The organism is Ciceribacter azotifigens (assembly GCF_048159625.1).
GTDB lineage: Bacteria > Pseudomonadota > Alphaproteobacteria > Rhizobiales > Rhizobiaceae > Allorhizobium > Allorhizobium azotifigens.
In genome coordinates this window covers 114,155-208,691 of record NZ_JBLQTA010000007.1, presented here as the reverse complement: position 1 = coordinate 208,691, position 94,537 = coordinate 114,155, and the positions used below count along the sequence as shown (strand labels likewise).

Annotated in this window: 96 protein-coding genes and 3 pseudogenes (1 of these 99 only partly in view); 45 read left to right on the top strand and 54 right to left on the bottom strand. The window is 61.3% G+C overall.

All coding sequences use genetic code 11. From position 1 onward, the window contains the following. On the top strand, positions 1-751 hold a 751-nt coding region (locus tag ACM6UT_RS12885), incomplete at its 5' end, for an SOS response-associated peptidase (RefSeq protein ID WP_416797741.1). A gap of 153 nt (positions 752-904) precedes the next feature. Here ACM6UT_RS12885 and ACM6UT_RS12880 read toward each other — a convergent pair. Genes ACM6UT_RS12880 through ACM6UT_RS12870 form a run of 3 tightly spaced genes read right to left on the bottom strand, consistent with a single transcriptional unit; the run spans position 905 to position 6,364 of the window. Further along, positions 905-4,168 (bottom strand): error-prone DNA polymerase, encoded by a 3,264-nt coding sequence (locus ACM6UT_RS12880; RefSeq protein ID WP_416797749.1) that lies wholly within the window; start codon positions 4,166-4,168, stop codon positions 905-907. Then, positions 4,168-5,682: a Y-family DNA polymerase gene (locus ACM6UT_RS12875; RefSeq protein WP_416797740.1), complete on the bottom strand. Its 1,515-nt coding sequence runs from the start codon at positions 5,680-5,682 to the stop codon at positions 4,168-4,170. Before ACM6UT_RS12875 ends, ACM6UT_RS12880 begins: the two co-directional genes overlap by 1 nt. Further along, positions 5,603-6,364 (bottom strand): ImuA family protein, encoded by a 762-nt coding sequence (locus tag ACM6UT_RS12870; RefSeq protein WP_416797739.1) that lies wholly within the window; start codon positions 6,362-6,364, stop codon positions 5,603-5,605. The genes ACM6UT_RS12875 and ACM6UT_RS12870 overlap by 80 nt, the downstream gene beginning before the upstream one ends. 257 nt (positions 6,365-6,621) lie before the next feature. Between ACM6UT_RS12870 and dinB the strand changes: the two genes are divergently transcribed. Both dinB and ACM6UT_RS12860 read left to right on the top strand, forming a co-directional pair. Continuing rightward, positions 6,622-7,713, top strand: coding sequence for a DNA polymerase IV (gene dinB / locus ACM6UT_RS12865; protein ID WP_416797738.1), 1,092 nt, complete (start codon positions 6,622-6,624; stop codon positions 7,711-7,713). 326 nt (positions 7,714-8,039) lie between these two features. Further along, positions 8,040-8,345, top strand: coding sequence for a hypothetical protein (locus ACM6UT_RS12860; RefSeq protein WP_416797737.1), 306 nt, complete (start codon positions 8,040-8,042; stop codon positions 8,343-8,345). A 134-nt stretch (positions 8,346-8,479) separates the two neighbouring features. Here the strand turns inward: ACM6UT_RS12860 and ACM6UT_RS12855 are convergent, their stop codons facing one another. Continuing rightward, complete coding sequence (locus ACM6UT_RS12855) at positions 8,480-9,412, bottom strand: helix-turn-helix domain-containing protein (protein WP_416797736.1); 933 nt, start codon at positions 9,410-9,412, stop codon at positions 8,480-8,482. A 244-nt stretch (positions 9,413-9,656) separates the two neighbouring features. Between ACM6UT_RS12855 and ACM6UT_RS12850 the strand changes: the two genes are divergently transcribed. From ACM6UT_RS12850 to ACM6UT_RS12815, 8 genes are all read left to right on the top strand, one after another. Beyond that, a complete protein-coding gene (locus ACM6UT_RS12850) occupies positions 9,657-11,087 on the top strand; it encodes an extracellular solute-binding protein (protein ID WP_416797735.1) in 1,431 nt (476 codons plus the stop codon). A gap of 130 nt (positions 11,088-11,217) precedes the next feature. Beyond that, on the top strand, positions 11,218-12,096 hold the full coding sequence (locus ACM6UT_RS12845; RefSeq protein WP_416797734.1) for a carbohydrate ABC transporter permease: 879 nt from the start codon (positions 11,218-11,220) through the stop codon (positions 12,094-12,096). Further along, positions 12,093-12,926, top strand: a complete 834-nt coding sequence (locus ACM6UT_RS12840) for a carbohydrate ABC transporter permease (RefSeq protein WP_416797733.1) — start codon at positions 12,093-12,095, stop codon at positions 12,924-12,926. Before ACM6UT_RS12845 ends, ACM6UT_RS12840 begins: the two co-directional genes overlap by 4 nt. A 4-nt stretch (positions 12,927-12,930) precedes the next feature. Further along, positions 12,931-13,134 carry a DUF2160 family membrane protein gene (locus ACM6UT_RS12835; RefSeq protein ID WP_416797732.1) on the top strand — a complete coding sequence of 68 codons (204 nt, stop codon included), beginning with the start codon at positions 12,931-12,933 and terminating at the stop codon, positions 13,132-13,134. A 4-nt stretch (positions 13,135-13,138) separates the two neighbouring features. Next, positions 13,139-14,179, top strand: a complete 1,041-nt coding sequence (locus ACM6UT_RS12830) for an NAD(P)-dependent alcohol dehydrogenase (RefSeq protein ID WP_416797731.1) — start codon at positions 13,139-13,141, stop codon at positions 14,177-14,179. Between the two features lie 83 nt (positions 14,180-14,262). Continuing rightward, entirely contained in the window at positions 14,263-15,333 is a 1,071-nt protein-coding gene (locus ACM6UT_RS12825; RefSeq protein ID WP_416797729.1) for an ABC transporter ATP-binding protein, read from the top strand. Positions 15,334-15,359: 26 nt separating this feature from the next. Further along, a complete protein-coding gene (locus tag ACM6UT_RS12820) occupies positions 15,360-16,088 on the top strand; it encodes an SDR family oxidoreductase (RefSeq protein ID WP_416797728.1) in 729 nt (242 codons plus the stop codon). Between the two features lie 23 nt (positions 16,089-16,111). Beyond that, on the top strand, positions 16,112-16,840 hold the full coding sequence (locus tag ACM6UT_RS12815; protein ID WP_416797727.1) for an SDR family oxidoreductase: 729 nt from the start codon (positions 16,112-16,114) through the stop codon (positions 16,838-16,840). A gap of 182 nt (positions 16,841-17,022) precedes the next feature. Here the strand turns inward: ACM6UT_RS12815 and ACM6UT_RS12810 are convergent. From ACM6UT_RS12810 to ACM6UT_RS12780, 7 genes and pseudogenes are all read right to left on the bottom strand, one after another. After that, positions 17,023-17,547, bottom strand: a pseudogene (locus tag ACM6UT_RS12810) (DDE-type integrase/transposase/recombinase); the annotation flags it as partial. A 1-nt stretch (position 17,548) separates the two neighbouring features. Next, on the bottom strand, positions 17,549-18,109 hold the full coding sequence (locus ACM6UT_RS12805) for a GNAT family N-acetyltransferase (RefSeq protein ID WP_416797726.1): 561 nt from the start codon (positions 18,107-18,109) through the stop codon (positions 17,549-17,551). Between the two features lie 87 nt (positions 18,110-18,196). Further along, positions 18,197-18,607, bottom strand: coding sequence for a periplasmic heavy metal sensor (locus ACM6UT_RS12800; protein ID WP_416797725.1), 411 nt, complete (start codon positions 18,605-18,607; stop codon positions 18,197-18,199). Next, positions 18,604-19,053 carry a hypothetical protein gene (locus ACM6UT_RS12795; RefSeq protein ID WP_416797724.1) on the bottom strand — a complete coding sequence of 150 codons (450 nt, stop codon included), beginning with the start codon at positions 19,051-19,053 and terminating at the stop codon, positions 18,604-18,606. Before ACM6UT_RS12795 ends, ACM6UT_RS12800 begins: the two co-directional genes overlap by 4 nt. Then, entirely contained in the window at positions 19,050-19,670 is a 621-nt protein-coding gene (locus tag ACM6UT_RS12790; protein ID WP_416797723.1) for an RNA polymerase sigma factor, read from the bottom strand. The genes ACM6UT_RS12795 and ACM6UT_RS12790 overlap by 4 nt, the downstream gene beginning before the upstream one ends. 6 nt (positions 19,671-19,676) lie before the next feature. Then, positions 19,677-20,057, bottom strand: a complete 381-nt coding sequence (locus ACM6UT_RS12785) for a hypothetical protein (protein ID WP_416797722.1) — start codon at positions 20,055-20,057, stop codon at positions 19,677-19,679. A gap of 44 nt (positions 20,058-20,101) precedes the next feature. After that, positions 20,102-20,539 carry an EF-hand domain-containing protein gene (locus ACM6UT_RS12780; RefSeq protein ID WP_416797721.1) on the bottom strand — a complete coding sequence of 146 codons (438 nt, stop codon included), beginning with the start codon at positions 20,537-20,539 and terminating at the stop codon, positions 20,102-20,104. A 236-nt stretch (positions 20,540-20,775) separates the two neighbouring features. Between ACM6UT_RS12780 and ACM6UT_RS12775 the strand changes: the two genes are divergently transcribed. After that, complete coding sequence (locus ACM6UT_RS12775) at positions 20,776-21,201, top strand: EF-hand domain-containing protein (RefSeq protein WP_416797720.1); 426 nt, start codon at positions 20,776-20,778, stop codon at positions 21,199-21,201. 37 nt (positions 21,202-21,238) lie between these two features. Then, a complete protein-coding gene (locus tag ACM6UT_RS12770; protein WP_416797719.1) occupies positions 21,239-21,664 on the top strand; it encodes a BA14K family protein in 426 nt (141 codons plus the stop codon). A 396-nt stretch (positions 21,665-22,060) separates the two neighbouring features. On the opposite strand, the gene ACM6UT_RS12765 is transcribed toward ACM6UT_RS12770, so the two are convergent. The 9 genes from ACM6UT_RS12765 to ACM6UT_RS12725 all read right to left on the bottom strand — a co-directional run bounded on the left by ACM6UT_RS12765 (position 22,061) and on the right by ACM6UT_RS12725 (position 30,557). Next, complete coding sequence (locus tag ACM6UT_RS12765) at positions 22,061-22,723, bottom strand: hypothetical protein (protein ID WP_416797748.1); 663 nt, start codon at positions 22,721-22,723, stop codon at positions 22,061-22,063. A gap of 86 nt (positions 22,724-22,809) precedes the next feature. After that, positions 22,810-23,172 carry a nuclear transport factor 2 family protein gene (locus tag ACM6UT_RS12760; RefSeq protein ID WP_416797718.1) on the bottom strand — a complete coding sequence of 121 codons (363 nt, stop codon included), beginning with the start codon at positions 23,170-23,172 and terminating at the stop codon, positions 22,810-22,812. 604 nt (positions 23,173-23,776) lie between these two features. Beyond that, entirely contained in the window at positions 23,777-24,772 is a 996-nt protein-coding gene (locus tag ACM6UT_RS12755; RefSeq protein WP_416797717.1) for a Gfo/Idh/MocA family protein, read from the bottom strand. After that, positions 24,769-25,650 carry a sugar phosphate isomerase/epimerase family protein gene (locus ACM6UT_RS12750; protein ID WP_416797747.1) on the bottom strand — a complete coding sequence of 294 codons (882 nt, stop codon included), beginning with the start codon at positions 25,648-25,650 and terminating at the stop codon, positions 24,769-24,771. Before ACM6UT_RS12750 ends, ACM6UT_RS12755 begins: the two co-directional genes overlap by 4 nt. 24 nt (positions 25,651-25,674) lie before the next feature. Beyond that, positions 25,675-26,508, bottom strand: a complete 834-nt coding sequence (locus ACM6UT_RS12745; protein ID WP_416797716.1) for a carbohydrate ABC transporter permease — start codon at positions 26,506-26,508, stop codon at positions 25,675-25,677. Further along, positions 26,505-27,428 carry a carbohydrate ABC transporter permease gene (locus tag ACM6UT_RS12740; protein WP_416797715.1) on the bottom strand — a complete coding sequence of 308 codons (924 nt, stop codon included), beginning with the start codon at positions 27,426-27,428 and terminating at the stop codon, positions 26,505-26,507. The genes ACM6UT_RS12745 and ACM6UT_RS12740 overlap by 4 nt, the downstream gene beginning before the upstream one ends. Positions 27,429-27,727: 299 nt before the next feature. Next, complete coding sequence (locus ACM6UT_RS12735; RefSeq protein ID WP_416797714.1) at positions 27,728-28,927, bottom strand: ABC transporter substrate-binding protein; 1,200 nt, start codon at positions 28,925-28,927, stop codon at positions 27,728-27,730. Continuing rightward, on the bottom strand, positions 28,924-29,949 hold the full coding sequence (locus tag ACM6UT_RS12730; RefSeq protein ID WP_416797713.1) for an alpha/beta hydrolase: 1,026 nt from the start codon (positions 29,947-29,949) through the stop codon (positions 28,924-28,926). Before ACM6UT_RS12730 ends, ACM6UT_RS12735 begins: the two co-directional genes overlap by 4 nt. Further along, positions 29,946-30,557 (bottom strand): GntR family transcriptional regulator, encoded by a 612-nt coding sequence (locus ACM6UT_RS12725; RefSeq protein WP_416797712.1) that lies wholly within the window; start codon positions 30,555-30,557, stop codon positions 29,946-29,948. Before ACM6UT_RS12725 ends, ACM6UT_RS12730 begins: the two co-directional genes overlap by 4 nt. Before the next feature lie 179 nt (positions 30,558-30,736). Here ACM6UT_RS12725 and ACM6UT_RS12720 point away from each other — a divergent pair, with 179 nt between their 5' ends. Beyond that, positions 30,737-31,828 carry an ABC transporter ATP-binding protein gene (locus ACM6UT_RS12720; RefSeq protein ID WP_416797711.1) on the top strand — a complete coding sequence of 364 codons (1,092 nt, stop codon included), beginning with the start codon at positions 30,737-30,739 and terminating at the stop codon, positions 31,826-31,828. 297 nt (positions 31,829-32,125) lie between these two features. On the opposite strand, the gene ACM6UT_RS12715 is transcribed toward ACM6UT_RS12720, so the two are convergent. The 7 genes from ACM6UT_RS12715 to ACM6UT_RS12685 form a co-directional block, all read right to left on the bottom strand. Continuing rightward, positions 32,126-34,498, bottom strand: coding sequence for a transketolase (locus ACM6UT_RS12715; protein ID WP_416797710.1), 2,373 nt, complete (start codon positions 34,496-34,498; stop codon positions 32,126-32,128). A gap of 142 nt (positions 34,499-34,640) precedes the next feature. Next, positions 34,641-36,146 carry a tripartite tricarboxylate transporter permease gene (locus tag ACM6UT_RS12710; protein ID WP_416797709.1) on the bottom strand — a complete coding sequence of 502 codons (1,506 nt, stop codon included), beginning with the start codon at positions 36,144-36,146 and terminating at the stop codon, positions 34,641-34,643. After that, positions 36,146-36,571 carry a tripartite tricarboxylate transporter TctB family protein gene (locus ACM6UT_RS12705; RefSeq protein WP_416797708.1) on the bottom strand — a complete coding sequence of 142 codons (426 nt, stop codon included), beginning with the start codon at positions 36,569-36,571 and terminating at the stop codon, positions 36,146-36,148. Before ACM6UT_RS12705 ends, ACM6UT_RS12710 begins: the two co-directional genes overlap by 1 nt. Then, positions 36,568-37,530, bottom strand: a complete 963-nt coding sequence (locus ACM6UT_RS12700) for a tripartite tricarboxylate transporter substrate binding protein (RefSeq protein WP_416797707.1) — start codon at positions 37,528-37,530, stop codon at positions 36,568-36,570. Before ACM6UT_RS12700 ends, ACM6UT_RS12705 begins: the two co-directional genes overlap by 4 nt. Before the next feature lie 36 nt (positions 37,531-37,566). Further along, complete coding sequence (locus ACM6UT_RS12695) at positions 37,567-38,604, bottom strand: pyridoxal-phosphate dependent enzyme (protein WP_416797706.1); 1,038 nt, start codon at positions 38,602-38,604, stop codon at positions 37,567-37,569. Positions 38,605-38,828: 224 nt separating this feature from the next. Then, positions 38,829-40,019 (bottom strand): M24 family metallopeptidase, encoded by a 1,191-nt coding sequence (locus ACM6UT_RS12690; protein ID WP_416797705.1) that lies wholly within the window; start codon positions 40,017-40,019, stop codon positions 38,829-38,831. Continuing rightward, positions 40,009-40,806: an IclR family transcriptional regulator gene (locus ACM6UT_RS12685; protein ID WP_416797704.1), complete on the bottom strand. Its 798-nt coding sequence runs from the start codon at positions 40,804-40,806 to the stop codon at positions 40,009-40,011. Before ACM6UT_RS12685 ends, ACM6UT_RS12690 begins: the two co-directional genes overlap by 11 nt. Before the next feature lie 130 nt (positions 40,807-40,936). Here ACM6UT_RS12685 and ACM6UT_RS12680 point away from each other — a divergent pair, with 130 nt between their 5' ends. Continuing rightward, positions 40,937-41,161 (top strand): helix-turn-helix domain-containing protein, encoded by a 225-nt coding sequence (locus ACM6UT_RS12680; protein WP_416797703.1) that lies wholly within the window; start codon positions 40,937-40,939, stop codon positions 41,159-41,161. Between the two features lie 40 nt (positions 41,162-41,201). Here the strand turns inward: ACM6UT_RS12680 and ACM6UT_RS12675 are convergent, their stop codons facing one another. Next, a complete protein-coding gene (locus ACM6UT_RS12675; RefSeq protein WP_416797702.1) occupies positions 41,202-41,435 on the bottom strand; it encodes a helix-turn-helix domain-containing protein in 234 nt (77 codons plus the stop codon). A gap of 254 nt (positions 41,436-41,689) precedes the next feature. Between ACM6UT_RS12675 and ACM6UT_RS12670 the strand changes: the two genes are divergently transcribed. From ACM6UT_RS12670 to ACM6UT_RS12660, 4 genes are all read left to right on the top strand, one after another. After that, positions 41,690-41,953, top strand: a complete 264-nt coding sequence (locus ACM6UT_RS12670) for a helix-turn-helix domain-containing protein (protein ID WP_416797701.1) — start codon at positions 41,690-41,692, stop codon at positions 41,951-41,953. 75 nt (positions 41,954-42,028) lie between these two features. Beyond that, a complete protein-coding gene (gene rctB / locus ACM6UT_RS23490) occupies positions 42,029-42,421 on the top strand; it encodes an SMa0974 family conjugal transfer regulator (RefSeq protein ID WP_465245563.1) in 393 nt (130 codons plus the stop codon). Between the two features lie 264 nt (positions 42,422-42,685). Further along, positions 42,686-43,429: a helix-turn-helix transcriptional regulator gene (locus ACM6UT_RS12665; protein ID WP_416797700.1), complete on the top strand. Its 744-nt coding sequence runs from the start codon at positions 42,686-42,688 to the stop codon at positions 43,427-43,429. Positions 43,430-43,509: 80 nt separating this feature from the next. Further along, positions 43,510-44,142 carry an acyl-homoserine-lactone synthase gene (locus ACM6UT_RS12660; protein WP_416797699.1) on the top strand — a complete coding sequence of 211 codons (633 nt, stop codon included), beginning with the start codon at positions 43,510-43,512 and terminating at the stop codon, positions 44,140-44,142. 187 nt (positions 44,143-44,329) lie between these two features. Here the strand turns inward: ACM6UT_RS12660 and ACM6UT_RS12655 are convergent, their stop codons facing one another. From ACM6UT_RS12655 to ACM6UT_RS12645, 3 genes are all read right to left on the bottom strand, one after another. Then, on the bottom strand, positions 44,330-44,743 hold the full coding sequence (locus ACM6UT_RS12655) for a helix-turn-helix domain-containing protein (RefSeq protein ID WP_416797698.1): 414 nt from the start codon (positions 44,741-44,743) through the stop codon (positions 44,330-44,332). A 142-nt stretch (positions 44,744-44,885) separates the two neighbouring features. Next, positions 44,886-45,086: a winged helix-turn-helix domain-containing protein gene (locus tag ACM6UT_RS12650; RefSeq protein ID WP_416797697.1), complete on the bottom strand. Its 201-nt coding sequence runs from the start codon at positions 45,084-45,086 to the stop codon at positions 44,886-44,888. 170 nt (positions 45,087-45,256) lie between these two features. Next, positions 45,257-45,610, bottom strand: coding sequence for an SDR family NAD(P)-dependent oxidoreductase (locus tag ACM6UT_RS12645; protein WP_416797696.1), 354 nt, complete (start codon positions 45,608-45,610; stop codon positions 45,257-45,259). 51 nt (positions 45,611-45,661) lie between these two features. Here ACM6UT_RS12645 and ACM6UT_RS12640 point away from each other — a divergent pair. Further along, positions 45,662-45,988, top strand: a pseudogene (locus ACM6UT_RS12640) (ABC transporter substrate-binding protein); the annotation flags it as partial. A 262-nt stretch (positions 45,989-46,250) separates the two neighbouring features. On the opposite strand, the gene ACM6UT_RS12635 reads toward ACM6UT_RS12640, so the two are convergent. Continuing rightward, positions 46,251-46,400 carry a hypothetical protein gene (locus ACM6UT_RS12635; protein ID WP_416797695.1) on the bottom strand — a complete coding sequence of 50 codons (150 nt, stop codon included), beginning with the start codon at positions 46,398-46,400 and terminating at the stop codon, positions 46,251-46,253. 433 nt (positions 46,401-46,833) lie between these two features. On the opposite strand from ACM6UT_RS12635, the gene ACM6UT_RS12630 reads away from it, so the two are divergent. Beyond that, on the top strand, positions 46,834-47,820 hold the full coding sequence (locus ACM6UT_RS12630) for a substrate-binding domain-containing protein (protein ID WP_416797694.1): 987 nt from the start codon (positions 46,834-46,836) through the stop codon (positions 47,818-47,820). Between the two features lie 385 nt (positions 47,821-48,205). Here ACM6UT_RS12630 and ACM6UT_RS12625 read toward each other — a convergent pair whose 3' ends face one another. From ACM6UT_RS12625 to metB, 6 genes are all read right to left on the bottom strand, one after another. After that, positions 48,206-49,471, bottom strand: a complete 1,266-nt coding sequence (locus tag ACM6UT_RS12625) for an ABC transporter substrate-binding protein (protein ID WP_416797693.1) — start codon at positions 49,469-49,471, stop codon at positions 48,206-48,208. Between the two features lie 26 nt (positions 49,472-49,497). After that, positions 49,498-50,334, bottom strand: a complete 837-nt coding sequence (locus ACM6UT_RS12620) for a carbohydrate ABC transporter permease (protein ID WP_416797746.1) — start codon at positions 50,332-50,334, stop codon at positions 49,498-49,500. Continuing rightward, positions 50,334-51,269, bottom strand: coding sequence for a carbohydrate ABC transporter permease (locus tag ACM6UT_RS12615; protein ID WP_416797692.1), 936 nt, complete (start codon positions 51,267-51,269; stop codon positions 50,334-50,336). The genes ACM6UT_RS12620 and ACM6UT_RS12615 overlap by 1 nt, the downstream gene beginning before the upstream one ends. After that, a complete protein-coding gene (locus ACM6UT_RS12610; RefSeq protein ID WP_416797691.1) occupies positions 51,262-52,431 on the bottom strand; it encodes an ABC transporter ATP-binding protein in 1,170 nt (389 codons plus the stop codon). The genes ACM6UT_RS12615 and ACM6UT_RS12610 overlap by 8 nt, the downstream gene beginning before the upstream one ends. Next, positions 52,428-53,264, bottom strand: a complete 837-nt coding sequence (locus ACM6UT_RS12605) for a metallophosphoesterase family protein (RefSeq protein WP_416797690.1) — start codon at positions 53,262-53,264, stop codon at positions 52,428-52,430. The genes ACM6UT_RS12610 and ACM6UT_RS12605 overlap by 4 nt, the downstream gene beginning before the upstream one ends. A 258-nt stretch (positions 53,265-53,522) precedes the next feature. Beyond that, positions 53,523-54,689 carry a cystathionine gamma-synthase gene (gene metB, locus ACM6UT_RS12600; RefSeq protein WP_416797689.1) on the bottom strand — a complete coding sequence of 389 codons (1,167 nt, stop codon included), beginning with the start codon at positions 54,687-54,689 and terminating at the stop codon, positions 53,523-53,525. A 115-nt stretch (positions 54,690-54,804) separates the two neighbouring features. Between metB and ACM6UT_RS12595 the strand changes: the two genes are divergently transcribed. Continuing rightward, a complete protein-coding gene (locus ACM6UT_RS12595; RefSeq protein ID WP_416797688.1) occupies positions 54,805-55,644 on the top strand; it encodes a LysR family transcriptional regulator in 840 nt (279 codons plus the stop codon). A gap of 37 nt (positions 55,645-55,681) precedes the next feature. On the opposite strand, the gene ACM6UT_RS12590 is transcribed toward ACM6UT_RS12595, so the two are convergent. The 3 genes from ACM6UT_RS12590 to ACM6UT_RS12580 form a co-directional block, all read right to left on the bottom strand. Then, the gene (locus ACM6UT_RS12590) at positions 55,682-56,770 is read right to left on the bottom strand and encodes a tellurite resistance/C4-dicarboxylate transporter family protein (RefSeq protein WP_416797687.1); all 1,089 of its coding nucleotides are present in this window, start codon (positions 56,768-56,770) and stop codon (positions 55,682-55,684) included. Then, positions 56,757-57,047 carry a hypothetical protein gene (locus tag ACM6UT_RS12585; RefSeq protein ID WP_416797686.1) on the bottom strand — a complete coding sequence of 97 codons (291 nt, stop codon included), beginning with the start codon at positions 57,045-57,047 and terminating at the stop codon, positions 56,757-56,759. Before ACM6UT_RS12585 ends, ACM6UT_RS12590 begins: the two co-directional genes overlap by 14 nt. 360 nt (positions 57,048-57,407) lie before the next feature. Next, entirely contained in the window at positions 57,408-57,998 is a 591-nt protein-coding gene (locus tag ACM6UT_RS12580; RefSeq protein ID WP_416797685.1) for a carbonic anhydrase, read from the bottom strand. A 235-nt stretch (positions 57,999-58,233) separates the two neighbouring features. Between ACM6UT_RS12580 and ACM6UT_RS12575 the strand changes: the two genes are divergently transcribed. The 11 genes from ACM6UT_RS12575 (at position 58,234) to ACM6UT_RS12525 (ending at position 65,401) form a co-directional block, all read left to right on the top strand. Next, on the top strand, positions 58,234-58,680 hold the full coding sequence (locus ACM6UT_RS12575; RefSeq protein ID WP_416797684.1) for an Rrf2 family transcriptional regulator: 447 nt from the start codon (positions 58,234-58,236) through the stop codon (positions 58,678-58,680). A gap of 21 nt (positions 58,681-58,701) precedes the next feature. Next, positions 58,702-60,360, top strand: coding sequence for a cytochrome-c oxidase, cbb3-type subunit I (gene ccoN, locus ACM6UT_RS12570; RefSeq protein ID WP_416797683.1), 1,659 nt, complete (start codon positions 58,702-58,704; stop codon positions 60,358-60,360). A 2-nt stretch (positions 60,361-60,362) separates the two neighbouring features. Then, complete coding sequence (gene ccoO, locus ACM6UT_RS12565; RefSeq protein ID WP_416797682.1) at positions 60,363-61,097, top strand: cytochrome-c oxidase, cbb3-type subunit II; 735 nt, start codon at positions 60,363-60,365, stop codon at positions 61,095-61,097. A gap of 1 nt (position 61,098) precedes the next feature. Further along, a complete protein-coding gene (locus tag ACM6UT_RS12560) occupies positions 61,099-61,269 on the top strand; it encodes a cbb3-type cytochrome c oxidase subunit 3 (RefSeq protein WP_416797681.1) in 171 nt (56 codons plus the stop codon). A gap of 2 nt (positions 61,270-61,271) precedes the next feature. After that, on the top strand, positions 61,272-62,153 hold the full coding sequence (gene ccoP, locus ACM6UT_RS12555; RefSeq protein WP_416797680.1) for a cytochrome-c oxidase, cbb3-type subunit III: 882 nt from the start codon (positions 61,272-61,274) through the stop codon (positions 62,151-62,153). Then, positions 62,146-62,355 carry a hypothetical protein gene (locus tag ACM6UT_RS12550; protein ID WP_416797679.1) on the top strand — a complete coding sequence of 70 codons (210 nt, stop codon included), beginning with the start codon at positions 62,146-62,148 and terminating at the stop codon, positions 62,353-62,355. The genes ccoP and ACM6UT_RS12550 overlap by 8 nt, the downstream gene beginning before the upstream one ends. 15 nt (positions 62,356-62,370) lie before the next feature. Then, complete coding sequence (locus tag ACM6UT_RS12545; RefSeq protein ID WP_416797678.1) at positions 62,371-63,156, top strand: DUF2189 domain-containing protein; 786 nt, start codon at positions 62,371-62,373, stop codon at positions 63,154-63,156. A 71-nt stretch (positions 63,157-63,227) separates the two neighbouring features. Continuing rightward, complete coding sequence (locus ACM6UT_RS12540) at positions 63,228-63,620, top strand: group III truncated hemoglobin (RefSeq protein WP_416797745.1); 393 nt, start codon at positions 63,228-63,230, stop codon at positions 63,618-63,620. Positions 63,621-63,776: 156 nt separating this feature from the next. Next, on the top strand, positions 63,777-64,466 hold the full coding sequence (locus tag ACM6UT_RS12535; RefSeq protein WP_416797677.1) for an RNA polymerase sigma factor: 690 nt from the start codon (positions 63,777-63,779) through the stop codon (positions 64,464-64,466). A gap of 84 nt (positions 64,467-64,550) precedes the next feature. Next, positions 64,551-65,072, top strand: coding sequence for a DUF4142 domain-containing protein (locus ACM6UT_RS12530; RefSeq protein ID WP_416797676.1), 522 nt, complete (start codon positions 64,551-64,553; stop codon positions 65,070-65,072). Further along, positions 65,069-65,401: a cupredoxin domain-containing protein gene (locus ACM6UT_RS12525; RefSeq protein WP_416797675.1), complete on the top strand. Its 333-nt coding sequence runs from the start codon at positions 65,069-65,071 to the stop codon at positions 65,399-65,401. The genes ACM6UT_RS12530 and ACM6UT_RS12525 overlap by 4 nt, the downstream gene beginning before the upstream one ends. 117 nt (positions 65,402-65,518) lie before the next feature. Here ACM6UT_RS12525 and ACM6UT_RS12520 read toward each other — a convergent pair whose 3' ends face one another. Beyond that, positions 65,519-66,991 (bottom strand): amidase, encoded by a 1,473-nt coding sequence (locus ACM6UT_RS12520; protein ID WP_416797674.1) that lies wholly within the window; start codon positions 66,989-66,991, stop codon positions 65,519-65,521. Between ACM6UT_RS12520 and ACM6UT_RS12515 the strand changes: the two genes are divergently transcribed. After that, positions 66,977-67,861 carry a helix-turn-helix transcriptional regulator gene (locus ACM6UT_RS12515; RefSeq protein ID WP_416797673.1) on the top strand — a complete coding sequence of 295 codons (885 nt, stop codon included), beginning with the start codon at positions 66,977-66,979 and terminating at the stop codon, positions 67,859-67,861. The genes ACM6UT_RS12520 and ACM6UT_RS12515 overlap by 15 nt on opposite strands. Positions 67,862-67,899: 38 nt before the next feature. Here the strand turns inward: ACM6UT_RS12515 and ACM6UT_RS12510 are convergent, their stop codons facing one another. Further along, a complete protein-coding gene (locus ACM6UT_RS12510) occupies positions 67,900-69,231 on the bottom strand; it encodes an APC family permease (RefSeq protein ID WP_416797672.1) in 1,332 nt (443 codons plus the stop codon). A 233-nt stretch (positions 69,232-69,464) separates the two neighbouring features. Next, positions 69,465-74,078 (bottom strand): Ti-type conjugative transfer relaxase TraA, encoded by a 4,614-nt coding sequence (gene traA, locus ACM6UT_RS12505; protein ID WP_416797671.1) that lies wholly within the window; start codon positions 74,076-74,078, stop codon positions 69,465-69,467. Between the two features lie 203 nt (positions 74,079-74,281). Between traA and ACM6UT_RS12500 the strand changes: the two genes are divergently transcribed. From ACM6UT_RS12500 to traG, 3 genes are read left to right on the top strand one after another with little or no spacing between them, the layout of a single operon-like run. After that, complete coding sequence (locus ACM6UT_RS12500; RefSeq protein WP_416797670.1) at positions 74,282-74,584, top strand: TraC family protein; 303 nt, start codon at positions 74,282-74,284, stop codon at positions 74,582-74,584. After that, entirely contained in the window at positions 74,574-74,804 is a 231-nt protein-coding gene (locus tag ACM6UT_RS12495; protein WP_416797669.1) for a conjugal transfer protein TraD, read from the top strand. Before ACM6UT_RS12500 ends, ACM6UT_RS12495 begins: the two co-directional genes overlap by 11 nt. Then, positions 74,801-76,711 carry a Ti-type conjugative transfer system protein TraG gene (gene traG / locus ACM6UT_RS12490; protein ID WP_416797668.1) on the top strand — a complete coding sequence of 637 codons (1,911 nt, stop codon included), beginning with the start codon at positions 74,801-74,803 and terminating at the stop codon, positions 76,709-76,711. Before ACM6UT_RS12495 ends, traG begins: the two co-directional genes overlap by 4 nt. Before the next feature lie 197 nt (positions 76,712-76,908). On the opposite strand, the gene ACM6UT_RS12485 is transcribed toward traG, so the two are convergent. Together ACM6UT_RS12485 and ACM6UT_RS12480 are read right to left on the bottom strand one after the other, a co-directional pair. Next, entirely contained in the window at positions 76,909-77,232 is a 324-nt protein-coding gene (locus tag ACM6UT_RS12485) for a DUF736 domain-containing protein (protein ID WP_416797667.1), read from the bottom strand. Between the two features lie 669 nt (positions 77,233-77,901). Then, positions 77,902-78,159: a type II toxin-antitoxin system Phd/YefM family antitoxin gene (locus ACM6UT_RS12480; protein ID WP_416797666.1), complete on the bottom strand. Its 258-nt coding sequence runs from the start codon at positions 78,157-78,159 to the stop codon at positions 77,902-77,904. Positions 78,160-78,500: 341 nt separating this feature from the next. On the opposite strand from ACM6UT_RS12480, the gene ACM6UT_RS12475 reads away from it, so the two are divergent. After that, a complete protein-coding gene (locus ACM6UT_RS12475; RefSeq protein ID WP_014763670.1) occupies positions 78,501-78,761 on the top strand; it encodes an AbrB/MazE/SpoVT family DNA-binding domain-containing protein in 261 nt (86 codons plus the stop codon). Continuing rightward, positions 78,758-79,162 carry a type II toxin-antitoxin system VapC family toxin gene (locus ACM6UT_RS12470; protein ID WP_416797665.1) on the top strand — a complete coding sequence of 135 codons (405 nt, stop codon included), beginning with the start codon at positions 78,758-78,760 and terminating at the stop codon, positions 79,160-79,162. The genes ACM6UT_RS12475 and ACM6UT_RS12470 overlap by 4 nt, the downstream gene beginning before the upstream one ends. Positions 79,163-79,270: 108 nt before the next feature. On the opposite strand, the gene ACM6UT_RS12465 is transcribed toward ACM6UT_RS12470, so the two are convergent. Beyond that, the gene (locus ACM6UT_RS12465; protein WP_416797744.1) at positions 79,271-79,900 is read right to left on the bottom strand and encodes a plasmid pRiA4b ORF-3 family protein; all 630 of its coding nucleotides are present in this window, start codon (positions 79,898-79,900) and stop codon (positions 79,271-79,273) included. Positions 79,901-80,045: 145 nt separating this feature from the next. On the opposite strand from ACM6UT_RS12465, the gene parS reads away from it, so the two are divergent. Together parS and ACM6UT_RS12455 are read left to right on the top strand one after the other, a co-directional pair. Continuing rightward, positions 80,046-80,531, top strand: a complete 486-nt coding sequence (gene parS, locus ACM6UT_RS12460; RefSeq protein WP_416797664.1) for a type II RES/Xre toxin-antitoxin system antitoxin — start codon at positions 80,046-80,048, stop codon at positions 80,529-80,531. Further along, positions 80,528-81,034, top strand: coding sequence for an RES family NAD+ phosphorylase (locus tag ACM6UT_RS12455; protein ID WP_416797663.1), 507 nt, complete (start codon positions 80,528-80,530; stop codon positions 81,032-81,034). The genes parS and ACM6UT_RS12455 overlap by 4 nt, the downstream gene beginning before the upstream one ends. 79 nt (positions 81,035-81,113) lie before the next feature. Here the strand turns inward: ACM6UT_RS12455 and ACM6UT_RS12450 are convergent, their stop codons facing one another. After that, on the bottom strand, positions 81,114-82,055 hold the full coding sequence (locus tag ACM6UT_RS12450; protein ID WP_416797662.1) for a DUF2493 domain-containing protein: 942 nt from the start codon (positions 82,053-82,055) through the stop codon (positions 81,114-81,116). A 361-nt stretch (positions 82,056-82,416) separates the two neighbouring features. Next, on the bottom strand, positions 82,417-83,484 hold the full coding sequence (locus tag ACM6UT_RS12445) for a DUF7146 domain-containing protein (RefSeq protein WP_416797661.1): 1,068 nt from the start codon (positions 83,482-83,484) through the stop codon (positions 82,417-82,419). Between the two features lie 511 nt (positions 83,485-83,995). On the opposite strand from ACM6UT_RS12445, the gene ACM6UT_RS12440 reads away from it, so the two are divergent. Continuing rightward, the gene (locus ACM6UT_RS12440; RefSeq protein ID WP_416797660.1) at positions 83,996-85,186 is read left to right on the top strand and encodes a DUF1173 domain-containing protein; all 1,191 of its coding nucleotides are present in this window, start codon (positions 83,996-83,998) and stop codon (positions 85,184-85,186) included. A gap of 136 nt (positions 85,187-85,322) precedes the next feature. On the opposite strand, the gene ACM6UT_RS23485 is transcribed toward ACM6UT_RS12440, so the two are convergent. From ACM6UT_RS23485 to ACM6UT_RS12410, 5 genes and pseudogenes are all read right to left on the bottom strand, one after another. Then, entirely contained in the window at positions 85,323-86,408 is a 1,086-nt protein-coding gene (locus ACM6UT_RS23485) for an RES domain-containing protein (RefSeq protein WP_465245562.1), read from the bottom strand. 394 nt (positions 86,409-86,802) lie between these two features. Continuing rightward, positions 86,803-87,171 carry an XRE family transcriptional regulator gene (locus tag ACM6UT_RS12425; protein WP_416797659.1) on the bottom strand — a complete coding sequence of 123 codons (369 nt, stop codon included), beginning with the start codon at positions 87,169-87,171 and terminating at the stop codon, positions 86,803-86,805. After that, positions 87,171-87,353 (bottom strand): annotated as a pseudogene (locus ACM6UT_RS12420) (type II toxin-antitoxin system RelE/ParE family toxin); the annotation flags it as partial. The pseudogene ACM6UT_RS12420 and the gene ACM6UT_RS12425, both read right to left, overlap by 1 nt. Before the next feature lie 560 nt (positions 87,354-87,913). Further along, on the bottom strand, positions 87,914-89,107 hold the full coding sequence (locus ACM6UT_RS12415) for a DUF932 domain-containing protein (RefSeq protein ID WP_416797658.1): 1,194 nt from the start codon (positions 89,105-89,107) through the stop codon (positions 87,914-87,916). 130 nt (positions 89,108-89,237) lie between these two features. Beyond that, a complete protein-coding gene (locus ACM6UT_RS12410; protein ID WP_416797657.1) occupies positions 89,238-91,403 on the bottom strand; it encodes a ParB/RepB/Spo0J family partition protein in 2,166 nt (721 codons plus the stop codon). Positions 91,404-91,859: 456 nt separating this feature from the next. Between ACM6UT_RS12410 and ACM6UT_RS12405 the strand changes: the two genes are divergently transcribed. The 3 genes in view from ACM6UT_RS12405 to ACM6UT_RS12395 are tightly spaced (each overlapping or abutting the next) and all read left to right on the top strand, a layout consistent with a single transcriptional unit that may run on beyond the window. Further along, positions 91,860-92,186: a helix-turn-helix domain-containing protein gene (locus ACM6UT_RS12405; protein WP_416797656.1), complete on the top strand. Its 327-nt coding sequence runs from the start codon at positions 91,860-91,862 to the stop codon at positions 92,184-92,186. Beyond that, positions 92,183-94,204 carry a hydrogenase 4 subunit B gene (gene hyfB, locus ACM6UT_RS12400; protein ID WP_416797655.1) on the top strand — a complete coding sequence of 674 codons (2,022 nt, stop codon included), beginning with the start codon at positions 92,183-92,185 and terminating at the stop codon, positions 94,202-94,204. Before ACM6UT_RS12405 ends, hyfB begins: the two co-directional genes overlap by 4 nt. Further along, a protein-coding gene (locus ACM6UT_RS12395) for a respiratory chain complex I subunit 1 family protein (RefSeq protein WP_416797654.1) crosses the window boundary here: on the top strand, positions 94,195-94,537 show its start. Its footprint extends 614 nt past the window's final position; 343 of the gene's 957 nt are visible here — the first part of the coding sequence; the start codon lies at positions 94,195-94,197; its stop codon lies off the right edge, out of view. The genes hyfB and ACM6UT_RS12395 overlap by 10 nt, the downstream gene beginning before the upstream one ends.

Genomic DNA, 94,537 nt, shown 5'->3' with positions numbered 1-94,537 from the left:
CCTATACTCAAATCCTGACGAGGGAGGAGCCGTCCACATCTGCAACCTCTACAACATCACGACCAACCAGGAAGCCATTCGCGCCCTGACCAAGGCCTTCGACCGCCTCGGCAATCTCGAGCCTTCGCTCGACATCTATCCCGACCAGATTGCCCCTATCGTCCGCAACCACAACGGCGAGCGCGAACTCGCCCGCGTGCGCTGGGGCCTGCCGAGCTCGAAGCAGGCACTGTTTCAGGCAGCATCGAAGCGAGCGGACAAGCTCCGCGCCAAGGGCAAGGACGTCGATTTTCAGGAGCTGCTGAGAATGGAGCCGGACGGCGGGACAACGAACATCCGCAATACCGCGAGTAAGCACTGGACGCGGTGGCTCGGCATCGAGAACCGCTGTGCCGTCCCGTTCACCCGCTTTGCCGAGCCGGATCCCGCCAGCAAGGTCGAGGGTGGCCGCACACCGAACGCCTGGTTTGCCGGGGACGACAGCGAACCACTGATGTTCTTCGCCGGGCTTTGGGTGCCTAAGTGGGAGAGCGTGCGCAAGGTCAAGGAAGGATTGATCACCTGCGACCTCTTCGCCTTCCTGACGACCGAGCCGAACGCGATCGTGGCACCGATCCACCCGAAGGCAATGCCGGTCATCCTGCGAAGCGCCGACGAGATCGAGACATGGCTGACGGCGCCCTGGGAAGAAGCAAAGGCGCTGCAACGGCCCCTGCCCGCCGACGCGCTCGTGCTGCTGAAGGCCGCGTGACCACCACGCTGCGATGAGCCCTGGCTGCCCTGATAATCCTGATGATGATCTCGCAGCTCGCCAGCATCTCCATCACCATCTCGCTGGCGCTCTTGGATGCGCCGCATATGTCGCCTTGTCTGTGGAAGCCTCGCCGCCTAGGCATACTGCAACTCAGTGAAAATTCCGGCTCTTGATCTTCAGCGTATCGATATGGAGATCCGGGGTGGACATATCCCTTGCCCGGACACCCGGGACGGACCGTTCGCGAGGATCGGGTCTTGCCGGAGAGCCATGAGCGAACTCGTCGCCGCGTCCGGTCTGGGGCCGGAAGTCTCCGTCGCGTTCGGCAAGGCTCGACAGGTCGGCCGAAAGATCGAAGAGCTGCTGGGCGGCCAGATGCACCACCTCTCCTTCCCGCTGGATCCGGCCGTTGATCGCCATCATGCTGGAACCGAGCACGACCCGGCGTGATCGCTCGAAGAGTTTCGGCCAGATGACGAGGTTCGCCACCCCGGTCTCGTCCTCGATCGTGATGAACATCACGCCCTTCGCCGAACCTGGTCGCTGGCGCACCAGCACCAATCCGGCTGTCATCAGCCATTGCCCGTCGCGCGCTCGCATCGCCTCGGCGCAGGTGACGATCTGCCGCTTGGCGAGGTCATTGCGCAGGAAGCTCAGTGGGTGTTGGCGGAGTGTAAGACCCGTATGGCTATAGTCCTCGACGACGTTGTGGCCTTCGGTCATCTGCCTGAGCTCGACTTCCGGCTCCTGCTGCTCGGCGACGGCTCGTGCCTCGCGCTCCGCCGCGGCGGTGAAGAGCGGCAGCGGCTCGTCACGAAGCGCCTTGATCGCCCAGAGCGCATCGCGCCGCTCAAGACCGAGAGACGGCAGGAAGGCATCGGCGTCAGCCAGCTCGACAAGGGATGCAACGGGCACACCGGAACGTCGCCACAGGTCGTCCACTGATGTGAAGGGTTCGTCAGCACGAGCGGCAGTGATGCGCGCCGCATCGGCGGTTGCCAGGCCGCGCACCAGACGCATGCCGAGCCGGACCGCATGGCGGCCGGTGTCGTCGATCGGTTCAAGCGTGCAGTCCCAGCGCGAGTGGTTGATGCAGACGGGATGAACCTCGACGCCGTGCTTCCTCGCATCCGCCACAATCTGCGCGGGGGCGTAGAAGCCCATCGGCTGCGCGTTCAAAAGTGCTGCACAGAAGACATCCGGAAAGTGGCATTTCACGTAGTTGGAGGCATAGGCGATCAGCGCAAAGGACGCGGCGTGGCTTTCGGGGAAGCCGTAGGAGCCGAAGCCCTCGAGCTGGCTGAAAGTCTTCTCGGCGAATTCCGGCGTATAACCGTTCCGGACCATTCCCGAGACAAGCTTGTCCTTGAACTTCGAGACACCGCCCGTGAACTTGAAGGTCGCCATGGATTTGCGCAGCTGGTCGGCTTCGCCGCCGGTAAACCCGGCACAAACCATCGCCACCTTCATCGCCGACTCCTGAAACAGCGGCACACCCAGGGTTTTATGCAGGACCGCCTCCAGTTCAGGGGTCGGGTATTCGACCTTTTCCTTGCCTTCGCGACGGCGAAGATAGGGATGCACCATGTCGCCCTGGATCGGACCGGGCCGGACGATGGCGACCTGGATCACGAGGTCGTAGAAGGTCCTCGGTTTCATGCGCGGCAGCATGGACATCTGGGCCCGGCTCTCGATCTGAAACGTCCCCAGGGTGTCGGCCCTACGGATCATCGCGTAGGTCGGAGGATCCTCCTGGGGGATTGTCGCCAGATCGAGTTCCTGATGCTTGTGCTCGCGGATCAGGGCGAAGGCCTTGGCCATGCAGGTCAGCATGCCGAGCGCCAGCACGTCGACCTTCATGAACTTAAGGGCCTCGATGTCGTCCTTGTCCCATTCGATCACCTGGCGGTCGGCCATCGTCGCCGGCTCGATCGGCACCAGGTCATCGAGCCTGTCATGGGTGAGCACGAAGCCGCCCGGATGCTGTCCGAGATGGCGGGGCGTTCCCATCAACTGCCGCGCGAGCTTCAGGGTGAGGGCGAGACGACGGTCGGCCGGATTGAGGCCGAGGTCGCGCAGCTGCTGCTCGCTGACCTCCTCCGACCAGGACCAGAGGCCGGAGGAAAGCGCCTTGATCAGATCCTCGGGCAGGCCCAGCGCCTTGCCGACATCGCGAATGGCGCCCTTGGCACGATAACGGGTGACGGTCGAGCAGAGAGCGGCCTTGTCATGGCCATAGGTCTTGTAGATCCACTGGATCACTTCCTCGCGGCGCTCATGCTCGAAATCGACGTCAATGTCGGGCGGCTCGTCGCGCTCCTGGGAGACGAAACGCTCGAAGAGGAGATCATTGGTGTCGGGATCGATGGACGTTATTCCAAGCACGTAGCAGACGGCCGAGTTGGCCGCCGACCCCCTGCCCTGGCAAAGGATCCCCTGCGATCGGGCATGACGGACGATCGAGAAGACGGTCAGGAAGTAGGGGGCGTATTTCATGGTCTCGATCAACGCGAGCTCATGGCGAATGGTCTTCTCGACATGCGCCGGCAGGCCTTCCGGGTAGCGGATTTTCACACCTTCCCATGTGTAATGCTCCAGCGACTGCTGGGCGGACAGGCCCGGGATCAGGGCCTCTTCGGGGTACTGATAGACGAGCTCCTCGAGCGAGAACCTGCAGCGCTCGACAATCTCCATCGTCCGCGCCATGGCTTCCGGGTAGAGGGGAAAGAGCCGCGCCATCTCGTCGGGCGGTTTCAGATAGCGGTCTGCGTGCCGTTCGCGTTCGAAGCCGACATCGTCGATGGTGGTTCCTGTCCGGATGCAGGTGACGATGTCCTGCAACTGCCTGCGTGCGGGCTCGTGGAACAGCACATCGTTGGTGACGACGGTCTTCACGCGGTGCCTTGCCGCCAGATTCGAAAGTTCATGCAGCCGCAGCTGATCGTTGGGCCGGCGGCGCAGGGAAAGCGCGACGTAGGCACGATCGCCAAAGATCTCGGTCATTTTCCTGAGTTGAACGGCGCAGGCTTCATCGGCCAGGTCCGGAACAAGAACGCCAATCAGGCCTTCGGCAAAGAGAGCGACGTCATCGCGGTGCAGGATGCAGTTCGCCTTTCCGCCCCTCCCCTTGCCCAGGGTCAGCAACCGCGTCAGCCGCGAATAGGCGGCGCGGTCGGTCGGATAGACGAGGATCGACATGCCGTCGGCAAGATCGAGCCGGCAACCCACGACAAGTTTCACACCCGTCGTCCGCGACGCCTCCAGCGCCCGGACGATACCGGCAAGGCTATTGCGATCGACGACACCAAGGGCCTCTATGCCGAGCAGTTTTGCCATTGCGAACAGTTGCTCGGCCGAGCTCGCGCCCCTCAGGAAGGAAAAATGCGTCGTCACCTGAAGCTCGGCGTAGCGCATCACGCAAAGATCCCATGCAGGAACCAATCGTGCGATCCCGTTTGCGTATCGACACCGTCGCCTGACCGAAAGATCCAGAAGCGCTCCCCCGTCTCGTCCTCGACGACAAAGTAGTCGCGCACCGCGATCCATTCGGAGTTCCGCTTCCACCACTCGCCGAATATGCGCTCCGGACCGTCAGCGCGCTTCACCCGCCGACGCTTGCCGCGCCAGGTGAAAGAGGCTGGCGGATGGTCCGGCAGCACGGCGATGACCTCGATCGCCTCGGGACGGGCCAGAAGCCGCGGCGGCCTTGGCCAATGCAGCGGCCAGGTGGCACCCACTTCATCCGCCATCGGTGAAATCCGCTGGACGCTGCGTTCGGGTACGTCACTTGCGACCGGTGCGACACGGAAAATCCGCTGGCCGCCACGATTGCCAAGCACATCGATGAGCGGCGTCACATCCGCTACCTGCTCCTCGATCAGCGAAGAGGCGGATTGGACCTCGCCGAGAGGCTCGACAAGCGTCGCGGCCAGGCTGAGCTTCTCGATGCCGAAGCCCGGCTCGATCCTCTCGAAGCGATTGCGGAAGAGCTTCATTAACCAGGCTGCATCCCGGACCGGCTTCGCGGTCCCGGCCCGGAGTGCCTGCATGGTGTTGTCCACGCGGTGAATGACGAGGTCGGCGCGACGCACGCCGAGCCCGCGCTGCTCAAGCTCGCGACAGAGCTGGCGCACCAGCCGGCTGACGTATTTCTCGATGGTTTCCACAGCGCCGATCGGTTCGGCAAAAGACTTGTGGAGTTCGACCAGATCGGCCGGCCGGATCGGATCGATGGGTTCCGCGACCCTGCCGAACATCTGGTCGAGACGGCGCCCGACCTCCGGGCCGACGCGAAGGGTCAGGGGCGCGCGGGGGGGTCCGGCGAGATCGCCGATCGTCACAAAGCCGAGCACGCGCAGACCCGCAACGGTCTCGGCCGGCAGGCGCAGCGACGAAAGCGGCAAGCGGCTTACGATTTTCGCAGTCTCGCCGCGCGGTACGATGACAGTTTCGCGACCGGATGTACGGGCCAGCGCATGCGCGGCGCCCCAAGTGTCGGCAATGGCCGCGCAGGCCGCAAGACCCCGCGCGCGGAAGCGGTTGACGAGGCCGGAGAGCATCAGGTCCTCGCCACCTTGAAGGTGATCGGCGCCCTCGGTGTCCATGACGATCCCGTCCGGAGGGTCCATGGCAACGACAGGGGAATATTGCGACAAGGCCCAGAGCGTCAAACGTTCGAGAGCCGTTCGATCCGCCACCGGATCGGCATCGATCATAATCAGTTGCTGGACCAATGCCTGTGCCTTGGCCGCCGGCATGCCGACATGAAGGCCGAGCTGGAGAGCGGCCTTGTCAGCCGCGGCAATCCATCGCTTCGAACCGCTTCTGGCAATTACGACCAACGGCGTTTCAACGGGTAGCGAAGGATCGGCGCGTCTCACCCGATCCGTCGGCAGTGTCGGAAGAAAAACAGATACGACCCTGACCATCACATGCACCTATGACAAATTCTGCGCTCTCTCCTGCTCTCACCCGGACCAGTTCCGCCAGCCATCGTGCCCGTCCGACGCCCGGCACCGGCAACGCCTCGGACGGCAGCACCGAAATCCGCCAGCGCGTTGCCGCAGCGGTCGGCGAGCCGAAGTCGGATGCTTCGGTCTGGCGCCGCCAGCGGCGGATCACCAGGCCCAAGGAGCCCGACTTTTCCGCTGCAAGCTGCAGCCGGCGCGACACCGTCATCGGCAGGCGCACGAGTTCGGCGACAACCGCGCCGAGGCCGCCGTAGCGTAGCGCCTCCTCGAAGCTGGCGAGCAGCGTCTCCTCCTTGTCGCATTCGACGAAGATCACGCGGTCGGGGTGAAGCCCGACCTGGGCGAGCGCGGGAAAAAACAGGTCGAAGCGCGTGAGGCACCAGACGACCTTGCCGGTGGTCCGGGCAGCGATGCCGCCGACGAAGAGTGCCGCCGCTGCCCCGTCGATCGCTCCGTTGCCGCCGCCTGCGACCTCATGAAGGGCGCCGGTGGCAAGACCGCCGCCCGGTAGACGCATATCGATCTGCGGTACGCCGAAAGGCAGAACGCTTCGATGACGTGAGCCCATACCCTCTAGGCTGGCGATCTTCTCGCGCAACTCGTTGAGGACAGAGCTCGAAATGGCGGTGGCGGCAGTCATGATCGTCTTTCGGCAACCCGTTTTCGGCTTGAGAAAAGGGGATATGTTCTGTATTTGTTCCGATGACGAGCATGAGTCAATGCACGCATGACCCGCCAAAGTTGAGAGGCGGTCCAAGCCCCATGAATCCGCAAAGAGATTCAAATCGATGACGGGAGAGGAAATTTTTCGCATGCGATCGCGTGCCGGCGCCAGACGGTGAAGATGCGACACGTACGTTCCGCATTTCGGTTCATAAGCCGGATGGAAGCCAGTCCATGACAAGCGACCCAGGCCAGGGTCGGCCGCGCAAGATTGTTCATATCGATATGGATGCTTTTTACGCATCGGTCGAGCAGCGCGACAATCCCGAGCTGAGAGGATTGCCGGTCGCTGTCGGCAGTCCTGCCGCCCGTGGCGTGGTGGCGGCAGCAAGCTACGAAGCGCGCAAATTCGGCGTTCACTCGGCAATGCCCTCGGTGACGGCCAAGCGCAAATGCCCGGACCTGATCTTCGTGCCGCCCCGCTTCGACGTCTACAAGTCTGTTTCGTCGCAAATCCGCATGATTTTCGCCGAATACACGCCATTGATCGAGCCGTTGTCGCTCGACGAGGCCTATCTCGACGTCACCGAAAACCTGAAAGGCATGGAGATTGCGACGGAGATTGCCGCGGAAATCCGCGCCAGGATCAAGGCGGCGACGAGACTGAATGCTTCAGCGGGAATTTCCTACAACAAGTTCCTGGCGAAGATGGCGAGCGACCTCAACAAGCCGAATGGTCAAGCCGTCATCACACCTAAGAATGGACCGGGCTTCGTCGCCCAGCTTCCGGTCAAGAAGTTCCACGGAGTCGGACCGGCGACGGCCGAACGGATGCATCGGCTCGGCATCGAGACCGGCGCGGACCTCAAGGGGCAGACGCTCGAATTTCTCATTCAGCATTTCGGGAAGTCGGGACCATATTTCTATGGGATCGCCCGCGGTATCGACAATCGTGAGGTCCGCCCGGACCGGGTGCGGAAATCCGTCGGCGCCGAAGACACCTTCGCCGAGGACATTCATTCCTTGGGGCCGGCACGCTGGGGGCTTCAGCCACTGATCGAGAAAGTCTGGCGTTACTGTGAGGCAAATGAGATCGGGGCCAAGACGGTGACGCTCAAGGTCAAGTATGCCGATTTCAGCCAGATCACTCGCAGCAGAACCTTTCCCGCAGCTCTGTCGGCGATGGCCGAACTTGAAGACATCGTTGACCTGCTTCTCGTGCCGATCTTCCCGCCGAAAAAAGGGATACGCCTCTTGGGCGTCACCCTCTCGTCACTGGAACGGCGAACACCGGTAGTGGAACCGCAGTTGCGGCTCGTGTTCTGATGAAAGGCGCCGACCGCAAGATATCGTGCTCGCGAACCAGTCCGTTGAGCCAGATATTGCATCGATCACGGCTATGTACGCAATCTGACGCCTTGAGATATCCCTGACCGGCGACTCGGTGATCTGCAATTTTCCTACACGCAATCTATCTGCGGAAAAGCTGCACTTAGCCCAGCAGGAACGGCTGAAGTGGGCCGAAGACCGAAGCCGCTGCGCGGGAGGGGTCTGTGGTTATCGTAGCGGGTGGAGGCTGAAGGTCACGTGTAGATGAAACGTCGTCCGGCAAGGGCGGAGCATGACGAGCTTCTTCAACAAGGAGCCTAATCATGCGGCATTCCCAACTCGACCCACCTATCAGCCCGCTGCACCAGCGGTTGATCGACGACATGAACAAACGGCGTTTCTCAGGCGAAACGCAACGCAGCTATCTCCGCGACATTCGACGCCTGGCGACCTTCCTCGGGCATTCACCAGATATTGCGACCGCAGACGACCCGCGCCGATTCCAGATCCTGCATGATGGACGCTTTTGTCCTGCGCAGCGAGTACGAACCGTGATCATCCCGTCGACGTCCCGCGGCGAATGTCTACTCATCAACGAGGGAGAGTGTTGCCGAGTACCCATGCTTTGAACAATTTACCAGACTTGGAAATGCGTATTCGTTGACGGCGCCGTCGCGTCGGAAAGGAGTAGTTCCGAGTCCAGGCATATCGAAGTCGTAGGGAGTGGATACATCTCCGCCGCGTGCGCCTCATTGACCAGTTGCTAGACTGACCGCGTAGGCAGCTGGTCTGCCCCTGTCTGAGGCAAGGGAACAATTCTGCGGTTGGTGGAAAGTCTCCGGTATTTTGTCGGCGTCAAGTTGTGGTGGCGGAGAAACATCCGGTTGAAATTCGACAGATTGCGATAGCCCACCTCGAAACATATGTCCGTTACTGGCAGCGAGGTGTCCGTCAATAGCTGACCCGCCTTCCAGATTCGAAGCTTGTTGACGTGGTCAGTGAAGCTGTTGCCGCTGTTTTTCTTGAAGAATCGCGAGAAGGAACTATCGCTCATGCCGACCATACGAGCCATGTCCGGCAAGCGGATGTCCTCCGAGAGGTTGGCAAAGATATACGCGAAGACTTGTTGCAAGGCTTCGAGAGAACCATAGCTCAAGTCCGGCACATAGGCCTCCGAAGAAAGCGTATCGACCTCGTCAGTGTCCCGCAGCAACGAGAGCAATGACAGGAAGGTCGAAAGGCGTGCCGAGCCGGTCTGGAACTCCATGTCGAGTATCAGCGCCTCCGCCTTCTCCCTCGCCCGACCCTTGAAAGAAAGCCCACGCTGCGCACGGATGAAAAAGTCACGCAGCCCCGCCAGCTCCGGGAGAAAGGCAGAAGCCTGCTCCAGCTTGGACGGCAGAAACTGGATGACGATGTCGCGTCCTGGAATACGCTCATCGGGTCCGAGCGGCGTAACCCAATCGTGCGGCAGGTTGCTGCCGATCAACGAAATATGGCCCGGCGTGAATGCGCCGACATGATCGCCTGCAAGTAGGACGCCGCTAGCGTTGGAAATGTAGTGAATCTCCACCTCCGGGTGGAAATTCCAGACATTGCGCTCCCAAGGATAATCATCGCGACGCCAGAGGAATGACTCGTCCGCGCCGGTCAACACATATTCAAATCTCGCGACCGTCGGCGAGACGATTGACATAGCAAACCCCCTCCAGTGCACTCCGACATGCCAAATGCGCTACCGACCGATATTGAATTGTGCAACGCACACAAAAATCCACCAATTTATGCGGCATTTCGCGCATGAGAGTATCAGTATTGCGCACCGGCCGCGCTTGTGTCCACCCCTTCATTCTACAACTATTGAGGTCCGTTGAGCGGGCTGGAGGACAGTATAGGAACCGCACAACCGGACCGATTCTGCGTGCAAATGGAGGAGAACAATGAACAGTTTCGTCAAAGCCGCGAGTGTCGGCTTCATTTCGCTTGGCCTTTGGAGTTCAACCGCTCTTGCTCAGGATTCCTGGTGGAAGACTGCCGCCCAGCCCTATCAGGGCGCGACCATCCGGGGCATCTCGGAATCGACCCCAGCCTCGAAATACGTCGAGCAGGTGCTTGGTCCGAAATTCACCGAAGAGACCGGCATCAAGGTCGAGTTCGAGGCCACCTCTTGGGACCAGATGTACGACAAGGCGATCAAGGACATGGAGGCCAATACCGGCATTTATGACTTCGTCTACATCGAACAGGACATCGTATATACATATCTGGCCCGCAACTTCCTGGTCGATATCACAAAGTCGCTCGCCAATAACGAAAAGATCGCTTCGCCGGATTTCAAGCCGGAGAACTTCACCACATTCCTGAACTACTTCAAGGATCCGAAGTCGGGCGATGTCATGGGCGTCCCCATGGAAGCGTTCATCAAGCCTTATCTTTACCGCAAGGATCTCTTCGAGGATCCGGCGATCCAGAAAGCGTACAAGGATGCGACCGGTGCGGATCTGAAGCCCGCGACGACGCACGAAGAATACACCCAGATCGCCAAGTTCTTCACCGAGTACGGCGCAGACAAGGAGCTCTGGGGAACGACAGTACAGGCCTCGTCGAGCCACCCCGCTGCATTCTACGAATTCTTCGAATCGATTGCGCCGACCTTCGGCGTTTACAACTGGGGCATCGACGGTACGACCTTCGCGGCCACAGAAGCCAACGGCGGCCAGATGAACTCCGCCGCCGCGAAGAAGGCGCTGAACTACTGGGTCGATCTGCTGAAATACGCGCCGCCGGAATCGACGTCGTCGACTTGGGACGAAGTTGCCGGGACATTTGCCGCCGGCCGCGCAGCCCAAGGGCTCGTATACGGTGAAAACGCTGCCTGGATCGCCACCGACGAAAGCAAATCAACCGTCGTCGGCAAGGTGGGAGTGGCATTGCCGCCAGTCGAGGCGGGCGTCATGGAAGCAGCCGCCTCCGGCAAAGGGTATATCGGCTACTATGATGGCGGCGCCTTCGGCATCCCGCATTCGTCCAAAAACAAGGACGCGTCGCTGCTCTTCCTGCAATATATCGGACAGGCTTCCGTTCAGACCGACTGGGCGCTTGCCGGCTCCCGCATCGTCATGAACTCGACCTACGACGATCCCAAGATCGTCGAACAGGACAAGAAGATGAACGGCTACTACACGCTGATGCGTGACGATGGAAAGCTGTTCGCCGGTGCTCCGCCATACCCGTTCCACTCGCAAGTGCTGCAGGTCGTCGCGCCGTTCATCTACAAAGCCATCGTCGGTGATATCAAGCCGGACGATGCGCTGGACCAGGCCGCCACCGCAGCCGAAGCTGAGCTCGTGAAGCTCGGCTACCGCAAGTAGAAAATCGTCCCTCCCGGCGGTTGGCGGTCGCCTTCAACAAGGTGACCGCCTCTTTCCTCACTGCAGTCGCGGGCTTTTTCACAAAGCTGGTGGTCGAATTAATTCCAAGGACGATCTGACGGAGCGTAGGATGAGACAATCCAACATCGGATGGCTGTTTCTAGCACCAGCCACACTAATCCTGTTCGTTGTCGGGTTCATTCCCTTCATCTACATCCTGTATGTCGGCTTCTTCGACTGGAACACCAACGCGATCGACCCCACGCTGCGCTGGGCCGGCCTCCAGAATTATCGCAACCTTGTTTTTGACGCGACGTTCCTCAACTCGCTTGCGCGCACCCTGGTTTTTGCATTCGTGGTCGTGGTGAGCGAACTGTTGCTCGGCTATGTGCTGGCCCGCGCGCTGATGGCGGACCGCCTCTGGGGCCGGCAGTTCTTCCGCACGATCCACACACTGCCAATCGTTGTCGCGCCGATTGCAGTCGGCGCGACCTGGCGGCTGCTTTGCGTGCCCGGCTTCGGCATCGTGCCCTATTATCTGAAACTGTGGTTCGGGATCGATTACAACATCTCGACCAGTGCCTACGACGCCTTCGCCACGGCGATCATCATGGACCTATGGCACTGGACACCCTTCGTCACGCTATCTCTGATGGCAGGGCTGACCGCCTTGCCGAAGGAACCGCTCGAACAGGCGCAGATCGACGGCGGTAACAAGCTGCAGATTTTCTGGTACGTGATCGTTCCGATGTTGAAGCCGGTGCTCCTCACAACCGTGTTCATTCGGCTGATGGACGCGCTGCGCTCCGTCGATGAAATCTGGATGCTGACGAAGGGTGGTCCGGCCGAGGCGACCCGCTTCATTGGCCTTCATATCTGGATCAACGTCTTTCCGAAGACTGATTACGGCTACGGCGCGGCCATGTCACTGCTGACGCTCTACGTCACGATCGTTTTGAGCTGGCTCCTGTTCGTCGCAATGACCGGCCGCAAGGGAGGTGTGCAATGAGACGCTCAGGCTTAGGCTCCTTCATCCTCTGGATTTGCCTCACCATTCTGACACTGCTTCCGGTCTGGTGGATGCTCGTTGTTTCGATGCGTCCACGCGTGAAGCTCTATTCCAAGTCGTTCCTGATCGACGACCTCTACTGGGACAATTTCCTGGCGGTGCTGAACAGCTCGACCTTCCTGCAGTATCTCTGGAATTCGATGATCGTGGCTACCTCAAATGCAGCGTTGGTCTGCGCGCTAGGACTGCTCGCGGCGTTCGGCCTGTCGCGTTACAGGATCAGCGGCGGTGACAACGTATTCTTCTGGCTGATCACCAACCGCATGGCACCGCCTGCCGTGTTTCTACTGCCGCTCTTCCTGCTGTTCACCAAGTGGTTCGCGTTCGGCAATTTCATGCTGTTCGACACGAAGACCGGCCTGATCCTCCTCTATTGCGTCTTCAATCTGCCCTTCGCCATCTGGCTGTTGAAGGGCATGCTCGACGGCATCCCGCTGGAGCTTGACGAAGCGGCGCGCGTCGATGGTGCGACAACTGGGCAAGTGCTGTCCAACGTCATCCTGCCGCTGGCGCGGCCGGGGTTGGCCGTCACGTTCATCCTGACCTGGATTTTCGCCTGGAACGAGTACCTGTTCGCAGCGACCCTGACGTCGTCGGCAGACGCCAGAACCGTGACGACAGCGCTCGCTGAATATGTCTCGGTCACCGGAACGAACTGGGGCGAGATGGCGGCGATGGCGTTCCTGACCACGCTCCCGGCCCTGATCGTGCTCGGCTTCGTCCAGAAGCACATCGTGACCGGTCTCACGTTCGGCGCATTGAAAGGGTAAGACGATGGCTGGCATTCGACCCCAAAAAACCGAACGCGACGGATTCCTGCCGATCCGAACCAACGGCTTCGACCGGGGCTTCATCTCGGTCGTGATCCTGATCCTGGTACATCTTTTATGGATGCGCTTCCTCGAGGGCGTGTTGCCCCTATGGGTGGCGACGGTGATCTGCCTGGCGCTGGCCGTATTCATTATCCGCAAAGGCTGAAGACATGAAATCGCTCGTCCTCGAACGTAAAGACGAACTTCGCATTCGCGACCTGGACCCGAAGGAGTCGCTCGGTCCCGCCGACGTGCGCATCGCCATCAAGACCGTTGGCGTCTGCGGATCGGATGTTCACTATTACACGCACGGAGCGATCGGCCCGTTCGTTGTGCGCGAGCCGATGATCCTCGGGCACGAAGCCGCCGGGATCATCGAAGAGGTCGGCAGCGCGGTCCAGAACCTGAAAGTCGGCGACCGCGTCTGCATGGAGCCCGGCATTCCAGACCCTCAAAGTCGCGCGTCGCGGCTGGGTCTCTACAATCTCGATCCCGCCGTGCGCTTCTGGGCGACGCCGCCGGTGCATGGCGTACTGAGACCGAGCGTGGTCCACCCGGCGGCCTTCACCTTCAAGCTTCCGGACAATGTCTCCTACGCCGCCGGCGCCATGGTGGAGCCGCTGGCTGTCGGATTTCATGCAATCTCCAAAGCGAGACTGACGCCCGGTGCGATTGCGCTGGTTACGGGTGCCGGGCCGATCGGCATGGTAACGGCGATCGCAGCCCTGTCGGCTGGCTGCGCCAGAGTTATCGTTACCGACGTTGTCGATGAAAAGCTTGCCGTGGCGCGCAAGCTCGGTCCTGCCGTCATGACGGTCAACGTCCGCTCGCAGGACCTGAAGAGTATCATAGCCCGTGAAACGGACGGCTGGGGCGTCGATGTCGTCTTCGAATGTTCCGGCGCGGCCGAAGTGATCGCAGACACGGTACACCATGGTTGCCCCGGTGGAGCCATCGTCTTTGTCGGCATGCCCGTAAAGCCGGTCCCGCTCGATGTCGTCATCGCCCAGACCAAGGAACTGCGCATCGAACACGTGTTCCGCTACGCCCATGTCTACCCGCGCATCGTCGCACTATTGGGATCGAACCAGATCAATGTCGATGCGCTGATCACCGATACCTACGCCTTCGAGGATGCTATCGAAGCGTTCGACTACGCCGTGCGACCGAAGCCGTCCTCCGTGAAGATCCAGATCGAACTTGGGAGGTAGCATGAACCTGCAAAAACAGATCTCAGTGCACCCATCCAGACTAATCGGCGGCCATGCCGCCACAACTGACTAAGGATTGACGAATGGCGACGATCGAGCTCGACCAGGTTGACAAGCATTACGGCTCCTATCACGCGCTGCGCAAGATCTCGTTCGACATAGCCGACGGTGAGTTCGTGGTACTGGTTGGTCCCTCCGGTTGCGGCAAATCCACGCTGCTGCGATCGCTTGCCGGACTTGAGGAGATTACCGGCGGCACGATCAAGCTTGGTGGACATCGCGTAGACAACATCGCCGCCAAGGATCGAGATGTGGCGATGGTGTTCCAGAACTACGCGCTCTATCCGCACATGACCGTTCGGGAGAACATGGCCTTCGCGCTAAAGTTGCGCGGCGACAATCTTGCGGATCGCAACGCCAAGGTCGATAAGGCTGCCGAAATGTTGCGGCTGACGCCCTATCTCGACCGATATCCGAAAGCGCTCTCCGGAGGCCAGCGACAACGTGTTGCCATGGGGCGCGCGATGGTTCGCAACCCAAAGGCATTCTTTTTCGACGAGCCGCTGTCAAACCTGGATGCCGCGTTGCGCGTGGACATGCGTTCGGAGATCAAGGCTCTTCATCAGCGGCTCGGCGCCACTTCCGTCTATGTCACGCATGACCAGATTGAAGCCATGACCATGGCGGACCGTATTGTCGTGCTTCGCGACGGCAAGGTGGAGCAGATCGGTGCGCCACTGGAGCTTTACGACAGGCCGGCAAACACCTTCGTCGCAGGCTTTATCGGATCGCCGGCGATGAACATGCTACCGGCCACAATCCATCTTTCGATGAACTCAGCCCGGCTCGCTGATGGGTCGGCCCTTCCCTTTCCACAAGGCATGCGGGCAAGTGATGGCCAGGAGGTCATATACGGCGTCCGTCCCGACCAGTGGATACTGTCGAAAGGCGACACGGGCGTACCGGCGACTGTCGAGTTGATCGAGCCGACGGGAGCCGAAATTCTCCTGGCAGCCCAATTGGCTGGCCAGCGGATCTTGTGCGCCTTTCGCGAGCGCCATGCGCTGAAGCCAGGCGACAGGATACGGCTCGATGTCGATCCTGCCTCGGTCCATGTGTTCGACAAGCAAACCGACCAAAGACTCGCGTTCTGAGCAGCAGGCATCGGAAAGGATCAGCCGTGTCGGACTTTACAGGCAAAACGATCATCATCACGGGTGCTGGCAAGGGCATCGGTCGTGCATGCGTTGAACTTCTCACCCATCGCGGCGCACGGATCATAGCCTTGTCCCGTTCGCCGGCCGATCTGGATCATCTGGCGGCAAAGTTCGGCGCGACTGTAATTTCGGTCGACCTCGCCGACAATGCAGCGGCACGCGCCGCCATGAAGAAGGCGGGACTGGCAGACGCGCTGATCAATTGTGCGGGAACCAACGTGCTGGAAAGCGTCATTGATATGACGGAAGAGGGTTATGAGCAGGTTCTTGGTATCAACCTGCGGGCCGCGCTGATTTGTGCGCAAGAGTTCGCGCGGGCCCGCATTTCAAACGGCGGCGGCGGGACGATTGTGAATATTACCTCGATCGCCGGACATCGCGGTTTCGCGGATCACGTGGCTTACGCCGCGTCGAAGGCGGGACTGGAAGGCGCGACACGTGTCATGGCCAAGGAACTCGGCCCCCATGGGATCCGGGTCAATGCGGTGGCGCCTACGGTTACCATGACGGAGCTCGCCGCGAAGGCGTGGTCCGAGCCTTCCAAACGTGACCCGATGATTGTTCGCCACCCGATGGCGCGCTTTGCAGAGGTCGACGATATCGCACGCTCGATCGCACTGCTTATTTCAGAGGACGCGTCCATGATCAGTGGCGCAGTCCTGCCAGTCGACGGCGGCTTCCTTGCTGTCTGAAAACCAAGAGGCGAGACAAGACAATGACTAGACTACTCGAAGGAAAGATCGCTGCGGTCACCGGTGCAGCTTCCGGTATCGGGCTGGCGACGACCCGTGCCCTGGTCGATGCCGGCGCCAAGGTCGTGATGGTGGACTACAACAAACAGGCGCTGGAAACGTACGCAGTCGAGTTCGGCGACGCCGTAGTGACACAAGTCACCGATCTTCTGGACGCGGCAAGTTGTGCAGCCATGGTGCCCGAAATCCTGGCAAAGGTCGATCACGTCGATATCCTGCACTGCAATGCAGGGTCCTACATTGGCGGGGATCTGGTCGATACCGATACCGCGGCAATGGATCGGATGCTGAATCTCAACATCAACGCCGTGATGAAGAACGTTCGCGACATCGTTCCGCATATGATCGAGCGGGGAACAGGGGACATTCTCGTTACCTGCTCCGTAGCCGGCCACGCGCCGATCCCATGGGAGCCGGTCTATTCCAGCTCCAAATGGGCGATCACCAGTTTCGTCCAGATCATGCGACGGCAGTTGAAGAACCACGGCATCAGGGTCAGTCAGGTCTCGCCCGGCCCGGTCGTTTCCGCTCTTCTTGCTGATTGGCCGAAGGAAAACCTTGAGAAGGCAAAAGCTAATGGAAGTCTGATCGAGCCATCAGAGGTCTCCGATGCCATCATCTTCATGCTGAGCCGCCCGCGAAACGTCACGATCCGGGACATGATTGTCTTGCCGACCAATTTCGACGTGTAGTTAGGGAATACCGAGTCATCGGGGGGATCTCATTCGGGTTCCACGCCATAGGTCTGCGATAACGAACAAGCGATCGTATCGGGATGCATTTTTGTCGACCAAGTATTCTCGTCGTCGCATCAAGTTTGTCGGAACGGCGCGACTGAACCGCACCGGCTTTACCGGAGACCGTTTCGTTCAAGTTAGGCGGCCATGGCTGATGCGTCCAGCATGGCGTAGTACCGTTGTTCGGCCTCGGCTGGTGGTATGTCGCCGATGGGGTCCAGAAGGCGGCGGTCGTTGAACCAGTCGACCCATTCCAGCGTGGCGAACTCCACCGCCTCGAAGTTTCGCCACGGTCCCCGCCGATGGATGACCTCGGCCTTGTAAAGGCCGTTGATCGTTTCGGCGAGAGCGTTGTCGCAACTATCGCCAACGCTTCCGACGGACGGCTCGATACCAGCCTCCGCCAGCCGCTCAGAATAGCGAATGGATACGTATTGCGAACCGCGGTCGGAATGATGAACCAGCCCGCCGCGATGAACGGGCCGCCGGTCATGAAGCGCCTGGTCGAGGGCATCGATGACGAAGGCCACAAAGACGAAGCCTTGCTAGGTCGCCACATAGGTGAAATCCGAAAGCAGCAACATGTTTGGCGCTGGAGCAAAGAACTGCCGGTTCACTCGGTCGAGTGGGCATGGAGCGCCGTTGTCGGACGCGCTGAGGCGATCAGTTTGCCTCGCCCACGACGCGTTTCTGATGCTGGCTTGCCAACAATTCCCACTCGACCTCGCACCAGCCGCGCTTTGCCATCCAGTCCGGCCCGTCGCGCCGCCTCACGATCTCAGCGCCGAGGCTGCGTGCGAGGCGCTCGACACGACGATTGCCGCTCGCTGTAAACCCATAAATCCGTGACAACCGCAATTCGATAAATCCGAATCGCAGAAGCGCTACGATTGCATCCAGTGCCAGTCGGTAGCGGCCCCAATTGTCAGGGCTAAGTTCGATACCTGCCTCGGCTTCGCGCGGACGAGAGAGGCGCAGGCCGACATTACCGAGTAGCTCACCGTGGTGGTCGAATACGCCGAGTTGAAATCTCATTCGCGGCGTATCTATCTGCCAGTTTAAAAACAAATCGAATAGGTGATTAGCGCGCTCGGAAGTCTCATTGTCTAGATCATAGAGCGCGCGATAGCGGGCATCGGTTTGATAGCCGACGAAGGCAGCTCGATCCTCATCAACAAAGTCGCGGAGGATGATACGACCCGCCGGAATGTACTTCTTTGTCATCTTTTGCCGTTAGCCTTTATTCAACTGAAATTCGATCAACAGTAAGCTAGCTTCGTTTCGTGCCGCCGTGTCGTCTCCAGGCCGGCGTCATTTGGGCTCACTTTGAGATTTAGCGCCGTCGACTGTGCGGAGGGCTTCTAACAGAAGGTCCTGCATCAGGCGCTGGAGTGATTGAGTTGCCTCACGCACTTCGGCCATCGATTTCGCAACGTCGGCCTCATTGAATGGCGATGAGCCGGCGGCTGACGCCATCTGCCGACGCGCCTCTCGCAGTCTGGCAAGCGCTGCAACGGATTTTGATTTATTCTCACGTAGCAGCCGCCGGAATTCAACACGGACTTCGTCGGGGTATGCTGTGAAGGCATTATCCGCGAGAACAGACATCGCCGGCATATCGCGCTGGCTTTTCAGCACATATCCGAACGAAAAGAAGTTACCGACCAGCGATGCTGCAACGACGGCGAACAGAGCAGTTCGCAGCCACGAAAACCGTTTCACGGGCGGCCTCCGTTACTACGTGTGACGGAAGTGGTCTCGACAATCTCGGAAGGAGAGACGCCAACGGCGAAAGCCATGAGGGCATTGTCCGAGATCTCCGCTCGCCTGCCCGCCGTGATGTAGCCACCCAACGTGGACACGGTGAGGACGAGAGCCATGCTCGCTGCTGTCGCAGGCATCGACCATGATCCAACTGCGAAGATTAGGTCGAATGTGCGACGCTTCGGCTGTGCAATCCTGGCCATTACCTTGCGAGCCAAAGCACGCTCGTCAGTCCGCTCCATCGCCGCCGCAAGTACAAGGCGGTCGAGCGTCTCATCCTCACTGAGCGGACCGTGGCGATGCGCCGTCAGAAACAACACCGCCTCGCTCTGAAAGGGCGCCGGCCATGCAGAGAGGTCCTCTCCAAACCTGAGCTTCAATCCTTCGAACTCGCCCCTGTTCATATTGTTTTCCTTTCATGTTGTGCTTCCGACGCCCCAGCCTCCGAAAGCTGGGCACGCAGTGTTCTCCTCGCTCGGACAAGCAGTTGTTCCACTGATCCGGCGCTCGTCTCCATCGCTTCGGCGATCGCGGGAACGTCAAAATCGGCGACCGCACGGAGAAGCAGCGCCATACGCTGCCGTTCCGGCAATTTGTCGAGGCTGGCGCGGACAATGGCCAACTCCTGCCGCGCCCCTATCCATGCATCGGCGTCGGGATCCTCAGAAGGAAATCCTTCATGGGCCTCCTCGAATCCAATGAATATGCGGAACTTGCGCCAACGCCTGACGTCGATGCATCGATTTGCCGCGATCCGATAGATCCATGTGGCCGCGCGACCTTTCGAGGGATCAAAACGTTTCGCGTTCTTCCAGACAGAAACAAAGACGTCCTGCACAACATCTTCCGCCTCATCGGGACCGCCAAGGTAACGTCTTGCGAATAGGCGGAGGCCGCGTCCGTGCCGATCTATCAGTTGCCGGAGGGCGAACTGCTCGCCCGCTGCCACGCGGGCGAGCAGCGCCTCGTCGTCGGGGCGCTCCAGCAGTCTTGCGATTTCCGGGGCACTCGCCTCGCTCACGCGCTCTTACCTCCAGCGACGACGAAAACCGACACCAACGTTTCCGCGCGGGCCGGTATGCACACCGATCGACCGCACGCCGTGGGGGCCACGCGCCGTCACTGTGTCGCCGGAATAGGTCCGACCGTCGGGCCCGGTTGCTGAATAGCTGCGCCGGCACCGATCGACGACGCCATCACGGCAAGTCGATTTCGACGTGTAGGTCGCCCCGTTTGATCCGACGCGCGTCGTCTGCCCGGAATAGACGTTGCCATCCCTCGTGACGTTGCGCGTGACGTGGCCGCCGTTCCGCGTATCACGGGTCCATTCGGCGGACATGGCGGGGGGCGAACCCAACAGGAGAGCAACGCCGAGCGAGGCGAAGGTTCTTTTCCAAGACAAAATCATCATGAACTCCTTGGTGCTAATCCAATTCTTGCCCGCGGCGCCGGTCAACCTCGGCGGTTCAACATGATGCCGCGGATTACTAGAAATTCGGAGGCAGACAGCTTTCCGTCTCCGTCCCGGTCGGCGAGATCGAAGAAGAGCGTGCGAGCACGAAACTCGTCTCTGAAGACCTTTCCATCGCCATTCGTGTCGAGTCGGCGCATCCGGTTTCCGAGACGCGCTTGCATCGCCGTCGCGCGATCCATGATTGCGTCGCGGAGTGATTCCATTTCGTCCTCGTCGATTACACCGTCGCCATTCACGTCAATGCGAGCGAAGAGTTTGGCGCGCCCCGTAACGATCTCATCGCGTGAGACAGCACCGTCGTTGTTCGCGTCGAGCCTCTGGAGAATGGGCGGTGCCGTTCTTGCCTCAGCCGAGAACGCCGGCAGGGTGGTCGCGGCGGCCACCGCCGCGATCAACGCATATGGGGCCAGTTCCATCGCGAAGTTCCTTCGGTTCGTTGGTTCTGGTCTGCCGATGGGCAGCTACGCCGACCAATACGGACCGTTGGCTCACCTCCTACGCCATCATGCGCCGATTTCCCGAAGGCTTCGCGTATGGCCACCGACTGAGGGCTCTCCAAGAGAAAAAGGCCGGCGCGACGCGTAGGAGCTCCCGCTCTCGCGCGTAGAAACTCGGGTTGATGCCAATCCCACTTGAGGAAAGGGAGAACAGAATGAACCTCAAATTGCTGGCTTGCGTCGTGGTCGTATTCGCGACCGGCAGTGCTTGCGCCGGGGACGGGCAAAAAGCCCGTCAGGTCCACCGCCAAATGGATAGAAACGGAGACCGAGCGCTGCAGTTTACCGAGATCCAGGCGGCGCGCGCCGCCCTGTTTGATCGCCTGGACACAAATCGAGACAGCGTGCTCGACCGTGGCGAGGCACAAGCTGCCCTTCAACGCGCAAGAGAGGGCGGCAGAGTCCAAATGGCAACTGCGGACGGCCTGGTACCACAGGGTGGCCGGATGGATGTGGATGGCGACGGCCGAATTACAAAGGTGGAATTCGCTCAGTTCCTTCCTGATAGGCTTCTGCGTGCTGATAGCAACGGCGACCGCGAACTATCCCGCGCCGAACTCAGGGCGCTTCGTCAACGCTAAGCGTCGCCTCTCGCTCAACCACAGGACATGAACGGCAATGAATAAAGCAATAGCTTCACTCGGCACTGCGGTGCTTCTACTCTTTGCCCAGGCCGTTCCGGGGTCGGCAAATTCGCTTCTCCGGCCAGCGGTGATGGTCGGGAATGACACCTCTTTGCAAGAGGTCGCGTACCGGCACGGCTTCTATGTCATCGGCGGCGCCTACTACTACAACGGATATCGTGGCGTGGTCGTCGCACGTCCTGGTTATCGCTTTTACCGGGGATACTGGTTTCCGCCCGCGGCCTTCGCCACTGGCGTGATAGTCGGCCGAGGCCTTGCCCATCCTGCCCCTCCGATTCGCCGCCTTTCCGCAGCTCACATTGAATGGTGCTTCGACCGCTATCGAACCTACCGTGCATACGACAACAGCTATCAGCCCTTTGATGGCCCGCGCGAACAGTGCTGGTCGCCCTATAACTAGGATAATCGGCATTATCGCACGAAGGCCTAACGACGCGCTCACATCGCGGTATCGCCGACTGACATCCGCATTATGCAACACACCAGACAGCTGATGCCAAACCGTTCGGCAGGCCAAGCGCGCGGCGTGTAACTCAATATGCTCCCCTCAGGTGATGTCGAATAGAACATCAAACGATTATCTCGATACATCTCTCGACATCAAACTGCACACGCAATGAACAACCGCCCATGAACGCTTCCGCATCCGCGTCACCAGAGACGGCTGGATGCCGGGAGCCGGACTCGATGGAACATGGGTGAGGGTCTACGAAGTTCGCCGCACACCGACGGCGCGCGGTGCTGGAACCGGCGACGACACACGCAACGTGAGGGGTGGTGCGCATATCGAAACCTGTCACGGGTCCAGAAAACAATCCGCCAGGCTGTAGCAATGGCTCTTCTGGTAGGCGTTTCGGCCCCGGTTCAGATGGGTCAGGTTGAATTTCCGAATGCCTCGCATCGCGCGAGGGTTCGCGAGAAATCTGCGGATCGAGGAAATGCCCCGGACATTGATACCGAAGATGTCGTCGCCGCGCGGGAAGAACCAACTAACGTCCTCTGGCCTTTCTGCGCATTGCCCGAGAAAGGTCTCGTCCACGCGATCCTGCAGCAGTGAGGAGCCCTTGGTGAAATCCGAAAGATGCACGATGAACCGTGCGCGAACGCCTTCGCCGTCCGCATAGATCGTGAACAGCTCCATCCAGCTCGCATTGACCCGGACGAGCGGCTTGTCGGAGGTCGACGGTAGGCAGGAAACCGACCAGTAGTGTCGTTCCGTCCGTCGCGGAATCGGAATGCACCCCCGGCCATAAAGCTTGAGGAGCTCCAGGACCTGTTGCGCCTGCGGTCGACGGAGCAGCTTCTGAAACCGCTCGGCGTATTTGAACCTCTGTTCGATGGACTCAAAGCGCTCGTCGGTATCCTCCAGATCAATCTCGCCCGCGGTCCAGCGGCGTTGCTGATCGGAACCGAGAAACTGACGCAGGCCTTTGGAATTGTGCTGGCCAAATCTGCTCATACGACACGATCCCGCAGGCACGACGGTAGTCGGCCGGGAGCAGACACACAGGAGTGAAGCATGGGGCGCGGAGCGACGGGCATCACCTATCCCTTCACATAACCCATGCCTTCAACGATCTTCCCGTCCCGGACACGCATGATGTTCACGCCCCGAACCCAGTCCGTCGCGTCGTTGCCCCACCGGAGTTTCCAGCGGATAATTCCGCGGTCCTCGCTCACCCAGATCTCTTCAGCGTCAAAGACGAGATTCTTCGAGGACGCGATTCCCCGCCAGAACTCAAGGCACGCCTCCCGCCCCTCATATCGAGCACCGTCCGGGGCCGGCGCGGTGTTTTCAAGCACGCACCCCTCGCCGATCAGGTCGTCGAGATCATTGGGGCGATGCTCCTCGAATGCGGTATGAAAGCATTCGACAATTTCACGGGTGATCTTGCTGGTGGTGTTCATTCCCGACCTCATCGAGAGTGTTCGAGTGATTGCCTGTAAAACGGCTGCCCATCGGTCGACGGGCCGGCAGCTTCCCGTTTTCAGAAGGGCGTTTCCGCCCTACCGGTGCGATAGAGGTTCACCGCGATCTCCTTGGGTTTCCCCCGCAACGCTCCTTTTGCCACCTTGCGCCAGACATCGAGCGCACGCTGACCGCGCCAGCATTCGAAGAGATTGACGCGCTCCGATGCCGCCTCCGGCGATCAGCGCTTTCATATCGATGCTCTCTTGCGTGCTTGTTCGAATACACGTTATCGGTCAGCGACACTGTTGGAAATGACAAAGAATTCTGGTTTTCCGCCAAAAGGCCGGGCAAGGTTACGCCTGCCGGCTGGACCAACGGCCTTCAGCATCGCCAAGGCTTATGTTCGGCACAACAATAGATGGGATCGGGAGCTTCAGTCCCCGCATCGATGCGAGATCCATCGACACTCTCGGACATGGCGAGGTATCCCTGCGCCGCCCCTCGCTCCACTGCCTGAAACGCACCGACCGAGAGGTTCCACGCGTGCGCAGGACATCTCGGCAAGATGATCAATCGAGCTTGCTGAGCTCCCGCTCTCCACTAGAGAACCAGTTCGCGCCGCAAGGTTTCCAGCCGCTCCATCGCCACCACCCCGTCGGCGATCGTCGGCGCCGGGGTGGATGCGCCGCCCAGCGCCGGGATGACGTCCTGAAGCAGGGAATGGTAGCCCTTCGGGTCCTCGTTGGCGGCGGCGGTGAAGTTCGGCTTCCAGGTGAGGCTATCCGTTCCCTCGATCAGGATCGCCTGCGGATCCTCGATCTTGAAGGGCGGATTGCGATTCCACCGAACGTCGATGACATTGTCGACCTCGATGCGCTGGTGGTCGCCCATCAGTTCGATGCGCTCCACCGGCGCGCCACGCGACTGGATCGTGCCCATGGCGATGGTGCCGATGGCTCCGCAGTCGAAATCGAGGCTGATGTGGAAGAGGACCTTGCCCGGCTCTTTCTCCACCTTGCGCGCGGTGAGCTTTTTCACCGGCGAGACGAGGAAGGAAACGAGGTCCATGTAGTGCACGCAGTGATGCAGGAAGAAGCCGGTATAGTCGACATTGCCGACGAAATAGCCGGGCGCCGTCATGTAATAGCCGGTAAGACCGAGAACCGGACCGAAGCGGCCGGACTTGACGATATTGGCGGCGATCTTGTTGCCGGCGGAATAGCGCTTCATGAAGCCGACCAGCAGCGGCTTCTTCGCCTTCTCCGAAGCCGCCAGCAGTTCGCGGGCGCCGGCAGCGCTGCCGGATGGCGGCTTTTCCATGAAGACCGGCAGGCCGCGTTCCAGCGCTGCCTTGCCGAACATCAAGTGCTGGTCGGGGCCAACGGCCATGCCGATGGCGTCGAGGCCGGGGGTCGCGATCAGTTCGGCGGCATCGCTGGTCAGTTTCGACACGCCGAACTGCCGTCCGGCGGCCGCGAGCCGCGCACCGTCGATATCGCAGAGCGCGGCAAGCTGCACATCGTGGCGCACCACCTGGGGAAGAAGCATCTGGGTTGCGTGCACGCCGCAACCGATCCAGCCAATTTTCAGTGTCATCTGCGAAATTCCGTCAACATGATGTGAGATTTGATGAAGTCTGCGCTAGCCGCCAGCCGTTCGCTTTCGTCCTCGTGCGGCGGGCGCCACTGGGCGAAGGGAACGCCGAAACGGTCGTCGTTGCGGCGGAAAGGCTCAAGCGAGACCGGCCCCTTGTAGCCGATCTGATGCAGCGCCCGGAACACAGCGACCCAGTCGGTGGCGCCGGTGCCGGGAAAGCCGCGATGGTTCTCATTGGCCTGGAAATGCACCAGCCAATCGCTGGCCAGCAAGATCGCCTCGGCGATGTCGGCCTCCTCCATGTGCATGTGAAAGGTGTCGAGCATCATTTTCACGGCTGGATGGGAGACGGCGTCGAGCAGCTCCATCGCCTGCTGCGTCGTGCACAGCACATCGCTTTCGAAGCGGTTAAGCGGTTCCACCGCAAGGGTGACACCGATCTTGGCCGCATGGTCACCGGCTTCGCGCAGCCCCGCCACGCAGCGTGCCTTGCGGGCATGACGCTCGCTTTCCTCGACCGGCTTCGGCGCGCGGCCTGCAAACACCAGCGGATTGCCGGTCAGCGGCCCGCCGACGATGGCAGCTCCGAGTGCTGCGGCGGTATCGACGGCATATTTCAGGTAGTCTACCCCGCCGCGATAGGCGGTCTGGTCCTCCGAGGAGAGGTTGCGTTCCAGATTGACGCGGGCGGCGAGGACGATGCCGAGGCCGGCATCTTCCAGCGCCTTGCGGGTGTCGGCGAGATCCAGTTCGCCGGGCTCGGGCACCAGCAGCTCGACGAAATCGTAGCCGAGCGCGCGCATGCGGGAAAAGAGATGGAAATGCTCGGCCGTGAAGGGCCTTGCATATTGCATTGAAATCAACCCGACGGGGTTCATGGTCATTCCTTTATTTCTGAGAACTCAGCCCTTGACGGCCCCTTGGGTAAGACCGCCAATCAGGCGACGCTGGACAATGAGAAACAGGAGGGTGGCGGGCATGGCGCCGGCCACGGCGCCCGCCGACAGCAGGCCCCATTCGATCTGGTATTCGCCGATCAACGTCTGGATCGCGACGGTGACGGGACGAACGTTTCGCCCGCCAAGCGTCAGCGCATAGAGATATTCGTTCCAGGCGGTGATAAAGATGTAGATGCCGGTCGAGATGATGCCCGGCATGGTGAGCGGCAGCACGACCCGGCGCAGGGCGGTGAGCCGCGAGCAACCGTCGATCATCGCCGCCTCGTCCAGGCTTTTGGGGATGGCGCCGATATAGCTGGTCAGCATCCACACAGCGAAGGGTATGGCGACCGTTGCATTGGCGAGGATCAGGCCGAAATGCGTGTCAAGAATGCCGGCCGTTCGCATCAGCATGAACAGCGGCAGGATCAACAGCACGATCGGGAACATGTTGATCAGCAGGAACTGCAGCATGATCAGCTTGCGACCGGGAAAGCGGAAGCGCGAGAAGGAATAGGCGGCGGTGACCGAGACCGCGAGCCCGACAACCACGGTGCCGCCGGCGATGATCAGGCTGTCCAGCATGTTGCCGAGGAAGCTGGTCTGGCGGAACAGTCTCGAATAGTTGTCGAGGCTCCATCCGGTGGGCGAGAGCGAGACGCCGGTGGCATTCAGGATGGCCGTCGGTGTCAGCGACGTCAGGATGATCCAGACGAACGGTGCCATGGCAAACAGCACGATGAGCGCCACCGGCAGGTCTGTGGTCAGGATGCGCCGGAGCGTGGAGGGCTTGTTCATCGTTCGACCTCCCGCATGGTGCGCATCAGATAGACGGCGACGACGGCGCCGAGCAGCAGGGTGAAGGTGACGGCAACGGCGGTGCCATAGCCGAAATCGAGGTTTTGCCGGGCGCGGACAAAGGCATAGAGCGGCAGCGTATGGGTTGCATAGCCGGGGCCGCCGCCGGTCATGACGAAGATCACGTCCATGGAATTGGCCACCCAGATGACGCGCAGCAATCCGGCGGTCGCAAGCACCGGCGCGATGCCGGGCAGCGTGATGTGGCGGAACTGCCGCCACGCCGTGGCGCCGTCGATCGAGGCCGCCTCGTACTGGCTTTTCGGAATGCCCTGCAGGCCGGCGAGGATCATCACGGCGAAGAACGGAAAGCCCTGCCAAGTGAGCGTGGCGATGATGGCGTAGAGCGCCAGATCCGGATCGGCCAGCCACGGCACGGCCGTCTGGATGATTGACAGATGCAGCAGGATGTCGTTCAGCACACCGGTATTGGGGTCATAGATCCAGCGCCACATCAGCGCGATGACCACGCTTGGCAAGGCCCAGGGGATGATCATCAGCGCCCGCGCCAGGCCACGCCAGGGAAATTCACGGTTCAGCAGCAGCGCCGCGACAAGCCCGAGGCCCATCTGCAAGGGTACGGTGAGGCCAATCCAGATGGCGGTGTGACCGAGCGCCGTCCAGAACACGGGATCCTGGAACAGCTTGATGTAGTTACCGAAGCCGACGAACTTGGAAGCGTTGGGCTTCCACAGGATCAGGTCGAAGAAACTGGTATAGACCGCCTGCGCCATCGGGAAAAAGACGATGAACAGGGTGACCAGGAAGGCCGGCGCGAGCAGCGCATAGGGCATCAGCCGGGTCGACAGCGCGGGCGCGATGACGACGCGAGACTGATGGGGGGAAACGACGGTCGACATGATCTTGATCCTCGCCTTTCGGCTGGTGGGACAGGCCGCCCGGTAAAACCGCGCGGGTATGGTCTTGAGTGGCGGGAGTGGGCCACGCGTTGCGCAACGCCGGACACGCGGTGGCGCGGATAAAGGGGACAACACTCCGCCAAGTGCCGTCCCCTACCCCGCCGCTTTCCCCCGTTGGGGCATTTCCGCCGTCCAGCAAAGCTTGGGCAGCAGAGTGCGCCAATTGCCTGCCCCTTCCCCGGAATTAGGAGACGGCGAGAGGGCAAGGAGCGCCGCTATGGCGCCCCAGGAGGTTCGCCTTACTGCGCGAACAGACCTTCCAGTTGCTCCATCATCTGCCTGGAGGTGATCTGACCGGTCAGTGCCTGCTGCATGCTGGTCTGCCAAGCGGTATTGACGAATTCCGACGTCGCGGTGTTCTGCGGCAGCACATGGGCAAAAGGCAGCGAGTTGACGGTCGCGTCGACGAAGCGGCGTTCATGCAGCTTCCAGTCAGCCGCGCCGCTCTGGGTCACCGTCATCTGGCCGGTCGCCTTGTTGAACGCCACGTTGTTTTCGCCCTCGGCGAGGAAGGAGATCCATTTCCAGGCGGAGTCCTTCGCCTGCGATGACGAGAAGATCGCCAGCGACTCGTCGCCGTAGGAGGTCCAGCGACCGCCCCCGCATTCCGGCACCGGCACCGCCGAAACCTTATCGCCGAGCGCTTTCACCATGTCGTTGGACGAGCCGATATGGTGGATCGTCATCGCCGTCTTACCGCTCTTGAAGGCACCGGTAATTTCCTGGAAACCGTCATTGGGGGCGGACGGCGGAATGACCTTGTCCTTCTGGAACAGGTCGATCAGCCACTGGTTGGCGGCGACCGCCTTGTCGCTCGTCAGCCCGCCGGGCTTCAGTTCGGCGCCCTGGGAGAGAACGAAGGCGCCCCACTGGTCCCAGCCGCCCTTGCCGCCACGAAGACCGAAACCGTAGGTCTCCGGCGCCTTGGTCAGCTTGATCGCGGCTTCGCGAAACTCATCGCAGGTGGCCGGCGGCTTCAACCCCGCCTGCTCGAACAGGTCGGCGCGATAGTAGAGATACAGCACGACATACTGGATCGGCAGATAGTACTGATTGCCGTCAGCGCCCTTGTTGAGCTCCAGCAGATTATCGAGCAGGTCCGCCTTGCCGGGCCAGGCATCGATGCGCTCGCCGATTGGCTCCAGCGCGCCCATTTCGGCCAGGCGCGGCTGGGCAAACAGTTTCACCATGGCTGCGTCCGGCGCATTGCCGCCCACCAGCGATGTATAGAGCTGGTCGTAATAGCTGTTCCATGGAACGTTTTCGGCTTCAATCTTGATGTCCGGATTGGCCGCCTCGAACTTCTTGACCAGGTCCGCCATCGGGTTTTCCGGATTGTCGAAGTGATACCAGAAACGCACGGTATCGGCCTGAGCGGCCCCAGCGGCCAGCATAGCGCCAAGGGCCACGCCCATGGTCAATGTCTTCACGTAGTTCATGCTTTCCTCCTCCTCAAATGGTTGGACCACGCTTTGGCAGCCATCCGTCTTGCTTGCCCGCCTGCGAGCCTGAGCGCCTCCCGCGCCGCCTCGAGGTCGATGCTGTGTTGCAGAAATCCATGCACCACGCCCGGATGGATCGTGGTCGTCTCCGGGCGGCCGAGCGCGCTCAGCCGTGCCTCCAATCGTAGCGTGTCCGACAGCAGCGGATCGATGCCGGCCGCCATCAGGTAAAGCGGTGGCAGCCGGGACAGCCCCTCGTCCGATGCCGAGAGTGGCGAAGCCAGAACGTCAGCCGCGAGCGTCGTGGCGTCGCGATTTCCAGCATAGGCCGACCAGTAGCGTTGCATCTTGGCCCGCGTCAGCCCCGGTCCCTCGGCAAATTTCAGATAGGACGGGGTGTCGAAGTCACAGCCGTAGGTGCCATAAAACAGCAAGGCCCCGGCAATGTCCGGCTGGCCGGCGGCCTGTTCATGCAAGAGTGCCGTAAGCGCCAGGTTGGCGCCGGCGGAATCGCCAGAAATCAACAAGGGACCGGCCTCGACACCCAGATGACGAGTAGCCTTGAAGGCATTGCGCAGCGCCGCGATCACATCGCGCAGGCCGGCGGGGAACGGATCTTCCGGCGCCAAACGGTAATCGGGCATCAGGACCGGAAGTCCGCTCTCGATCGCCAGCAACCGGGCACAGCGCTCGTGCGTCGCCGGACTACAGAAACAGAAACCGCCACCATGGACAAAGATCAGCGCGCCGGGGCCGGCATGGCTCGGAACCAGAACTTCAAGCTTTCGCGGGGCGGATCCGAGCACGGGGTCGGCCTCGACAAGAACCGTCTCGCGAAGCGCGAGGGGTGGCAGATCCTGATTCCAGCGGGCATTGTTGCGCTCGACAAGGGCTCGCCCATCGGCCGACGGCATCAGCGTGGCGTCCGGCTGCGGCCCATCCTCCGAAAGGACGCGGGCCGACAGCGCCGCCATTTCGGCGGACAGTTCACTCGGAAAATCGCGGGGTTGCGGCATCATTGCGCCGCATCCGGAAAAACGCTCGGGCCCAAGTCGACGATTGTCGCAATATGGTGGCGCAATGCATCGCGCGCAGCCGTGACATCACCTTCGGCGATCGCATCGATGATCGCGCCATGACGTCGCGCGGTTGCCACGAGATCGCGCGGTGCCGAGGAGCGCGAAATCTTGAAGCGGTGATTGTGGATCAGGCAACGATGCAAGATCGGATCCAGCGCCGGCAGTTCGGCGTCGCGCAGGATCCGGCGATGGAAGTCACGGTCGTGAGAAGCAAGCTCCAACTCGTCGCCGGCCTTCGCGGCCTCGACCATCTCCGCCAGGAGCTCACGCAGATCTGCGACGAGCGACATGCGCCGCGCGCCCATGACACGGGCCACGCCGCTGCATTCGATCTGCTGACGGACGCGGAACATTTCCACGGCCTCGGCTTCGGTGCACTGCGACACTTGCGTGCCGCGATGGCCGTTACGCAGAACCAGCCCCTCCTCCTGCAACTGCAGCAGCGCCTCTCTCACAGTGCCCTGACTGCAGCCGAAATGCGCGGCGAGCTCAAGCTCGGTCAGAGCGGCACCCGGGGGAAGCAAGCCAAGCATGATCTCGCGCTTCAACCCGTTGAAAGCTACCGCCGATTTCGCCGGCTTTCCCTGGCTTGCACGTCCATGGCTGCGCTGTGAAAAATACGACATTCGGTTTCGCTCGAGGAGTTGCTTGACGTATCGTCGCCATTATCGATAATGATATTGATAAATGACGTCAAGGCCTGTTTTGGCCATGGGAGGAGACAAGGGTGGGTGCAATTTCGCTGAGGCAGGTCCGCAAGTCCTATGGCGCGCTGCAGGTGATCCACGATGTCGACATCGACATCGAAAGCGGGGAGTTCATCGTGCTGGTCGGCCCTTCGGGCTGCGGTAAATCAACGCTGCTGCGCATGATCGCCGGGCTGGAGGACATCAGCGGCGGCGAGCTTCTGATGTCGGGCAAGGTGGTGAACGCGCTGCCGCCCTCCGAGCGAGACATCGCTATGGTGTTCCAGGATTACGCGCTCTATCCCCACATGAGCGTCAGGGAGAACATGGCCTTCGGCCTGAAGATGCGCGGCGCCGACGATAGGACGATTGAAGACAGCGTCGCCCGCGCCGCCGACATCCTGAAGATCGGTTCGTTTCTCGATCGTCGCCCCGCCCAGCTTTCGGGTGGCCAGCGCCAGCGCGTCGCCATGGGCCGCGCCATCGTGCGCGAACCATCGGCCTTCCTGTTCGACGAACCGCTGTCCAACCTCGACGCGGCCCTGCGCGTTGAAATGCGCCTTGAGATCGCCAAGCTGCACGGACGGATGAAGGCCACCACCGTCTACGTCACCCACGATCAGGTCGAGGCGATGACGCTGGCGGACCGGATCGTGGTGATGAATGGCGGCGTGGTCGAACAGATCGGCAAGCCGCTTGACCTATACCATCGTCCCGCAAGCCTGTTCGTCGCCCGCTTCATCGGCAGCCCGACCATGAACACGCTTGCGGCGACGCTCGAAACCATAGAGGGCGGCACGCGCGTCCGTTTCATCGATGGCCGCGAGTTCACGATCCCTGGCCTGCCGGCCGTGGCGCCGGAGAACCGAGACCGTCATGTTGTCTTCGGGGTGAGGCCGAGCGATCTGGTACCCGTCGCCGGGCCTGAACGGGCCTGGTTCTTCGGCAAGGTCGCCGTGGCCGAACGGCTCGGAAGCCAGACCTTCGGTTATGTCGAGATTGCCGACGGCGCGATGATCTCGGTCGAGTTTGCACGCGACATGGAAATCTCTGTCGGTCAGCCGGTCCATCTCGCAGGGACCGCGGACGTCGTGCATCTCTTTGACGCTAAGTCCGGCAAGCGGATCAATTGATTGAAACGGATGATGTAGGCGGATGCCGCTGCCCCGAAAGCACCGTCAGAATAGCGTGGCCACCAATATGCGTCGAACATGAAGGGCGTGACGCCAATCTGAACTGATGGGGTGGATGCCCCGTCCGGCTGGCATCGGTATATGATGCCCGGCCCGACTGCCGCGCAGCCAAATGCTCGCATCGGCAGTAGGCTTATTGCCGCCGTTGGTCTTGGTGAGGTGAGCGCTGCGGCCTCGGGTGAGACAACCACGCCAGATTGCCACCACCAGCGGCACCCTCTCCTCCGGTCGCAGCGCTCAGGCAAGCGCCACCTTCAAGGGCCGCCCAGCGGTCAGAACCGCCACCTTTTCGACGATGCCTGCCGCATCGATTCCGAAATGACGGTAGAGGTCAGCAATTGTGCCTGTCTGCCCGAAATGCTCGACACCAAGTGGTACCGTCTGATGCCCTGTAACCGAGCCGAGCCATGACAGCGTCGCGGGATGGCCGTCAATCACCGTTGTAATCTTGCAGTGCGACGGGATGTCCATCATCAGGTTTTCGACATGGCAGCGCGCCTGCCTTACCCCTCGAGCGCGCGCCCGCTGTGCGGCCGTCCAGCCAGCATGCAGCCGGTCTGCAGAGGTAACGGCCAGGACGCCGACATCCCGCCTGCTCTCTCCAATAATCCCGGCGGCCTTGATCGCCTCGGGCGCAATGACACCCTGATAGGCAATCACGACTTCACAGTTCGGGCCGGGCTTGCGCAACCAATATGCTCCGTCGACCGCGCCCTGTCGGAAATCGTCGTCAAGCCGCTTTGCCGGTTGCTCGATCGGGTTCGTCGAAAGGCGCAGATAAATCGACCCCCCTGTCTCGTCTCGCAGCCAGGTGCGCTCGTCGGGATCGGTACCACCATTTCTCTGCATGTAGTCAAGCGCCCAGGACATGATGACCGCTAGTTCATCTGCGAAGGCGGGCTCGAAGGAAGCCAGACCGTCCTGCGACATGCCTATGAGTGGAGAGCCAATCGACTGATGGGCGCCGCCCTCCGGCGCCAGAGTGACACCCGACGGTGTCCCCACGATCATGAAGCGGGCGTCCTGGTAGCAGGAATAGTTCAGCGCATCGAGACCACGCGCGACAAAAGGATCGTAGACGGTTCCGATGGGCAGGAGCCGCTTTTCGAAGAGCGAGTGAGAAAGACCGGCGGCTCCAAGCAGGAGGAAGAGGTTCATTTCGGCGATGCCGAGTTCGATATGCTGACCGCGTGGGGTGAATTCCCACCTGGCGGTGGAAGGAATTTTTCGGTCGATGAATATGTCGGGGCGCGCCTGCCTGGCAAAGAGCTTTCGCCGATTAACCCACGGGCCGAGATTTGTGGTTCCTGTCACATCCGGCGACATCGTGACGATGCGCGAAGCAAGTTCGCTGTCGCCCTTCGATAGTTGGTCAAGGATTTTGCCGAACGCCATCTGGCTGGAGATTTCTCCCCCGATCTCCGCCTCAATTCCTGGCACCGCGAGCGCCCTGTCCTCGTACCGCCGGCGCCCTTTCTGGAAGAAGGGAACCGCATCGAGAAATTCCTGTAGCCGTGCCGGGTCGGCAACTGCCGCCAGCCTCTCCCATTCCTGGCCCTCCGGCACTCCCATATGTGCCTGCCATGCTGCCATCTGAGACTTGGTCATGAGACCGCCGTGATTGTCCTTGTGACCTGCGATCGGAGTGCCCCACCCCTTGATCGTATAGGCGAGGAAGCAGGTCGGACGATCATGGTCGATAGCCGCGAAGGCATCGGCCATCGTCGAAACGCAGTTGCCGCCGAGATTCTCCATCAGCGTTGCGAGCTCCTCGTCGCTACGCCGATCGATCAGGGCTGTGACGTCGCCCTGGTCGCCGAGATCGTCCATGAGCTGCTTGCGCCAGACTGCCCCGCCCATGAAGGTCAAGGCCGAATAGAGTTGATTGGGGCAATTGTCGATCCACTCCCGCAGCCGGGAACCGCCGGGCTCGTCGAAGGCAGCCCGTTGCAGAACGCCGTATTTCAGGCGAGCAACGTCCCAGCCAAAGGCGTTGAAGATATCCTCTATCCGGCGGAAGAGGCCCTCATGCACGATGCCGTCGAGAGACTGTCGATTGTAGTCAATGATCCACCAGGTGTTCCGCAGTCCCTGCTTCCAGCCCTCCTGTAAACACTCGTAGACATTGCCTTCATCGAGCTCAGCGTCCCCGACCAGAGCAACCATTCTTCCCGTCTTAAGGTCTCTGCCCCATTCTTTGGACCCAACGTAATCCTGCACGATCGAGGCAAAGGACGTGAACGCCGCACCCAGGCCGACGGATCCGGTCGAAAAGTCCACATCATCGACGTCCTTAGTACGGCTCGGATAGCTCTGAACGCCATGGTAGCCCCGGAAATTCTCCATCTTATCGCGGGAGAGATTGCCCATGAGGTACTGGATTGCATGGAAGACGGGCGAAGCGTGGGGCTTGACTGCCACCCGGTCTTCGGGGCGCAAGGCCGAGAAATAGAGTGCCGTCATGATCGACACCAGGGATGCGGATGACGCCTGATGACCGCCCACTTTGATCCCGTCCACCTTGGGGCGAACATGGTTGGCGTGGTGGATCATCCAGTGTGAGAGCCACAAAAGGCGTTGCTCAATCGTCTTCAGATGTTCGTGCTGCATAACGGATCCTTTCTGGCGACTTCGCGCGGGTGTTCGCCTGCTCGCGAGAGACTGGCATCAAGCAGATGCGGGCCTACCGGGCCTTGGGGTTTTCTCAGGAAAGGTCGAAGAAGGCGAACCACGCCGCCTCCCAACCCTTGTATCAGCAAGGCCTGCGGATGTAGGTCCCCATGCGCTTGACCAATGGCACGATGAGGACCGCGATCGTGAAGAGGATCACGGAGAGGCTAATCGGGCTATCAACGAAGACCGAGGGATCGCCGAGGCCAAGGATCAGGCTTTGCCGGAAGTCTTCCTCCAGGAGCGATCCAAGGAGGAAGGCGAGCAGCAGCGGCGCGAGATCGAAGCCAGCCTTGCGCAATCCATATGCGACGAAGCCGCAAGCGATAACGACGCCGACGTCGAACATACTGTTGTTCATGCTGAATGCGCCGATGACGCAAAAGAGCACGATGAGAGGCGCCATGAGCGTCTGCGGGATCTTCAACAACAGAACGAAGACGCGGATCAGCGGCACGTTCAGCACAATGAGCATGGCATTTCCGACGAGCATGCTGGCGACAATGCCCCAGAAGAGCTGCGGATGCTCGACGAGGATCTGTGGCCCGGGCACGACGTTCTGCATCAGCAGGGCACCCATAATGATCCCGATGACCGCATTGGCGGGAATGCCGAGGCAGAGCATCGGGATGAAACTTGCCTGCGCCGCCGCGTTGTTGGCGCTCTCCGGTCCAGCGACACCTTCGATAGCGCCTTTGCCAAAACGTTCCGGAGTACGAGATAGCTTCTTCTCGAGCAGATAGCTGCCAAACCCCGCGACCAGTGCCCCGCCGCCCGGCAGAAGTCCAAGAAAGAAGCCAAGGACGGTTCCGCGGGCTATCGGGCCCGTGGAATCCTTCCAGTCCATTCGGGTCGGAAGCAGATCACGCAGGCGGTATGAAGGGGTGGGCTCGGCCTCGAACGCGTCCCTTCGCTCGGCCATCATCAACATCTCGCTGACCCCAAATAGACCCATCGCCAGGACGGCAATGTTGAAGCCGTCGCGGAGATAGCTGATATTGAATGTGAAGCGCTCCTCCCCTGAAATCAAATCCACACCCACGGTCGAAAGCAAAAGTCCGAGCGCGACCATGGCCCAGGCTCTGATGCGCGGTCCTTCCCCGATGCTTGCCGCAAGGACCAATCCGAGAAGCACGATGGAAGTCTTCTCAACCGGCCCGAACGCCAGTGCAACGGAGGTGAAGGCAGGCCCGACAATGGCGATCGCCAGTGTGGCGCTAATCCCGGCGATGAAGCTGCCGAACGCGCTGATCCCGAGCGCCGCCCCTGCCCGGCCTTGCCGTGCCATCGGATAGCCGTCGAAACATGTCGTCAGGCTAGCGGCCTCCCCAGGCACGCGCATCAGCACCGAAGTGATGGAGCCACCATATTGCGAACCGTAGTAGATGCCGGACAGCAGAATGATTGCGCTCGTCTGATCCAGCATCACCGTCACCGGGAGCAGAAGGCTGACGGTCGCCGACGGACCGAGCCCGGGAAGAACGCCGACGGCGGTCCCGAGAATCGTGCCGATCAGTGCTACGGCGAGGTTGCCCGGTTCGAGCGCGATGCCCAGTCCCATGAACAGTTGCGAGAAGGAATCCAGCATCAGAACCTCCATTCGCCATGTGGAAGCGGCACCGAGAGAAGAGTCTCGAACAATGTCCACGTCGCAAGCGCGAAGAGTGCTGCCAAAAGAACCGATCGTTGCCAGTTCATCCGTTCCACCAGGATGAAGACGCCAACGAGGAACATGAACGTCGACGGAACAAATCCGACTCCCTCCAGGAGAAGGCAATAGGATCCGAGCGCGAAACAGTAGGCAAGGAGGCGCGCGACTTCGATTGGACCGCCCTCCGCCACGTGTTCGCGCGTGCTGGCAAGGCTTGTGCCGATCAGGAGGAGCGACGCCATGAACGGGAAGAGGCCTGCCGCCGGTCCGCCATATGCCCAGAGACCGAGGTCAAGAGCATAGGCTGCCGTTCCGAGACCCAGAGCTGACAGCATGTAGGGAACAAGACGCGTCGCAGTCATAGGCGGATACCCATCTGATCTATTTGGCGGCCGATTTCCACGAAGGCATTGTTTGCCAGCCGCGTGAACTCATCGCTCTTCTGGAACAGCGGATAGCCATTGATGACGTTAAGGAAATCCGCATACATGGCGCTCCTGGTCATTTCGCTGAGCGCATCCTCCCACCATGCAATTACGGCAGTCGGCATTCCCGCCGGACCAAAAAGTCCGTAAGAGGCGGGGATTGCGATCGGGTAGCCGCGCTCAGCGAAACTGACGACGCCGGGGAGACTGGCATTTGGGTTTGGGCTCGTCTCCGCGAGCAGGCGGATTGTGCCCGCCGCAAGATGTGGTCCGAAATCGGACGAGACCACCATGTCAATATGGCCACCCAACAATGCCGTCACGGCGTCCGCTCCACCCTTGAATGGCACGAAAGTCGCGGTAACCTTTTCGGTCCGGAACGCCGCATCGGTGGCTATGTGTGCGAGCCCACGTGGCGCCGCCGTCGCCCAGCGGAGCTTGGTCGGCTCCTTCCGCGCGTAGTCGAGCATCTCGTCCCATGTGCGGAAGGGACTACCGCTGCGTACGAAACAGGGGACCGATATACCCACGTAACTCGCAATATAGGTAAAGTCGCGCGAGGAATCGTACGGTACCTTGGCAAGGTGCGGTGCGACCAGGAGCGGACTGACCGAGAAGAGGGAAATGACCGACCCGTCGGCCGGCGCGCGACGAACCTGGTCCGTCGCGATTGTCCCACCGGCGCCCGGTCGAAAATCTGGCGTCAACACCATTCCGCGGCTGGTTTTGACATAGTTTGCAACGACCCGACTTGCGACATCTCCCGCGCCGCCCGCCGAGAAACCAACGATCATGGTCGCATTGTCTTGGAGATAGGTCTGCATGGCGGCAAACGATAGTCTGGGAGCGCCCGCTGCAAGAACTGCTGCGGCCGACAAGAAATTCCTTCTTTTCATGGTGTTCCCTCTTCTTGGTGCTGGATGTTTCGACCCTCAGGCCGTCAAGTGGTTTCCTCCCGTCGCTTCGAATGATTCCAAAGCTGTTTCGACATCGGCGAAAGAACGTACCGTCTCCGGCGAAGAAGAACGGTCGACGTCCTTCAACCCGGACGCGGTCACAACAGATATGACCGTTTCATGCCCCCTGATGACGCCATCTCGTCTGGCCGCAGCGACTGCTGCGACCGACATGACGGAGGACAATTCCAGGAAGGCCCCCTCCGTCGCGGCAATTTGCTCCTGGAAACCGATCAGGCCGTCATTGCCGACCGGAATGGCGACACCACCCGTCTCGCGTAGAGCCTTGAGAGCCTGGAATGTGCTTCGCGACGCACCGACCGAAATGGCCAAGGCATCGAAATGGGGGCGCACCTCGGGAATGCGATCGGTTTCCAGTTCGAGTGCCATTCGCAGCGATCCATGGGCCTCTGCCGCAAGCAGACGCGGGATACGGGCGATCGCACCATCCCTCAAGAGTTCTCGAAACCCGAGCCAGACACCTACCAGCGCGTCACCGTAGCAGACGGGCAGCGCACACCAGTCGGGCACCTCGCCTGACATTTGCTCGGCGATTTCAAAGGCGATGGTCTTGTATCCCTCGATCCCGATAGGATGGCTTCCAACGACAGGGTGTCGATAGGGCGAGGTCGCAAACCAGCCGAACCTTTCTACGCCTCTCTTGAGGAATTCCCAGCGGTCGGCCTTTTGTTCGAACGCGACGACCCGAGCGCCGTACTTTCGTATTTGCGAGATCATTGGCCCGGAGGATCCGGTCGAGGTTGCGACAATGCAGGGCAGCCCGGCGCGCGCAGCGTAGGCTGCGAGAGATGCACCCGCATTGCCGGTGGAGCTCGTCGCGACAATCGTAGCGCCCGAGTCGACTGCCGCAGTCAGAGCCACGGTCGAGAAGCGATCCTTGTGTGACCATGTCGGGTTGTGGCCTTCGTTCTTGATGAAGAGATTGGGAACTCCAATCTCTGAACCGAGGCGCCTTGCCGCGAGAAGCGGGGTCAGTCCCTCGCCGAGGCTCATCGCAATCTGCCCGTCGAATGGCAACCGGTCCGCGTAGCGCCAGAGGGAGGTTGGCAATACCCCTGGCGCAGACGCTCGTTCACGATCAGGTGCGGAGCTATAGATTAGGTGGAGGTTCGACGGAGCGATGTCGAAGCACGCCGGGCACCCGCGCGAGTCAATCGCCTGAGCCAAGGGAAAACGCGCTTCACATCGATAACAGGAAAGGGCAGCTGGTCTGGACATCAGTGAAGCACCACCATGTCTTCACAGATGTCAGTGAGCATCTCGACACCGTCTGGACGTATCAAGAGCATGTCCTCAACCTGGAGACCCACGCAACCGAGTTCGTAATACGGGGTTTCGATACACAGGACCATGCCTTCCTCGAGGAGGTCGGAGCTGGCTGGAGAAAGGAGTGGAAGGTCATAGCCGTCCAGGCCGATTCCGTGCCCCACATGATTGCGCTGGTAGTGAGGAATTCCTTCCTTGCGCACGGTTTCCAGGACGACCTGAAAGACATCCGACGCTCGCACACCTGGCCGCATGTACTCGATGCCCCGCTGCACGCCTCTTCTGAGCGCCCTGTATTTGAGAGCCATTTCCCGGGTTGGCTCGCCGAAACTCGCAATCCGGGCGATGTCCGCGCGATAGTTGCGATAATGCCCGCCAACGTCGAAGCGGATGATGTCGCCGTGACGGAGGGGCCGATCGGAAGGTTGGACATTCATGAGCGCACTGCGCTCGCCGAAACCAATGCAACCGAGCACCGGGAAGCCGTCCTCTTGAACTGTCTGTGCGTGGAACGCCCGGGCCAAATCGATCTCGGTGGCCCCTTCATGCGCGATTGATAATGCAGCCTGGACGGATCTCTCTGTGATCCGCGCAATGGTTCTTAGCCTCGAAATCTCTTCCTTGGTTTTCACGGCACGAACGCTACGTAGAATTGAGGCGGCCTTGACCCAGGTGACGTCCGGCAAGCCACGCTCCAGCCGTTCCATGTCACCGGGCATCAGGCCGCCTTCGTCAATGCCGAGGCGGCCCTTGGCATGCCCCGCCGTCCCGAGTTCAAGGATCAGAGCTTCGACGGCATTGCCGTCGTCGGGAAGACGCTGCAGCTGAGCTTGGCGCGAACTGACCATGTCGAGATGCGTAGAAGGATGCTCGTCAACAGTGAAGGATCCATAGCGCCGCACCCTCCCCGCAACCTGTTGGTCCGCAACGAGATCGAGCGTTGACGTGCCGGTGATCACGACGGACGCGAATTCGCCTTCGCCTGCCGCAAGCACGACAAAGGCCTGCGGACCCCGTCGGATCCATTGGGGCAGACACCAGAAGCCACTGGAATAGAGAACGTTTTCCGGCGCCGTAGCGACGATAGCCGCGAGCGCGTGCTGAGACATAGCGGCCTGCAGCCGCTCCTTGTTAAGCAACATTTGGGCTGTCCTTCTCCTGCGTTGACGGCAGTTCGTCAAAGCCGAGCCCACCGGACACCCGGCGCGCGGCGGCAAGGACGCTCTGAGCGACGTCGCTGATTTTGACCTTCGGGTAAACGGCGCGAGGAAATGCGACGCTGATCGCGGCAATCACAGAACCGCCGGCATCGTGGATCGGTGCGCCGACCGAGATCACGCCCTCGACGTTCTCCGAAATTGCCGTGGCATAGCCGAGCGAGCGCGCGATATGCAGTTGCTTGTTGAGCTCCTCGATACCGGTGACAGTCCGTTCCGTGAACCGCTCGAATGGACCATCACCGACAATCTCCGCGACAGCCTTGTCATCCATTTCGAAAAGGAGCGCCTTGCCAAGAGCCGTCGAGTGAAGTGGCATGGTTTCGCCGGAGAGTGCGCGGATGACGACCGGGCTGTCGGACTGAACGGCAAGTACATAGACACCCAAGGCACCGCGCCGCACACCCAGAAAACCGTTGAAACAACCTCCCGCCGCCATCGCCCGGAGTTCCTCCTCTCCGAGCATGAGGAGACGGCCTCTCTGAAACACGTGTTGAGCAAGTCCCAAGACGGCATAACCGACCTGGTAGCGGCGGCCTCCTGCCTCCTGCTCCACGTAGCTCTGCGCGGCGAGGGTGTTGAGCAGTCTTTGAGCGACCGCCGGACTGAGATCGAGCCGACGCGCGATCTCACGCACACCCAAAGGCTCCTTCGAGTCTTTCAGCAGACCCAGGATCGACAGCCCCTTCTCGAGGGAGAGATTATTCGACATTCATATGTTCCTTTAATCGAAACACTGTTCCATATAATGAACATTTAAACGCCCTTTCGTTGTGCGTGTCAATGCGAATGTTCACTATAGTGTGTCGTTCTAAAGTGAACGCTCGCGCATCCATGACCGCATGGATATCCGCGCCGTCGTTGGATTAAACGTGCTGCGAATTCGTCGCGAACGCAGTCTTTCGCAGGAAGACCTGTCGTTGCAGGCGGGCGTAACCCGTGCATATCTGAGCGGGTTGGAAGCTGGCCGGCGCAATCCCACGATCGTCTCGCTGAGCAAGATCGCAAACGCTCTCGGCGTCACGGTTGAGGACCTGGTTCACTCACCCGTGCGGAATAATCCGTGACTTGCTAATTCTTGGACGATTGGGACGCTATCCGAGCGGTTCAGACTCTTCCGGAACGATTTGGGGGGCTCCGCTGGATCAATCGTTCAACGTCGATCTGCATCGCGAGCGACAGGGCCTCGATCGTTTCCAGCGTCGGCGAACACTCTTCTCGTTCAAGCTTGCCGATGTAATTTCGATCAAGCCCGGCATATTCTGCCAGCCGCTCCTGAGAGAGGCCGGATGCCTGCCGGCATAGTCGCAGATTTCTAGCGAAAACGGCTGTGAGTTTCATGGGTCAACGATCTTGAGCACGCCGGAGAAATGCTACCTATTATAGTAAGCAATCATAGCGCGAATAGCTTGCGTTGAGGTTGAGCAAACCCGTAAGCTGCAACCGATATGGCATGCGGCATCCAACACTGCGTCCGCCGTGGAGGCCGCCCACAGCCGAAAAGAGTGGAGTTCCGAACCGTCGATCACCCCGCCGGAACAATCCCTGAGCGGCGGTCGGCCCGTGCGCGCTCCGGCGAATTGCAGAGAGGCAAGATGGCTGCCCTAGATTCTTCCGAGGAGAGAAAACTCACCCCAAGGGAGCGAGAGGTCTTGAAGTGGACCGCCAACGGTAAGACGGCATGGGAGATCTCAATCATTCTGGATATAGCGGAGAGCACTGTGATCTCACACCTGAGGAACGCCCGGACCAAGTTGGAGACCGTGAATGTCGTCCAGACGATTGTCGAGGCGGTTCGCCGATCGGAGATTACGCTCGATGCACCGTCTCTTCTTGAGCCGCCGAAACGCGGGACGTAGCTGTTCCGGAGATCAGGCCCGGAACGGCCACAGCGCACCGAAACCTACCTATCGAAGTTGCCCGCAGCTCGTTCGATGATCTACCGGCGGCCGACGAGCGAAACAATCCGACGGAGATGGGACTTGATCTTGATGTCTGGACACGTCGCCGAAGCCCGCGTCAGCGTTGCGGACGCCACGCGCCTTGCAAGGCAGGTCTGCATCCGCATTGCGATCGTCTGTCAACAGATCAGATTTACCGAAAAAGAGATATGGCTTGGATTCGACGGCGGGGTCGCGGTCATTCGACCAATCGGCGATACGCTCCTGTTCCGCGTGGAGGCACTTGACCTGCCGACGTTTCGCGGAATCCAGACGCTCCTCGAGGGAAGCCTCTCGGAAATCGTGCGCGTTTTCGATTACGCCTTTGATTGGCAGCGAACAGATCCACGGCCTTCGTCAGAGATGCGGCCGAAGGACCGAGGATAGGCATCATCGTCTGGTTGAAATCTGGCCCCGCGACAGACGGCGATCCCTCTACAGCAACGAAGCCGCCACCGCAGCAGCATACTGTGCTCTCGATGCCTACGTAGAGCTGAGGCGGAGCGACTACAACTTTTGGTTCGGCGTGTTTGTTCAGCTTAAACGCCGGCCCAGCTAGCTCTCCTCGCGCGCCATTGGTGTTGCTGAGATCTCGTTCTCGGAACTCGGCTCCTATAGATGGGAATTCGCAGGCACGTTATACGTGTTTGCATGGCGACGAACGAGCTTTCCATAGGCCTTGAGCGGACGCTTTCATTTTTGTCGGATGTGCGAAGCATTAACAACCACGCAGATCTCACGACAGCAGTGAAGCGGGCAACGGCGGCGTTTGGGGTTGAGAAAATTCTGGCGGGTTTCATCCCGAAACCGGGAACGTTACCGGGCGAGCAATTGCGTCATATCCTCTTGGCCGACTGGCCAGAGGATTGGGCGACAATCTATTTTCACAGGGGATTGCTGTTCCAAGACCCTACTATCCGCCGGGTCCTTCGGGCACAGCCAACCTTTGTTTGGTCCGAGCTACCCACTCAACCAGATCTCAGCACAAGCGAGCGTTACGTCATGGCTAGCGCCGCGGACTTTTCGTTGCGCAACGGCTGTACCGTACCATTGTTGTCTCTGGATGGCCGCCATGTCGGGTTTTCATTCGCCGGCGCGCACATCGACGACGCCCCCGAAGCAAAAGGTGTGATGACGCTCATTGCGAGTTTCGCCTTCGGTAGAGCAGTCGAACTCAAGAACAACGAAGTCCGCGCAAGGGTACGCCTGACCGCCCGCGAGAGAGAGACCTTGGCCTGGATCGCCGCGGGCAAAACAGATTGGGAAATTGGTGTCATTTTGGGCGTCTCCGACAAGGCCGTCGCCAAGCACGTACACAATATCCGAATGAAACTCGGTGCTGTGAATCGAGCACATGCCGTCGCCGAGGCCTTCCGGCTCAGGTTGATCAGTTAGCGTCTGTCAAGGTGGGGACTTCCCCACTGTCTCGCGTCGTTCTGATACAGCACACTTGGCCCATCTCTTGGGGGCCAGTCATGATTGAAATCATCACCGCCGACAACATCCGCCTGTACCGGACCGAAATGGATGAGGCATATCGGCTTCGTCACGATGTATTCGTCGAGGAGAAGGGCTGGTGCGATCTAGCACATGCCGATCGTCGCGAGATCGACCAGTTCGACAATGATCACGCCTTGCACATGATCTGCAGGCAGGACGGTCGAGTTGTGGGCTACCAAAGGATGTTGCCAACCACAAAACCGCATCTGTTGTCCAGCGTCCTTGCTGACTTGTGTGAAGTCGAAAGACCCGTTGGCGACCATATTTGGGAGTGGACCCGCTACTGCGTTGCTCGACCCTACCGCGAGCGCGGCCGCACACTAAGTCCCATCGCCAACGAATTACTATCCGCCATCGTGGAATGGGGCATGGAGTCCGGCGTCGACCGAATCATCATCGAGATGGAACCGATTTGGCTCTTGCGGTTGGTCCAGCTCAATTTCTTGGTTACGCCTCTCGGCATCCCGAGGGAGATCGGCAAGGACAGCGTGGTAGCCGTCGTCGCCAAATTCGATCGCCGTACTCTGGAGATGCTGCAAGCACTGCGTGGAAACAGCAATCGAGTGCTTCAACGGCGGCGGCTGCCGAACCCTGTTGCGGCAGAATAGAAATGGACGTGGGGAGCAAGATGGCCACCACGCAGAAGGAGGTTCTCCTGGAGGTTTCGAAAGCGCGCGATGAAATTCAAGCTACGGTTCAACTTGCTCGAAAAGGAGGCTATCTGTTTCTGATATATTTACTAGCGATGGTCCTGGAGGAACTCGCCAACATAGAACACGGACAACCGACGGAGCTCTAGATTTGATCGTCTCCTGCTGTGGCTATCGCGGTGACAAATGAGACGACTGCTCTCCGCAGGGACGGCGTTTTGATTCTGGCAAAATGCGTATTCAACTCAAGCGCGTCGCCCGCAGCCACCAGATCAATCAGCCTGTTCATCTCGGACGAAGCGTCCGTAACGTCGTTTGCCGCCCGATCCTCTTCATCGAAGAAGAAACTCGGCTTCACGCCGAGGGCGTTTGCCGCAGCGACAATTTTGCCGGCACTTATGCGGTTTTTCCCGTTCTCATACTTCTGTACCTGCTGAAACGTAACGCCAAGTATACGAGCAAGCTCTGCTTGACTCATTCGCTTCAGTCGCCGTGCCGACTTGAGACGCGAGCCCGCCCGGACGTCCACTTCGTCTGGCGCCTTTTGAGTTGCCACCATTTTGTCTTACCATCCGAAATTGAATTGCCACCATAGAAACAAACTTGGATTGCGGCAACCGGCAGCTTCGGTGGAGCCGGGCGAACGAAAGATCCTGAGAGCCTGCGGACGCTTGTGCCGCGCGCTGATGGTCGCCGGGAGCCTACATTTCTGATGGGTCAGGTCCCTGTTGGCTCGAACGCATGTCGAGAGAGTAGGCGACTGATCGCACAGTGCGTGCGACTTCGCGGCCGTATTGATTGAGCGCACGTCTAATATGGCCGATACGAACGTCGACGGTGCGAGGTTCGACCTCAATCTCGGGTGACCAGCCCGCTGCAATCAGTTCCTCACGACTATGCACGGACTGAGGCTTCTGATGAGCTGTGGAAGTAGTCTGATCTATAGCGCAGAAAGACGGACGGGCTGCCCCTTCCGCGTAACCCTAACCCTGGCGACATTCATCTCGATGTCCGCATGCGAATACATCTGTTCCGGTGGCATGCGCGGACGGCAATGCCGCGCTCTCGGACGTCAGAAACGCGATCGCGGCAGCCACTCCCCTGCGTCGCCAAATCGATCGGCAGAAACGCGAGCGACCGCGATACGGTCGATCGCGCTGTCACTCGAACCGGCCATCTCGGTCGCTAACTTGCCCGGTGCAACGACGTTCACGGTAGTCCCTCGCGGCGTGAGAAATGGAACGAGTGAACGAGCAAGCCCCGAGAGGGCTGCTTTCGAGACAACATATGCGAAACCGGCAATTCTCGGGACCGCACGGCCCGCAATGGAGCCGACAAACACGATTCGACCGAACCCGTCCGCGACCACGCCGGGCACAATCGCCTGGCAGCATAGCATCACTCCAGTCAGGTTGACGGGGAGCACGTCGTTCCACTCGTCAAGCGTGAGGTTTCGGAACGGGGTAGGACCGCTCGAAACGAAGGCCTTCCGATCACCTGGTTCTACAAGGCGTCTTTCCTTGTAGAAGAGAGAATAGCGCTCCTCAAGAATGCGCCAAACCGCGAGAACGCGCTGAGATTGATGGCCTTCTGGCTCAACTCGCCGAAAGCACAGGCCGAGGCGTGCGAGATTCTCTCGTGTACACCGCCGAGTCGTGACGCCATTGCGTTGATGTCCGACGAGGCTCGCCAAACGATGCCCCAAGGCGAGGAGGTGCGGGACTACGTCATTGTTCCAGATGCTGAGTGGATCAACGAAAATGCTGCGATGATGCTACAGCGCTGGAACGAGTGGATTCGCTGATGGATTCTCGGCCTACCTTCGGCTGGTGTTTCCGTTAGGCTGAATGGCCGCGGCGCTGGTCCGCCGCGGTCGTCCTGCGCGGGCCGGCAAAACCGTTCGCAGCCGGACATCAACTGCAGACCGGACCGCTCCCGCCCTTATTCATTGGGCCTCGATGCCGGGCGCGAGCGGAAAACCAATCTCCGCCGGCAGAGCTCGGCTCACCTGCTCACAGAGGCGCACTTCCGCCGGAGTGAAGGACGTCGGGGTCTTTACCTGGCACCTACACGAAAATCATGATCGCGGCATAGCCGATCGCGATTAGAACAAGCCCGATGATCAGCATCGGCATCAGGCTGCGACCATCGACATCTCGACCACTCACATGTTCGCTGGAGAAGACCACTGGCCTGCGCGCTTCATTCCTGTCCATCATTACCTCCGTTATTGTGGTAACTCATATACCACTTTTCGGGTCGCGTGAAGTCACGGTCGCACCGATAACGATGCCACCTGGCCCGTTCGGCAAATCGGCCTTTCTGACCTAGTGGGAATGAGGGCGGTTGAACGCGCAAGGCAGAGGCCGTAGCCCACCGCCCCCGCGCGCCTTCACTTACGTCGAGATGGCGGCGCACCATCTCGGCGAAGGCGCGACAGCGCGAAGAGCTCTGATCCACCGACGGAGCCGTTGCGTCAAACGGCCGCAATGCTGCGGGACCAACCACGTCGTCCGTTTCAAGGACGTTGATCGTCGACGGTTGTGCTCATGGGACGACCTTCAAACTCATGTCACATCAACTCGCTATCGGAACGTCGCCAAGCTGGCCAGTAGACGACCCCAGGACACGAAAGCGCGCCGACGGCCAATGTCGACACTTCAAGACATCGCATCGAGAGCCGGGTGCTCGATGGCCACGGTCAGCCGAGTGCTCAATCGCAGCGGACCGGTCAGCGAGGGCATGGTCCGGCGCGTGCGCAAGGCGGCCTCCGACCTCGGTTATCGCCGGATCGAGCGAACCCTGCCGCCCGGACGTCGTCGGCCGGTGATCGGCGTCCTCATCCCGAGTGTCACCAACCCGGTCTTTGCCGCATCGCTTTCCGGCATCCAAAACCGCATGCGAGTTTCGGGACACGGTGTGCTCATCGCACAGTCCGATTACGACCCGGGGCGCGAGGCCGACGCGGTCGATTACCTACTGACGGAGAAGCCGACGGGACTCATCCTCACCGTCTGCGATGCGACAAAGAGCGAAGCGATCCTGCCCGCATTACTTCCACCAACCGTCCTTCTCAACAACCTGCCGACCGCCCGCTTTCCGGCCGCCGTGACCACCGACAACCGGCTCGCCGGCCGCGAACTTACCGCGCACCTGATTGAGCATGGCCATCGACGAATCCTGTTCGTTTCGGGCCGCTTCGAAAGCTCCGACCGCGCAAGGCTGCGCTATGACGGCTATTGCGAAGCGGCGGCTCTGAACGACATTCCGGTTCTGGACGCCCTGCAAATCCCCTTCGTTACCGGCCATGACGCCCTCGACCTTGGTCCTGCCCTTGCCGCGCATCGCCCGACCGCGATCATCGCCTCGAACGACCTTCTTGCACTTGCCGTGATCGGCGCGCTGAGGCGCGAGGGGCTGAGCGTGCCAGGCAACGTCTCGGTGGCCGGCTTCGACGGCATCGCCATCGGCCGGCTCGTCGATCCGCCGCTGACGACGATCGAGATGGCCGATGCCAGCATGGGCGCAACCGCGGCCTCTCTCCTACTCGACATCGCCGAGAACTCGGCCATGCCCCGCCACCTCATGCTAGGCTACAAGCTCAATGCTGGCGGCACCGTGCGACGGATCCGCTAGGCTTCCTCACTCGGACTTTCTTAAGATGGAAAACGGCTGACAAGACTCATACCCTCGACAGGAGGTAGGTCAGCCTGCTCGTTCCTCGCAACGCGACCAGCGTCCGTCCCTCTTTTGACGAGAGAAAAGGTGGCGCCGTAGCGCCGAATGAGGGACCTTTGGCACTAGGTCGAAGGGAGCCTCCCCTCCTTTTCGCCTCGTCCCGAGCCTGTCGAAAGGACGCTCGACGCGTCCCTTCATAGAACCGAACAGGGAATCCCAAGACCGACACAATAGATCCAATCGTCGCCTCGTGGAATGCCAGCATGCCCCTGTCACATTTGGGACGCGCCGCCCATGTGAGCGACGCGTCCCCATGCGGGTCATCTGGGACGAAGCGCCGGGCTTAGCTGCGCGGCAGGAGTCCTTCGACTTCAGCGGCGGCGTCATCGAGCGCTTCCTTCGGCTCGGCCGACTGCTCGACCACGCGCGACAGGTTTTCGACGATCGTCTGTGTGACCTTCACGCCGTTCGAACCGGGGAAGGCGTACCAGGGCTGCATCAGCGGCATCTGCTCGAGGCCGGCGCGGAATAGCGGGTCTTCCTTGTAGAAATTGCCGAGATAGTCGGGCGACTTGGCGGCCAACTCGTTGTTCGGCACGTAGCCGGTGCCGGGAACGACGACCGAGGCACCGAACGGGCCGGCGGCAAACTTGATGAACTTCCAGGCGGCGTCCTGCTTTGCGGCGTCGCGGGTCAGCATGACGGCGGCGTTACCCCCGGTCGGCAGCTTGCCGTTGACCGGATCGATCAGCGGGATATGGCCGGTGCGCAGGTCGAACTTGTCGCCGACATTCTTGATGGTATTGCGCAGCGCGCCGGTGGTCTGGAAGGCGAAGCCGACCTTGCCGGCAACGAAGGCCTGTTCGCCGGCCTGCTTTGTGAACACCGGAAGGCCGCCTTCCTTGACCATGCGGTCGACCAGTTCGAAGGCCTTCTGACCTTCCGGGCCGTTGAAGGCGACGCCGGTCTCGTCGTCGTTCAGCATCTTGCCGCCGGCGCCGAACAGCAGCGCCGAGAACATCCAGTCGTCACCCTGCCAGCGGAAGTCGATGCCCTCGTTGCCATCGCCGAGCGCCTTGATCTTGGACGACAGCGCGATCACTTCGTCCCAGGTCTTCGGCGGCTGGTCCGGATCACCGCCGGCTTTGCGGACGAGATCGGCGTTGTAGTACATGATCGGGTTGGAGGTCGCGAAAGCGAGGCCGACCTGCTTGCCGTTCACCTGGGCGAGCTTCAGGATGTTGTCGGAAAAGCCCTGCTCGGCCATATTGCCGTCCTTGGCCATGAAGGGACCGAGGTCGACGGGGATATCGCGCTCGTTGACCATGCGCAGGCGGTTGAGACCGATGAAGGTGACATCCGGCATTTCGGCCGTGCCGGCCTGGCGCATGATCGTCTGGATGCCGGCTTCATAGGTATCCGAGGGATTGGCAAACGTGATCTTGATGTCCGGGTTTTCTTCCATGAACTTCTTCGAGATCGTGTCCATCACGTCCTTGAAGAAGCCGGGCATCGGATAATGCACGGTGAGCGTGGTCTCGGCATGGGCGGGGAAGCTTGCCGCCAGCGTCACCGCTGCCGCGGCGAGCGCCTTCTTGAGATGGTTCATCGCAGGTCTCCTTGGGTTGCGACCGATCAGCCTTTCAGACCGGTCATGGTGATGCCCTCGACGAAGCGCTTCTGCGCGAGCAGGAAGGCGAGCACGAGGGGAAGGGTGATGATGAGGGTGGCCGCCATCAGCGCGCCGTAGTCGTCGCCGGCTTCCGCCGCACGGAAGTAGAGAAGGCCGAGCGGCGGCGTGGCATAAGTCTGGTTGGTGACGACGATCAGCGGCCAGAACAGGTCGTTCCAGTGGGCCACGACCGAGAAGATCGAAAAGGCGGTGATCGCCGGCCAGGCATTGGGCACCACGACGCGCGCCACGATGCCGGCCTCGGACATGCCGTCGAGACGCGCCGCATGGATCAGGTCGTCTGGAATGCCACGGAAGAACTGCAGGAAGAGGAAGATGGCAAACACCGAGATCGAGAACGGGGCGACCAAGGCGAAATAGCTGTTGAGCACCGACAGCCGGTCGAAGGCGACATAGAGCGGCAGGGCCGTCGCATGGATTGGCACCAGAAGGCCGAGCATGACGAGCGCCATCATCAGCCGGGCAGTCCGGAACGACAGCTTGGCCATGGCATAGGCGCAAGGGATCGCCATCAGAACCTGGACGACGAGGATCAGGCCGCAGGCGATCACGCCGTTCAGGAGCAGGCCACCCATCGATACCCGACCGAGGGCCTTGGCGAAGTTCTCGGCATAGGACCAGGTCTGCGGGATCAGGTTCAGGGACGAGGAGAAGATCTCGCTCTGCGCCTTGCCGGCGGTGGAGATCATGAAGATGTAGGGCGCAAGGAAGACGACGGCGCCGAGAGTGAGCAGGGCGAGGCGCAGCGCCCGGCCGGGCGTGAAGCGGTCGGTCATCATCATGCGTAGTGCACCTTCCGGTCCATGACGCGGTATTGGAGGAACATCAGCGACACAAGAATTGCCAGGAAGATGACGGTCATGGCCGAGGCGTAGCCGACCTTGAGGTAGACAAACCCCTCCTGGTAGATGGTGAAGAGCAGGACCTCGGACGCCTTGTTGGGGCCGCCCTCGGTCAGCGTCTTCACGGTCTCGAACACCTTGACCGAATTGATGATGCTGATCGTGGTGACGAACAGCGTGGTCGGCCCGAGCATCGGCCAGGTAACGAGGCGAAAGCGGGAAAGTGCGGAGCGCGCGCCGTCGACTTCGGCTGCCTGATAGAGCTCGCGCGGAATTGCGGAGAGGCCGGCAAGGAACAGCACCATGTTGAAGCCGGTGGCCTGCCAGATGCCGATGATCGACAGACTGGTCATGACCGTGCTCGAGGCGCCGAGCCAGTTGGGCCCCTCGACGCCGATCATCGCCAGCGCCGCGTTGAGCGGCCCGATCGTCGGATGGAAGAGGTATTGCCAGACGGTGGCCATGGCGACGAGCAGCGAGGCAACGGGCAGGAAATAGGCGGTGCGGAACAGGCTCTTGCCCCAGCCCTCGGATTCGATGAGCAGCGCGATGCCGAGGCCGAGCGCCATCGACACCGGCGCGACGATCGCCGCATAGACGGTGGTGTTCCAAAGCGATCTCTTGAACGTGCGATCCTTCAGCAGGTCGGCATAGTTCTCAAAGCCGACGAAGTTGAAGCTGCCGTAGCCCAGCTCGAAATCGGTGAAGCCGAGAAAGATCACGGCGATCGTCGGCAGGATGATGAAGAGCAGCAGAAGCAGCAAGGCCGGAGCCGAGAGCAGGATGGCGATACGGGCTTCGCGCCTTTTCGCGGCTTCAGCGGCGGAGCGGACGAGCGGCGGACGCCCAGCGTCGAGGGCAACACTAGCCATGCAGGACCTCCGGCAGCTCAGCCGACACCATGGCAATGCTGGCGGGGAGCCGGTCGCCGCCGTCGTCGAACAGCAGGATGGCGTCGGGATCGAGTTTGAGATCGATGCGCTGGCCGGCGGCAAGGCCGATTGCCTCAGCGGGCGGAATCTTGGCCACCACGATGCCGTCCATCGCCGCGAGCTTGGCAAAGACCACCACTTCCGAGCCGAGGAATTCCAGCCGCTCGACACGGGCCGGCAGGTTACCTTCGCCAGCGGTTCCGGGACGCACGAATTCCGGGCGGAAGGCGACTGTCACGGGCGATCCCGGCTTAAGGTCGCTGCGTGTTGCAAGACGGATGCCGCCGACCTGCACAAGGCCGCTGGCGTCGATGACGGTGGGAAGAACGTTAATGCGCGGCTGGCCGAGGAAGCGGGCAACCTCAATATGCGCGGGGTCGTCATAGATGTTGCGGGGGCTGTCGAGCTGCAATAGACGCCCGCCGATCATCACCGCGACACGGTCCGCCATGGAGAGCGCTTCGGACTGGTCATGCGTGACATAGAGCGTCGGCACGCCGGCCTTGCGGTGCAGCTCGACGATCTCGCCGCGCGCATGGACGCGCAGGTTGGCATCGAGGTTGGAGAGCGGCTCGTCCATCAGGAAGACGTTCGGATGGCGCACCATGGCGCGGGCGAGCGCCACGCGCTGGCGCTGGCCGCCCGACATCTGCCCCGGCTTGCGGTCGAGCAGATGGTCGATCTTCAGGGATGCCGCCATGTCCTCAACCTGACGCTGGATGTCGGCGCGGATCTGCCGCTGGCCCGACAGCATAGACCCGATCAACGGCAGGCGTCCGGCGGTCGACAGGCGTCGCATAGCAAGCGGCACGGCGATGTTCTGGCCGGCGCTCAGATGCGGGTAAAGCGCGTAGGACTGGAACACCATGGCGATATTGCGATCGCCCGCCGCCCTGGCGGACACCTCCTCGCCGCCGATAACGATCTCGCCGCGGTCGGCATGGTCGAGGCCGGCGACGATGCGCAGGAGCGTGCTCTTGCCGCAGCCGGACGGTCCGACGAGGGCAATGAACTCGCCCGCCTCGGCTTCGAGACTCACACCCCTCAGGATGCTGTTGCCGCCAAAGGACTTGTTGATGTCGCGGAGGCTGAACGCACTCATTCGGCGGCCTCCACCGGCACTGCGGTGATGTTGCGCGGGTAGACCTCGTCAATCACCTCGTCGAGCACATGGGCGATCGTGCCGGAGACCGCGACGATCTCGCTCGTGACGTCGTCGCCAAGATGATGAATGACGGCGCCGACGACGCGCTCGCCCGGCATTTCGCGCTCCAGCTTGTCGATGATGAACGAGGTGGGCGGGGCCCACAGAAGCTTGGTGCCGTTCACCTTCCCCTGCCAGGCCCAGTGCAGGTGGCCGCTTGCGTAGAGCGCCACGTCATGGGCGGCGAGGAGGTTGAAGAGGCGCTGGCGTTCCGCGGGGCGTGCGCCCCAATAGCCGGTATCGCCCTCGGCCGGATCGTCGACGAACAGCGGCTTGTGCGCGAAGATCGCCACGCGGCGGCCCTCGCGGCCTTCCAGCGTCTCGACGAGCCAGTCAAACTGCGCCTGTTCCTCTGCGTGGCCCGAGCCGACGAGCAGGCTGTTTAGGCCGATCATCCGCCAGTTGCCGATGTCCTTGGCGAAGCGGTCCGGACCGGCAAGGCGGCGCCAGCGTTCAAGGCGGGCATCGTCGATCGGCTGGTGCGAACCGGGCATATGGCCGACATCGTGATTGCCGGGAACGACGAGCACCGGGACGTCGAGTTCGCCGAGCAGCGCCATGGAAAAGACGATGTCGTCCTCCTGGTCCGCGCCGTCGATGGTAAGGTCACCAGTATGCACGACGAGGTCCGGATTGATCTCGTCGATCCAGCGGCGGATGGGCTCCCAATTGCCGTTGAAGTGCGGCTTAGACGGACTGAAATGTGTATCGCTGATCTGGACGATCTTCATGGGGCAACACCTTGAAACACTGCGGCGGGACGTTGTCCGCGCTTCTTCCGGTGTGTGTAGGTGCTGTCCGTGTCAGTCGCTTGACGGTGCGCTTCAGCCTTCTTCCAGATTCGTCATCAATTCGTCAGAAACGTCGCGGGCGTCGCCTGCGCCGAGACGCTCCAAGATTGAATCATAAATGGCGGCCGCGCGCGGCCGAGGCAGACACGCGCCTCAGGCGACCCTACGACGCTATCGAGGTCGGCGCAGGAATACGCCTCAACAGCTCGACAGGCCGGCTTGCAATCCGGCCCGCAGGTCGTCGATGTGTTCGAGCCCCACCGACAGCCTCAACAGTCCGTCGCCAATACCGGCCCTTGCGCGCGCCTCGGCTCCCATGTCGAGATGGGTCATTGTTGCGGGATGCGCAACCAGGCTTTCGACGCCGCCCAGGGATTCGGCGAGCGTGAAACTCCGCACAGAACGCAGGAAACGCTGCACGGCCGCAGACCCACCAGTGAGCTCGAAACTCATCATGGCACCGAAACCCCTCTGCTGCCTTGCCGCAAGGATGTGGTCCGGGTGGTCGGAGAGACCCGGATAGTGGACACGAGCAACGGCCGGATGCGCTTTGAGCAGTTCGGCGATGGCCATTGCGTTCTGTTCTTGCCGCTCCATTCGGACAAAGAGGGTCCTGAGCCCCCGCAAGGTCAGCCAGGAATCGAACGGAGCCGCTACCGCTCCCGTGACGTTCGCCCAGTGTTTCAGCGCCCGGTGCTCGTCGGCATCAGCGGCGATGACGGCGCCGGCAATCACGTCGGAATGACCGTTCAGGAACTTCGTCGTCGAATGCAGCACGTAATCGGCACCGAGCAATAGCGGCTTTTGAAGAGCCGGTGAAAGAAACGTGTTGTCGACCGCAACGCGGGCATCAGCGGCCCGCGCGCGCGCCGAGAGCGCCGCAATGTCGACGACACGCATCAATGGATTGCTCGGGCTTTCGATGAGAACCAAAGCGGGCCGTGCGGCGAGATGCGTTTCGAACAGTTGGAGATTCGACTGATCGACCAGTTCGAGACGGATCTGCTTGCGCTCCGCCCGCGCCTTCAGGAGACGCATCGTCCCACCGTAGCAATCGAAGGGCGCCAGTACCAGGCTGTCAGCTGGCAGGCGCCCGACAATCAGGTCGATCGCAGCCATGCCGCTTGGGGTCAAAACTGCCCCGGCTCCTTCCTCGAGTTTGGCAATCGCCTCTGCCAGAAGGTCGCTTGTGGGATTGCCGACGCGGCCATAGTCGTACGCCCGGGGTTCGTCGTAACCCGCAAATTCATAGGTGCTCGACAGATAGAGCGGCGGCGCCACCGCTCCAAAGGCCGCATCACTTGCAACGCCATGCGCCGCGGCGACCGTTTCTGGTTGAACTCTCGGCGCCGTCTTGTCGCTCATTGGTACCACTCCTCATGTCTCCGCCGGAAAATGGCTGGGAGCCACATCGCTGACAAATGAATTCTATTGCTGTATGTCCGCAACTATATTGCGCTTATCTCGAGAGAAGTCTTCCATGGACATTGGCGTCGCCCGCACCTTCCTTGAGGTCGTCAAAACCGGCAGCTTCGTGGGAGCGGCAGAAGCCCTCCACATTTCGCAGACAGCCGTGAGCGCGCGCATCCGTGTGCTGGAAGAACATTTGGGACGGGCGGTATTCGTGCGAAACAAGGCCGGGGCGCGGCTGACGCCCGCCGGCGAAAGGTTTCTCCGTTTTGCCGCCGGCCTCGTACAGATCTGGGAGACGGCACGAAGCACGGTCGCGCTCCCGCCCGGCCGGGCAGCGGCGATATCGCTCGGTGCGGAACTCAGCCTCTGGAACCCGCTTCTGTCGCAATGGCTGGTCTGGATGCGGCGCGAGTGCCCCGACATCGCTTTGCGCACGACGATTGAGACCGGCGAACGATTGCTCGGGCTGGTACGGCAGGGTGCTATCGACGCGGCCGTGCTCTACGGCGCCCCGCGCAGGCCAGGCCTTGTGGCAGAGCTGCTCTTCGAGGAACGTCTCGTGCTCGCACAGACGACGCGGTGCCGGGAGGAGGTCGAGATGGTCGGGATAGACTGGGGTGAGGAGTTTGCTGTAAACCTCCGGGCGGCATTTCCCGAGCAAGCGAATCCGGCAGTCACCATCGATTACGGGCCGTTGGCGCTCGAGTATATTCTCGCAGTCGGGGGCGCCGGCTACTTCCGGGAGGGGTTTATCCGGCCACAACTCGCCGACGGACGGCTGGAAATTGTCGCCAACAGTCCGGTTTTTTCCTATCCCGCCTATCTGGTATCGTCGGAACGGACCGACCCGGCAATGCTGCCTATTCTTCGCGAGGGTCTGCGCGTGGCAGCCGCCGCGCGGGCCTAGCCGTCAGACTCACGCAATTTCCGCAAGGTCCCCGAAGCTATGGACGGACGAGCGCCCTCGAGACCCGCCGCAACAGTCCGACCATGCCGAGGAGCCAGGCAGCCAGGGCGACGAAGACCAGTACCTTCGGGACCGGGTCGAGGAAGCCGTAACCCATGGCGCGGTCGAACTGGTATGTACTGGTGCAGTACATGCCCATCGGAAACACCATTCCCCAAACCGCAGGTTCGTAGGTGAACCGGTCCTTCATCAAAATATAGCGCCAGGCCATAAGCGCAAAGAGGAACGGGATCCACCAGCTCGCGACAGCCCAGAAGAAGAAGGTAAAGCCTCTCAGGAATGGCAGGAGCGGCGTGATCATCGGCCATGTTTCACCGCGAAGAACCAGAATGGAACCGGCCAGAGCCGTGATCGCCACGGCTCCCATGTTGATCCAATAGGGTGGGCTAAAGTCCTCGCGACTGAGCGATATGAAGGTGAGACGGTAGAAGATGAGCGGGATGATCGCGAGATAGAGCATGCAACCGATCAGGAACATGGCAAGCACCTGGAACTGGACCAACTCCGGCGGCGCCTCTGCGACGTCGATCACGCCCCGCAGCACCACCACGGACTGGGTGGAGACTGCGGCAATCAGCCAGGCGCCGTTGATGCCGCGCGCAAGCGTCGGCTTGCCGCGTCGTACGGTGACGGCCGTAAAGAACGTGTACATGACCACGAACCATAAAAGCAGCCCGAACCACCACAGCACCGTGGCGATACCTGCCGCGCCGAGGACGACCATGTTCTGCGTTCCGAGAACGCAGGTGCTTGCCACGATCGTGAAGAAACCGGGTGCCCTCTGGTGATCCGAAATGTCGCGGAGCAGGAGGTCGCGAAATCGCAACGCTCTAACGAGCGTCAAGACCCAGAGCACGGGATAGGCAATCCAGTTTACCGAGACGAGCATTAACGCAAGGCCACGCATCCCCAGGAGCTGGCAGGCGATGGAGACCACACCGGTCGCCATCACCAATGCGAAATACCCGGGAAACAGCGTGGCCGCCGCATCAAGGATCGGGTGCTGCGGGACGCCCGCGGCGACGCTCGGGGCAGCCTCCTTCTTGAATCCTCTATCCGTGTCCATATTGCACCAGCAGATCAACCTGCAGAAACAGGAGGACAAATAATGTGTTGAGACCCCACGCCATGGTCAGCCACTTGGCCATCGTCCCCCAGAACGCCGTGGCATTATCCGCACAACGCCAGATCGCGATCAGGATCCACGGCGTGTAGATCCCGAACACGATGATGAGCGTCTGCTGGACCAGCAGTTGTTGCAGGTAGACAGCGAGGGCATACAAGGCCGCGAGTTCGAAACTCAAGAAGACGCCATAGCCCCAGAAGACGCGGGCCAGAGGCATGTCGCCTCGCCAGGCCCGAAGTTCTGGTGCGAAGAACCGCCCCAGGTACCACAAGACATAGGATCCCACTCTCGTCATTTCGCTGCCTGAAACGTACGTATCCGACCGACTCTTCGATCAGCATACTCTCTCGCGCGACAACAATCCCGGCAAAAAAGCGCGGAGGCGGACCAAACCTCCGTCTCAACATCGCGACTGAGCAGCCGGATGAGACCTTGGATAGGAAGTCTGGCCCGTCGTGCCGAGCGCGAATTGCCCCTCGTCGAGAGGCTGGCTGCAGGACCAGAATCGGCAGGCGCATGTTGGGGTTTTCGTCGCATTTGCCTGCGGCAACCCCGGCCGACGGGAGGGCTCAGGTTCCTAGCGACCTCCCCTCACCGTACAATCGAGATTGGACAGCAGCCCGTCCTGAAGACCGTAGATCCAGCCATGGATGGAGACCTCCTTCCCCGCCTTCCAGGCCTCCTGAATCGTCGGCGTGCGAGCGAGCCGCTCGACCTGGGCGGCGACGGAAGCTTCGCATAGCCGGTCGAGATCCTCCTCGCTCCAGCATTCGCGGCATTCAAAACGATTATCGGCCACGTCGCGGACCGGCTGCAACCAATGATCGATCAAGCCGAAGCGCTCTCCGCTTACCGCGGCCCGAATGCCGCCGCAGCCGTAGTGCCCGCAGATGATGATGTGTTTCACGCCCAGCTGGTTCACGGCGTATTCGACGACCGAAAGCATGTTGAGGTCGGCGGGATGGATCAGGTTGGCGACATTGCGATGCACGAACACCTCGCCCGGTTCGAGGCCGGCGATCACATTGGCCGGCACACGGCTGTCGGAGCAGCCGATCCACAGATAGTCCGGCACCTGCAGTTTCGAGAGGCGCTCGAAATAGTCCGCCCTTTCTGACTTGCGCTCGGCAGACCAGGCTCGGTTGCGGGTGAATAGATCTTCGATCATGACGACGCTCCGCTTGTGGATGACAGGGGACCTATTCCCGCAAAAATGACATGTGTCAAATCGGCAGCCTGGCGCCGATGCGGCCCGAAGACAGCTCCGCAACCCATCGGCCAAGGATGGCGACAGCACCTGCGACGATATTGCACTTCCATGACCGGACTTGCGGCGGTAAAAGTGGTATTCTGAATACCTCTTTCATATTGACGATCCGCCACGCCTTCTCGGAAAACGCCCCATGCGAATGACCCTCCACACCGACTATGCCTTGCGTATGCTGATCTACATCGCGACCCGGCCGGATCGCACATGCACTGTCACGGATGTCGCCGAAGCCTACGAGCTCTCGCGCAATCATCTCATCAAGGTGGCACAGACGCTGCGTGACCTCGGTCTCCTGGAAACGACGCGCGGCCGGACCGGGGGACTGCGACTGTTGAGGCGGCCAGAGGAAATCGGAATCGGTGCGCTGGTTCGGGCAACGGAAGAAGAGTTCTCGTTGGCCGAATGCATGCAGACCTGCGGCAGACCTTGCGCCATCTCTCCGGCCTGTCGTCTCAAGGGAATGCTGCACGAGGCGCTGTCCGCGTTCCTGGCTGTCCTCGACAAATACACGCTCGCCGACCTCGTGCGCAACAAGTCCGCGCTTGGTCCGCTGCTCGGCATTGATGCCGCGATCGCCTGATCCACGAAAGGAAGACAATTCATGGTAACGGGACTGACCGGTACGGAACGTCGTTTGGCTCTCGTCGTGCTCGGTACGCTTGCCCTCATCGGGCTTGCAATGGCTGTGGCCGGACGCGGCGATCCGCTCGCGGTGCACGGCTATATCGTCCTCGTCTTCAGCCTCGGGCTCGGGTCTGTAGTGCTGTCGGCGGCCTTTGCGCCCGAGCCGCCGTTGAGCCGGCTTTCGGAATATTACGACGACCCGACGCGGGTCGGTATCATACTGGCTCTCGCATGGGCCGTCGTCGGCATGTTCGTCGGCGTATGGGTCGCGGCCCTGCTCGCCTGGCCGGAATTGACCTTCGTGGATAAGGCCTGGGCGAGTTTCGGGCGGCTGCGCCCGTTACATACGTCCGGCGTCATTTTCGGATTCGGCGGCAATGCATTGATCGCCACCTCCTTCCACGTCCTGCAGCGTACCTGTCGCGCGCGACTGCCGGATCAGTTCAGCCCGTGGTTCGTGCTGATCGGATACAACCTCTTCTGCGTTGTCGCCGCGACAGGCTATCTGATGGGCCTCACGCAATCCAAGGAATACGCCGAGCCGGAGTGGTATGCGGATATCTGGCTGGTCATCGTATGGGTCGTATACTTCCTAATATACATTCGCACGCTGCAACGCCGCAAGGAGCCGCATATCTATGTAGCGAACTGGTACTACATGGCATTTATCCTTGTGGTTGCGGTTCTACACATCGTCAACAACCTCGCGGTCCCCGTCTCCCTCGGTCATGCCAAGAGCTACTCGCTGTTTGCCGGTGTGCAGGATGCGATGACGCAGTGGTGGTATGGCCACAATGCCGTTGCCTTCTTCCTGACGGCAGGCTTCCTCGGCATGATGTACTACTACCTGCCGAAGCGGGCGGAGCGGCCGATCTTCTCCTATCGACTCTCCATCATCAGCTTCTGGGGCATCACCTTCATGTACATGTGGGCTGGCGCGCACCACCTGCATTACACGGCCTTGCCACAATGGGTGCAGACGCTCGGCATGACCTTCTCGATCGTGTTGCTGGTGCCATCGTGGGCATCCGCCGGCAATGCGCTCGCCACACTCAACGGCGCCTGGCACAGGGTTCGGGACGACGCGACGCTGCGCTTCATGATGGTTGCCGCGGTGTTTTACGGCCTTTCCACCTTCGAGGGCTCGTTCATGGCAATTCGCGCCGTCAACTCGCTCTCACATTATACCGACTGGACCGTCGGCCACGTCCATGCCGGAGCTCTCGGATGGGTCGCGATGATCACCTTTGGTTCGCTCTATGCTCTGGTGCCGTGGATGTGGAAGCAGGACCGCATGTACTCGACCAGGCTGATCGAAGTCCACTTCTGGCTCGCCCTTGCCGGCACCATCGTCTACGTCTTCGCCATGTGGAACTCGGGCATCATTCAGGGCCTGATGTGGCGAACCTATAACGACAGCGGCACGCTTGCCTATTCCTTCATCGACAGCCTGGTTGCCATGCACCCCTACTATATCGCCCGCGCGTTCGGGGGTCTCCTGTTCCTGAGCGGCGCCGTCACCTGCGCTTTCAACGTGGGGATGACGATCCGGATGGCTCACAGGCGCCGCAAGGCCGAGGTTGACGGCGACGTTCCGCTTTATGCCGCGACCGGTGTCACGCAGGCAGGAGAATAAGCATGAAGGAATTCTTCCATCGCAAGATCGAACGCAATGCCATCGGCTTTGTTCTGGCGATCGTCGGTGTCGCCTCGATAGGTGGGTTCGTCGAAATCGCCCCGCTGTTTACGATTCACGAGACGGTCGAGGCGGCGCCAGATATGCGTGTCTACACACCGCTCGAGCTTGCCGGTCGCAACATCTATATTCGCGAAGGCTGTTACGCGTGCCACTCACAAATGATCCGGACCTTGCGCGACGAGGTGGAACGTTACGGGCCGTACTCGCTCGCCGTGGAGTCGAAATACGATCGCCCGATGCTGTGGGGCTCCAAGCGGACAGGGCCGGATCTTGCACGTCTCGGCGGCAAATACTCCGACGCCTGGCACGTAGCGCATCTCCTCAATCCCCGTGACGTCGTGCCGGAATCGGTGATGCCGCGCTATGGTTGGCTGAAGAGGAATTCGCTCCGGATTGATGATCTCGGTGAGCACCTTGCGGCTCAACGCGCGGTCGGAGTTCCCTACACGGACGCGATGATTGAAAATGCGACTGCTGACGCCCGAGGCCAGGCAGCACCGGACAGCCCTGAATCCTCCGGCGTGACGGAACGCTACGGCGAGGCGACCAATGTGCGCGCCTTCGACGGCAATCAGGGTGTGCTGACCGAAATGGACGCACTGGTCGCCTATCTCCAGGTCGTCGGTCAGCTGACGCAGGCAGCGCGGCAGGAAACCGCGGCGAAGGAGGACTGACGTGGAGTTGGACCACAACAGTGTCGTCGCCTTTGCGAAAAGCTGGGGGCTTTTCTACCTCGTCGCATTGGCGCTCGGCATCCTGATCTACGCGCTCTGGCCCGGCAACCGGAAGCGCTTTGATCGCGCAAAGAAGAGCATCCTCGACAAAGATGATCGGCCGGGAGACTGAGCATGGCCAAAGAGAGACGCGACTCCGCCACGGGGCGATACACGACGGGACACGAATGGAACGGCATCGAGGAACTCGAAACGCCAATCCCACGGGTCGTCCTGTTCTTCCTTGCCGCCACGACGCTTATTGCGATCGGTTACTGGATACTCATGCCGGCCTGGCCTCTAGGGGTGACCTACACCAAGGGCCTGCTTGGAATCGACCAGCGCAAGGTCGTCACGAAACAGGTCGAGGATGCCGAGGCTGTCCGGGCCGCATGGACCGACCGCATTGCCGAAGCCAGCCTTGGTGAAATCGCGGCCGATCCGGATCTGATGCAGCATGTGCGCGAGACCGGCCGCACGCTTTTCATCGACAATTGCGCCGCCTGTCACGGAACGCGGGGCACCGGTGGACCCGGATTTCCGAACCTTTCGGCCAAAGCCTGGCTTTGGGGTGGCGAACCGGAAACGATCCTCGAGACGATCCGCGTCGGCATCAACTCCGCCCATGGGGAGACGCGGACCTCGCAAATGCTGGCCTTCGGCCGGGACGGGACGCTCGAGCGTGATCAGGTCCGTGCCGTCGCAGCTTACGTCCGCTCTCTTTCCGGGCTGCCGATGGGCGCCGACAACAAAGAACTGATCGATGCCGGAAAGGAGATTTTTTCAGCCAACTGCACGGCCTGTCACGGCGAGGACGCACGCGGCAGTACCGATGTCGGCGCGCCGAACCTCACCGACAAGACCTGGATCTATGGCGGCGACGCACAGACTGTCTTCACCACCATCTATTCCGGGCGACAAGGTCAGATGCCGAGCTGGGAAAACCGGCTTTCCCCCGTCAGTATGAAGCTGCTGGCACTTTATGTCGGCACACTCGGAGAGGCCACCAATGAGTAAGGCCATGGAAAAGGCTGAGCTGCGCGAGCGCCTCAACTGGCGAGTCGTCTCCTGGCTGCTTGTCGGCACGGGTGCGCTCGTCTTTGTCGGGGCGAATGTCCATCTCGTCCACGTCGCGACGGGTAGTCAGCCCGAATGCGTGGATCACCTGAAGGCGGAAGGCAGCGACGGCACCTACCGTGCCGCGGCGTCCGCCTGCTGAGAGGAGCAAGATTAAATGGGAACGACAGAAAAAGCCGTGCACACGAGGATACCTCTCGCCGAGCAGCGAAAACGTCACCTGCCCGCCAGGACGGCCTTCGGCTGGCTTTCGGCAGGTTGGCGCGATCTCTGGCGCAATCCGCTTCCGAGCCTCCTCTACGGCTTTGCAGTCTTCCTGCTCTCGGTTGCGATCGTCTGGTGCCTGTTTCGCCTTCAGCTCGACTACATCCTCTTTCCGGCTCTCGCAGGCTTCATGGTGGTGGGCCCGCTGGTCGCCATCGGTCTCTATCGCAAGAGCCGGGACATCGAAGAGGGCGTTCGTCCCAGCCTCGCACGCATGGTTCTGGTCAAGGCTGCCTCCGGTGCGCAGGTCTGGTACACGGGCGCGATCCTCTGCCTGCTGATGCTGGTCTGGATGCGCGCAGCCGTTATCATCTACGCGCTCTTCATGGGATTGAGACCATTCCCGGGACTGGACCGCATCGTGACAATGCTGTTCACCACGACTGAAGGCCTGGGGATGATCTTCGTCGGCACTGTGGTCGGCGGGCTTTTCGCCGCCTTCTCTTTCGCAATCAGCACTTTCGCCATCCCGATGCTTCTGGCCGAACGGACGGACGCTTTCACGGCGATGGGCACAAGCATATCGCTCGTCTTCCGCAATCTGCCCGTCATGCTCACCTGGGGCGCAATCGTGCTTGTGCTGAGCGTCATTGGTATTGCAACGGGATTTCTGGGGCTCATCATCATCTTTCCGCTGCTCGGCCATGGCACGTGGCACAGCTACAAGGCAATCCGATGAAAGGCCGCCCAGCTCCTGAACGAACGATCGTTATCGACGGGAAGCCGCTTTCCGCAGTGCTCGACGAAGCGATGATCCATGGCGTTGTCCACGGCTTCTACGACAGGATCCGCAAGGACGAGCTGCTGGCCCCGATCTTCGACGGAGCCATCCCGCCGCAAGACTGGCCGGCGCATCTCGACAAGATGTGTGCCTTCTGGTCCGCCACGCTTCTTCGCACCGACCGATACGACGGCCGCCCGCTGCCGCCGCATCTTGCCATCCCCGAATTGGAGGAGGAGCATTTCCGCCGATGGCTGTCGCTGTTTCGAGACACTGTCGACCTGTTCTGCCCCCCTGAGGTGGCAAATCTCTTTCTCGATCGGGCGCTTCGCATTGCCCATTCCTTTCGTCTTGCAATTGCCTTTCACCGCGGTGAAGATTCCATGCGGATCGTTCCGATCTCTCGCGATGCGCTGTCCTGACATCGTGGGGGTCGCGACGCTCGAAGGACACGGGTTTCCCGAGCGCTCCCGATGAAGCAGGTCGTCCGTGTCACGATTTGTCTTCGAGAAAGACGCAAAGGCGGGAACCTTTCGTCACGGCCGGCATCCAATGCCGGACGAACGGAGAATAAGCTCATGTCATCCTTGCAGATGCCCATGCTTCCAACAGGCGCCGAGGTCGAAGGCGACCTTGTGCGGCGAGCCATTTCCGGCGACGTGCAGGCCGTCAGAGAGATCATTCGCACACACAATCAACGCCTCTACAGGCTGGTGCGAGCCGTCATCCGCAGCAACGCGGACGCGGAGGACGTCCTTCAGGAGGCCTATCTGAATGCGTTTTCCAATCTCAGCCGCTTTGCAGGAGATGCTTCCTTGTCGACATGGCTCTCCCGGATCGCCCTCAATGCCGCCCTGGCACGGCTGCGCGCGCAGAAGCGCCTGAAGCGCGCGGCACCTACGCGAGCATCAGCGGAAGCAGACATCGTTCCCTTCCCGGGCTCCTTCGCGACAGCCGATCCGGAGCGCATCATGGCGCAGCGACAACTTCTCAGTATGGTTGAAGAGGCGACCGACGCGCTTCCCGAGACCTTCCGCCTCGTCTTCGTCGCGCGGGTTATCGAGGGTTTGAGCGTCGAGGAAACCGCGTCCCTGCTCGACATGCCGATCGCAACCGTCAAATCGCGGCTCCATCGCGCTCGCAGGATGATCAGGACCCGCCTGGAGGAGCGGATCGGTCCGGTCATGACCGACGCCTTCCCCTTTGCGGGCACACGCTGCGACCGATTGACGGAAACCGTCATCGCAAGACTGGGTCTGTCAAAATAGCGGGAACCTCCACGGCTGGCCGGCATCAAATGCAGTGCTAACCGAAAACAGCGCCCGCAAGGTGCCGGCGCCAAGGAGACTCCAATGAAAAAGCTTATCGCCGCGGCCGGTGCCGCTTGCCTCATGCTCACCGCCCCGCTCACCCTGGCCGCCGACGCGCCGAGCGATCCCCAGATCGCTCATATCGCCTACAGCGCCGGCGTCATCGACGTCGAAGCTGCCAAGCTCGCCCTTTCGAAGACGACCAATGCGGATGTCAAAGCCTTTGCAGAGTCCATGCAGAAGGACCACGAGGCCGTCAACGACATGGCGCTCGCGCTCGTCAAGAAGCTGAACGTGACGCCGGAAGACAATGCCACCAGCCAGGCGCTCGCCAAGACCGCCGAGGACACACGTGCAGAACTCGCCAAGCTCGACGGTGCGGCCTTCGACAAGGCCTATATCGAGAACGAGGTCGCCTACCACAAACAGGTCAACGGGGCTCTTGAGACGGTGCTGATCCCCTCGGCGCAGAACGCCGAGTTGAAAGCACTGCTCGAAACCGGTCTCAAGCTCTTCCAGGGCCACGAGCAGCACGCCGAGCAGGTTGCGAAAGGCCTGAAATGACCACAACCCTCATCCGCCGCAGAAGCCTCCTGATTGCCGGACCGATGCTGTTGGCCGTCCGAACGGGGGCCAAAGCACACAATGGTACGGTTCATGTCGCCATCGAGAAGCTCGCATTTACCCCTGCTGAAATCGAGGTGAGGGTCGGCGAAACCATCGAATGGACCAACCGGGACCCCTTTGCGCACACCGCGACGGTCAAGGGCGGCTGGGAGGTCCTGATTGCACCCGGAAGATCGGCGACACATGTGGTGACTCCCGGCGACACCGTGGACTACTTCTGCCGATGGCACCCGAACATGAAAGGGCGGATCAGGGTCATCGCCTGAACAGAATGCGTTTGCCGGAAACCCTCCCGGCAAACGCAAACCGGAAACGGGCCTCCACGCCGACAGGTCTCGGCGCCGCCTACGACGCATTCTTCCGAAGAAAGAAATTCGACTTCGCTAATCCTGAACGCTCGTCGCCATTGCGTAGGTCGGAGGCCGGGATCGAGGTCTTCCGGAAGACGCGAGCCGCGCTTCAAGAGCTGCGGCCATCGAAAGCACGTCTTCGTCAGCGAAGCGTCGTCCGACGATCTGCAGTCCGACAGGCAAACCGTTGGCCGCAAGACCCACGGGAACGGAAAGCGCCGGCAATTGCGGAAGCATGTTGAACGGGCAGGTCATGTCCAGGCCAATGAAGCGACCGTCCGGCCCGGTTGTGACGTAATCGTCATCGTTTTCGCCGACAGGCGGCGCCGTGACGGCGCAGGTCGGACACAGAAGTGCATCGAAGGTCCGGAACAGACGGGCCATGTCCTGCCACATCCTTGTGCGCAACAATTCAATACGTTTGTAGCTGGTGGCATTCATCGAGCGCCCGCGCTCGATCATCGCCACGACGGCCGGATCCATTTGCGCACGCTGGCCTTCGGTTGCCTCGCCGAAGAACGCTGACATGAAGACGCACCAGACATCGAACCATTCGTCATTGACGGCACGGCTCCACTGCATGGAGACGACCTCCACGGTCGCGCCTGCGCGACGCAGTTCCTCTGCGGCCTCGCGGACTAAGCGTTCGACCTCGGGCTCGACCGCGTAGTAGCCGAGATCGACCGAGAGCGCGAAACGTTTGCCCTCGAGACGACCGCCTCTGGCCTGATGCGAAGCGAAGCCGATCGGCAAAGAGGAGACATCCTCATCGCTCGGCCCGCAGGTCGCTTCCATGAAGGAGATGGCGTCGGATACCGTGCGTGCGAGTGGACCGAAATGGGAAATATTGTCGAAGACACTCGGCAGGATTGTCATCGGGATACGCCCGAGGCTGGGCTTGAGGCCGACCGTGCCGCTGAGTGCCGCCGGGATGCGCACCGAACCACCCATGTCGGATCCTTCGGCAAAAGGAACGACGCCCGTCGCGACGGCGACGGCCGAGCCGCCCGAGGAGCCACCTGACGTGCGCTCGGGATCCCAGGGGTTGCGCGTGCCCCCCCAGCGCGGGCTCTGAGTGAAGCTTGAATAGGCAAATTCGGGCGTCGTCGTCTTTGCGACCAGGATGCCACCAGCCTCCTGCAGCCGGCGAACGACGAGCGCCGTCTCCTCCGGCACCCAGTTGCCCTTGGTCCAGGAGCCGAACGTCGTCAGATCGCCTGCCGTTGGGGTCAGATCCTTTGCCGCGAACGGTACACCGTGCAGAGCCCCGATCGGCTCATTACATTCGACTGCCCGGTCGGCCGCCCGGGCAGCCTCCAATGCTCTTTCTTCCCGGATGACGACAAACGGATTGAGCACGGAACCGATGGCCTTTGCGCGCCGGATGGACTCCGCAACCACGCTCTCGGCACTGAAGCGTTGCTCGCGGATGCCGCGTGCGATCTCCCAAGCAGGCAGATCCAACGGGTGTTCGACAATGGAGGTGGCGGTTTGTATGATGCGCATGCTGGCGGTCCAATAGTTGTATTTCGATCTGAAGAGATCCTTGAAGCCGGGGACGGTCCTGCCGGGTTCAATCACCGGGGAAAAATCGTGAGTTCGGCGCCCAGTCCAGTTGCCTCTTTACCGACATTCAAGGCTTGGAACACACTTGTTGCGGAGGCGATCGACTGCCTCGGCTCGCGTGGTTTCCCGGACGCGCTGGGCGCTTCCCTCAGACTGCTCTCGCCATTTCAGATGATGAACGGTTTCATCTACTCGTCGGACGGTCGTGCGTTTGATCTCTATAATGAAAAGATCGTCGCCGAGCGGGCGGTGATCGTCGACCGCTATGTGGCCGGCGCCTTTGTGCTCGATCCCTTTTACGACGCCATCCGCGCCGACAACAGCGAGCGGATGATCGTGATGCGTGAGCTCGCACCCGACGATTTCTCCCGCACTGAGTATTTTCGTCTTCACTACGCAACGACCGCAATCGTCGATGAGATCGGTTTCGTCCTGCAATTGAACGACGGCTATACCGCGGTTCTGTCCTTGTCGCGGACGGGCAGTGCGGCTCCGTTCTCCGAAGAAGACCTGCAGTGCTTGCGATCGGCGGCGCCTCTGGTCTGTACCTTGGGAAGTCGTCATTGGCGCGATACTCCCGCTCTCTTGCTGGAGGTCAGGAATGCGACCCCTTTGTCCAGGATTGAACATCCGCGGCTCACCAGACGCGAACTCGAGATCGTGACGCTGATTCTGAAAGGGCATTCCAACCTCTCGCTTGCTGCCGTCCTTGGTCTCTCGCCCAACACCGTCAAGGTGCACCGTCGGCAGATATATTCGAAACTCAATATCTCCAGCCAGGGCGAGCTCTTTCGCCTCTTTCTGGCATAGCCCGGCCATTTGATCGCCGGGCCGGTGCTCTGGGTCGATCACTCCGCAAAGCTCATTTCGGGAGGAGCTGCCTGGAAGAAGCGGGTGAGATAGATCAGATAGCCTAAGCCGATCATCAACCAGACCAGTCCCAGGAGCTTTGCGTGCCCGTCGAGGTTCCAGAGCAGGAAGAGGTCGCAGACCGCAGCCACTGCCGGGATGACGAGACCGATCAAGGCGCCGAGCGACTTCACCTGTGCATCACCCTTCATGAACAGCGCGATGACCGAAACATTGACGGCCGTGAAGGCAAGGAATGCGCCGAAATTGATGAAGGAGGTGGAGGTGGTGACGTCCATGGTCAGCGCCAGCAGGCCGACGACGCCGACAAGGACAAGGTTCACGACCGGCGTGTGCCACTTCCTGTGCAGGCGCCCGAACAGCGGGCCCGGCAGGACACCGTCGCGCCCCATGGCAAAGAGCAGGCGACCGACGGCCGCCTGAGCGGCGAGCCCGGAGGTGAACTGCGCAACGACCAGGGTTGCGAGAAAGATGGTCACGAAGAGGTCGCCTCCAATCGTCCGGGCGATTTCGCTCGCGGCTGCGTCAACCGAAACGAGATCCATGCCGGGATGTGCAAGCTGGGTAAAATAAGCCGCAGTGACAAAGATCAGGCCGCCGCCAAGCGCCGTAATGAGGATCGCTCGCGGCATGGTACGCTTCGCATCCTTGGTCTCTTCTGTCAGGGTTGAGACCGCGTCGAAACCGAGGAAGGAGTACGCGGCAATTGCAGCGCCCGCAATCGAGGCCGAGAAGGGAACGTCTGCCTTGAAGAACGGCGTTGCCGAGACGAGGCCACCGGGGCCACTGCTCGCGATAACGTAGCGCCCCGCGAGGACCACGAAGGCGACGAGCACCGCAAGCTGCACCAGCATGAGAACGAGATTTACGCGGTTTGCAAAGGCGATGCCGACAACGTTGACGATTGTGGTCAGCATGATGAAGCCGACAATCCAGACATAGGCGGGGACAGAGGGGAAGGCTGAAGTCAGGTAAGCCGCACCGATCAGCCAGATGACCATTGGCAGAAAGAAGTAGTCGAGCAACACCGCCCATCCGACGAGGAAGCCGACGCTCGGGCTGATGGACTTGCGTGCGTAGGTGTAGGCGGATCCGGCGACGGGATAGACGCGCGCCATCACGCCATAGCTGATAGCCGTCAGAAGAATGGCTGCGGCAGCAACCAGATAAGCCATCGCCGTTGTGCCCTCGCTCGCAGCCGCAAGTGCTCCGAACGTGCCGAAGACGATCATCGGCGTCATATAGGCAAGACCGAAGAGCACGACGGACCACAGTCCCAGTGCGCGGTCGAGTTTAATCGCGTCATTCATGTTCCACCTCCCAGGGAGTTGTTGTTGATCTTCTCGGCACCCGCGGAAGGCAAATCCAACCGCTGTTCCGCAGGCCTCCACCCACATATCTTGATTTTGAAGAGGATGAACGAGCGACGCTGGATCGAACATAACCCCAAAGTACTATCGCGTCGGCCGAAGGCGGGGGGACCTTAATCAACGACGCGCAAGAACAGGGACCTTGCGGCCCGAGAAGACTGCCTGCAGCCCGATCATCTCACGATGTCATACCCTCTGTTTGGCCGAGCGGTACGATCGGGAACGTTCTCAAGGCCTTCCAGCCGCGCGATCTGCTGCAAGGCTTTGAGTTCTTCGAGCAACGCCTCAAGAGCCCGACGTTGCGCCGGCGGCACCCGATTGATGATCTCCCTTTCGCCCCACAGAAGCGCACCTTTGCCGAACCGCTCGTCGAGTGCCCGACTGACGGACGCCAACTCGCGTCGTACCAGGGGATCGAGGAACGCTGAGGACGCGCGGGGCATGATGGCCTTGTCCTTTGTTCGTCTCGCAAGGGTCCGCAAGGCTTCTTCGGCCGATTGCGACAATCCGGGAACGGCGACGGCCATGCGGCGTCGTTCCTCCGTGACCGCCCGGTGCTCCGCGTCGAAGGCACTGACGTAAGCCGACACGAGCGCGCGCAGACGGACGCTCGCTTGTGGGACGGAACGCTGTGCCGCCTTCCGTTCTGCACCGGAGGCAAGCATCCGGTTCATCACGCGCCCCGAGCCGCGCAATGCACCATAGGCAGACGGGTCGTTGGCCACGGCTGCGGCGATCCTGTCACCTGCAAAGCCCTTCACAATCAAGGCCTCGATCTTGTCGACGGCGCCTGCGGGATCGCGCCATATACGCCTGGCCGTCTCGGTGAGTGCGGCCCGGTTGTCCCGGTAGGACACTGAGGCGAGTGCGCGTTCCCTCGCCTCATCTGCGATCGTGGTTTTGAACTCCGTCACGGCAGCGAGGATCGGAAGCACGTTGGCAGGCCCGCCAGTGGCCGCGATGCTCGCGCCGGCAACGATCTTCGACCGGTCGTGCCTCTCGGCCAGCTGCTGTTCATCGGCAAAGCGCCTGATGGCGCGAAAGAGGCGGACAAGCGCCTCCCGGCGCTCGGGACGAAGATCCTCAGGCATCCGTTCGAGCATGTTGCGTTCGGCAACTGCATGCGCCTGTTCGGTGAATGCGCTAAAGCCGAAGCGCGCGGTCAACGCCTCGTCGGCGGCTTTGACCTCCCGGACCAGCGGGCGATCCTCGGCGGCATAGGCAAAGGCCGCCCTGTAGGCATCGTTCCCACCGTGTTCGCGGATCGCCTCGATTTCGACAAGACGCGCCATTGCCTGTCTCGAGAGCGCGGGGACCGACAAAGCCATGTGTGCACGCCGCTGCTGCTCGCGGGTGGCAAAGCCTCCTGCCTGTCTGCGAAACTCGACCGCATGCGCACGCGCCAACGGCAACATCGCCGACACGGCGGCCACGGCGGCTTTGCGCTCGTCGCGGGCTGCACGACCATCGATGATCAGGTCGGATCCGCGCAAACGGCCGAGTCGACCTGGTGCAGACCGGAGATCATCGGCAAGCTTGCGCGGCTCGATCCTGGTATCCGATGCGAGCGCGTTCAGCGTCGACATCGCGCGATCCGGGTCGCGATAGATTCGGGCGAGAACCGGTCGTAAGATCGCCTGGCGATTCTGCCACGCTTCCGAGGACAGCTGTGCAAGGCGAGCATCCTCCTCGATACTGCGGGAGAAAATCGTCGCGGGCGGGAGCAGATATTTGACACCCGGCGGGGTTCCGGCCGAAAGGGGTGCGCTCCGCTCCTCGTCGACGTACGAGATACGTCGTTCGCGTTCGATCGCAAGGTCAAGCGCGACGCTCGCCCGCTCCCAGAGCTTCACCACCCGCTCCCGCTTCTCCGCAATCCACGCCAGCCGCCGAGAAACGCCTTCGTCCATGCCGGCCGCGGCCGCAGCGAGCAGTTCGATCCCTCGCCGCCGTGCGAAATCGCGGGCGTGCGCCTGATAACCCTCCTCGCTTTCAAAATCGAGGGTCGTCGTCTTCGCCCCGGATCGACCGAGGCGCTCGACAAGTTGCCTGAACAACTCCGGTCGTCGGCCTTCTCGCTCAATCCTTTCCCGGCGTCTATCGGCAGTTTCTATCTGCCTTGCGGTCCATACGTTTCGGTCGACCTCCCTTTCCTCGAAGCGTCTTTTCCCGGATTTCTCGTCGGTAACGGGAACCTTGACCTTGACCCGCTCCACGCCGTCCTTGTGCAGCGTGACCGTGTCGCCTTTGGAGATGCCACCCTCCTCGAGCGCCTTCGGCAGGCTCACGCCCCAAAGCCGATGGACGATCCCGTCGTCCGTCTTCACGTCTGCATAGGGGCTCTCTTGCCCGTCCTCCTCAGTGGAGCGGAACCTGGTTCGCCCGGCCGCCACAAGCTCGCCGGTGACACCGGCGGCATGGTCGACGCGGTGCTTGCGTTCCCATTCCCACTTCGGTTCAAAATCTTCCTTCGCGGCGTAGAGATCGGCGCGGTCGCGATGGCGTGTCATCGCCACATAGGTCAGATGCTGATCCATCATGCCGGTCGCGAGCACGAAGGTCCGCTCCACCGTCGACCCTTGGGACTTATGGATGGTCGCGGCATAACCGTGATCGACGTTACGGTAGCTGTCCTCGCTGATGACGAGGTCATGGCCATTGTCGAGGCGCACCGTCAGAAGCGGATCGCGTCGATTGTCGCCGGTTGAAACGACCGTACCGAGCATGCCGTTCCTGACGTATTGGGGACCGAGTGATTTCACCCGCGGCTCGACGAAACGTGCGTTTTCGAGGAAGATGATGCGGTCGCCGGCAGCGAATTCGCGAAGCCCGCGCGCCGTCTGGAACTGGCGCGCGCCGGTCAACGCGCCCTCGCCGATCATGACGCCGCGCAAGGCCTCGTTGAGCTTGCAAACATCATCGTTGGTGTGGGCAAGGACGAGCAGTTCGTCACCGCGCGCGCGGCCTGGATGTTCAATCGCGGCGGACTTCCTGATGAGATCGCTGCGGGCTTCGGCCCAGTCGGCAACAAGGCGCTCGATGACATCGAGGCGGGTTTCGGACTCGATTATGCGGCCTTGTTGGGCATAGGCATCAAGGCCCTCCTCGACCCTGCCGCGCGCAAACAGCCGCGATGCGTGACGAGCCCAGGAATCGCGCTGGCGGCGCACACCGGACAGTTCTGCAAATCCGATCCGTTCAGTCACTGCCCTGAATGCGGCGCCCGCCTGGATCGGCTGCAACTGCATGGCGTCGCCGACGAGCACGACCTTTGCGCCTGCCTTCGCGACGAGGTCAAGGACGCGTGACATCTGTTGCGAGGAGACCATGCCGGCCTCGTCAATCACCAGGACGTCACCGCGTTTGAGGTGTTCCCGGCCGGCGGCCCAGGCCAGTTCCCAGGACGCCAGCGTACGCGATCTGATCCCGGAACCGTCCGCCAGCCCTTCGGCCGCCTTGCCGGCAAGTGCGGCGCCGATCACCCGACGGTTATCGCTTTCCCAGGCGATGCGCGCGGCCGAAAGCAGGGTCGACTTTCCTGCGCCCGCAAGACCGACGACTGCCGCAATGGCATGGTCACCGGTCACGTGACGGATGGCATCAACCTGCTCTGGATCGAAACGGAGGGGCTTTTGTGGATCCTGCTCCATCTGTGTAATCGCGGCGGCGACCCTATCGACCGAGATCGCAAAGCCACCGCGCTTCGACAGAACGCGCGCCGACCGTGCCATGTCATATTCGGTGCGCAGGATTTCGCGCGTCGTGAAGATCGCCGGTTCCGTCACCTGACCCGTTTCGGCGGTAAGCCCCTGAGGCCTCAGCAGAAGCAGGCTTTCAGAGCTCATAAGCTTCGCGCGGATGTTTGCGAATTCCACCGGATCGTCAACATAGCGATGAAGCGCCCTGGCGATGTCCCTCTCGCTAAAGGTGGAACGTTCATTTGCGAGCTGTCTGAGGAGAAGCTCGGGATCGGCCATAAGCCGATCGGACATCGCCTGCCGGTGTGCCAGGTCGGCGGGCGCGAAGTACATCTCCGTGCCCCTGCGCGCGAGCGCCGCCTTCTCCGGCCCGAGGTGTCTTTGGGCAATCCCCCCCAGGCCCTGTTCGGCATAGGATCGACCATCAAGACGGATGTCATGGCCGGCAAGCGCCAGATGACGGTTGGCGGTTTCCGCCCACGCGATCTTCCATTCCTTCATGCTTTCCTTATCGCCAGCCCAGAGCCTGTAGACGATCTTCCCGCTTGGTCTGTCCGGCGTGACGACGCGCAACGGCTCGCCGTTCTCGCCAAGCACAGGAACCTTCTTCGGGCCGAAGCCTGCCTCCGTCAGGGGCCGCAAGTTCGTCATCAGATGGATGTGCGGATTGCCGTCCTTGTCGTGATAGACCCAGTCGGCCACCATGCCTTTCGATGTGAGGGCGTGACGGACAAAGTCACGGACGAGTGCGATGTTTTCGCTCCGCGTCAGTTCCTCTGGCAGAGCAATGATCACCTCACGGGCTAGCTGCGCATCCGCCCGCGCCTCGAAGGCATCGACCGCATTCCAGAAGGCCTCGCTTGCTCTTGCCACGGGTCTTCCGTCGATAAGCGATTTGATCCACTGCGGCGCCTGATCCGGCAGTGCCAACTCCTCATGCGCCAGTTCGCGGGACCCGCCGCGATAGCTGAATGCCTCTCCGGTCAGCGCGGCCGTCATGCGGGCGCGGTGGCGATAGGCGGCGGCCGAGACGACGCTGCGTCCCGCTCCCCGGCTGATCACCTGCGCTCTGACGAACATGATCGCCAAGACCGTCTCCAGATCGCTTCGAGCACGTCGCGCCAGCGACGTATATTGCGCCCTCGCCGGACCGAACCCATTGTTCCGGTCCGGCCTTCTGCCAGATGGCCTCCTCGAAAGCGTCGCGTGCCATTCGTTGGCTGGCCTAGACTATTTCATTTTACTAGCTTATTCTAGGTAGTATAATTGAAGCGATCGATCCTGTCGAAGTCATGGAGGGCACGGAAATGAGGCCGAAATCATCGATCTCGGATCTCGACACACAGATCGAGCGGCTCCGAGAGAAGCGAAAATTTCTGATAGTTAAATCAGCAGAGCGGTTTGCTCGTGCGGCGATCAGGTCGGGGCTCGCAGAAATTGAGATCGCCGACGCAGAGGTCGATCGGATCGTGGACGAGATCGCGACGCGATTTCGCAAACAGGAAAGGAGGGCGAACGTCGCCGCAAACACTTCGTCGCATCGCTCGTCAAGTGGCGAGGCTGGAGCGCCGGCGGAGGCTCCTCATGACCGTTGATCGGAAGACCGACGCACGGGAGCGATTGCTGCTTGGCAGTATCGTGGTCAAGGCGGGTCTGGCCCGAGCCGACAGGGCATTCCTGCTCGGCGGCCTCATGGAATTGGCGAGGCTCGGTCCTGATTCACCGGAACGTCAGCGCCTGCGCAAGGCCGGTGAGGAAGCGTTCGGGGCGGAGCCGTCGGTAGCACCGTCGCCGATCGGGGAGGCGACCGAATGATCGCGGAGACAGGGAGACGTTTGGTCATCCTGCTACCCGTTGCCGTGACGGGTGTGGCCGTCTATGTCGTCGGGTGGCACTGGTCGCGGCTCGCGGTCGACCTGCCCGGACAGACGCAGTCCTGGTTCCTGCGGGCCTCGCCCTTGCCGCCTCTCTTGCTCGGACCGCTCGCTGGCCTTGTGGGCGTATCGATCCTGCCCATGCACAGGCGGAAGTCTGTCGCAATGACCAGTCTGGTTTGCTTCCTCACGGTGGCAGGATCCTATGGGCTGCGAGAATTCGGCAGACTCTCGCCCTACGTGGAGAGCGGCGAGGTCTCATGGGATCGGGCGCTCTCATTTCTCGACATGGCCGCCGTGATCGGTGCGATCGGCGGCTTCATATCGGTCGGCATCGCCGCACGCATGTCCACGGTCGTGCGGGAACCGGTAAAGCGAGCGAGGCGCGGGGCGTTCGGAGACGCGGACTGGCTGCCGATGCCGGCGGCCGGACGCCTTTTCCCGCCAGATGGTGAAATCGTCGTGGGCGAATGTTATCGCGTCGACAAAGACAACGTCCACAAACTGCCCTTCAACCCGGGCGATCCCGCCACGTGGGGCCGCGGCGGCAAGGTCCCGTTGCTGACGTTCAAACAGGACTTCGACTCGACGCACATGCTCTTTTTCGCCGGCTCGGGAGGATACAAGACCACCAGCAACGTCGTGCCGACCGCCCTGCGATATACGGGACCGCTGATTTGCCTGGACCCATCTGCGGAAGTCGCGCCGATGGTCATCGAGCACCGCAGCCGGCTGCTCGGGCGGGATGTGATGGTGCTCGATCCGACGAACCCGATCATGGGCTTCGACGTTCTCGATGGAATTGAAACGTCAAGGCACAAGGAAGAGGACATCATCGCCATCGCGCATATGCTGCTTTCTGAAAGCGCGCGGCTGGAAAGTTCGACCGCCTCCTATTTCCAGAACCAGGCACATAATCTCCTCACCGGTCTGCTGGCACACGTCATGCTCTCACCCGAATATTCGGGCCAGCGAACACTGCGCAGTCTGCGCCAAATCGTATCCGAGCCGGAACCCTCTGTCCTGGCAAGGCTGCGAGACATACAGGAGCACTCCGCCTCGGCGTTCATCCGGGAAACCTTGGGCGTCTTCACCAACATGACCGAACAGACGTTCAGTGGTGTCTATTCGACTGCATCGAAGGATACCCAATGGCTGTCGCTGGACGCCTATGCCGCGCTCGTATGCGGCAATGCCTTCAAGACCCACGAGATCGCCAGCGGCACAAAGGACGTCTTCCTCAACATACCTGCCTCGATCCTTCGTTCCTATCCCGGAATCGCGCGCGTCATCGTCGGCTCCCTGATCAACACCATGGTGCAGGCGGACGGCGTTTTCGAGCGCCGGGCTCTCTTCATGCTCGATGAAGCAGATCTCCTTGGCTACATGCGCCTGCTCGAAGAAGCGCGCGACCGTGGTCGAAAATACGGCATCACGATGATGCTGATGTACCAATCGGTGGCGCAGTTGGAACGCCATTTCGGAAAGGACGGCGCGACGTCATGGATCGAGGGTTGCGCCTTCGCGTCCTATGCCGCGATCAAGTCACTCGACACCGCCCGCCATGTTTCGGCGCTGTGCGGCGAGATGACGATGGAGGTGAAGGGAAGCTCGCGCAGCATCGGCTGGGCTACAAAGGGGAGCACATCGCGCAAGTCCGAGAGCGTGAGCTTCCAACGCCGACCGTTGATCATGCCGCATGAGATCACCCAGGCGATGCGCAAGGACGAACAGATTATCATCGTGCAGGGGCACAGTCCCATCCGCTGCGGCCGAGCGATGTATTTCCGTCGGAAAGACATGAAGCAAGCGGCAAAGACCAGCCGCTTCGTCACCCCCACGCGGTGAGGCCTCACACCTGTCCTGACAGAAAGCACGGGCGGTCAGATCTCCGTGATTCCCGGCGCGGAACTTGGGAAGCCCGGGCGGCCCGCAGACGACGTTGGCGATCGCCGGGGAAGGGCGACGACCCGGTGGCGACAACATCGGATGATTGTAGAAGCGACGAGGCCGGCCCCGATTTCTCGGGGCCGGCTGCTTTCGGCTCAGTTCGGGTTGTTCCAGAGGATCACCTTGCGGTTCGGGTCACCGCCGGGTGCGGGAGCGACGTTACCGAAGATGACGCCGATCTCCGGAGCCTCCAGCTTGACCGAGAGGTATTCCTCGCCGGTCTGTCGGGCGATGCGGTTCCACGCTGCGCCGATCTCGAAGCCGGTCTTGCGGTGGATGACGCGGTAGTCGGGCGCTTCTTCGCTTGCCTTTGCGGCGTTCGGGACGATGGCGATTGGGGCGTTGACCCGGATGGTGGCGAAGACGCCTTCGAGGGTGCCGTCGGTCTTCTGCGTCAGGGTTGCGATCGTGGTGGCCATGGTATTGTCTCCTTCGTTTGCTCGGGACCATTCCCGATGACGCGCGAAGAGACGGCCGATCTGCTGCGGTCATCTCGGCGAAAATTCTGCAAAATTCTATTTTCCGCCAAAAAGGCGGGCGCGCTTTCATCCCGCTTGCGGGATGAAAGCGCCAGGCGGCCGCATAAGAGAACCCAAATCGAATTTTGCAGAATTTTCGCCGAGACGTACCCCTTCAGGGGTTGACCGCAAAAGCAGGCGGTCGGCTAAAGGGCGACATAGAAACGGGAATGGTCTCGTGCAACCGAAGCCGGCGACAAACCATTCAGGCCGCCCGGTCCTACACTGCAAGAGACTGCCAGCACCTTCCATTGCGGACACACTGGCCCGCGCGATGTTCCCCTCGCCCTTCTCGACCAACCGCAGTCAGAAGGGAGCGTCGACTGTCGCCACATCTCTCGGGTGCACGTTGAGACGACCGCCATGACCATATCGCCAGCAAACGGCGCCGCAACATCTCGCGAAGCTGCCCCCGCCGATGTCGACCAGGCGATCTTCAACGATTCCGCTCGCCGTCCGGTCTCGACACGACCGCTGTCACCTCGACAGACGCCCGCCTGCTCCGATCCGTCACTCCTGAGCAACCGGGGCTGGCATCGCTTGACGTCGGTGAATTGCGCGGGCAGGAGCTCACGGGTCGGCGTCACACCCTTCGCCGTTTGCCAGCCGGTCGATCGCCGCGGCGAAGAGTTCCTTGTGCTCTTCCGACATCTCGGAGACACGATGGCCGCGTCGAGGGTCTCCACCGGCTCGCATCCTCTCGTAATGCTCGTAGCTCATCAGCACGAACCGGGATTTCCCATGCCGGGTGAGCACAGCGGACTCGCGGCCGGCGGCGGTGACATCACCAATGTGCTTGCTCAGGTCGCGTGTTGTAAACTGCCGCATTGCCCACTCCTCTGTTGATCTTCGGCATTATCCAGATTTTCCCGCCGTGCAGGAACCTCGAAGAGTAGAGCTCTGGGCTCGAAGGCGTTGCAACGGCCCAGAAGCGTGACGGCGTCGGCGATAGGCAGGTCGACGATCAGGCAGGTCAGCGACCGGGGGCAACGCAAGGGATCGTTACGTCGTCAGGCGCGAAGACTACTCGCAGACTTCATGGAGCTAGCTTGCCAGCGAAACAGAGCCCGATCCGGCGGATCGCCGATGCGATCAAGTGACCTGTCCTACTTGAACTGACGGCCGAAGAGCCGTATATACATCTTTGTAGATACAGAAAGGAGGCGACCATGCCCCATCTTGCACGCGTATTCCAGTCCGGAAACTCGCAGGCCGTCCGCCTGCCGAAGGAATTCCGCTTCAACGTCGAGCGCGTGGAGATCACGCAGGAGGGCGATGCGCTCATTCTCCGTCCCCATGTCGAGGCGGGCGAGCCGTGGTCGTCGCTGAAAGCAGCGCTGGCCCGCGGCATGAGTGAAGACTTCATGGAGAGCGGGCGCGAGCAGCCGGAACAGCAGGATCGACCGGAGCTTGACGCGGTGTTTCAGTGATCTCGCATCTACTCGACACCAACGCCGTCATTGCCTTGATCGGCCGCAAGTCGAATGCCTTGGTCAGCCGTGTACTCCACAGCCCTCAGGGCAGTATCGGCCTGCCGTCGGTCGTCGCGTATGAACTCTATTTCGGAGCGCAGAAAAGCGCGAAGGTCCAGCACAACCTGGAAACCTTGCGCTTGTTTATGGCAGATTTTCCGATCCTTGAGTTTGACCAGAACGATGCCTTTGTCGCAGGCGAAATCCGGGCGGCCCTTGCCGCGAAGGGGACGCCCATCGGCCCCTATGACATGCTGATCGCGGGGCAGGCGAAGGCCCGCGGACTGACGCTCGTCACCAACAATGTCGGCGAATTCAACAGGGTTGACAACCTGCATGTGGAAGACTGGTCGCTTTAAGCCGGCAGGTTCGCGGCCGTGCAGGGGAATCCACGACATCGTCATTGACCGTCAAGGCTGAATGCTAACGGCGGAGTAAAAAATGGGGCGCGGTGGAGTTGCACTGATCTACGCCGTTTTCGGTTCGCTGCGCTTCGGCTTTGGCTGATACAGCCGGCGCTTCACTTTCGGGCGCAATGCGTTGCGCACGTCCTTGTCCACGACAGCGAGATCGAACCACTCGGGATCGAAATGCCCGCCACACCACCGTTTGGTTTCCGCGTGTTCGGGGTCCTCTCTGTCCGACATGGTTTCCAGGAAGCGCTTGTAGCCGAGCACGCCGCCGACATCTTCGGGCGGCCGGGCACGCTCGCCGTCGATGCAAACCCCGTGCCTAGGAGCGACCTCGAGAGCCCTGAATTCCTCGATCGCGACAGAGTGGCGCCAGCTATCGCCGAAGTCATAGAGGTAGTTGAAAATCGCTCCGTGCTTGAAGTCGCGAAGGCGAACCTCCCGAAAATCGAAGACACGAGGATCGTCGTCGAAGGCATCTTCGGTCAACAGCTCCACGTCGCCGAAGCGCAAGCCGCCGATCCGAAACTCATGCAGGTGATAGTTCCACCAGTTGAAGGCCGCCTGAATGGCAAGATGCACTTGCTCGAGATTCCAGTGCACCGGCAAAACCAGTCGACGCCAGACCTCCGGCTCGATCTCGTCGAGTGCAACGTGAATCTGTACGGCATTGATGGTTTTGAACATGCCGCATGTGAACAATGTCAACCGAAACACGTCAAGTCGAAGCTGCCAAACGTGTACCGTATAACCGTGCGGCAGCAACACGCCACCTTGAGATTGATGGCGTCAACTGTCATATATAGAACGACAAATGACGTGGAGTTGACCGATGGCTATTGCTGCAGAGAAAATTGCTCCTGAAGCGACGACCAGCGAACTGCAGAAGGTAGCTGCGTTGCTCGGTGGTGTGCGCGTGCTTGCGCGCAGCCTGACGAGCCCCCTCGATGCGCATGAGTTGCTTTTGCGCGGCCTGCCGTCCTCGGCGCTGGATCACCTTGTCGGACATCTGCTCATCATCGGCAAGACGGACTCGCTCGAAAAGGCGGTGGGCATGAGCCTGCGCACCTGGCAGCGGCGGAAGGACACGCCCTCCAAGCCGCTCAGTCAGGAACAGAGCGGCCGGGCGTGGAAATTCGCCGAGATTCTCGCAAAGGCAACGGATATTTTCGGATCGCAGGCAGAGGCAGAGCAATGGCTGGAGCGGCCTGCGATCGGGCTCGACCAGCGCCGTCCGATCGATCTTCTTGGGACGCCCGTTGGCGTGGAACTGGTTGAGGATCATCTCGACCGTCTCGAATACGGCGTCTATGCATGAGCCTTTTACCTATCGGTCTCGGCGGGACCGAGTTGGTCGCCTGGCGGCTCGATCAAGCCGTCCACGCGCCGACATGGGATAGCGGCGAAGGCGCCTATCGCGTGGGCGGCCGCTGGAACAGCAAGGGTGTTCGCGCGGTCTACTGCTCGCTCGATCCCGCCACTGCGATCCTCGAGGTCGCGGTCCACAAGGGGTTTCGGGCTCTCGACACGGTTGCGCATATAATGACAGCGGCTGTCATTGCCGACGCCGGCGATGTCCATGTCGTCGACCCGGCAAGCCTACCCAACCCCAATTGGCTCCGCCCGGGCATTCCTGGTGCGGGACAGCAAGCATTCGGAGACGGTCTGCTTCAACGTCACCGTTTCGTCGCGATCCCGAATGCCGTGTCGTCGCATAGCTGGAACCTGATCTTTCTGCCGGGCAGCGGGACTGGCGCCTATGCTCTGAAATTTCAGGAGGCTTTTGCGCTCGACACGAGACTGCACCCACCGACTGCGTGAACAAATGCACGTTGCGTCGAAGCGATCTAGACGCGAACGCACAATCATCCCGCACTTCCTTACGCGGAAGAAATGGCGCTCACGCGCCGTCTCCTGCGACCTGCCAGACCGGGATGCCGAGCCGACGCGCCTTATCGGCAAGATTGCCGGTGATGCCGGAGCCGGGAAAGATAACGACACCGGCGGGCATGACCGAAAGCATCTCGTCGTTGCGCCGGAAGGGTGCTGCCTTGGCGTGCTTCGTCCAGTTCGGTTTGAAGGCGATCTGCGTCACCTTGCGGGCCTCGGCCCAGCAGGCGGCGATGCGTTCGGCTCCCTTCGCTGAGCCGCCATGCAGCAGCACCATGTCGGGATATTTGGCAAGAGCCTGGTCGAGCTTCGCCCAGATCCGTTCGTGATCGTTGTAGTCGATGCCGCCGCCGAAGGCGATCTTCGTGCCGCCGGGGATCAGCACCTCGGTCTCGGCACGGCGGCGGGCGGAGAGAAAGTCGCGGCTGTCGATCAGCGCCGCAGTCATGTTGGCGTGACTGACCTTCGATCCGGTGCGTGGCCGCCAAGCAGATCCTGTTTGGGCTTCGAAGAGATCGCCGGCATAGTCACGCATGAACTCGAAGGCGTTGCGACGCTCCAAAAGGGTTATGCCCTCGGCGATGAGACGCTCAAGCTCGACGCTCTTCACCTCCGAACCGTCCTGCTCGCTCTGTCCGCTTCGCTGTGCATCCTCGTTGCGCTGAAGCTCGCGCTGGATGCGCTCGCCGGAGCGATGGAAGAGATTGACGGTCGACCAGAGCACGTCCTCGAGATCGGGCTCCAGACGCGTGTCGCCGAGCATCTCGGTGAGGGCGTCGAAGACCGCGTTCAGCGCCGTCTGGACGATCGGCTCTTCGGGCAATGGCCTTGGGTCCGGTTCGTCCTGGAAAGGACGATGCCCGTAGATCTGCATCTCGTAGATGAAGCGGTCGGTCGGAGATGAGGTGTGGTGGGGTTCAAAGGCGTCGTCGGCGGGAAGGGTCAGGTCCATGATGGTCTCCGTCGGTTGTGGCCGCGCCTCTCGCGGCCTGGCGGCGACCCCTGTCCATGCGGCGGCGGGCCGGAACCGCGGCGCTTGAGCGCCGCGGCCCAGCGAAGCGCCGGGCGGCGGAAGAAGGGTTTCTTGTCGCGCGAGGAGCGCCGGCGCCGATCGGCCCGAAAACCGGGCACCGGTTTTCGGAACAGCCGATGCGCCAACGGCGCGGGGAAGAAACCCGCCTGACCCGCTGAAGGCCCGACGGCCGTATGGTAAGGGTCGTCCTCGGCAGGCACGCGGGCGCGCCGCAGAAACGCCGACCATCCGACCCGGCCTCCCCGCCACGCCGGATCTGCCCGCACCGACAGGGGTGGCTTCATGACAGTAGGAACGCCCGGGCGTCGTCAGGCGCGAGTTGCGATCGCAAGCTGGCCATGAGACGGTCGGGACCGAGCCGACGCAGGTCCTCGTTGAAATCACCGAGTTCCGGAGCAAGTACGAGCGGCAGGATTCGGAGTGCCTGCGCCCGGCGGCTCAAGCCCTCGACGCCATGGCGGCCGGCCGCATCCGCGTCGGTGGCGATGTAGAGGCGGATACATCCAATTGGGAGCCGGAACGCGGCAAGGTGGTTGGCGCTCAGTGCGGCAACCATCGGCATGGCGGGCATCACCTCCGAAAGCGACAGGATGCTCTCGATGCCCTCACCGGCGACCATCACCGGAACGAAACCTTGGACGGGGAAGTGGAAGCGCACCGCATTGCCAAGAAGCCTGCCGAGCGCTCGGCGCGGCGTGTCGACCCTGGCCTTGCCGATGCTGCGCGGATTGCGCGCCGCGCTGTCGAGATAGGTGCGATGAACGCCGGTGATCGCGCCGGCATCATCGGTCACCGCGGCGATCATGGCCGGATAGCTGCTCGTCACGCCCGTCGCGAAATCCCGGTAGTAGCAGCAAGGATGAAAGCGCAGGGCCGGGTGTAAAGCCCCGTGCTGGATCGCGCGTCCGCGCAGGTAACCGTCTGCAACTGTGCCGGCCAGCGGCTGTGTCATCCGGAACAAGCGCCTGGCGCGATCGACCGCAAATGCCGCGGCCGACGCGTGATCGTTCACGTTACTCCCGCGGGAGGGCAGCCGATCGGCGTCGACCAAGGGCGGGGGCGGAAGGCTGAGGAAGCGTCGGGCCTCGTCGGCGACGTCGCGGAAACTGGCGAGGCCGCAGGTCTCTCGCACGAGATCGAGCAGATCACCGTGCTGTCCGGTCGCGCAATCCGTCCAGCGACCCGCACGTTGGCCAGCCAGGTGAACATAGAGTGAGCGGCCGCTATTGTTGGCAACGTCCCCGACGAGCCAATAATTGCCGAGACGACGACCGGCCGAAAGATAATGGCGGCAAACCGCCTCGACATTTTTCGCAAGGCGGTCCGCCAGTTGCGAGGCTGAAAGCATGGGAACCTCCATCACGGCCGGCCGGTCATGTCCGACATGCAGCGCGCCTCCCGAAACCTTGGGAGCTTCGTAAGAAGCGCGGCGGCGTTCATCGCAGTCGGGCCGGGCGGCATGGGCATAGAGAACGGAACGAGTGACGCGCCAGGAGGACGCAGCGCATCGCTCCCACTGCGGGGGCCAGGTAGGGGGAACGTTACGGCGCCTGCTCGCGCGCTTGGAGAGGGGTCATGTTCATGGCAAACCTTGCCGGGAGCGACTGGTCAGCGGCCCGCCGGGCGCTCTCCAAACCGGGCTGGCCGCCCAGACCGCGGCCCCTCTCTCCCTCCTTGCGTAATTTCGTCGCCGTTCAATCGAACCCATAGCCTTCAGCGGCCTTCACCAGCCTTTATCGCGCCTCCAAATGTATTATACTGCTTCATAAGAGGCAGTATAATGGCGGAAGGTCATACGCCTCCCGCCGGAGCGCGCTGGTCCTAAGCACGACCTGCGAGGAGAAAACAGGGGGAAGGACATGCGACGATTTCTGATCGACGGCAGGATCATCGATGGAGAATCGAACGCGATCCAGTCGTTCCTGTCGCGTTCCTACGAACAGGAAGCTCGACCGCACTGCCTGTGCCGGGAGCCGCCGATCCCGATGTACATCGCCCGGGTAGAGGGGAATTATATCGTCAAACGCATGCCCCTTTCGGGGCGGGCCCACGATCCGTCCTGCCCGTCCTATGACCCGCCTTACGAACTGTCGGGTCTCGGACCCCTGGTCGGGGGCGCCATCAGGATCGGCGCAAACGGGCGCGCGAGCTTGAAACTGGATTTTCCGATCACGAAGAGAGGATCGCGCAAGACGCCTTCTCGGCCCATCGAGCCTGCAGAGGCGCCCATACGAAACGAGGCGAAGAAGCTCTCTTTGCGGGCAGTGCTGCACTATCTCTGGGAGGTGGGGGAACTGACCGAGTGGAGATCATCCTGGGCGGGCAAGCGCGGCTGGGGTCGTGTCCGCGCGAGTCTTCTGGGTGCCGCCGCACAGATGACTGTCCAGGGCAAGGAACTCAGCGAGCTTCTGTTCGTTCCGGAGGTTTTCCACCCGGACGACAAGGCGGGCATCGCGACGCGCCGGACAGCCACGTTGGCCGCTGCACAGGCGTCCCGAACGGGACCGCGCAGGCTGATGATCACAATTGCGGAGGTCAAGGAATTCAAGCCAGGGCGTGACAGTCAACGCGCCACGTTACGGCATCTTCCGTTTCCGCTGATCATCGAGGAAGCTGCGTGGCAGCGATTGAACGCAAGGTTCAAGCCCGAACTCGAACTCTGGCGCTCGAGTGAAGACGATCACCTGATCCTGATCGCCACCTTCGGGATTTCCGCCTGCGGTGTCGCGACCGTCGAAGAGCTTGCAGTGATGGTGGTGAACGAGAACTGGATTCCGTTTGAAAACGCGCACGAGCAGTTGCTTCTGAAGCGCTTGTCTGGTCTGCGGCGAAAGAGCATCAAGGGTCTGCGCTTCAACCTTACTCGCGATCGACCGATTGTGTCCGTCACCTTACCGGACCTGCGACCGGCCCCCGTCGCAATGTTCATCGTTCCGGCGGCAGCGGACGAGAATTACGAGCGCATCGTGGCGGAAATGACCAGCGCAAGGCCCGAGATCGCGTCGTGGGTCTGGCGCGTCGCCGACGGCGAAATGCCGCGATTGCCGTAACCGCTAAATCCGCCAAGGTGCAGCGCTGATCAGTCCAGCCCCGGCAAATCGACCGGCCCGAATCCAGGATCGCCAGGTTGATTGGACTCCGCATCCGAAGGATGGATGTTCCCGATAGTGACCTTCATAAGCGAGATCAACCGACGGCAAGGATTGAATAATCCGGGGTTCCATCCCAGACGAGATCCCAGGACGCCCCCGGGCGGACATTCTGGATGGCATGAGGCTCGAAGCAAACAAGACAATTCCCCCCAGGGTGAGGCGCCCGGACAGACGGATAGATCAGGCCACGCGAGCCTTCGCGCCGCAGATGCCGGGCAAGACTCTGCCCTTCGGGATAGCCGATTTCAGGATCGGGGTTCAGCGCTGGATGGCGTGGTTCGTCGGTGATGTCATTGAACTCACCGATGAAGTCCGCCAACAATTCGACGTATCGGGCGCTGTCATTGAATGAACCTGCGTAGCCAAGCTCCCTTGTACGATGCCAGGCCACCTCGCTGACGCTGACCAAGACATCCCAGGCGCAGTACCAGGCGCCACGCTCGTCGGAATTGAAGCGGTTGCCGCCCGCGCGCGTGTACACGAAGGCAGCATTAACGTGCGTATCTCCATAGACGGCAAGATCACGGCTCCGCCGCCGCCAGGCAAGTTCGCGCGGGTCGAGATGAGGGTTTCTGCCCCGTTCGGCGAGAAGACGGCCACTGGTTAACCCCTCGACTTCCGCAAGAACCGTGAGTTCGTCGTCAGTGTCCACGAGGCCACGAAGCGCGGGCAGCTTGTGGTAGGTTGCAGGAAAAGGCGGATCAGACCTCGGTCGCGAATCTCGCTCCGCCTCATGCGCCACCGCGCACGGCATCGAGATAGGTACGAACCGCCAGGATCTGCGGCAGCCCTCCCTCGATCGCGGTGTCCACGGGTCGTCGGCCACCGAACAGGGCCCCGCATTCGGGCGCGAGAACCAACTGCGCGCGAGCGGCTCGGAAAAATAGAGTTCGAGCGACTTGTAGATGCCTATCACCGCACTGAGACGCAGGAGTTGGTCCTTCGTCAACTCTCCCGCGAAATCGGGCTTCCTGGCGCGCTTCCATGTACTCTCGGACATGTCTGCAAGACCAGCTGCCTCCTTCACGCTGAGGCGCCAGAGGTCGACAACACGTGCGTAGGCTTTCAGCGCAACGGCGTTGATGTTAGCGGGCTCGCGTGTTTTCTCTGAAACTTGCATCGCAACCTCCAACAAAGCAATTATTGTCCATATGCACCGCACGTAAAGTCCATATGACTTGACCGAGTGGCCACGAACCTGCCGTCGCGTCGCCTACGCCCGAGCTCTCCGTGCCCAGTCCCGCAAATGCGATGACGACACCAAATCAATGATGTCGGGCGTTAGGTAGCAAAGATCATAGAAAACGGCTATCGAATTGAATTAAACGAGCAATCTTGGATACTAGCAACCGCCGCAACTCCCGCGGAACGCGCCACAAGACGACAACGCCGTTTGCATGCGACGCGGTTCTTTAGCGCTTATTCACGGTCAATTCCCGTATGCAACCTCGGTGCAGGAGCGGCGGCGTGCAGACAATGGAGCGGACCACTGTCGCTGCCATTATGGCCATATGTTAAGCGGCAATACGGCGGGAGCGGCTCTGTCTTCGTGGAACTTCCGAAAGAATCTTTTCGCCAATACCCGCCAAACGAACAGGCGCATGGTCCTTGAACTTGACGACCAGCTCTAGCTCTCCACCGAGAGCCTCCACGTAATCCCGAAGCGTTGAAAGAAGAAAATCGGAGCGCTTCTCCATCTGCGCAACCGAAACCTGCTTCTTGCCCATCTTGCGTCCGATATGCTCCTGTGTCAGGTCGAGGGCTTTCCGCAGCTTTTGAAGCGTGTCATATTCCTCAAGCAATTCCTTAGCCCGCAGGTCGGACGCCTCGATCATCTCGGGAGTCATCGTTTCGGCAAAAACGTCTTTGGCTGATTTAGCCATCACTCTTTCTCCTTCTTCTCCAACTCTCCTAAATGCGCTTTGTAGCGCTTATCAGCAGCATTGATCAGCTTCTTACAAAACTTCTTTTCATTCGTACCCGACTTATCTCCGGCGACAAGAATGACGGCTTTTCTCTCCGGATCGAATGCAAATGCGGCCCTCCAAACTCCGTCAGCCGCATCAAACCGAAGCTCCTACATATTTGCGTAGTCCGAACCATTAAGGGTATCAGCGCGTGGCCGTCCAAGCTCAGGTCCACGATCCTCGAGAAGCAAGACCAATGCTCGCAGTTCGATCTTTACCTCCTTGTCGAACTCCCTGAACTCCCTGAACTCCCTAGCGAAGTCCTCATCAAATACCACATTCCACGACATTGGATATAGCTTTGCCTTTATATAATGTCAACACTATAGCGCTACCCTAGGTTGGCGCTATATCGTTACCCACCCCTGATTAAACAACCGCGTCAATTCATCCGACGTTTGCCTGCCAATTGAATATGGCAAACTTCTCGATGGGCCTTCCAGGCCGCGTGTGGCGACTATATTCCGGAATGTCCTGCAAGGCACAATAGCCGCGCCCCAGAAACGACACGCGGAGGTAGATCGATCCGATGCGCCCCGCCGAGCGGATTGACCGCGCGACGGAGTGGTATCTTGCACGGCACCTCCCTCGACACGAGGCAGACACGGATCCTCGTTACGGGAGAAATGATACGGATCGTTGAGCGCCGGGAAGATTGTCACGAGGCTTGCTCGAGCAGCTTTCTTGCCTTTCCCTCCAGTTCAAGACGAGCGTCCTGATGGGTCCTTCTTCGGGCAAGCGCCGTCATGCCCTGAACGAAGTCGAAGATGGATTCCGGCGGCCTCCCCTCCTCCTGCAAGACCGTCTCGATGATCCTTGCGCTGTCGCCTTTGGAGAAGCCGCGTTTGCGCAGGAAACCCTCGCGGTCCTCGTCGGTGCGGGCAACGATACGATCCCGCGCGGCCCTGATTCCCGCGACGAAATTTGCCGGAGAGGAGTTGGCGAAGCTCGTCAATGCTGGCGCGGCCTCACGGGCGAAGCGATGGCCGGCGAACTTCGAATGACGGATCACGATTTCCTCGAAGTTCTCCGTTCCCCAGAGATTGCGATTGGCGCACACCGCCCGCAAGTAGAAGGACGCAATCCCCAGTGTCTTCGAACCGACTTCACTGTTCCAGCAGTAGAAACCGCGGAAATAGAGATCCGGTTCGCCATTGGGCAGCCGGCCGGCTTCGATCGGGTGGGTGTCGTCAACGAGGAACAGAAAGACGTCGCGATCGCTGGCATAGAGCGTGGTGGTCTCTTCACTGACTTCGACGAAGGGATTGTGGGTCATCGTTGACCAGTCGAGAACTCCCGGCACTTTCCAGATCGTGTCACCGGTTCCGTTTCCAGCAATATGCATGACCGCCGACACCAGTTCATGATCCCAGACCCTGCCGTATTCCGGCCCCGTGATGGCGCGGAGTTCGACACGTTCGTCATCGGTCTCCAGCGTCTTCATCATCTCAGACCGGTGGGAGAGCAGTCCGTGCTGGAGGTTGATGCCGGCAAGGGGCGCGGGAAGCTGGCGCATATAGGTCGCCGGTGCGCCAATGAGACTGCAGAGCTGCCCATAGCTCCAGTGGGTCGGGAAAAGGGGCCGTCTCTGGCCGGGGACGATCAGCTCGATCCTGTCGGCATCAGCGCGATTGGCCTCAACCCGGATTGCCGCACTTTCGACGGTACGCGTCTGGGCACGGTCGGATCGCATTTTCACGGCGTCGTAGAGAGCGCCGAGCGACAGATAGCGCTCGTCGGCGGGGCGAGAGAACCACTCCGACGACACGCGTCCGACACGCTCGCCACGCGAGATGTCGACCTTGAAACCTGCAGTCGAGGCAGGGACTGAACTGGAGATCGTGGTATTCATGTGCTGTCTCCTGAAACAAGATCGCCCGGCGCGAAGGGCCGGGCTGTTGGGTCGGTTGCTGCCGAGGAAATGGCAGCCTGCGGGGTAGAGTGAAGGCCCGGCTCGCGCCGGACCTTCTTGAAGGATTGGGTCAATCTGTGGCCGAGACCAATGCGTCCTCATCCTCGACGGGGCCGGAGGCAGGATCTCCGGCGTCCGGTTCCTGCACCGGAGACTGCGGCGCTCCTGTTTCTGCGTCCTCGCCCGTCGCGCTGCTCCCGTCGCCACCGACATTCGCATCGGCAGCAATGGTGCAGTCTGTAGGTTCCGGCGGCGGGACTTCGGGAACAGATGCGCGCAGCGGCTCCGGAAGCCATCTCCTCCCCCGCAACAGCCGCTCGGCCTCGCGTGCCATGTCGGGTTTCTTGAGGTGGTCGATCAGCTCGACCGCCTTTTCTCCACGTGCCTCGCGAACGGCCATCAGGATGTGCGCTTTTGTGATCCTGCCGAGGTAGTTGTCGACGGTCGGTTCCCAGCCTGCCTCGGCCATATCGAAGCCGAGGGACCGGGCAAGCTGCTCTGCATGTGCAATTGCGGCGGGCCGCCGGTTCCATGTCTGGACGACGGCGTTGAGCGACAACGAAATGCAGTGCGCGAACAATGCCTGTCGACTGACCTCGTCGAGCGAGATCAGGTAGTCCCAGATCGTGCCGGCATTCCGTGGGAGATCGTGTCCCCACGCCTCGTGGCGCTGGTCGATCTCCTTTGCCCAGGCGGTGTCGCAAAGGCCCGGCGTCTGGCCGAGATTTGCGCTCTGGAACGTCAATTCGAGGCAGGAAGCGGACCCCTGGGAGAAGAACGTCCTGAGCACGAGGGCATGCAGGGCAGCGACGAAGGCAATCGCCGGATCGTTGGCGAGCGCGTTTCTGAGTGCCAGGGTGCGCGCGGCCGTCAGGTCTTCGACGACACGGTCGGAAAGGCCACGCGCGGCACCATCTTCCTCGTCGGCTCCATCCACCTTGTTCGTCTCTGCGCCGGAGTGGGCACCATCCATCGTGGACGGTGCACCATCTCCGTCGCCGTCGTCCTCTTCGCTGCGGTCGCTTGCATCGTCGCCTTCACCATCCCCAACCGGCTCATCTTCGGGACGGACGAAGCCGCGCTCGATTTTCGGCTTGCCGTCGGCGCCAAGCGAGATGAACGCGCCGCCGCGAGCGACCTCCTGCCGATCGAAGACAAAGGGGCGATTGTTCAGGCGATCAAGTTCATCGCCGAGTTCCTCCAGCCGCTGTTCGAGGTCAGGGTCGTATTCGGTCGCCTCTGCATAACTGGCATCGAGCGTCTTGTACTGCGCCTCAACCTCTTGGCGGCGCGCAAGCTCGTCGTCGGTGAGCTCGGCCCGCTCTCCATAGAATCGGCGGAGTCCGGCAGTGTGTCCGTAGGGGAAATCAAATGCAGCCTCGACCCATTTCCAGCCTTCGTCGGCCTTCAGGACGTCGGCGTTTGCCCTGAGCTTTTCGATTGCGAGTTGCTCGAGCAAGGATGGGTCCTCCAGCCATCCGCCGTTATCGTCATCGAAGAGATCGTGCATGACGATCCCGCCCGCAGCTTCGTAGGCCTCGATGCCGAGATAGACTGCGCGGCGGTCCGTTGCGCGCACCGTCGTTTCGGTCAGGAGCCGACGAATGTAGTAGGGTTCGCGCGACGGCTGGCGCGAAATCAACTCCCAGACCTGCTCCTGGCGCGCGTGGTCATCGGTGATCGAAAACGCCATGACCTGCTGGAGCGTCATCTCGTCGGCAGCATATCGCTCGAGAAGACGCGGAGAGACGGATGCAAGCCGCAGCCTTTGCCGCACCGTCGCGACAGATATAAAGAAGCGCGCGGCGATTTCCTCTTCTCCGAGACCCTCCTCCCAGAGCGTCACGATCGCCCGAAACTGATCCAGCGGATGCAGATCGAGGCGCTGGACGTTTTCCGCAAGCGAGTCCTCCACCTCATCGGTCGTGGATTTGCTCACGATGCAGGGAACGGCGACGCTTCTGGCAAGCCGTCCCTGGCTGACGAGGAGTTCAAGCGCCCGGAACCGGCGCCCGCCGGCCGGAATACGATAGAACCCGGTTTCTCGTCCTTGCGCGTCATGTTCGACGCGAACGTTCAAACTGGTCAGAAGCCCGCGCCGGGCGATATCCTCTGCGAGATCCGCAACGGATATCCCCGCCTTCGTCTTGCGAACATTCCGCTGACTGAGGACAAGTTTGTTGAAGGGGATTTCGCGCCCGGCATTGAGCGTGATCTTTTCAGAAGCTTTTGCCATTTGGCTTTCTCCATGGCGGATTGCCCGGAGCCTCTCTCCGGACACCTCACTCCGCCAGGAAACCCCCTTCCCCACTCTCCCTCTCGCCCACTAGGCTTGCCTTTCCCGGCAGGCCCGTCGCTTGCGTCGATCGGAAAACCCAGGCGAGCATTGGTGTGGGGACGAAGCGCTCCGCGTTCAGGCATCCCGCGCGTAAACAGGAGGAAACCAACTGCACGTTCTCGCGACCAAATGTGCGAAGGCGTCAGCCCCGGCCGTGCCGGCAAGCTTGCCCCTCCAGCGCGCGGCGGAAAGACATGACATGACCAAACGCAAGAATAAGGCGGCGCGGGTCGCGGGGATTTTGCGACCCGACAAAGATGCATGACGCCGAAGGTCGGCAAAATGTCGAGCCGGAGGAATATGGTTTGAAACATCAATAGATTGGTAGTAGACATGAAACACCAAGGCTGAAACATGAGAAGCGATGGCGGAACCGTGATTACCTCCGCTCAATTGCGAGCCGCCAGGGCTCTTCTCGGAATTGACCAGCGCCAACTGGCCGGCCTCGTCGGTGTGTCCGTCCCGACCATCCAGCGCATGGAAGCAAGCCCACACGTGATCCGCGGCAATGTCGACTCGCTGATGCGACTCCTGCGCGCTCTCGACGATGCCGGAATCGCCTTGATCGATGACGGGGAGGCGAGCGAAGGGGGCGGCCGCGGCGTGCGGCTGAAGATGTCGCCGTCCCGTGGAACGCCCGAAGAGGCCGCACTCGCCCCAGCTGCGGGGGACCAGTCATGACCCCCGTCCAGGTCGTCCTCGTCTCGGTCGGCGCCTATCTGGGCACAGCCGTGCTCGGCGCGGCGACGGGACGGAAGCCCTGGGCAACCACCCTCGTCTACACGCTCGCCCTTTGCATTTCCGCGGTCGTCCTTGCGACTGCCGCCGCGCAACTGCTCGGCGCGACGGCAGGGAAGCCGGCCTCGGAGACGGCGCTGTCGCTCGGGCTTCCCTGGCTCGGGTCGCATCTCCGGCTCGATGCACTCTCGGCATTCTTTCTCTCGGTCGTGGGGCTCGGCGGTGCGCTCGCGAGCCTCTATGGCCTCGGCTACGGGCACCATGAACAGGCGCCGCAGCGGGTGCTTCCTTTCTTTCCCGCCTTCCTCGCCGGCATGAACCTCGTGATCCTCGCGGCCGACGCGTTTACCTTCCTCATCTCGTGGGAGTTCATGTCGCTGGCCTCCTGGGCGCTGGTGATGGCGCATCATCACGAGGCGGCCAACCGAAAGGCCGGCTATATCTATATCGTGATGGCAAGCTTCGGCACGCTCGCGCTGCTGCTCGCTTTCGGGCTGCTGGCGGGAGCGGACGGCAATTATGCCTTCGCCGCGATCCGCGCCGCCGAGCATACGCCGCTCGTCGCGGGAAGCGTGCTCGTGCTTCTCCTTCTCGGCGCAGGCTCGAAGGCGGGCCTCGTACCGCTGCATGTGTGGCTGCCGCTTGCCCATCCGGCCGCGCCGAGCCATGTCTCGGCGCTGATGAGCGGGGTCATGACCAAGGTCGCCATCTACGGCTTCATCCGCATGGTGTTCGATCTTCTCGGACAGCCCACGCCGTGGCAGGGTATCCTTGTCCTTGTGATCGGCGGCGCGACGGCCAGCTTCGGCATCCTGCACGCGCTGATGGAACGGGACCTCAAGCGGCTGCTCGCCTACAGCACGATCGAGAACATCGGCATCATCTTCGTCAGCCTCGGACTCACGCTCGCCTTCGCCGCAAACGGCATGAGCGGCCCGGCGGCGCTCGCCTTCACGGCGGCGCTCTTCCATGTCCTCAACCATTCCTTCTTCAAGAGCCTGCTCTTCTTCGGCGCCGGCGCCGTGCTGAGCGCGACCGGCGAGCGGGACATGGAAAAACTCGGCGGGCTGATCCACCGCATGCCGGTCACCAGCTTCGCCTTCCTCGTCGGCAGCGTGGCGATCTCGGCGCTGCCGCCTTTCAACGGTTTCGCCTCGGAATGGCTGACCTTCCAGGCGATCCTGCAGAGCCCCGATCTGCCGCAATGGGGATTGAAGATCATCGTCCCGGCGATCGGCGGGCTGCTGGCGCTCTCGGCAGCGCTTGCCGCAACCTGCTTCGTCAAGGCTTTCGGCGTGACCTTCCTCGGGCGCCCACGCACGGCGATCGCCTCGACCGCGACCGAGGTTGATCGCTTCTCGCTTGCCGCGATGCTTGTGCTTGCAGCACTCTGCCTTCTCGCCGGCATCCTGCCGGGTCTCGTCATGGACGGGCTCGCGCCGGTCGCGCTCGCGCTTCTTGGCGATCGCCTGCCTGCCCAGGCCGGTATCGCCTGGCTGTCGATCGTGCCGATCACCGAAACCCACAGTTCCTATAACGGGCTGCTGGTTTTCCTCTTCATCGCCTTTTCCGCCTCAGTGTCCGCCTTCCTCGTCCACCGCCTCGGCTCGCGGGCACTCCGGCGGGCACCGGCATGGGATTGCGGCTTTCCCGAGCCGAGCCCGATGACGCAGTATTCCGCGGCCGGTTTCGCACAGCCGATCCGCCGTGTGTTCGGCACGCTGATCTTCCGCGCCCGCGAGCGGGTCGACATGCCCGCACCGGGCGAACTGCGGCCTGCGCGACTGACGGTCACGACCCGCGATCTCATCTGGGATTGGCTCTATGCGCCGTTGACCGGCGTCGTCGGCTATGCCGCGGAAAAGCTCAATCACCTGCAATTCCTGACGATCCGGCGGTATCTCAGCCTCGTCTTCGTCGCCTTGATCCTCCTGCTTCTGGTGGTGGCGCTATGGACGTGATCTTCGCCTTCTTTGTCCAGGCCCTGCAGATGACCTTGGTCATATCACTGGCGCCCCTGCTCACGGGCTTCGTGCGCAAGGTGAAGGCGCGGCTGCTGCGCCGTCGCGGGCCATCGGTCTTCCAGCCCTACCGCGACCTGTTGCGGCTCTTTCGCAAGGAGGCAATCGTCGCGGAGAGTGCCTCCTGGCTCTTCCGGGTCGCGCCCTATCTGATCTTTGCAGCGACCTGGGTGGCGGCTGCGATCGTGCCGACTTTTGCGACGGGGCTCATCTTCAGCTGGACGGCAGACCTGATTGCCATCGTTGCGCTCCTCGGCAGTGCCCGCTTCTTTC

Coding starts and splice junctions, on each gene's coding strand:
- ACM6UT_RS12840 (WP_416797733.1), top strand. CDS start 12,093: ATGAGACGCTCAGGCTTAGGCTCCTTCATCCTCTGGATTTGCCTCACC.
- ACM6UT_RS12445 (WP_416797661.1), bottom strand. CDS start 83,484: ATGCTTTCAGCCTCGCAACTGGCGGACCGCCTTGCGAAAAATGTCGAG.
- parS (WP_416797664.1), top strand. CDS start 80,046: ATGGCTATTGCTGCAGAGAAAATTGCTCCTGAAGCGACGACCAGCGAA.
- ACM6UT_RS12520 (WP_416797674.1), bottom strand. CDS start 66,991: ATGCGCATCATACAAACCGCCACCTCCATTGTCGAACACCCGTTGGAT.
- ACM6UT_RS12655 (WP_416797698.1), bottom strand. CDS start 44,743: ATGGTGGCAACTCAAAAGGCGCCAGACGAAGTGGACGTCCGGGCGGGC.
- ccoO (WP_416797682.1), top strand. CDS start 60,363: ATGAAGGAATTCTTCCATCGCAAGATCGAACGCAATGCCATCGGCTTT.
- ACM6UT_RS12660 (WP_416797699.1), top strand. CDS start 43,510: ATGATTGAAATCATCACCGCCGACAACATCCGCCTGTACCGGACCGAA.
- dinB (WP_416797738.1), top strand. CDS start 6,622: ATGACAAGCGACCCAGGCCAGGGTCGGCCGCGCAAGATTGTTCATATC.
- ACM6UT_RS12665 (WP_416797700.1), top strand. CDS start 42,686: ATGGCGACGAACGAGCTTTCCATAGGCCTTGAGCGGACGCTTTCATTT.
- ACM6UT_RS12860 (WP_416797737.1), top strand. CDS start 8,040: ATGCGGCATTCCCAACTCGACCCACCTATCAGCCCGCTGCACCAGCGG.
- ACM6UT_RS12740 (WP_416797715.1), bottom strand. CDS start 27,428: ATGTCGACCGTCGTTTCCCCCCATCAGTCTCGCGTCGTCATCGCGCCC.
- ACM6UT_RS12745 (WP_416797716.1), bottom strand. CDS start 26,508: ATGAACAAGCCCTCCACGCTCCGGCGCATCCTGACCACAGACCTGCCG.
- ACM6UT_RS12795 (WP_416797724.1), bottom strand. CDS start 19,053: ATGAACAGGGGCGAGTTCGAAGGATTGAAGCTCAGGTTTGGAGAGGAC.
- ACM6UT_RS12590 (WP_416797687.1), bottom strand. CDS start 56,770: ATGGACACGGATAGAGGATTCAAGAAGGAGGCTGCCCCGAGCGTCGCC.
- ACM6UT_RS12635 (WP_416797695.1), bottom strand. CDS start 46,400: ATGGACAGGAATGAAGCGCGCAGGCCAGTGGTCTTCTCCAGCGAACAT.
- ACM6UT_RS12830 (WP_416797731.1), top strand. CDS start 13,139: ATGAAATCGCTCGTCCTCGAACGTAAAGACGAACTTCGCATTCGCGAC.
- ACM6UT_RS12870 (WP_416797739.1), bottom strand. CDS start 6,364: ATGACTGCCGCCACCGCCATTTCGAGCTCTGTCCTCAACGAGTTGCGC.
- ACM6UT_RS12835 (WP_416797732.1), top strand. CDS start 12,931: ATGGCTGGCATTCGACCCCAAAAAACCGAACGCGACGGATTCCTGCCG.
- ACM6UT_RS12605 (WP_416797690.1), bottom strand. CDS start 53,264: ATGAAGATCGTCCAGATCAGCGATACACATTTCAGTCCGTCTAAGCCG.
- ACM6UT_RS12475 (WP_014763670.1), top strand. CDS start 78,501: ATGCCCCATCTTGCACGCGTATTCCAGTCCGGAAACTCGCAGGCCGTC.
- ACM6UT_RS23485 (WP_465245562.1), bottom strand. CDS start 86,408: ATGCAAGTTTCAGAGAAAACACGCGAGCCCGCTAACATCAACGCCGTT.
- ACM6UT_RS12685 (WP_416797704.1), bottom strand. CDS start 40,806: ATGTCGAATAATCTCTCCCTCGAGAAGGGGCTGTCGATCCTGGGTCTG.
- ACM6UT_RS12675 (WP_416797702.1), bottom strand. CDS start 41,435: ATGAAACTCACAGCCGTTTTCGCTAGAAATCTGCGACTATGCCGGCAG.
- ACM6UT_RS12690 (WP_416797705.1), bottom strand. CDS start 40,019: ATGTTGCTTAACAAGGAGCGGCTGCAGGCCGCTATGTCTCAGCACGCG.
- ACM6UT_RS12425 (WP_416797659.1), bottom strand. CDS start 87,171: ATGGCTAAATCAGCCAAAGACGTTTTTGCCGAAACGATGACTCCCGAG.
- ACM6UT_RS12410 (WP_416797657.1), bottom strand. CDS start 91,403: ATGGCAAAAGCTTCTGAAAAGATCACGCTCAATGCCGGGCGCGAAATC.
- ACM6UT_RS12465 (WP_416797744.1), bottom strand. CDS start 79,900: ATGTTCAAAACCATCAATGCCGTACAGATTCACGTTGCACTCGACGAG.
- ACM6UT_RS12550 (WP_416797679.1), top strand. CDS start 62,146: ATGAGTAAGGCCATGGAAAAGGCTGAGCTGCGCGAGCGCCTCAACTGG.
- hyfB (WP_416797655.1), top strand. CDS start 92,183: ATGACCCCCGTCCAGGTCGTCCTCGTCTCGGTCGGCGCCTATCTGGGC.
- ACM6UT_RS12775 (WP_416797720.1), top strand. CDS start 20,776: ATGAACCTCAAATTGCTGGCTTGCGTCGTGGTCGTATTCGCGACCGGC.
- ACM6UT_RS12580 (WP_416797685.1), bottom strand. CDS start 57,998: ATGATCGAAGATCTATTCACCCGCAACCGAGCCTGGTCTGCCGAGCGC.
- ACM6UT_RS12730 (WP_416797713.1), bottom strand. CDS start 29,949: ATGATGCCGCAACCCCGCGATTTTCCGAGTGAACTGTCCGCCGAAATG.
- ACM6UT_RS12705 (WP_416797708.1), bottom strand. CDS start 36,571: ATGACTGCGACGCGTCTTGTTCCCTACATGCTGTCAGCTCTGGGTCTC.
- ACM6UT_RS12785 (WP_416797722.1), bottom strand. CDS start 20,057: ATGATTTTGTCTTGGAAAAGAACCTTCGCCTCGCTCGGCGTTGCTCTC.
- ACM6UT_RS12500 (WP_416797670.1), top strand. CDS start 74,282: ATGGAGGGCACGGAAATGAGGCCGAAATCATCGATCTCGGATCTCGAC.
- ACM6UT_RS12880 (WP_416797749.1), bottom strand. CDS start 4,168: ATGCGCTACGCCGAGCTTCAGGTGACGACGCATTTTTCCTTCCTGAGG.
- ACM6UT_RS12625 (WP_416797693.1), bottom strand. CDS start 49,471: ATGAACCATCTCAAGAAGGCGCTCGCCGCGGCAGCGGTGACGCTGGCG.
- ACM6UT_RS12620 (WP_416797746.1), bottom strand. CDS start 50,334: ATGATGACCGACCGCTTCACGCCCGGCCGGGCGCTGCGCCTCGCCCTG.
- ACM6UT_RS12805 (WP_416797726.1), bottom strand. CDS start 18,109: ATGACAAAGAAGTACATTCCGGCGGGTCGTATCATCCTCCGCGACTTT.
- metB (WP_416797689.1), bottom strand. CDS start 54,689: ATGAGCGACAAGACGGCGCCGAGAGTTCAACCAGAAACGGTCGCCGCG.
- ACM6UT_RS12615 (WP_416797692.1), bottom strand. CDS start 51,269: ATGGCTAGTGTTGCCCTCGACGCTGGGCGTCCGCCGCTCGTCCGCTCC.
- ACM6UT_RS12535 (WP_416797677.1), top strand. CDS start 63,777: ATGTCATCCTTGCAGATGCCCATGCTTCCAACAGGCGCCGAGGTCGAA.
- ccoN (WP_416797683.1), top strand. CDS start 58,702: ATGGTAACGGGACTGACCGGTACGGAACGTCGTTTGGCTCTCGTCGTG.
- ACM6UT_RS12585 (WP_416797686.1), bottom strand. CDS start 57,047: ATGCCTCTGGCCCGCGTCTTCTGGGGCTATGGCGTCTTCTTGAGTTTC.
- traG (WP_416797668.1), top strand. CDS start 74,801: ATGATCGCGGAGACAGGGAGACGTTTGGTCATCCTGCTACCCGTTGCC.
- ACM6UT_RS12875 (WP_416797740.1), bottom strand. CDS start 5,682: ATGGTCAGGGTCGTATCTGTTTTTCTTCCGACACTGCCGACGGATCGG.
- rctB (WP_465245563.1), top strand. CDS start 42,029: ATGATCTACCGGCGGCCGACGAGCGAAACAATCCGACGGAGATGGGAC.
- ACM6UT_RS12760 (WP_416797718.1), bottom strand. CDS start 23,172: ATGAACACCACCAGCAAGATCACCCGTGAAATTGTCGAATGCTTTCAT.
- ACM6UT_RS12750 (WP_416797747.1), bottom strand. CDS start 25,650: ATGAACCCCGTCGGGTTGATTTCAATGCAATATGCAAGGCCCTTCACG.
- ACM6UT_RS12700 (WP_416797707.1), bottom strand. CDS start 37,530: ATGAAAAGAAGGAATTTCTTGTCGGCCGCAGCAGTTCTTGCAGCGGGC.
- ACM6UT_RS12540 (WP_416797745.1), top strand. CDS start 63,228: ATGATCCATGGCGTTGTCCACGGCTTCTACGACAGGATCCGCAAGGAC.
- ACM6UT_RS12770 (WP_416797719.1), top strand. CDS start 21,239: ATGAATAAAGCAATAGCTTCACTCGGCACTGCGGTGCTTCTACTCTTT.
- ACM6UT_RS12455 (WP_416797663.1), top strand. CDS start 80,528: ATGAGCCTTTTACCTATCGGTCTCGGCGGGACCGAGTTGGTCGCCTGG.
- ACM6UT_RS12695 (WP_416797706.1), bottom strand. CDS start 38,604: ATGAGCCTCGGCGAGGGACTGACCCCGCTTCTCGCGGCAAGGCGCCTC.
- ACM6UT_RS12510 (WP_416797672.1), bottom strand. CDS start 69,231: ATGAATGACGCGATTAAACTCGACCGCGCACTGGGACTGTGGTCCGTC.
- ACM6UT_RS12715 (WP_416797710.1), bottom strand. CDS start 34,498: ATGCAGCACGAACATCTGAAGACGATTGAGCAACGCCTTTTGTGGCTC.
- ccoP (WP_416797680.1), top strand. CDS start 61,272: ATGGCCAAAGAGAGACGCGACTCCGCCACGGGGCGATACACGACGGGA.
- ACM6UT_RS12525 (WP_416797675.1), top strand. CDS start 65,069: ATGACCACAACCCTCATCCGCCGCAGAAGCCTCCTGATTGCCGGACCG.
- ACM6UT_RS12545 (WP_416797678.1), top strand. CDS start 62,371: ATGGGAACGACAGAAAAAGCCGTGCACACGAGGATACCTCTCGCCGAG.
- ACM6UT_RS12845 (WP_416797734.1), top strand. CDS start 11,218: ATGAGACAATCCAACATCGGATGGCTGTTTCTAGCACCAGCCACACTA.
- ACM6UT_RS12485 (WP_416797667.1), bottom strand. CDS start 77,232: ATGGCCACCACGATCGCAACCCTGACGCAGAAGACCGACGGCACCCTC.
- ACM6UT_RS12530 (WP_416797676.1), top strand. CDS start 64,551: ATGAAAAAGCTTATCGCCGCGGCCGGTGCCGCTTGCCTCATGCTCACC.
- ACM6UT_RS12610 (WP_416797691.1), bottom strand. CDS start 52,431: ATGAGTGCGTTCAGCCTCCGCGACATCAACAAGTCCTTTGGCGGCAAC.
- ACM6UT_RS12415 (WP_416797658.1), bottom strand. CDS start 89,107: ATGAATACCACGATCTCCAGTTCAGTCCCTGCCTCGACTGCAGGTTTC.
- ACM6UT_RS12575 (WP_416797684.1), top strand. CDS start 58,234: ATGCGAATGACCCTCCACACCGACTATGCCTTGCGTATGCTGATCTAC.
- ACM6UT_RS12815 (WP_416797727.1), top strand. CDS start 16,112: ATGACTAGACTACTCGAAGGAAAGATCGCTGCGGTCACCGGTGCAGCT.
- ACM6UT_RS12595 (WP_416797688.1), top strand. CDS start 54,805: ATGGACATTGGCGTCGCCCGCACCTTCCTTGAGGTCGTCAAAACCGGC.
- ACM6UT_RS12855 (WP_416797736.1), bottom strand. CDS start 9,412: ATGTCAATCGTCTCGCCGACGGTCGCGAGATTTGAATATGTGTTGACC.
- ACM6UT_RS12405 (WP_416797656.1), top strand. CDS start 91,860: ATGAGAAGCGATGGCGGAACCGTGATTACCTCCGCTCAATTGCGAGCC.
- ACM6UT_RS12495 (WP_416797669.1), top strand. CDS start 74,574: ATGACCGTTGATCGGAAGACCGACGCACGGGAGCGATTGCTGCTTGGC.
- ACM6UT_RS12480 (WP_416797666.1), bottom strand. CDS start 78,159: ATGCGGCAGTTTACAACACGCGACCTGAGCAAGCACATTGGTGATGTC.
- ACM6UT_RS12710 (WP_416797709.1), bottom strand. CDS start 36,146: ATGCTGGATTCCTTCTCGCAACTGTTCATGGGACTGGGCATCGCGCTC.
- ACM6UT_RS12780 (WP_416797721.1), bottom strand. CDS start 20,539: ATGGAACTGGCCCCATATGCGTTGATCGCGGCGGTGGCCGCCGCGACC.
- ACM6UT_RS12850 (WP_416797735.1), top strand. CDS start 9,657: ATGAACAGTTTCGTCAAAGCCGCGAGTGTCGGCTTCATTTCGCTTGGC.
- ACM6UT_RS12735 (WP_416797714.1), bottom strand. CDS start 28,927: ATGAACTACGTGAAGACATTGACCATGGGCGTGGCCCTTGGCGCTATG.
- ACM6UT_RS12755 (WP_416797717.1), bottom strand. CDS start 24,772: ATGACACTGAAAATTGGCTGGATCGGTTGCGGCGTGCACGCAACCCAG.
- ACM6UT_RS12765 (WP_416797748.1), bottom strand. CDS start 22,723: ATGAGCAGATTTGGCCAGCACAATTCCAAAGGCCTGCGTCAGTTTCTC.
- ACM6UT_RS12630 (WP_416797694.1), top strand. CDS start 46,834: ATGTCGACACTTCAAGACATCGCATCGAGAGCCGGGTGCTCGATGGCC.
- ACM6UT_RS12450 (WP_416797662.1), bottom strand. CDS start 82,055: ATGGACCTGACCCTTCCCGCCGACGACGCCTTTGAACCCCACCACACC.
- ACM6UT_RS12825 (WP_416797729.1), top strand. CDS start 14,263: ATGGCGACGATCGAGCTCGACCAGGTTGACAAGCATTACGGCTCCTAT.
- ACM6UT_RS12680 (WP_416797703.1), top strand. CDS start 40,937: ATGGATATCCGCGCCGTCGTTGGATTAAACGTGCTGCGAATTCGTCGC.
- ACM6UT_RS12440 (WP_416797660.1), top strand. CDS start 83,996: ATGCGACGATTTCTGATCGACGGCAGGATCATCGATGGAGAATCGAAC.
- ACM6UT_RS12670 (WP_416797701.1), top strand. CDS start 41,690: ATGGCTGCCCTAGATTCTTCCGAGGAGAGAAAACTCACCCCAAGGGAG.